Below are 110514 nucleotides of genomic sequence, written 5' to 3' on the forward strand. Positions count from 1 at the left end.
GACGAGGCCTGACCGCCCCATGCTATTCTCGGTTACCGGGGCGGTAACCTTCAATGTCTGGAACGATCATCTGTCGACACCGCTTTTAGGAGCATCTGCAACCGAGCCATCGACAGGAAGCACAATGAGCACGAACCTCATATCCGCCGTATTCGATAATCACGCCGACGCAGAGCGCGCGGTCTCGGAGCTTCGTGCTGCCGGGGTCGACGACCGCGCCATTTCCATCGTCGCTCAGCACGACGGCAAGACCGCGACGACCGACGGCAACGGCGACACGCAGGAGTTCGCCGGTAAGGTTGCCGCCGGCGCAGGCATCGGGACCCTGCTCGGCATCGCGGCGCTGGCCATTCCCGGGGTCGGTCCCCTGGTCGCAGCGGGTGCGATCGCATCGGCGGCGATTCCCGGTGCCGCGATCACTGGCGCGGCGCTTGGTGGGGCCATCGGGGGGCTCGAGAAGGTGATGACCGACCACGGCGTCAGCCGCGTCGATGCGAGCTACTACGAGGGGCGCATCAAGGAGGGCGGCGTTTTCGTGTCGGTCGATACCAGCGCTGCCGGGATTGCCCCGAACGATGCGGCCGACCTGTTGTATCGCGCCGGCGGTCACACCTCCACGCGCACCAAAGTGGCCGCAGCGTAAGAACTAGCCCAGGATCGGAGGGGCGTCCACGGACGGGGCTGGCTTGGCAAGCGTGTCCCGTCCGCTGCCGCGTCAGTCTCGGCTACCGCGGCGCACGCCCGCGCGGCGCCTATGGACCGCAGCGCGCTTTGCGACCTTCCCGACCGCCCCTGCTAATTCAGGTCACCGTTCGACCGAGGAAGTCCCGGATATAGCTGGCGATCACGTCATGGTGCGTTTCCAGCGCGAAATGGCCGGCCTCGAGCAGGTGTATCTCTGCCTTGGGCAGGTCCTGCCGATAGGCTTGCGCACCGGCGGGAATGAAAGCGGGATCGTGTCTGCCCCACACCGCGAGCAGCGGAGGCTGATGCTGGCGGAAATACGCGTGGAAGGCGGGGTACAGAGCGACGTTGCTGCGGTAATCCAGGATCAGGTCGAGCTGGATGTCCGCAGCGCTCGGACGTTCCATATAGGCGATGTCGAGTTCGTAGCCGTCCGGTGACAGCAGCGCGGGATCCGAGCCGGTCCCATATTGCCAGTCGCGGATCGTGTTTGGTGCCAAGGATGCGCGGCAGGCCTCGCGGTGGGCGTCGTTCGGCTCGCGCCAATACGCTTGCCAGGCACCCCACTGATCGCTGAAACCCTCTTCATAGGCGTTGCCGTTCTGGCTGATGATAGCGGTCACCCGCTCGGGATGGCGCATTGCCAGCCTGAGTCCGACGGGTGCCCCGTAATCGAAGATGTACAGGGCGTAGCGGTCGAGGCCGAGCGCATCGACGAACTCCCCGAGCACCCGGGCAAGCGTGTCGAAGGTGTAGGGGAATGCCCCTCGCGCCGGTGCTCTGGTCTGTCCGAATCCTGCCAGATCTGGCGCGATGACGCGATAGCGGTCCGCCAGCAACGGGATCAGATCGCGGAACATGTGGCTTGCGGAGGGAAATCCATGCAGCAGCAACAGCACCGGCGCGTCGGCGGGACCGGCTTCGCGGTAGAAGACGTCGACCTCGCCGACCTGTTTTCGACGATAGTGAATTTTGGACACGGGCGGTTCCTTTGATCGGGGTGGGGCAGCGGTGAGAAGGCTTGGGATGCTCGCCAGCGCTGGCCCTGTCGCGAGCCATGAGAGAAGGGTCCGGCGGGGGTAGAGAGTCGGTCGATGGCGCATGCGGCCTCCTTGCCGACCTCATGTATGTCTTGCAGGGAGCGGCGGTTAGCCTTGTATAATGACAGGCTTGATTGCAGGATCCGAAACGATGGATCGATTGGAAGCGATGGCGCTGTTCGTTGCCGCGGTGGATCGCGGGTCGCTCGCGGCGGCTGCCAAACGCTACGGGCGATCGCCGGCCAGCGTGACGCGCGCGGTCGCGTTGCTGGAGCGGGACGCCGGCGAGACGCTTCTGCTGCGCTCCACCCGCAAGCTGAGCTTGACCGCATCCGGCGAGCATCACGTAACGGTATGGCGGGACGTGCTCGAAAAGCTCGAACACCTTGCGCCGATCGGCGCGGGCGCGCCGGTCCAGGGAAATATCGTGCTCACGGCGCCCGAATTGTTTGGCCGCGTCGCCGTCCTGCCGCTCCTCGAAAGCTTTCTCGACGATCATCCGCTGGTGTCGGCACGCGTTCTTCTGATGAACCGCTTGGTCAACCTCATCGGGGAAGGGGTCGATCTCGCCGTGCGGCTGGCGCCGCTGGGGGATTCTTCTCTGCGCGCCATCCGGATCGGCGCGGTCCGTACGCTGCTGTGCGCATCCCCGGAGTACCTGGACAAGGCAGCACCTCTGACGACCCCGGCCGATCTCGAGCACCACGCGTGCATCGGCTTAGACGTAGCGGCCGAGGGCGAGCGCTGGACGTTCGCAAGCCCTACGACCCCCGCGCGCAAGCGGCGATCGGTCCGGGTCCAGCCCCGGCTCAGCATCAGCAACGCAGCCGCCGCCATCGATGCCGCTCTGCGCGGCCACGGCTTGATTCAGGCTCGCTCCTATCAAATCGTCGACGCGATCGCGGACGGTCGCCTGATACGCCTGCTGCCGGAATGGGAGGAGCCGCCCGTACCCGTGCATTTGGTGTTCCCCGCCGGGCGCGCGTCTCATGGAAGCGTGCGGGCGCTGATCGACCATCTTGGTCCCGCCTTGCGACGCAATCTGGCGGACGTCGAGGCGTCCATGCGCGTGGTACCGACTATATCGTAATTACCGACGTACGCTTTCGCTCCGGGCAAGCCACGGCTGCTCGCGATCGTCGCGGCCGAAGAGAGCAATGGGCACGAGGACGTCGCGGCCGGTAGAAACGATCCTGATCGCGGAGATCGCCGCCGCGAACGGAATACTGAACTCGATGGCATGAGCGTCGGTCAGCGGCGGTGCCGAGCCCTCGACCGAAGGGCCACCACCCGTCGGTTTGTCTCGCGTGATCAGCAGCGCGCGGTGGATCGTTACCGGCGGCAGCAACCGCGACGTACCGCGCCATACGATGCTCAGGTAGTCGCGGTGCAGCACGGCGTCGCCGAGCGGAACGACGACCGCGGGTTCGGCTGCCGCCACCACATGATCCCGACTTATCGGGGCAATTCGGAACAGAGCCTGGATACGTATCGGAACGCCGCAGCGGAATTGCGACCTGCGTACTTTCCGAGGGTCACGTCGGGGGCTGTCGACGGATAAACGTCCAGACCAGATACCCCGCAGGATCGCGCCGCGCTTTGCTGCGGCTGGCGGGGATCGCGACACTTTGGCGAGGACGCAACGATGGCAGGTGGCGAGCGCGGCACGACAGGCGGACGGCATGCCGTGATCCTGTGTCATCCCGATCCGTCGAGCTTCAACCATGCGATCGCGGGCGCCTATTGCGACGCGGTGCGCGGGGCGGGGCAGGCGGCCGTGTTGCGGGATCTGTACGCAATGGGGTTCGATCCAGTCCTCAAGGCGGCGGAGCGGCCGACCAACGTCGCCGCAGTATATGAAGCGGACGTACTGGTCGAAGTCGACGCGATCGCCGGCTGCGACGTCTTCGTTCTCGTCTACCCGATCTGGTTCGGGACGCCGCCGGCGATGCTGAAAGGCTATGTCGAACGCGTGTTCGGCGCAGGCGTGCAGCCTGAGGCGTTGCAGGGGCGAGTGCGGACCGACCTTCTCGGCGGCAAGCGGCTTGTCAGCTTCTCGACCTCCGCGGCGAGCAAGGTCTGGCTCGACGAACAGGGGCAGGGGCAGGGGCTCAACAGCGTGTTCGACCAGTAACTGGTGCATGCGTTCGGGATGCGGTCGCAGGAGCATCGCCGGTTTGCACACATCGTGCCGGGGCTGAGCGCGCGCTTTGCCGATCAGTATCTGCGCGAGGTTGCGGTCCAGGCGCAGCGGACGTGTGCGCAGATCGCGTTCGGGGACGAGGCCTTGCTGGCCGATCCCGCGCTCGTCGCCCGGATGGCCCGCTGATCCATCCGCATCTTCAAGGAAATTCCATGACCCGTATGATGCACGCCGCCGTCGTCGAGGCGTTCGGCAAACCCCTGACCTTGCGCGAATGGCCGGTACCGGTCGCAGGGCCCGGACAGATCGTCGTCAAGACCGAAGCATGCGGGGTGTGCCACACCGATCTGCACGCCACGCATGGCGACTGGCCGGTCAAGCCGACGCCGCCGTTCATTCCGGGCCATGAGGGCATCGGCATCGTCGTCGAAGTCGGCGCGGGGGTAACGATCGTGAAACTCGGCGACCGGGTTGGTGTGCCGTGGCTATACTCCGCGTGCGGGCATTGCGAATACTGCCTGTCCGCCTGGGAAACCGTGTGCGCCGAGGCGGAGTTCGGCGGCTACACGCGCAGTGGCGGGTTCGCCGAGTATATCCTCGCCGACCCGAACTACGTCGCGCATATTCCCGCCGGGCTGTCCGCGGTCGAGGCGGCGCCGATCATCTGTGCGGGAGTGACGACGTACAAGGGCATCAAGGAAACCGGCGCGAAGCCGGGCGAGTGGGTCGCGATCTCGGGCGTCGGCGGGCTGGGGCATCTCGCGGTGCAGTACGCCAAGGCGATGGGGTTGCGCGTTGCCGCGGTCGATGTCGACGAAGGCAAGCTCGCGCATGCCGAGGCGCTGGGCGCGGAACTGTTGATCGACGCGCGCAAGCCGGATGCGATCACGGCGCTGAAGGACAGGACCGGGGGTGGCGCGCACGGCGTGCTGATCACCGCGCCGTCGCTGACCGCGTTCAATCAGGGCGTGGCGATGACGCGGCGCAAGGGGACGTGCGTGCTCGTCGGACTGCCGCCGGGCGACTTTCCGATGCCGCTGTTCGACGTGGTGGCGCAGTGCATCACGGTGCGCGGATCGTTCGTCGGGACGCGCAAGGATATGGCGGAGGCGCTCGCCTTTGCCGCCGACGGCAAGGTGAAGGCCGACATCGAAGTGCAGCCCTTGTCGGCGATCAACGACATCTTCGACCGGCTCGAACGCGGGCAGGTTGCGTCGCGCGTCGTCCTCGATTTCGGGAGCTGAACATGGCCGATATTGCAACGATGATGCCTCCTAAGATGCATCCTCTGTCTCACGACATGCTGCGCCGGATGGACGCGTATTGGCGTGCCGCGAATTATTTGTCGGTCGGGCAGATCTACCTGCGCGACAACGCGTTGCTCGATCGACCGCTGACGATCGCCGACGTCAAGCCGCGGCTGCTCGGGCATTGGGGGACGACGCCGGGGCTGAATTTCCTGTACGTCCATCTCAACCGCCTGATCGTCGAGCATGACCTCGACATGATCAACATCATCGGTCCGGGGCATGGCGGGCCGGGGCTGGTCGCGAATACCTATCTGGAGGGCTCGTACACCGAACGCTATCCGGCGATCGAGCGGAGCCGCAGCGGCATGCACCGGCTGTTCCGGCAATTCTCGTGGCCGGGCGGTATCCCGAGCCATGTCGCACCCGAGACGCCGGGGTCTATCCACGAAGGCGGCGAGCTCGGCTATTCGCTCGCGCATGCCTATGGCGCAGCGTTCGACAATCCAGACCTGATCGTCGCATGCGTCATCGGCGACGGCGAGGCGGAGACGGGCGCGCTGGCGGCGAGCTGGCATTCGAACAAGTTCCTCAACCCCGCCCGCGACGGCGCGGTGCTGCCGATCCTGCACCTCAACGGCTTCAAGATCGCCAATCCGACGATCCTAGCGCGGATCGACGAGCATGAGCTCGACGCGTTGCTGCGCGGTTATGGGCATGAGCCCTATTATGTCGGCGGCAGCGACCCGGCGGCCGTCCACCAGCAACTCGCCGCCGCCCTCGACAAGGCGTTGGCACGGATCCAGGCGATCCAGGCGGCGGCGCGGATCGAGGGCGTGACGCCCCAGCGACCGCGTTGGCCGATGATCGTGTTCCAGACGCCGAAGGGCTGGACGGGGCCGAAGTTCGTCGACGGCAAGCCGGTCGAGGGCACTTGGCGCGCACATCAGGTGCCGATCGCCGACTTCGAGGATCCCGAGCATCTGCGCCAGCTCGAAGACTGGATGCGGAGCTATCGTCCCGAGGAGCTGTTCGATGCGAACGGCAAGTTCCTGGAGGAGTACGCCTCGCTTGCACCGACCGGGCATCGGCGGATGGGATCGAACCCGCACGCCAATGGCGGGGAATTGATGGTGCCGCTGTCGCTGCCCGATTTCCGCAGCTTTGCGGTGCCGGTGGCAACGCCGGGCGGAGTCAAGGCGGAAGCGACGCGGGTGCTCGGGCGCTATTTGCGCGACGTGATGAAGCTCAATCTGGCGACGGTGAATTTCCGGCTGTTCGGGCCCGACGAGACCGCGTCGAACCGGCTCGCCGACGTGTACGACGTGTCGGGGAAAGTCTGGATGGCGGAGATCGAGGCGGTCGACGAGCATCTCGGGCCCGACGGCCGGGTGATGGAGGTGCTCAGCGAGCATCTTTGCCAGGGCTGGCTCGAGGGGTATCTGCTGACCGGGCGGCACGGGCTGTTCTCGTGTTACGAAGCGTTCGTTCACATTGTCGATTCGATGGTCAACCAGCATGCCAAGTGGCTGAAGGTGACGCGCGGCATTCCGTGGCGGCGGCCGATCGCTTCTTTGAATTATCTGCTGACCTCGCATGTCTGGCGGCAGGATCATAACGGGCTGTCGCACCAGGATCCGGGGTTCATCGATCACGTTGCGAACAAGACCGCGGACGTCGCGCGGATCTACCTGCCGCCCGATGCGAACTGCCTGTTGTCGGTCGGCGACCATTGCCTGCGTAGTCGCGGCTATGTGAACGTGATCGTCGCGGGCAAACAGCCCGAGTGGCAATGGCTCGGGATCGACGCAGCGGTGCGGCATTGCACCGCGGGGGCGGGGATCTGGGACTGGGCGGGCGACGATGCGGACCCGGACGTGGTGATGGCGTGTGCGGGCGACGTGGCGACGCTGGAGACGCTCGCGGCAGTGACGCTGTTGCGCGCATACGTGCCCGACATCCGCATCCGGGTGGTCAACGTGGTCGACCTGATGGTGTTGCAGCCACGCTCCGAACATTCGCACGGGCTCGACGAGCGCGAGTTCGACGCGATGTTCACGCGCGACAAGCCGGTGATCTTCGCGTTTCACGGGTACCCGGCGATGATCCACAAGCTGACCTACCGGCGCGCGAACCACGCCAATATCCACGTCCGCGGGTACAAGGAGATGGGGACGACGACGACGCCGTTCGACATGGTCGTTCTGAACGATCTCGACCGGTACAGGCTGGCGCTCGACGCGATCGAGCGCGTGCCTCGGCTGCGCGACTGCGTGCCGCGCGAGATGGCGCGGTATTGGACGACGATGGAGCGGCACAAGCTGTACATCGCCGAGCAGGGCGACGATCTGCCGGAGGTGCGTGACTGGCAATGGTCACGGTAGAGGGGCGCGCGGTAGTTCTCGCGCTCAACAGCGGTTCGTCGTCGCTGAAATATGGGCTGTACGCGGTCGATCCGGAGCCGGTCCTGCTCGTTGGCGGTACGATCGAGACGCTCGACGATGATAGCGACGATCACGCGCGCTTCCTCGATACGATCGAGACCGCGTTGAAGGGGTGGCCGACGCCTACGGTGATCGGTCACCGGATCGTCCACGGTGGCCCGCACCGCCACGCGCATTGTCGGATCGACGATGCGGTGATGGCGGATATGGAGGCGGCGTGTGCGTTCGCGCCACTGCATGGGCCGGCGTCGCTGGCGCTGATCCGGGCGGCGGGCGCGCGCTATCCGGGCGTGCCGCAGGTCGCGTGCTTCGATACCGCGTTCCACGCCGGGATGCCCGACGTTGCCAAGACGCTGCCGATCCCGCGCGCGTATCAGGCGGCTGGCGTGCGACGCTACGGCTTCCACGGCCTGTCCTGCGAGTCGATCGTCCGCCAACTCGGCGGCGACATGCCGGCACGGCTCGTGATCGCGCATCTCGGCAACGGCGCGAGCGTGACCGCCGTGCGCGATGGACGATCGATTGATACCAGCATGGGGCTGACCCCGTCCGGCGGCGTGATGATGGCGACGCGGACGGGGGATATCGACCCGGGCGTGTTGCTGTACCTTCTGCGAGAAACCGAGCTGGACGCCAAGGCGCTGGCGACGCTGGTCGATCATGCTGCCGGGATGACGGGTATCTCGGGGCTGTCCGGCGACATGCGCGTCCTGCGCGCTGCGGCGACCGAAGACGCCGACCTCGCCATCCGTATGTTCGAGCGGTCGGTGTGCAAGCAGGTCGCAGCGATGATCGCCTCGCTCGGCGGCGCCGACATGCTTGTGCTGACGGGGGGCATCGGTGAGAACGACAGACTCACCGGCCGCGCCGTTCGCGACGGCCTAGCCTGGATGTCGGGGCTCGAAATCCGGATACTGCCCTCGCAGGAAGACGCGCAGATCGCGCTGCACGCTGGCGTACTCGCCTGACGACCTTGGCGAGGTACGTGCTTTCCGAGTCCCGACGCCGCCGTCCACGCCCGCTACCGTCTGGATACGGATCGGCTCATCGACACCCGCATCGTGCGGCAGCGGGGGCGAACCGGCGGGGACTTCGTGATGAACGCTATCCACACCGAGATACTTTATTTCCAGCGCCGCCTCGACGCCACGCGGGCGATGGCCGATGCCGCCGCCGGGCCGTGTGCGCGCCGGGCTCACGAACTGCTCGCGCAACTCTATGGCGAGAACCTAGAGGTGTTGTCAGTCCAGGCCGCCGGCCTGATCGCCGAACCCGTGCCGACATTGGCGGTGCGGAGTATCGGCGCCGCCCCGCGCCTTCGGCCGATCGCGCACCGTGCGCGCCTGACGCTTAAGCTCGCCTGCTAGCCCACATTCCTGCTGCTATGGTGCGCAGCGAAGCATGGATCAGCGAGCGGTAGCGCAGCGCAGGCGAACGCCGGGAAGCATGGCTTAAGGCTGGGGAGGTCGGCTTTGGACCACCACGGGGCATCGTTCGACAGGATCGCCGTGGAGCCCCCTGCGCCTGCGCGTGCGTCAGGCGATCGGCTCGATGATCGGCAGTTCGCCGGTCAGTTGTGGTCGTCGAAGCCGGCGACGATCGAATGGCTGAATTCATGGCGTAATCACGTTAATTGGGCATTGCCAGACTGTAGGATCGAGATGTGGCGGCACCAGAGTCGGGAACTAGTCTAGCGCGCCCTAGCGATCGGTGCGGGCGTGGGACGGGCGCTCGAATGGCGCTTGCGGATCGAACACGCTTTTGGCCTCCCGCGAAGGCGGTAGATCAGTCTGGGTCCCCGCCTTCGCGGGAAAACAGGCTATCCTTACGCCGCAGTCAGCCCGCCGCGTTCCAGCCGGACCAGCCGCGATCGATCGACGCAGCGATCGCGGTAAGCAGCGGGGCGTCCCCGGCGGTGCGGTCGAGGATGCGGTCGCCGTGGCGTTCGGCGGCGTGGACCAGCGCGGGGGGCGGGGCGGTGCCGTCGAGCAGGATCGCCTTGCCGCGCCAACCCGACGCGCGCATCGCCTGGAGCGTGGCCATGCCGGTGCCCTCCGGGCCTTCGACATCGACGACGATGCAGGGCACGTCGCGCGATCGGGGGTCGGCGAGCAGCGCCGCGCCGGTCGCATAGGAGCGGACGTCATAGTGCTCCGAGAGCAGCATGATCTGGCGCGCGCGACGGATCGCGGGGTCGCCGTCGACCAGCGAAACGCCGATGCCGTCATGCGATTGGGGAGCGTGGTCGGTCATCGGGCGGGTCCTTCTCGACCCTCGATGACACGCGGACCCCGCCGCGTCTGTACGTAGAAGACGAGGGTGTCAGGCGGGCTCAGCGGTTTCGCCTAGCCCGGCCGAGAACGCGATGCGCAGGACGTCGGACAGGCTGCGCGCAGCGAGCTTTTCCATCAAACTGGCGCGGTGGACTTCGACGGTGCGGGTGGCGATGGCGAGGTCGTAGGCGATCAGCTTGTTCGGGCGGCCGAGCACCATGCCGTCAAGCACGTCGCGTTCGCGCGGGGTAAGGGCGGCGAGGCGGACGAGCGCGTCGGCGGCGGCAAGGTGCTCACGGTCTGACCGTGCCGCGTGCGCCAGCGCCGTATCGATCGCGGCAAGCAACGCGCTGCGCTCGAACGGCTTTTCGAGAAACTCGATCGCGCCCGCCTTGATCGCGCGAACGGCCAGCGTCACGTCGCCGTGGCCGGTCAGCAGGATCACCGGCAGCGCGATGCCGGTCTGCGCGAGGCGCGCCTGTACCTCCAACCCGTCGAGGTCGGGCATGCGGACGTCGAGTAGCACGCAGCCGCGCGTCTCCCGCGTCACGGACTTCAGGAAATGCGTGCCCGCCGGATAGGTCTCGACCGCATACCCTGCCTTGCGCAACAGGAAACCGACCGACTGGCGGATCGCCTCGTCGTCGTCGACGATATGCACCGTGCGGAGTACGTCAGTCATCGGTGTCGCCTTCTTGTGGCGCGGCAAGCGGCACGGTGAAGTGGAACGCCGTGCCGCCGTTCGTAACGCCCTCCGCCCAGATCCGCCCGCCATGCGCCTCGACGATCGTCCGGCAGATCGACAGGCCGAGCCCCATGCCGTCCTCCTTGGTGGTCGCGAACGCCTCGAACAGACGAGCGCGGACGTCGGTGTCGATACCGGAGCCCGTGTCGGCGACGGTGACTTGCATCCAGCCATCTCGTTCGGGCGCGGTGGCGATCGACAGCGTCCGGACCGGCGACGCGGTCATCGCATGGATCGCGTTGCGGATGAGGTTGACGAGCACCTGCTGGATCTGGATGCGATCAACGCGGACCATGATCGGGCCCGGCGAGGCCGTGTTGACGACGGCAATCCCCGCCTCGTGTGCGCCGAGCAGACCAAGGCTGGTCGCCTCTTCGACGAGCAGGTCGAGCGCTTCGTCGCGGAACCCCGTGTCGCCGCCATCGACGAACGCGCGCAGTCGGCGGACGATCGTGCCCGCCCTCAGCGACTGCGCCGCTGCCAGGTCGAGCGCCTCGGCGATATCGGCCAGCAGCGGGTCAGCGCTGCCGTCTATCATCGCCCGCGTTGCCTCGAGATAATTGGCGATCGCGGTCAGCGGCTGGTTGATCTCGTGCGCCAGGGTGGACGCCATCGTGCCCATCGCGCTGACGCGGGAGACATGGACGAGTTCGGATTGAAGCTCCTGTACGCGGCGCTCGGTCGCATGGCGGTTGGTGAGGTCGCGGATGAAGCCGGTGAAGATGCGTTCGCCCGCGATCGACGCCTCGCCGACCGCGAGTTCGATCGGAAACGTCTCGCCGCCTTTACGCATCGCGCGTTCGAGCCGGACGTTGCCGATCACGTGGCGCTCGCCGGTGTGGCGGTATTTCCCCAGGTGCGCGTCGTGATCGCGCGATTCCACCTGCGGCATCAGCATCGCGACGTTCTGGCCGATCACGTCGCTCGCCGCATAGCCGAAGACGAGTTCGGCGGCGGCGCTGAACGAGGCGACGATGCCGTTCTCGTTCATCACGATCATCGCGTCGGGGACGGTGTTGAGGATCGAGCGGAGATGGTGTTCGCGGCGGACGATCGCGGCCTCGGCGGCCTTCTCATGCGTGATGTCGCGGATCACCTTGCCGAACCCGCGCAACGCACCGGCATCGTCGTGGAGCGCGGTGATCGTGACGTGCGCGAGGAATTCGGAGCCGTCCTTGCGGACCCGCCAGCTCTCTTCCTCGATCCGGCCATCGCAGTGTGCGCGGGCGAGGTCGGCTTCGGGCTTGCCCGCGGCGATATCGTCGGCGGGGTAGAAGATCGCGAAATCGCGGCCGATGATCTCTGCCTCGGCCCAGCCCTTGATCCGTTCCGCGCCGCGGTTCCAGATCGTCACGCGGCCGCGGGGATCGAGCATGTAGATTGCATAGGTCGCCGCGCCGTCGATCAGCAGCCCCAGTTCCTCCGCCAGCGCCGCATCGCCGCGCGCCACCGCCTGGGGGTCGGTACCGGGCGAAGACTGCGACGCGATCATGCGGGCGGTGCGGTGGCTCGGGGGGCGCAGAGGCAAATCATCGAGATGCGGGCCTTGTTCGACACACTGATCCGATCCGGCAGGGGGCAATGATACGACGCCCTCGTTCGGACCATGACGCATGTTAAGCCAAAGACCCGCTATATGCTAATAGTCCTTCGATGATCGCGATTGCCGACAAGGTCGTGACGCCGACGACTAGTCTTCGGTTCGCCTTGGCAACCGGGCCAAGATAATTGCGGATCACGGCGCCCGTCACGGTTCAGTGCGACAGCAATGTGCAACGCCGGTCGCGCAGCAGCAGGTCGCGGGTGACGCCGCCGAACGCCCATTCGCGGATCCGGCTGTGACCATAGGCGCCCGCGACGACGAGGTCGGCCTCGACGTCGTTCGCGATGCCCGCGAGCGTGTCGATGCTGGTGCCTTTCATCCGCGCGACGATCTTATCCGCATCGACGCCGTGGCGTGCGAGCCAGGCGGTGACGTCGTCGATCGGTTTCCGCGCGTCGATCGCGTCGATCGCCACCTCGACGATCACGACCCGGTCGGCGGCGTGGAGCATCGGCAACGCATCGCTGATCGCGCGGCGGCATTCGCGCGTATCCGTCCACGCGATCATGATCGTCGAGAAGATGGCGGTCGCGGCGCCGTCGGGAACGATCAGCACCGGGCGGCCGGCGCGCAGGATGAGATCGCCGGTGTCGGCATGCGTCGCGCGGTCGGCAAACCCTGGGCCAGCGCTGGTGATGACGAGATCGGCGGCGCGCGCGTTCTCCGCGACGACGTGCGCGATGTTGACGATCGTCGGGATCGACCGCCATTCGAGGACGTGCTTGGCGAGCCGTTCGTGCGCGTAAAACTCGGTCTTGGCGCGGGCGAGTTCGTCGGCGACGATATCGCGCTCGATCACCGCATAGTCGCCGCCGAGATAGCCGTCGCACGTGCCGATCGGCACCGGCTGGCAGGCGGCGATGCCGATCACCGCGGCGTCATGCTGATCGGCAAGCGTGGCCGCGACGTCGAGCAGGACGGCGTTAGGTCGGCCGCCGTCGAGATGCACCATCAGGGTCGAATAGGTCATGCGCGGTCTCCCTCTTTCGCCGAGCTGTCGGCGTTAGGGCGGGCGCATGAAAGGATCGGGAACTACGCATAAGCGCGGCATGTGCGTAGTTCCCGACGCTGGCCGCGACCGGTCGCGGCGATAGGGTGTGGTCATCGGCTCGGGCCTCTCCGCGCTGTCTCCAGGAGCGTGTCATGTCTCACGACGCCAGATTGCAGAAAGCCGTACTCGCCGAACTCAACTGGGACCCGAGCGTCCCCGCCGGTCACATCGCCGTCACCGCGAACAACGGCGTCGTCACGCTGAGCGGCCACGCCGGCAGCTACGCCGCAAAATACGCCGCCGAACGCGCCGCCGCGCGCGTCGATGGCGTGAAGGCGGTCGCCGAGGCGATCGAGGTGCAGCTGGAGGACCGCTTCAAGCGTGGGGACGAGGCGATCGCCAGCGCGATCGTCGAGCGCCTCTCCTGGGATACCACTGTTCCGCATGACAGCATCAAGGCGCAGGTCGAGGATGGCTGGGTCAGCCTGCGCGGCGAAGTGCGCTGGCATTTCCAGAAGGACGCAGCCGAGGCGGCGGTACGGCCGCTCGCAGGCGTGGTCGGCGTGATCAACCACGTCACGCTGAAGCCGCGCGTCGACGTGACCGACGTCAGCAACGACATCCGCACCGCGCTGCACCGCTCGTGGTTCTTCGACGGCGACACGATCAAAGTGTCGGTCGACGGCGGCACGGTGCGGCTCACCGGCTCGGTCGATTCGCCGCACGACCGGATGGTCGCCGAGCGCACCGCCTGGGCGGCGCCGGGCGCGGTGAAGGTCGAGAACATGCTCGAAATCGTCTGACATGGGCGCGGTGTCGTCGCACCGCGAACGTCACGTCACGTCACGTCACGTCACCGATCGGATCGGCTGGCTTCGCGCGGCGGTGCTCGGCGCCAATGACGGGCCAATGACGAGATCGCCTCGACTGGCAGCCTGATCATCGGCGTCGCCGCCGCCGGTGGTCAGGTCGCCGAGATCGTCATCGGCGTGACACTCGCGGCCCTGCTGTTCACGGCGCGGGTGAGCGATACCGTTGCGATTATTGGTCCTGGGGACGACGCGCCCACCGAACGCGAAGCACCGCCGACCTGGCCAGATTTCCAGACCTAGCCTCCGCGCGCTGGGCTCGTGTCCCTCGAGAACCGGGTCTTGGTGCACCGGGACGACCGGAGAAATGCCGAAGCGTTCCGATCGTCGCGCGAAGCGGAATTCAGGTCATCGTCACGGCGGCACGGCCGTGCTCGACGATCGCCGTGCCGGCCGTTTTGACAGCACCGTCGGGGCGCGCGACGGTATCGACCGTCCGGAACTGCGTTTTCCACTGGTCCGTACCCACGTCGCACAGCAGGTAACCGCGACGGTCGTTGGTCCAGGCGAGGAACGGGTTGCGGGCGCGTATCCGGTCTTCGCCGACCCGGCGATCCGCACCGTCGCCGCCCGAGCTGATCGACGTGCCGACGAACTCGACGGCGACGGCATCCCCCTGGCCACCCCCGGTACGCAGCACGCCAGCATAGTTCTGATGCTCGTCGCCGGTCAGGACGACGGCATTGCCGAGCCCCTCGACCATCTTCAACACGCGTTCGCGCGGCGCGTCGTAGCCGCCCCAGCTGTCCATGTTGCGGATCGGCGCGGGCTCATCGCCGGTGCGCCGGTCGAGCGGCATCATCATCACCTGCTGCGCCAGCGCGTTCCACCGCGCCTTCTTCTGCTTCAGCGCCGTCGCCAGCCACGCCTCCTGCGCGCGTCCCATGACCTGCGCCGCGGGATCCGCCCAGCCCTTGCAACGCGTCTTGAAGCCGTCATCGCAGGGTTGGTCGGTCCGGAACTGCCGGGTGTCGAGCAAATGCAGGTCGAGCAGATTGCCGATCGTCGCGCGGCGATAGATCTGCATCCCCGCAGGCCCCGGAAACGCCGAGCGACGCAGCGGCATATGCTCGTAATAGGCCTGGAATGCCGCCGCCCGGCGCAGTGCGAACACCTCGGGCGGGTCGTTCTCCTGGTCGATCTCGCCGACCCAGTTGTTTTCGACTTCGTGATCGTCGAACGTGACGAACCACGCCGCGGCCGCGTGGGCGGCCTGGAGGTCCGGGTCGGTCTTGTACTGGGCGTAGCGGCGGCGATAATCGGCGAGGTCGAACAGCTTCTGCCCGGCATGTTCGCGGACGAAGCGGCGGGGCTTGCCGTCATAGCCGACCGGCATCGGCGCGCTTCGCCCTTCGTAGATATAGTCGCCGTAATGGAAGACGAAGGCGGGATCGTCCGCCGCGAGGTGACGATAGGCGGTGTAGAGGCCGTCCTCGTAGTTCTGGCAGCCGGCGACCGCGAACCGTAGCCGGTCGAGTGGCGCACCGGCGACCGGCAGCGTGCGTGCGCATCCCGTGGTCGAGCGCTCGCTGCCGACCGTGAACCGGTACCAATACGGCCGATCGGGTAGCAGGCCCGCAACCTCGACATGGACGGAGTGGGCGAGTTCGGGCCGCGCCAGCGTCTTGCCGCCCGCGACGAGCGTCGCAAAGCGCGGGTCGGTTGCGACCTGCCAATCGACCTCGACCGGCTGCATCGGCATGCCGCCATGCTCGGCGAGCGGATCGGGCGCGAGCCGGGTCCAGATGACGAAGCCGTCCGCTGCCGGATCGCCCGCCGCGATGCCGAGGCGAAACGGGTAGGCGGCGAACAGTTGTTGGGCGCGCAGGATCGCCGGCGCGCCGACCAGCGCCGCGGCGGCGCCGATCATGGTGCGGCGATTGAGGAGCAGGCGCGAGGTGGTGTCGGTCATGATGGTCTCGTCAGTAGAGGGGCTGGGCGACGAGGGCCGCTTCGCCTGTGCAGAGCGCAGCGTCGGGTTTCGCCGTTCCGCCGTCGTGTCGAAGCGCCGCGATCTCCTGCCTGGCTGCGGCGAGATCCGCGGTGAAGGCCGGGTCGCCATGCATCGCTGTCAGCGTCGACGACGCCGACAGCCGCCCCGCCTCGACGGCGCTGGCATTGTGGACGCCGCACACGATCCGGCTTTCGCCATAAGCCCGGCCGCGTGCGAGCAGGGCGGTCGCGCGATCGGGCGCGATCTGCGCAAGCAACGTCGCCATCGTCCAGCCTGCGGTCGTGTGGCCCGACGGGTAATCATAGCTGTCAGCGACCTCGGCGGCGGGCTGGCAGATCGGTCCGCGGTCGATCAGGAACGGTCGCTGCCGCTTGTAGAATGTCTTGGCACCGTTGGTTTGACGGGATGTGTCGAACATGGCGCGCCGAAGCAGCGCGGCGGTCCGCGGGGCGTTCTCGGGCGTGAGCACGATCCCCATCGCACAACTGAAGTCGCGGAACAGGTCGGCGGGCGCGGACTTCACGTCGTTGGTGGCCAGCGCCCAGCGCGGACTGCCCTGCAACGCGCGTGTTGCCTTGAAGATCGCACGGTCGGCGATCCCGCGAGGGTCGGTGGACCTGGGGGCAGGCGGCAGGATGGCCAACACGTCGAACGCGCCGGGCTTGAGATATCCCGCCGGCCCGAGCGCCTGCTGCGCGCCGGCAACGGCACCAAGGCTCGCCAGCGTGACGGCGAGGAGAAGCGGCAAACGCGTCATGGAGTGAGTATCCTGATGGCTTGGATCATGAGACGCCGTGCGCCGGTTTGGCAGGGGCAATGGACCGGTAATGTGTCAGCCACGTTGCATCGCGCTCGCCCACAGCGCCGCGGTTTCCGCTGGTGGCGGACAGTCGAGCACGAGCAGAAGCCGCTCCTCGCCGGTGCCGGCGATCGGCGGCGAACGGTGGATGATCGCCTGCTCGCCAGCGAGAACGCGGCCCTTGAACAGACCGACCGCACCCGCGTCGAGCGATTGCGGTGTCTCGACGACCGGTACGTCCGGGCTTTCGACCGACCGCTCGATCCACTGCGTTCCCGATCCGCGATAGGTGCAGATCAGGCGGACGGAGACGTAATCGGCGTGCCAGCGTTTGCAGGCATCGCCCACCACCCGCTCCAGCCGGATCACGACGTGCGACAGCGCCATGATCGCCGCGAAGGACGTGGTGAGCGCGGCGATGTCCGCGGCGATATCCGCATGCCAGGCGGCGGCGGGTAGCTGCGCGAACGCACCGGTCAGTTCCTCCTGCGCGCGATCGACCGTCGTCGTCATTTGGATGGTGCCGAAACCGCCTAGCGGCCCGATCGGCACCGATGGTCGATCCCAGATCGCGAGATTGACGTCGGGTTCGAGGATCGCGGCAAGCGCATCGACGGTCCGTGCCCGACGAACGTGCGATCGGACCGGCGCGAGTATCGACGCGTCGGTCATCACGCCATCTCCCGCACGCCCCAGGCGGGGAACGGATCGGGCAGCTCCTCCCACAACCGGGGGGTGAAAGCGGCGGCGGGCACCAGGCAGGCATCGAGACGGCGCCGGATCTCGGCCTCGTCCATGTCGATGCCGATGCCGATGAAGACCAGTTCCTGCCGTCGGTCGCCCCAGATCGGCGACCATTTCGCGGCGACCATCCGGTCCCACGCTTCGCCGCTCGGCCGCTTCGGTTCCGGCACGCAGGCCCACCAGCGGCCCAGCGCCTCCGTCACCGACTGCGCGCCGGCCTGCGCGAGTTCGCCACACCAGTCGGGGCGCGTCGCAAGCCAGAAATGCCCCTTCGCCCGGACCACACCCGGCCAGCCGCCGCGCGCGAAGTCGTGGAACTTCACCGGGTCGAACGGCGCACGAGCCCGGTAGACGAAGCTTTCGACGCCGTATTCTTCGCTCTCGGGACGGTGATCGGCATGACCGTAGAGTTCCTTCGCCCACAGCGGATGCAACTCCGCCTTCTCGTCGTCGAACAGCCCGGTTTCGATAACGGCATCGATCGGCACGCGTCCGTGATCGGCCTCGACGATGCGGGCATCGGCGTTGAGCGACGCGACCAGTTTTCGCACGGTCGCGAGTTGCGCGGCGTCGACCAGATCGCCCTTGGTGATGACGATCACGTCCGCGAACTCGATCTGCTCGACCAGCAACCCGACCAGGCTGCGACGATCGTCGTCGCCGAGCACCTCGCCGCGATCGGCGAGAAAGTCGGTGCTGGCATAGTCGCGCAGCAGGTTGGCGGCGTCGACCACCGTCACCATCGTGTCGAGCCGCGCGACGTCGGACAGGCTTTCGCCTTGTTCGTTCTCGAACGAAAAGGTCGCGGCCACCGGCAACGGTTCGGAGATACCGGTACTTTCGATGACCAGGCAGTCGAACCGTCCCGCATCGGCAAGCGCTCGCACCTCGACGAGCAGGTCCTCGCGCAGCGTGCAGCAGATGCAGCCATTGGTCATCTCGACCAGCGTGTCTTCACCGCGTGACAGGGCGGTATCGCCGCTCCGCACCAGATCCGCATCGATGTTCACCTCGGACATGTCGTTGACGATCACCGCAACCCGCCGGCCTTCGCGGTTGGCGAGGATGTTATTGAGAAGCGTCGTCTTACCCGCACCCAGGAATCCGGACAGGACCGTCACGGGCAACAGCGGCTTCATATCCTGGACCATCGACTTACCTCATATGAAATGATATGATGTATCATTACGATATTGACGGCGGGCGTGGCAAGATGAGAACGATACGGACGTGCGGAATGGACTGGCTCGATCGGGCGGCGATGGCGGGATCGGCAGCGTGCATGGTGCATTGCCTTGCGCTACCGCTCCTCCTGGCGGCGGTGCCGATGGTGTCCACGATTGTGGTCATCCCCGAAAGCTTCCACCGTTGGGTGCTGCTGTTGGCTGTCCCGATAGCGGTCATCGCGCTGATCGGCGGACGGACCCGTCACGCCACATCATGGCCTCTGTGCCTTGGTGCCGCCGGACTGTGTCTGATGACGATAGGGGCGTTCGTCCTGCCGGAAGGCAACGCCGAGGTCGCCGTCACGGTGACTGGCGGCATCCTGGTGGCGACTGCGCACATTATGAACATGCGGCTGCGGCATACCTGCCTCACCTGACGACGGTCTGGCACTTCGCGTTGAAGATCTCCCGGACCTTGCTCGATCATGGACTGAAGGAGGCTCTGCCTTCGCCCGAGTATCGGAAGCGCACATGCGGCGGGATGTCCGCAAACCGGCCTTCGGCTAATCTTACGCGGGGTCGCCAGTGTAACTTCCGGTTTATCCTGCTAGCGGACGTCCATGCTCAAGATACGAACCAAGCGGCGCGCGACGGAGACGGGGCGGGCGCTCGAGCGCCTTGCGGCGGTAGAGGCGTCGGTGAAAGCGCTTGGCGACGAGGATCTGCTCGACCTCGCCGACATCTTTGCCGCAGGCGATCCGACGCCGTTGCGCGAAATGGCGGGGGACGAGATGCGCCGACGCGACATCCGCCTGTGAAACGATTCCCGTCGCGCTTCCGGCGCCTCGATGGTGCACTCGCCGACCTCGCCGTCGAGGAGCCGATGCTGCTTACCGAGCTCGACGGCTTCCTCACCGGGCTGCTGATTTGCCCGGAGGCGATCCCCCCGGGCGAATGGATGACCGTCGTGTGGGGAGCGGACGTCGACGGCGTCGCGCCGTTCGAGGACCCGCTGGACGTGCAATGGTTCGCCGACGCGGTGGCGGCGCGACGCGAAGAGATCGCGCGCGATCTTGTCCGCGGCAAGCTTCAGCCGATCTTCGACGTCGACGAGCGCGATGGCGAGGTCCTTTGGGAATATTGGATCGACGGCTTCGCCGAGGCGATCGCACTACGTCCGAACGCCCGGGAGGCGATGGCCGGCGACGCTGAAAGCGCAGCACCCTGGTCGCAATTGACGACGCTGATCGCGGTCGCGCGCGACGAGAGCGACCTCGACAGCGTGGAGATCAACGCGCTGCAGGACGGTGCCGCGTCGGCCCTGACAGACGCTGTCCAACTGCTGTACGTGGTGCGTACGCGCCTCGCCGGCACGACCTCGCTCGATGCGCTGGCGACGACGGCATCGAAAGTCGGGCGCAACGATCCGTGCCCTTGCGGGTCGGGGAAAAAGCACAAGCGCTGCTGTGGTTGATCAGGTCGTAGGCAAGGATATCGCGGCCTGATTGCTGCCAAGTCCGCCTCCAACTTGGTCGAGCCTTCTGCGAACGAAGCGTACCCGAGTCCCGTCTGCACGCTGACACGATGTACCGCCCGCTAAGCGACATGAATGGGTGTCCGCTTTGCGCTCTGGACTACGCGCCCCGAATGCCGGTGCGGGGCGACGCCTTGATATACATTAACGGTGTCAGCCAGGACAACGACTTATGCGAACGATTTGCATTAGCGTATCGTGTCGCGTAGGGGCGTCCTCATTCGGGGGACATCATGCGGTTTGGGCTTTTCACTCTACTGGCTTTGCCGATCGTCGGTACGACCTCGCCGGTTCGCGCGCAGGTGATACTCACGCCGGCGGGGGACGATACCGACGCTCGGTCTGCGGACGTCCCCGCGGATATCATCGTCAGTGCGACCCGCAGCATCCTGCCGCCCAACGCGCTGCCGCTGACGATCGACGTGATCGACCGCGCCGCGCTCGACCAGCAGGTCGCGATTGGCGGGTCCGTGGTCGATGCGGTATCGAACCTGACGCCGTCCTTCTCGCCGACGCGGCAGAAGCTGTCGGGCGCGGGCGAGACGTTGCGCGGGCGTTCGCCGCTCTATGCGATCAACGGCATCCCGCAGTCGACACCCCTGCGCGATGGGTCGCGCGACGGCTTCACGATCGATCCGTTCTTCATCGACCGCGTCGAATTGATCTACGGTTCGAACGCGTTGCAGGGGATCGGCGGCACCGGCGGGATCGTCAACCAGGTGACCGTGCAGCCGCCGCGCACCGAAGGCCTTTCGGGCCGCGCGCTGGTACAGGGGACGACCGACACCGGCTTCAGCGGCGATGGCAAAGGTGGCAAGGTCGCCGGGCTGCTCGCGTGGAAATCGGGGCGCTTCGACGTGATGGCGGGCGGTGCGTATGACAAGCGCGGTGCGTTCTACGACGGCCACGGCAACCGCGTCGGCACCGACCTGACCCAAGGCGAAACGCAGGACTCGCGCAGCTGGTCGGTGTTCGCACGCGCCGGCTATGCGCTGACCGACACCGCGCGGATCGACCTGATCGCCAACCGGTTCGAGCTGAAGGGCGGCGGCAACTACATCGCCAGCAACGGAAATTTCCGGATCAACCTACCAACCACCTCGGTACGCGGCACCCCGCCGGGCGACCCTGCCGAGAACCGGACCGAGAGCATCGCGCTGTCGCTGACCGATCCCGATCTGTGGGGCGGCAACCTCGTCACCCAGGTCTTCTTCAACCGGTCGCGCGACACATTCGGCGGTGAGGTCGCACCGATCGCGACGTTCCAGGACGTGCGGCTCGCACCGGTCGGCACGCTGTTCGACCAGTCGCAGAACCGCTCGCGCAAATATGGCGGCAAGTTCAGCTACGAGCGCGCTGTCCCCGGCTTCGAGGCGCTCACCGCGACGCTCGGCTTCGACGCGCTGTACGATCGCACCGAGCAACGCCTGATCGCGACCGACCGCGTCTGGGTACCACCCGCCGACTTCCGCAGTCTCGCGCCGTTCGGCCAGGTCAACCTCGCGCTGTTCGACAAGGTCGTACGGATCGCCGGCGGCGCGCGCTACGAGAATGTGAAGATCGTCATCGACGACTACACCACGCTCGCCTCGTACGGCAGCCACGCGGTCGCCGGCGGCAGCCCGAGCTTCAGCAAGGCGTTGTTCAACGGCGGCGTCATCGTCGAGCCGATCCCCGGCATCCGCGCCTATGGCAGCTATGCGCAGGGCTTTACGGTGCCCGATGTCGGCCGCATCTCGCGCGCGATCAACCGCGACGGGGTCGACCTCGACAGCTATGTCGACATCGCGCCGATCGTGTCGAACAACCGCGAACTCGGCGTCGAGGTGAAGCGCGGACCGATGAACGCGAGCGCGACCTATTTCTGGTCGACCAGCACGCGAGGACAGGTGCTGGTGTTCGTCGGCGGCGCGTATGAAGCGCAGCGCCAGCGCGTCGAGATCCAGGGCATCGAGGTCAATCTGGAGGCGCGGATGCCCCTGCCGGGGCTGACTCTGTCGACCGGGTTCGCGCATCTCGTCGGCCGCACCGACTCGAACGACGACGGCAAGGTCGATATCGATCTGGACGGTGCGAACATCTCGCCCGATCGCCTCAACCTCGCGGCGAGCTATGTCCGCGGCAAGATGTCCGCCCGCGTGCAGCAGCAATTCTACCTCGCGCGTAAATATGCCGGGCTGCCCGCCGCAAACGACTTCAGCGGCTACAATATCACCGACGCCTCGATACGGTACGCGTTGCCAATCGGCGCGCTGACGCTGAGCGCGCAAAACATCTTCGACCATTTCTATATCGATTATTACAGCGACACGGTGCGGCCAACCGACAATGCGCATTTCTTCGCGGGGCGCGGGCGCAATTTCACGCTCGGCTGGGACGTTCGGTTCTAGCATGGCGCTGCTCGATACGCTGCACCGCTGGGCTGGCGGGTTCCTAGGCCTGGTCCTCGCGCTGCTCGGCTTGACCGGCGCGATCCTCGTCCACCGCGATGCGTGGATCATGCTGCCGCATGCCGGCGACGCGCAGATCCAGAGCACGCGCATCCTCGCCGTGACCACCGAGCGGTTGATGGCGGACCCCGCGAACCGGCCGCAGAGCATCACCTTCGCCAACGCCAATCTCGGGCTCGACCGGCTCGATTTCGGCAAGGGGGCAGGGGCCTATACCGATCAGGCGGGCACGATCGTCAGCCTGTGGCATAGCCAATGGGCGCGGCCCGAATTGTGGCTGTTCGACCTGCATCATCATCTGTTTTCAGGCGACACCGGCGAGACGATCATCGGCATCGCGGGCGTGGCGGGGCTGTTCTTCGTGATCACGGGGACGATCCTGTGGTGGCGGACGCGCAAGACGTTCGCGTTCCGCCCGCTGCCAAAGCGTATCAGTCGTCCGGCGATCGTCCGGCATCACCGCGATCTGGGGATCGTCGCCGCACCGTTGCTGATCCTGTCGCTGCTGACCGGCGCGACATTGGTGTTCCGGCCGATCAGCGCGCTGTTCCTCGGTCCCAGCGCACCGACGACGATCGACGCGGCACTGAAGCCGCCGAAGGGCCCCAAGGTCGCGCTTGCGGACCATCTCGACTGGGAGGGCATGATCGTCGCGGCGCGCGCGCGCTTTCCCGACGCCGAACTGCGCAGCCTGTCGCTGCCGCGCAAGGAGAGCGGACTCATCACGATCCGGATGAAGCGGCCGCAGGAATGGCTGCCGAACGGGCGGACGACGCTGTGGTTCGCGGCCGATGACGGCCGTCTGATCGGCGCGCGCGATGCAGCGTCGCTGTCGAATGTCGTGGCCGCGTACAACATCCTGTATCCGCTGCACGCCGCCAAGGTCGGCGGGCTCGGCTACCGCCTTGTGATGACGTTGTCGGGGCTCGTTCTCGGCCTGCTCGGGACGTTGAGCGTCTGGAGCTTCTGGTTCAAACGGCCTGCGGGGAGGACGAAGGTGCGGGCCAAGGGCAGCGCCCGGCAAGCGGGTTAGGCCGGTTCTTCCAAGGGTTCTGAACCGGACTGTCTGGTCAGCAAGGCGCCAATGCCGTCGATGGTTCCGAACGGTCCGCAGAAGGCGTCCATCGTTGGGTGGATGAAGCGTTGGACCGATGCCGAACGGCGAGATCCAGCCTGAAAACCTGGCGACCTTCCACCCGATCGGCGAATGGATGACCGCGCATGGCACGGCCATCTACGGCACGCGCGGCGGGCCGGCCGCGCCGGGGGACTGGGGCGTCACCACGCAGCGTGGCAAGACGGTGTATGTCCATCTGATGCGCGCGCACGACGGGCTGGTCACGCTACCGATCGATGGGCCGATGCGGGGCAGGATCGCGTCCGCACGGCTGTTCGACGGCGGTGCAGCGGTAAAGGTCATGGCAGGCAAGGGCAGGATCGAACTGTCGGGTCTGCCGCCGCTGGGCAAGGCGTGGGATCAGATCGTCGCGCTGGAATTGCGCTGACGGGTGATGGGCACCTAACCGGTTTTGCTATCGCAGGCGCGTCGCGTCAGGCGTTGCGCGGCGGCTGCCAGCCCAGCGCGACCGAGATGCGCTGGCCGGTCTGCTTGAGTTCGGCACACGCGTCTTCGATCGAGACCAGTTGCGAGCCGTCGAGCAACTCGAGGAACGGCACCGTCAACGCCGCGAGCAGTTCGCCGTCGAAGCCGAAGATCGGGCAGCTGATATCGGTCACGCCGCGCGTTACCGGGCTTTCGCGCAGACCGTGGCCCTGCGCACGAACCTGCCGGAGCGTCTTGGCCAGCGCGGCGTGCCCGACCGGCTCCTTGCGCAGCGCGGAGGCGCGCGCGAGCAGCCGTTCTGCCGCGTCCTCGGGCGTGAAGGCGAGGATGACGCTGCCCGAGCAGCTGCGCACCAGATCGATCGAGGCACCGACGCGCAGCGCAAAACCGCGCACGCCGGGATTTTCCTCGCGGGCGATGACCAGTCCTTCGGCGCGCTGCACCACCACGAGATGACAGGACTGGCCGATCGCGGCGGCGAGCATTTGCATTTCGGGCTGCGCGGTGACGACCAGCTTGCGCGCGGGGGTGGCGCGATAGGCGACGTCGAGGAACTTGTAGGTCACGGTGTATCGGTCGGTGACCTTGGATTTCTGCAGATAGCCCGCTTCTTCCATGACCACGACGATGCGGAACAGCTCGCCGAGCGAGCGTTGCAGAGCGGTCGCCATCTCGCTCGCCAGCAGCCCCTGCGGGTTGTTGGCGAGCAGTTCGATGATCAGGAACGCCTTGTCGAGCGCGGGCGCATTGTAGTTGCCCTTGCGCTGCGCCGCGTCCCCCTCCTGCTTCGCCATCGTTTCCTCGCCCCCCGTTCTGGCGTTGATGTCTAGCCGCAACCGCCTCGCCAAGGAAGGCGTGCGGGCATGGCGTGGGCGCCGGCTCTCAGTCCATTCGGCGACTCAGATGGTGACGATCGCCTTCAGCACGTCTTCCTGCCGGGCGATCAGCGCCGGGATCGCGTGCGGAGCGTCGTCGAGGTCGACGCGGTCGGTCAGGAACCGGTCGGCCGGGACCGAGCCGTTGCGGATCGAGGCGATGACATGATCGAAATCCGCCGCGAGCGCGTTGCGGCTGGCGAGCAGGGTCGTCTCGCGCTTGTGGAATTCGGGGTCGGGGAAGACCAGATCGTCGAGACACAGGCCGACCAGGACATAGGTGCCGGCGTTGGCGACGTTGAACAGCCCCGCCTTCATCGCCTGGCTGCTGCCCGTCGCGTCGAACACATAGTCGAACATCTCGCCATCCGTTCGATCCGCCAGCGCGGCGGTCGCATCCGGGCCGGCGACGACGCCGTCATCGAAACCGAACCGCTCCGCCGCGGTCGCGAGACGCCTTGCGCTGCGATCCAGCAGCGTGACGGAGCCGGCGCCGGCGATCCGCGCGAACAGCGCGCAGCCGATGCCGATCGGCCCGGCCCCGGTGACCAGCACGCGCGTGCCCGGTTCGATCGCGGCACGGCGGACCGCGTGCGCGCCGATCGCGAGAAATTCGACCATCGCCGCCTGATCGACGCTCAGGCCGTCGGTCGTCACGATCGAACCGATCGGCACCGCGAGAAATTCGGTCATGCCGCCGTCGGCGTGCACGCCGAGCACGCTGATCCGCGCGCAGCAATTGGGCCGCCCCCGCCGGCACGCGACGCAGGTGCCGCACGCGATGTAGGGATTGACCGTCACGATCTGGCCGGGTGTCAGCCCACTGTCCGCAGGCGCCTCGATCACTTCGCCGGCGAGCTCGTGGCCGATCAGGCGGGGATAGGTGAAGAACGGCTGGCTGCCGTCGAAGATATGATAGTCGGTGCCGCAGATCCCGACCCGCCGCATCCGCAGCAGGACCTGGCCCTCGCCGCGCTGGGGCGTCGGCCGGTCTTCTATCCGCGCCGCGTTGGGCGCCGTGCAGACCAATGCCTTCATTGCTTCCTCCACTATGTCGTTCCGCGTCGCTGGGTCGTTCTGCGTCGCCGGTCGCGCGCCGAGGGCAGGGTGCCTGCTCCACAACGACCGGCTGATTGACGCAGAATGAGACCCGCCTATCATATGTGCAATCGAAATTCGAGTTTCCGGTGATAGCCGTCGCCGGAATTGAGGAGAGAAAAATGTCTCGTCGCGTGTGTTTCGCGCTCGATCTGGTCGATAATGCGGATCTGATCGCCGACTATGAACGCGCGCATGCGCCGGGCGCGGTCTGGCCCGAGGTGACGCGGGGTATCCGCGACAAGGGCTTCACCGACATGGAAATCTGGCGTGTCGCCGATCGCCTGGTGATGATCGCGCAGGTCGCCGACGACTGGCCACGCGACCTCGACGCCGAGGGAAGCGCGGTCGACGCGCGCTGGGAGGCGGCGATGGATCGCTTCCAACGCCCGCTGTCGTGCGCCGGTGACGGGGAAAAATGGGTCCCGATGCACCGCATATATTCGCTCGGCGACCAAGCCGGTTAGAGGCTGCCATCGACGGGACCCGCCCATCCTGTGGGCGTGGCCTCCGGGGAAGAGGTTGCCAAAGGCGAGGCGCTCGGTTAGCTCTCGCTCGTGAAAATATGATCTCGCATGTGTGCAGGCGGTGGTTCGCAGTCACACATCTATCGATGGCCTCCGCGGCGTCGCAACGACCGAGACTGGAGAGACAGGATGGCCTTGCCGCCGATGATCGATTCTCACCCGGCCGATCCTCACCATGCCGCGCGTTCGACGGGCGGCGCTGACGGCGGTCGCTATGTCGCCGCGCTCGTCATCACCGTCGCGCTGTTCTTCCTGTGGGGGATGGCGAACAACCTGAACGACATCCTGATCGCGCAGTTCCGCAAGGCGTTCGCGCTGTCGGACTTTGGCACCAGCTTCGTCCAGCAGGTCTTCTATTTCGGCTATTTCGTCGTCGCGATCCCGGCGTCGTCGGTGATGCGGCGCTTCGGTTACAAGACCGCGATCGTGACCGGGCTGACGCTGTACGGGTGCGGCGCGTTGCTGTTCTATCCCGCCGCTGTCGCCGGCATGTACCAGCTGTTCCTGCTCGCCTTGTTCGTGATCGCCTGCGGCCTCGCGTTCCTCGAGACATCGGCCAACCCGCTGATGACCGAACTGGGCGATCCGCGCACAGCGACGCGGCGGCTCAACTGGGCGCAGGCGGCCAACCCGCTCGGCGCGATCACCGGAATCCTCGTCGGACGCAATTTCATCCTGTCGGGGATCGAGCATAACGAACGCAGCCTGGCGGCGATGAGCGACGCGGCGCGCGACGCGTTCTACCGCGCCGAAGTGCAGGCGGTGGTGATGCCCTATGTCGCGATCGCCGGCGTCGTGCTGCTGTTCGCGGTCGCCGCCGCGCTGGTCCCGTTCCCCCGTGGCAGCGTCGAGCATGATCAGGGCCCGACGGGTCGCTTCACCGACGTGTTCCGCCGCCCGCAGCTGATCGCCGCGGTCGTCGCGCAGTTCTTCTACGTCGGCGCACAGGTCGGGCTGTGGAGCTATACGATCCGCTACGCCCAGGCGAACGCAGGGATGGGCGAACGCGCCGGCGCCGATGCGCTGTTCGTGTCGCTGGTGCTGTTCGCGGCGGGGCGCTTTGTCGGCACTGCGCTGATGGCGCGGCTTGCGCCGGTCGTGTTGCTGGCGATCTTCTCGGCGATCTCGCTGCTGCTGGCGGTGTTCGCGGGAACGGTCGGCGGCACGCTCGGCCTGTACGCGATGGTCGCCGCCAGCCTGTTCATGTCGATCCAGTTCCCGACGATCTTCGCGCTCGGCGTCGAGGGTCTCGGACCGCTGCGCAAAGCGGGGTCGTCGTTGATCATCATGGCGATCATCGGCGGCGCGGCGCTGACCGCGCTGATGGGCTGGGTGTCGGATCGCGCCGGGATCACGCATGCGATGCTGGTGCCGGCCGCCTGTTTCGCCGGCGTATTCGCCTTCGCACTGTACGCCCGCGGCGCGACCGCGCGGGCATCGATCTGAAAGGAAAGACGACATGGATAGACTGAAGGGCAAGCGCGCGATCGTGACCGGTGCCGGCCAGGGTATCGGGCGCGCCGCGGCCGAACTGTTCGCTGCGGAGGGCGCCGAGGTGCTCGCGCTCGATCGCAACGCGGCGGCATTGGCGGATCTCGCCGGATGCACCACGCATGTCATCGACCTGACCGATCGCGCCGCGATCAGGGCGTTCGCTGAAACTGCCGGCGGGGTCGACGTGCTGTTCAACTGCGCGGGCTATGTCGATGCGGGCGTGCTGCTGGAGACCGCGGATGTGGGCTACGACCTGTCGTTCGATCTCAACGTCCACGCGATCACGCACATGCTGACCGCGTTGCTGCCGGCGATGATCGCGCGTGGCGGTGGCTCGATCGTCAACATGTCCTCGGTCGCCGGCGCGGTGATCGGCGTCGGCAACCGCTACGCCTATTGCGCCTCGAAAGCCGCGGTCGCCGGGATCACCCGCTCGGTCGCGCTCGACTATGTCGCCAAGGGTATCCGCTGCAACGCGATCTGCCCGGGGACGGTCCAGTCGCCCTCGCTCGACGAGCGGCTCGCCGCGACGGGCGACGAAGCCGCGGCGCGCGCCGCATTCATCGCACGTCAGCCGATGGGGCGGCTCGGCAAGGCCGACGAGGTCGCGGCGCTCGCGCTGTATCTCGCATCGGACGAGAGCGCCTACACCACCGGGCAGTTGCACGTGATCGACGGCGGCTGGTGCATGGCCTGATGCGATGGTGACGATCGCCTCGACCCTCGATTTCCAGCGTGCGGCGAAGGCACGGCTGCCGCGCTTCCTGTTCGATTATGCGGACGGTGGCGCGTATGCCGAGCAGACGCTGCGGCGTAACACTGCCGATCTCGCCGACATCGCGCTGCGCCAGCGGGTGTTGCAGGACGTCGCGACGATCGATCTGTCGACCACCTTGTTCGGCCGGCAGATGCCGCTGCCCGTGGCGCTCGCACCGATCGGGATCGGCGGCATGTATCGCCGTCGCGGCGAGACTCAGGCGGCGCGCGCCGCCAACGCACGCGGCCTGCCGTTCACGCTGTCGACCGTCGGGCTGTGCGGGATCGGCGAGGTCCGCCGCGCCACCGACGGGCCGTTGTGGTTCCAGCTCTACGTCCTGCGCGACCGTGGTTTCATGCGCGAGCTGATCGCGAACGCCAAGGCGGCAGGCGCGGAGGCGCTCGTGTTCACGGTCGACATGCCGGTACCGGGTGCCCGCTACCGCGACGCGCATTCGGGCATGTCCGGGCCGCGCGCGCCATTGCGCCGAATGCTCCAGGCGATCGGACGGCCGGGCTGGGCGTGGGATGTCGGTCTGCGCGGGCGGCCGCACCGGCTCGGCAATCTGGAGCCGGTGCTCGGCAAGGCCAGCGGCATGAACGACTACATGGGCTGGCTCGGCGCCAATTTCGATCCGTCGATCCAGTGGCGCGATCTCGACTGGATTCGCGCCGCGTGGGACGGCCCGCTGATCATCAAGGGTATCCTCGACCCCGACGATGCGCGCGCCGCCGCCGATGTCGGTGCGGACGGGATCGTCGTCTCCAACCACGGCGGGCGTCAGCTCGACGGCGTGCTGTCGACCGCGCGCGCGCTGCCGGCGATTGCCGATGCGGTCGGCGACCGGCTGACCGTGCTGGCGGATTCGGGCGTGCGCTCGGGTCTCGACGTCGTGCGGATGCTCGCGCTGGGCGCACACGGCGTCCTGCTCGGGCGCGCGTGGCTCTATGCGCTGGCCGCGCTCGGCGAGGCGGGCGTGACCCAACTGCTCGACCTGATCGAAAAGGAAATGCGCGTCGCGATGACGCTTACCGGCGTCAACACGATCGCCAAGATCGATCGCTCCATTCTGGTTTCTGCAAAGGATAATCTATGAAACTTTGTCGCTATGGTACGCCCGGAAACGAACAGCCGGGCCTGATCGATGCCGATGGCCGCCTGCGCGCGCTGACCGGTCACGCCGACATTGCCGCGGAAACGCTGGCGCCCGAAGCGCTGGCGAAGCTCGCCGCGATCGACCCCGCGACGCTGCCGCTGGTCGAGGGCGAGCAGCGCTACGGCGTGCCCGTATCGGGCACGCGCAAATTCATCGCGATCGGGCTGAACTACGCCGATCACGCCGCCGAATCGAACCTGCCGATTCCCGCGGAGCCGGTCGTCTTCAACAAATGGGTCAGCTGTCTCCAGGGCGCGAACGACCCCGTCGTCATCCCGCGCGATTCGAAGAAGACCGACTGGGAAGTCGAACTCGGCATCGTCATCGGCACCCGCGCCGAATATGTCGAAACCGCCGACGCACTTGCGCATGTCGCGGGCTACCTCGTGGTCAACGATGTCTCCGAGCGGCACTGGCAGATCGAACGCGGCGCGACCTGGGACAAGGGCAAGGGCTTCCCGACCTTCGGCCCGGTCGGCCCGTGGCTCGTCACCGCCGACGAAGTGGGCGATCCGCAGAACCTGTCGATGTGGCTCGACGTCAACGGCAAGCGGATGCAGGACGGCAGCACGAAGACGATGATCTTCTCGGTCGCCGAGATCGTCGCCTATTGCTCGCAGTTCATGACGCTGGAGCCCGGCGACATCATCACCACCGGCACGCCGCCGGGCGTCGGCATGGGCCAGAAGCCCGAGCCCTGGTATCTGAAGGCGGGTGACGTCGTCACGCTCGGCATCGAGAAACTCGGCGAACAACGCCAGGACTTCGTCGCCTGGCAGCCGCGCCACTAGGATGGCCCGACCGCCGTTCGTCGATGCGCATCTGCACCTCTGGGACAGGGATGGCCTGCGCTATCCCTGGCTCGACGAGCCGGACACCGCGCCGATCGCCGCCACCTATACGGTCGCGCACCACTGTGCGGCGGCGGCGGCGTGGAACCTCGTCGGCGCGGTGCACATCGACGCCGGCGCGCACCGCGACGACGGCGAGCGCGAGACCGACTGGCTCAACGCGGTCGCGGACGCGCATGGCTTGCCGGACGCGATCATCGCGCGCGTCGAACTCGACGATCCCGATGTCGAGGCGCTGCTGGCCCGGCAGGCCGCACGACCACGCGTCCGCGGTATCCGCCACCTCGTCAACTGGCACCCCGACGCCGTGCGACAAGCCTATCCGCGCGACCTGACGATCGATCCGGCCTGGCGACGCGGCTTCGGCCTGCTCGCCGACCACGCGCTCAGCTACGATTTCCACGGCTTCCCCGCGCAGCTTGCCGGGCTCGTCGAGATCGCTGCGCTCCATCCGAGCGTTCCCGTCATCGTCAATCATCTCGGATTGCCGATACCCGGCGACGGGCTCGATCAATGGCGCACCGGGGTAACCGCGCTGGCGGCGATGCCGCAGGTGTCGATCAAGCTGTCGGGGGCCGGCTTCATCCACGCGCCGTTCGACCCCGCCGCCTTTGCCGACATCGTCGCCGAGGTGATCGATCTGTTCGGCACTCGCCGCGTGATGGTCGCCACCAATTTTCCCACCGACCGCCTGTTCGCGACGCTGGACGAGACGCTCGGCGCCTATGAGGCTTTGCTCGCCGATCGCAGCGACGACGAGCGGGCTGACCTGTGGGGCCGCAACGCCAACCGCATCTATCGACTGGACCTGGACCTGTGACGCCTATTCCCCACCGGCCGATCGGCCGCACCGCGCTGTCGGTGCCCGAACTCGGCTTCGGTGCCGCCTCGCTCGGCAATCTCTACGCGCCGGTCGCCGACTCCGATGCGCGCGCCGCGGTCGATGCCGCGCTCGCCGCGGGGCTGCGCTATGTCGACACCGCGCCGCATTACGGCCGCGGGCTCTCCGAACGGCGCGTCGGCGACGCGCTGCGGTTGCAGCCGGATACCGTCGTCTCGACCAAGGTCGGCCGGTTGATGGACCCCGATGCCTCGATCACCGATGATCGCGAACGCGACGGCTTCCGCTCGCCGATGCCGTTCCGGATGCGCTACGACTACACGCATGACGGCATCCTGCGCAGCCACGAGCACAGCCTGCAGCGGTTGGGCGTGGCGAAGATAGACCTGCTCTATGTCCACGACATCGGCCGGTACACGCATGGCGACGCCGCGGACGGTTACTGGCAGCAGCTGACTAGCGGCGGCGGCCTTAAGGCACTCGAGCGACTGCGCGACGACGGCACGATCACGGGCTTCGGCATCGGCGTCAACGAGATCCAGGTCTGCCTCGACGTCATGGCCGAGGCACGGCTCGACGCGATCCTGCTCGCCGGCCGCTATACATTGCTCGAACAGGATGCGCTCGACGCGCTGTTCCCGGCGTGCGCCGCGGCGGGCACGTCGATCGTGATCGGTGGTCCGTACAACAGCGGCATCCTCGCGACCGGCACGCGGCGCAGCGGCACGATCCATTACGACTACGGACCCGCGCCCGACCACGTGCTGGCACGCGTGCGCGGAATCGAGGCGATCGCCGACCGCCACGCTGTCGCTCTGCCTGCCGCAGCGCTCGCGTTCGTGCTCGCGCATCCGCTCGTGGCCAGCGTCATTCCGGGCATCGGCAGCGCGGCGCGCGTGGCGCAGACGGTCGACCTGTATCACGCGTCGATTCCGCCGGCGTTCTGGGAAGAGTTGCGCACCGAAGGGCTGCTGCGCGGCGATGCGCCGGTGCCGGAGTTGGCGCCATGAGCGCCGCCGCTATCCGCCTGTCGCCCATCGACAATGTCGCGGTAGCCTGCCGCAACCTGATCCCCGGCGAGACGATCATGGTCGAGGGCACCACGCTGGCGATCACCGAAAAGGTCGATCTCGGTCATAAGATCGCAGTCTCGTCCTTGAAAATGCGCGACAAGATCGTCAAATATGGCATGCCGATCGGGTCGGCGACGGCGGACGTGCCCGCGGGCGGCTGGGTGCACATGCACAACATGCAAAGCGACTATATCCCCGCGCACCTGCGTGACGCGGCAGGAGATCATTCATGAACGACGCGGTGCAGACCTTTGGGGTCCAGACCACTGGGGCCCAGGACTATGTGGCCCAGAACGACGGGACGATGACCGGCTGGCTGCGCGCCGATGGTCGCAAGGGCATCCGCGATGCCATCGTGGTCGTGTACCTGGTCGAATGCGCGCATCACGTCGCGCGCCGGATCGTCGACAAGATCGACGATCCGCGCGTCCAGCTAATCGGCTTTCCAGGCTGCTATCCCAACGACTACGCGCTGGCGATGATGAAGGCGCTGACCACGCACCCCAATGTCGGCGGAGTCGTACTGCTGTCGCTAGGCTGCGAGAGCTTCAACCGCGAACTGCTCGGTGCGAACGCGCGGGAGCAGGGCCGCCCAGTCGAGACCGTGGTGATCCAGCAGGTCGGCGGCACCGGCCCGGCGATCGCAGCCGGGATGGCGGCGGTCGAGCGCGTCCGTGCCGAAGCCGACGCCCGCGCGCGCCGTGTGCCGATGGCGATGTCGGAACTGGTGATCGGCACGATCTGCGGCGGGTCCGATGGGACTAGCGGGATCACCGGCAACCCGGCGGTCGGCCGCGCCTTCGATACGCTGATCGACGCGGGTGCGGCGTGCATCTTCGAGGAAACCGGCGAGATGATCGGCTGCGAAGGGCATATGGCGAGCCGCGCCGCGACACCCGACGTGGCGGATGCGCTGATCGCCTCGGTCCACAAGGCCGAGATTTATTACCGCGCGATGGGCTATGGCAGCTTTGCCCCCGGCAACGCCGAGGGTGGCCTGTCGAGCCAGGAGGAGAAATCCGCCGGCGCCTATGCCAAGTCGGGCAGCCGCGCTATCGATGGCGTGATCGACCCCGCCGAACTGGTGCCGGGGCCGGGCCTCTATCTGCTAGACGTCGTGCCGCCCGGCGATCCCAAGTTCGGCTTCCCCAACATCGTCGACAATGCCGAGATCGGCGAACTGATGGCGAGCGGCGCGCATATCAACCTGTTCGTCACCGGGCGCGGCTCGGTGGTCGGCTCGGCGATCTCGCCGGTGGTGAAGATCTGCGCCAATCCCGACACCTATCGGCGGATGGCCGACGACATGGACGTCGACGCCGGTCGCATCCTCGAGGGGCGTGGTACGCTGGACGAGGTCGGGGCCGAGATCGTCGACCTGATCATCGGCATCGCGAACGGCGTGCAGACCAAGTCCGAAGAGCTGGGCCATTCCGAATTCATCCTGACATACAAGGCGTCGGGACCGGCTCGCCCCGCGGTGTGTCACTGAGTCAGGCGTTGGCCGCGCGCGTCAGGCTGAGGAAGACGTCCTCGAGATCGGGTTCCTTGGTCGAGACGTCGACGATCCCGAAGCCGACGGACTGGACCGCGGCCAGGACTTCGCCTGCGTTCACGCGGTCCTTCTTGTAGGTGATCTCCAGCGTCCGCGTGCCTTTCAGCGCGATCTTCTGGAAGCATGCGTTCGCCGGGATGTCGGTGACGTCGCGGTCGACCGTGACCGCGACGATCTTCTCCTGCGCCTTGCCGACCAGTTCACGCGTCGGTTCGTTGGCGATCAGGCGACCGTTGTTGATGATCGCGATCCGGTCGCAGAGTTCTTCGGCTTCTTCGAGGTAATGTGTGGTGAGGACCACCGTCACGCCGGCATGGTTGAGGCTGCGGACATAGGTCCAGAGCTGCTGGCGCAGTTCGATATCGACGCCCGCGGTCGGCTCGTCGAGGACGAGGACGGGCGGCGAGTGGACCATCGCTTTCGCCACCATCAGCCGCCGCTTCATCCCGCCCGACAGCGTGCGTGCATAGGCGTGCGCCTTGTCCTCGAGATGGACCGCGCGGAGCAGTTCCATGGTGCGGCGCTTCGCCTTGGGGACGCCGTAGAGGCCGGCCTGGATCTCCAGCGTCTCGAACGGTGAGAAGAACGGATCGAACAGGATCTCCTGGTTGACGATCCCGATCGACGCCTTGGCGTTGCGCGGGTGCTCGTCGATGTCGAACCCCCAGATCGCGGCGCTACCGTCGGTCTTGTTGACCAGCCCGGCGAGGATGTTGATCAGCGTCGACTTTCCCGCACCGTTCGGGCCGAGCAGGCCGAAAATCTGGCCGCGGGGCACGTCGAACGTCACGTCGTCGAGCGCACGCTTGGGCGGCGCCGTGCCGACGGGCGCGTAGGTCTTGCAGAGGTTCTTGATGGCGATGGCGGCTTCGGTCATGCCAGCGGCATAGCGGGGCGGGCGGGACTGGTCATCCCCTCGGGCACTGCAAAGAAGATTTGTTCGCGCGGAGCCGCGGAGACGCGGAGGTGTAGCGCTTGCCGCGTAGCGACCGCTCAATCATCTGCCTACGGAACGGAGTATGATGTCTCCCGACCGACAGGCTGGATGCAACACCTCCGCGTCTCCGCGCCTCCGCGTGAACCATTCTTCCTTCTGGACCACAGGAAGAAGCAATTGCCCGGCCCGCCCGCGCTTGCTATCGCCCCTGCATGCATCCGCCGCTCGAAACCACCCGCGTCACCCACGCCCGCGTCGCCTGCGATGGCGCAACCGACATTCCCGGCGGCGCAGCGCTCGGTCACCCGCGCGTCTGGTTGCAGATCGACGAGACAGGCTATGTCGATTGCGGCTATTGCGACCGCCGCTTCATTCTAGTCGGCGGCGCTGCGGACGGCGCGGACCAGTCGACTTTGCGCGATCACGGGGATGGCGCAGGGCGCTAAGCCTCTTATATCTATCGGATGACGATAGCAGCAGACCCCCGTTCGTTCCTCTACCGCGATACCCTGGACCCCGAACAAGCGCAGGCGCTGACCGCCACGGCGCTCGGCAAAGCCGATGACGGGGAGCTCTATCTCCAGTACCGCAAGGCCGAGGCGTTCGGCTTCGACGACGGCCGGCTGAAGACCGCCTCCTATGACACGAGCTCAGGCTTCGGCCTGCGCGCGGTATCGGGCGAGATGACCGCGTTCGCGCATTCGAACGAGATGACTCCCGCTGCGATCCGTCGCGCCGCAGAGACGATGGCACTGATCGAACCCGGTGTGGCCGCGAAGGCCGGTCCGCCGCAGGGCACGAACCAGCGTCGATACACCGCCGCCGATCCGCTCGACCTCGTGCCGTTCGCCGATAAGGTGAACCTGTGTCAGACGATCGATGCCGCCGCGCGGGCGCGCGATCCTCGCGTCGCGCAGGTATCGGTTAGCCTGTCCGGGACGTGGTCGGTGGTCGAGATCGTCCGCGCGGACGGCTTCGTCGCGACCGATGTCCGGCCGTTGGTGCGGTTGAACGTTTCGATCGTCGCCGAGCAGAATGGTCGCCGCGAGACGGGCAGCTACGGGATCGGAGGCCGCTATCTCTACAACGACCTGTTCGAGCCCGCGACGTACAACCGCGCGATCGACGAGGCGTTGTCGCAGGCGCTCGTAAACCTCGACTCGATCGCCGCTCCTGCGGGCGAGATGACCGTGTTGCTCGGCAATGGCTGGCCCGGCATTTTGCTGCACGAGGCGATCGGTCACGGTCTCGAAGGCGATTTCAATCGCAAGGGCACGTCGGCCTTCTCGGGTCGCATCGGCGAGCGCGTCGCGGCCGAGGGTGTGACGGTGGTCGACGACGGCTCGCTTCAAGACCGCCGCGGCTCGCTGACGATCGACGACGAGGGCACGCCGACGCGCGAGACCGTGCTGATCGAGGACGGCATCCTCAAGGGCTATATGCAGGACCGCCTCAACGCACGGCTGATGGGCGTCGAGGCAACTGGCAACGGCCGTCGCGAAAGCTACGCACACGCACCGATGCCGCGGATGACGAACACGTTCATGAAGGCGGGCAACGACGACCCGGCCGAACTTCTGTCGCGCGTGAAGAAGGGCATATTCGCCAAGGCGTTCGGCGGCGGGCAGGTCGACATCGTGTCGGGCAAGTTCGTGTTCAGCTGCACCGAGGCGTATTTGATCGAGGACGGCAAGCTGGGCGCGCCGATCAAGGGCGCGACGCTGATCGGCGATGGTCCGAGTTCGCTTACCAAGGTGCGCGGGATCGGCAACGACTTCGCGCTCGACGAGGGTATCGGTATTTGCGGCAAGGGCGGGCAGTCGGTGCCGGCTGGTGTCGGCCAGCCGACGTTGCTGGTCGATGGGCTTACGGTCGGGGGGACGGCGGCTTAAAACCCGGAGATCAACATATCGAGCGCAGCCTTGATCTCGAACTGCGCTGCGTCGAGTGTCGTGACGGTATCTTCGATATCGCGGACATCGATCGCCCGCGCTAGCGGCGTGATCATGGTCAGTGCCGTGCCGTCGATAACGAAGGTCGGGGTCAGCCTCTTGAGTGCGACGGTGTCGGTCGGGCGAAGCGGCACCACGAAGCGGGTCGGCAAATCAGCCAGAAGATCAGACTGGCAATCGATCACCAGCACGTTGCCGCGAACGCGGTAGACGTCGAACTGTGCCATTCAGAGCGACCGCAAATGGGCGAGCGGATCGCCGTTCTTTTCGTACCAGTGGTTCCAGCCCTCTATCGCCTCGCGATTTTCTTCCTTCCAGCGGCGCTCCTGTTCGACTTTCGTTGCATGCCTGATAGCGTGTTCGCTGATCTGGGAGAGGTTGAGCCCTGCCTCCCGGGCCGCCGCTACGATGCCGGTATCGAGCGACATATTAACCGATTTGCGCTTGCCGGTTGCGACTGGATCATGTTTCATGGGCATAGAGTATGCGCGTCGATGATGCGCGTCAATTCGGAGCCGAACGATGGACTTCTTCCCCGCGCTCACCGACGATCATCGCGCGTTCGTGATGCGGCAACCGGTATTCTTCGTTGCGACAGCCGCGGAAGGCGCGCGGATCAATCTCAGTCCCAAGGGCATGGACAGCTTTCGTATGCTCGATCCGAAGACGGTCGCGTATCTCGACGTCGGTGGGTCGGGGAACGAGACGAACGCGCATCTGGGCGCCGATGGTCGCATCACGATCATGTTCTGCGCGTTCGACCAGCCGGCGCTGATCTTCCGCATCTATGGCACGGGTCGTGCGGTGTTGCCGCAGGATGCGGAGTGGACGGACCTGCATGCGCAGTTTACGCCGTTGCCGGGCACGCGGCAGATCTTCGTGATCGATGTCGACGAGGTGCAGACGAGTTGCGGCTGGGGCGTGCCGTTCATGACGCTGGAGCGCGAGCGGCAGACCTTGTCGAAGTATCACGCCAGGCAGTCCGACGCCGAACGGACTGGGGAATTGGCGAGGCCTGTTGCGAGCATCGATGGCTTGCCGGTTCGGCTCGGCACCGTTCTGCCGGATCGCGTCGGCGCATGAGCCTGGTCGAACTGGGGCGGTACGGCCGCAACGAGGCGCATATCATCGTCGGGCGGCTGGAAAGCGAAGGCATTCCCGCGATCGCATTCGATGGCGGGATGTCGATCATGGAGGGGAGCTGGTTGCTGATCCCGGTCCGCGTGATGGTCGACGAGGATGATCTCGACGAGGCTCGGGGGATCCTGGCGGGGTGAGCGGGTGCGTTAGGCGCTGATAGAAAGCCGCCTGCCTAAACCCCGGATCGTCATTGCCGCGCAGGCGGGAACCCATACTGGCAAAGCTTGCGAGTTAATCGATAGCTTTGGAGCATATGGGTCCCGGCCTCCGCGGGGATGACGACAAGTCGGGATCGTACGCCGTTGGTATAGAGGGCGGGGCCTTTGCCGACCTCCGGCAAGATCACCCCCCGGCGCTGACCCGCCAGATCGCGTTGCCGATGTCGTCCGCGACCAGCAGGCCGCCGGTCTTGTCGGTGATGACGCCGACCGGGCGACCCTGCGCATCGCCGTCCTTGTTCAAGAATCCTCCGAGCACATCGACCGGCTTCGCGTTCGCCGCCGGGAAGCCGGTGTCGCCGAACGGTACGTAGACGACCTTGTAGCCCGATACCGGCTTGCGGTTCCATGATCCGTGCTCGCCTACGAACGCGCCGTTGGCGAACTTCGCGCCGAGCTTCGCATCCGCGGAGAAGGTCAGGCCGAGCGCAGCGACGTGCGGCCCCAGCGCATAGTCGGGGCGCTTGGCATATTGCTGAAGCGCGGGGTTCTTCGGCTCGACGCGAGGATCGGGATAGCCGCCCCAATAATACCAGGGCCAGCCGAAGTTATCGCCGAACTCGACCTGCGTCAGGTAATCGGGCGCGAGGTCGGAGCCGAGCATGTCGCGCTCGTTGACGACGGTCCACAGTCCGCCCGACTTGGGATTGATCGCCATGCCGTTGGGGTTGCGCAGGCCGGCCGCGTAGATCCGCCAGTTCTTGTCCTTCGGCCAGACCTGCAGGATGTTGGCGCGGTATTTCTCGGCGTCCATGCCGTTCTCGGCGATGTTGGTCGAAGATCCAACACCGACGTACAGCGTCTTGCCATCGGCAGCGGTGATGACGTTGCGCGCCCAGTGGTTTCCGCCGGGGTTGAGCTTGATGACGAGCTCGGGCTTGGCGGTGATCTTGGTCTGACCGTCGACATAGGGCACGCGGACGAGTGCGTCAGTGTTGCCGATGTAGAGCTGGCCGTCGAGCAGCGTCATGCCGAACGGCGAGTTGAGGCCGGTCATGAACACCGACTTCGTTTCCGCCACGCCATCGCCGTTCGCATCGCGGAGCAGCGTGATGCGGTTGGCCGAGGGCACGCCGGCGCCGGCGCGGCCCATCAGAACCTTCATCACCCAGCCGGTGATCCCGCCGCCCTCGCGCGGGGGCGAGTTCGTCTCGGCGACCAGCACGTCGCCGCTGGGGAGGCGGTACATCCAGCGCGGGTGGTCGAGCCCGGTCGCGAACGGCTGAATCTTGAGGCCCGCGGCAGGCGTCGGCATCGCGCCGTTCTGCCAGCCGACGACCTTCGCCACTTTCACGGTCGGGATCGTCTGGATGCGGGGATCGGTGATCTTGGGCAGCTTGCCGGCGACCTGGTCGACCGACAATTCCGCCGTGTCGGGCCAGGCGAGATAGGTGACGCCCGCGGCGATCACCAGCAGGATCAGCCCAAGGACGATGAGGATGTGTTTGCGCATGAAGGGAAGTTAGAACGGCGGCAGGGCCGGGGCAATGGATCATGGGTAAAAGGCCCGTCGATCCATTGCAGAGGCTGTATCAGTCGTCGTCCTCGACTGGCACCACCGGCGGATGCAGGCGCAATCGGTTGATACGCCGCTCGTCGGCGTCGATAATCTCGAGCTTCCACCCGCTCGGATGATCGACGCATTCGCCGATCTGCGGGACATGCCCCGCCAGCAAGGCCGCCAGCCCGCCCAGCGTGTCGATATCGCCGTCGACCTCCGCCAGACGCGGATCGATCAGTTCTGCGGCATCCTCCAGCTCGGCGCGCGCGTCGGCATCCCAGGCCCCGCCTTCGATCGGCGTCATCAGCACCTGCGGCGCCTCGTCATGCTCGTCCTCTACCTCGCCGACGATCTCCTCGATCAGATCCTCGAACGTTACCAGACCTTCGGTGCCCGAATACTCGTCGAGCACGATCGTCAAATGGACGTGCTTCTGGCGCATGTCCGCGAGCAGATCGAGCGCACCGCGCGACATCGGCGCGTAGAGCGGTTCGCGGATCAGCCCGGCGATCGAGGTCGGATGCTTGGCGCCGGTCGCGAGGATGTTGAAGACGTCCTTGATGTGGACCATGCCGATGATCGTATCGAGGTTGTCGCGGTAGACCGGCAGGCGGCTATGGCCGGCTTCCGCGAACAGCTTGACGAGATCGGCGAACGGGGTCTCTTCCTCGACCGCGATGATATCCGCGCGGGGCACGCCGACGTCGCCCGCATCGCGCTCGCTGAAGTGGAGCAGGTTGCGGACCATCTGGCGCTCGAGCGGGGTCAGATCGCCCTTGGCATCGGGGGCGGGATCGCCCTCGTGCCGGTCGATCGCATCCTCGAGCTGGTCGCGAAGGGATTCGTCTTGAGCACCAAAGATCAGGCCCTTGAGCCCGCGCCAGATACTGTCGCTACTATCGCCGTTACCGGCATTGGGGCCATCGGCCATCGTGGTCGTCAGTCCTCTGTTATCAGGTAAGGGTCGTGGAGACCGAGCGCCGCGAGCGCATCGCGCTCGATCTGCTCCATGCCCTCGGCCTCGTCGTCGTCGATATGGTCATAGCCTAGCAGATGCAGCGTGCCGTGCACCATCAGATGCATCGCATGATCCTCGACCGAAATACCGCGCTCGGCCGCTTCCGCGACGCAGACGCCGTGCGCGAGGATGATGTCGCCAAGCAGCACCTCGCCGTCGTCCGAATTCTGGCTGACCGTGGCGAGCAAGTCCGGCTGGACCATCGGGAAGGACAGGACGTTGGTCGGCTTATCCTTCTGGCGGTACTGCTTGTTGAGCGTATGGACCTCGTCGTCCGACGCGAGCCGGATCGAGATCTCGACCGTTGCCGCGCTGGTCAGCAGTTCGCCGTGCGGAGTCCACTCGATCGCCGCCGTCGCCGCACGCAAGGCGAGTGCCTCCCAATCATACCCAGGGCCCTGGCCCGGCCAGGGGGCGTCAGAAGAAAGTGCGATTTCGAGCATGCGGGCCTTTCGGGGCGAAAGCGTCAGGACGAAAGCACTACCCGCGAACGGAAGTTCCACGCCAGCGCATTTCTATCGATCGCGCAGGCGGCTCCCGAGGAATTCGATCAGCGCCTCGACCCTGGCCGGCCGCAACGGGCTGGGCGGAGTCAGCAGATGAAGGCCGATCGGCGCGGGCGCCCAATCGTCGAGGATCGTCACCAGCGCGCCGCTCGCGAGATGCGCATTGACGATGAAGTCGGGCAGTCGCGCGATGCCGAGACCGGCGATCAGCGAGGGAATAATCGCTTCGCCGCTGTTCGCGGTAAGCTGCCCCTGCGTGCGTACCGAGACGTCCGCGCCGTCGGGGCCGTGAAAGCGCCAGGGCCCGACGACATTGGAATAGCCGAACAGTTTATGCTCGCCGAGTTGCGCCGGATGCGTCGGCGTTCCGTGCGCCGCTAGATAGCGCGGTGCGGCGACGAGATGCGCCTGGATCGTGCACAGGCGGCGCGCGCGCAGCGAACTGTCGGGCAACTCGGCGATCCGCAACGCGATGTCGAACCCCTCCGCGACGATATCGACGCGCGCGTCGGACAGATGCAGGTCGACCTCGATGCCGGGATGCGCGGCGAGAAACTCGGCGAGCAATGGCGCAACGTTGGTGATGCCGAAGCTCATCGGCGCGGCAAGTCGGACCCGGCCCGTATGCGCGCTGGCGGCGTCATGCGCGGACTCTTCGGCGGCCCGGGCTTCGGCAAGGATACGCGCGGCATGCTCGGCGAGCGGCTTGCCCGCCTCGGTCAGCGCGAGCCGGCGCGAGGTGCGGTGGAACAGCGACTGGCCAAGATGCGCTTCGAGCCGCGTGATCGCCTTCGACACGGTCGCCTTGCTCAAGCCCACCGCATCGGCGGCGGCGCTGAACGAACGATGCTCCACCACACTGGCGAAGATCGCCCAGGCTTCGAGATCGGGCAGGCGCATGAGGAGCTCCGCAAACATCAGAAATATACCACCCCGGCGAAGGCCGGGGCCCCATTGGGAGGCATCGATAACGAAGCGCAGTCCTTCGTTATGTCGACCTTGCCAATTGGGCCCCGGCCTTCGCCGGGGTGGTGGATCAGCTTGTCAGCACGCTAGCACCGAAACGATCGGTTTCCACCGTTTCTATTTACGCGGCGATCCGCGCGCCTATCTTGGGATCAACCAGTGGAGACATCTCATGACGACCACGACGCTCAGCAAAGTAGACCGCCGCGCCTTCGACAGCCTCGGCCATGCCAATCACGGCTGGCTCAACGCGCGCCACCATTTCTCGTTCGCCAGCTATTACGATCCCGCGCGGATGGGCTGGGGCGCGATCCGGGTGTGGAACGACGACCAGATCGCCGCCAATTCGGGCTTCCCGCCGCATCCGCATCAGGACATGGAGATCATCACCTACGTCCGCAGCGGCGCGATCACGCATCAGGATTCGCTCGGCAACAAGGGCCGTACCGAGGCAGGCGACGTCCAGGTGATGAGCGCCGGCACCGGCGTCCGCCACGCCGAGTATAATCTCGAACCAGAGACGACGACGATCTTCCAGATCTGGATCGAGCCGTCGCGCAAGGGCGGTGCGCCGAGCTGGGGCGCCAAGCCGTTCCCCAAGGGCGAGCGCTCGGGCCAGTTCGTGACGCTGGCGAGTGGGTTCGAGGGTGACGGCGACGCGCTGCCGATCCGCGCGAATGCCCGCGTGCTGGCCGCGACGCTCAAGGCCGGCGACAGCGTCGACTATGCGATCGGTGAGGGGCGCCACGTGTATCTGGTGCCCGCGACCGGTGCGATCACGATCGGCGACGACGCCTTTGCCGCACGCGACGGAGCGGCGCTCTCGGGCGGTCAGACGGTGACGATCACGGCACAGGACGACGCCGAGATCGTTCTCGTAGACTCGGAATAATACTCCCCTCCCGCCTGCGGGAGGGGTTGGGGGAGGGGCTTCCTGCCTCGACCCCGCCCGGAACTTCCCTCCCCTAACCCCTCCCGCAAGCGGGAGGGGAACTCGAAGGAAACACATATGACCAAGGTTCTCGTGCTCTATTACTCGTCCTACGGCCACATCGAGCAGATGGCCGACGCCGTCGCCGAGGGCGCGCGTGCCGGTGGTGCCGACGTCGATATCCGCCGCGTCGCCGAGACCGCGCCGCAGGCCGTCATCGAGGCCGCGCATTTCAAGACCGATACCGCGCACGCCGAGATCGAAGGTCCCGCCGCGCTCGAACACTATGACGCGATCATCGTCGGCGCGCCGACCCGCTTCGGCCGGATGCCCGCGCAGATGGCGCAGTTTTGGGACACGACCGGTGGCCAGTGGTTCTCGGGCGCGCTGGTCGGCAAGGTCGGTGGTGCATTCACCTCGACTGCGAGCCAGCATGGCGGTCAGGAGACGACCTTGTTCTCGATCATCACCAACCTGCTGCATCACGGCATGACGATCGTCGGGCTCGACTATGGCTTCCAGGCGCAGATGGGCGTCGACACGGTCAAGGGTGGCTCGCCGTACGGCGCGACGACGATCTCGGACGGCGACGGCAGCCGCATGCCGACCACCGCGGAACTTGACGGCGCCCGCTACCAAGGCAAGCGTATCGCGGAGACCGCGGCGAAGTTGAAGGGCTGACCAAAACTCCCTCCCCTTCAGGGGAGGGTCGGGGTGGGGCGTTTCCCCAACCGCGACGCTTGTGACGAAGCCCCACCCCTGCCCCTCCCCTGAAGGGGAGGGGTTTCGCGTTCGTTATGCCTCGTCGTTGCCCTCATACGCCTCGACGACGCGCCCGACGATCGGATGACGCACCACGTCGCCGACGGTAAAGCGGCACATTGAGATGCTCTCGAGCCCCTCCAGCCGCCGGACCGCATCGCCCAGCCCCGACGCCGCGACTCCGCCCGGAATATCCACCTGCTTCGGATCGCCGCAGATCACCATCCGGCTGTTCTGGCCGAAGCGCGTCAGGAACATCTTCATCTGCGCGGGCGTGGTATTCTGCGCCTCATCGAGAATCACGAACGCATCCGCCAGCGTCCGCCCACGCATGAACGCGATCGGCGCGACCTCGATTTCGCCGCTCGCGATCCGGCGCTCGACCTGCTCGGCGGGGAGGCAGTCGTACAGCGCATCGTAGAGCGGGCGCAGGTACGGATCGACCTTCTCCTTCATGTCGCCGGGCAGGAACCCGAGCCGCTCGCCCGCTTCGACCGCGGGGCGCGACAGGATCAGCCGCTGGACGCTGCCGGTGATGAGCTGCTGCACCGCCTGCGCTACCGCCACATAGGTCTTGCCCGTCCCTGCCGGCCCGAGCGCGAAGATCATGTCGTTGTTGGCGAGTTCGCGCATGTAATGCGCCTGCGCCGGCGTGCGCGGGACGATCGTCTTCTTGCGCGTCCGGATCATGATCGGTGGCGCACCACCGCCGCCCGCATCGGCGCGGATGATGCCCTCGAGCACGGGCTCGTCCGCCATCGCGATCGACGCGTCGACGAGACCGGTATCGACGTCCTCGCCGCGCTGGATGCGGGCGTACAGATCGTGGAGCACATCGCGCGCCTTGGCGACCTGTTCGGCGGTGCCCTCCAGGCCGATCTTGTTCCCTCGTGCGGTGATGTAGACGCCGAGGCGATTTTCGAGCGCTACCAGGTTCTGGTCGTACTGGCCGAAGAGCCGGACGAGCAATTGGGGCTTGTCGAACAGCAGCTCGACTCGGGCGCGGTCACCGGACTGGGCGGGAACGGGTTTACGGCTCATACGGTCCTTTCAGGGTGTCAAAGGTTACGCCTGGAAGCGTCGAACCGTAACCTTTGAAAGGAAGATGAGCATCGCGGGCGACGCGTTCAAGCCGCGCCGGAGCGCTGGCTGAGAGATGATTCGAGTCGCGTGGGCGAAGCTGCATCGGGGGCGAGTGTGACAGGCGATCCGGATGTAGGACAGCGAAATCGCGGGGGGCGGGGGTAGGCTCATCAACGTTGCTGAGAACCCTCGACGACAGGCGTCATCAGGCTCCGCGTTTGATCTACCAACCTCCGTCATGCCGGGCTCGTTCCGGCATCCACCGCGGCATGCCCTCCGAACGGTTGGTTTGCGGCACGGTGGACCTCGGAACAGGTCCGGGGTGACGGGGGCCCTAGGGATCTCTGACGCGTAAGATCACCAACCGTCCCGTCGTTACGCCGCCTCGCGCACGCGCTCCACGCCAGTCAGCGAATTGGGCCCCGCGGCGGCCAGCGTCACCTCCACCAAGTCGCCGATCGCGTGGTCGCCGATCAGGTGGACCGATTGCAGCCACGGCGACTTGCCGATCAACTGCCCCGGCAGTTTCCCCGTACGCTCCAGCAGGACCGAGCACGTACGCCCGACGGTGGCGGCATTGAAGGCGTGCTGGTCGCGGTTGAGCGCCGCCTGGAGACGCTGGAGGCGGTCGTCCATCACGTCCTCGGAGACCTGTTCGACGATCGACGCCGCCGGCGTGCCGGGGCGGGGGCTGTATTTGAAGCTGTAGGCCTGCGCGTAGCCGACCGCGTCGACCAGGCTCAGCGTGTCCTCGAACTCGGCGTCGGTCTCGCCGGGGAAACCGACGATGAAGTCACCGGACAGCGCGATGTCGGGGCGCACCGCACGGACGCGGTCGAGCAGGCGGAGATAAGAGTCCCGCGTATGCGACCGGTTCATCGCCTTCAGCACGCGGTCGCTGCCGGACTGCACGGGCAGATGGAGGAACGGCATCAGGCTCTCGATGTCGCGGTGCGCGTCGATCAGGCCTTGCGTCATGTCGTTGGGGTGGCTGGTGGTGTAGCGGATCCGCGCGAGGCCGGGGATGCGGTCGAGGTCGCGGATCAGGTCGTGCAGCCCGCGCTCATTCTCCAACCACGCGTTGACGTTCTGGCCGAGCAGCGTGATCTCGCGCGCGCCGGCGTCGACCAGCGCCTTAGCCTCGTCGACGATCGCCGCGAACGGCCGGCTGATCTCCGCGCCGCGCGTGTAGGGGACGACGCAATAGGTGCAGAACTTATCGCACCCTTCCTGCACCGTCAGGAACGCCGAAGGGGCGACCTTCCGGCGGGCGGGGAGGGCGCCGAACTTCGACAGTAGCGGCATGTCGGTGTCGAGCGAGGGTGTGCCGGCGGCGGCCTTCGCGACGAGGTCGGGCAGGTTGTGATACGCCTGCGGGCCGACGACGATGTCGACCTTGGCGCGAGTGAAGATCTCCTCGCCCTCGGCCTGCGCAACGCAGCCGGCGACCGCGATCATCGGCGTCTTGCCGGACTTGCGGCGCTGGTCCTTCCGCAGCCGGCCGATATCCGAATAGACCTTTTCGGTGGCGCGTTCGCGGATGTGGCAGGTGTTCAGGACGACGACGTCGGCATCGACGGCATCGGCTTGCGTCAGGCCTTGAGCGGCCATCAGTTCGGCCATGCGCTCGCCGTCATAGACGTTCATCTGGCAGCCGAACGACTTGACGTGGAAGGTTTTTGGGAAGGTTTCGGGAGGGGACATGCCGAGCCCCTACCAAATTTGCGCGCGAGTGGGGAGGGGGCGCTTTAACCCCTCTCCCCCTCGGGGAGAGGGAGGGGCCCGCCCGCTCTTGCGGGTGGGAGGGTGAGGGGCGTGAGGCTCGGACCGTTCGTCCCAAAGCCCCTCACCCTTCCGTCGCCAAGTGGCTCCTCCCTCCCTCTCCCCGTGGGGGAGAGGGACTAGTTCACTTCTTCGCGGGCGTCGCAGCCGGCACGACCGCCATCGTCCAGTCCTTCTCCGGCCGCAGGTATTTCGCCGCCGTCGCCTGCAATTCCACCGGCGTGGTGGCGACCAAGTCCGAAGCGATCCGCTGCGTCGCCGCGATCCGTCGCGGATCGAATGTCGCGCCGCCGAGCTGCTGCAACCAGAACTGGTTCCCCGTCGAGGCGCGCAAAATATACTGCCCCATCGGCTTCTTGATCCGGTCCAGCTCGTCCGCAGCGATCGGCGTCGACACCAGTTCGGCCGCGATCTGCCGCGCGATCTGGAAGAAGAACGCCACCTTGTCGGGCGCCACCTGCCCGATCGCGACCATCCGGCCGCCGGTGTTCATCCCGACCGGCCACTGGCTCGACACGTTGGGGCTGTAGCTCGCGCCCGCTGCCTGCCGGAGCCGCTCGAACAGCCGATCGCTGAACACCTGCGCCAGCACGTCGAGACGCCGCGCCTCGACGATGTTGTCGATCCCGCCACCGGTCGGCCAGGCGATCACCGCCGCCGCCTGGTTCTCGGGGCCGGTATGCGCGCGCATCACCGGCGTCATGTTGTGCGCGGGGAAGCCGACCGGCGCCCCCATCGTCGACACCGCCGTCCGCGGCGTCATCGCCCCGAACGTCTTCGCCACCGCCGCGATCGCCTCCTCGGTCTTCACGTCACCGAAGATCGAGACCTCGATCGGTCCGGTCTTCAGGATCGGCTCCCAGAACGCCCGGAAGTCCTTCGCATTCAGTGCCTCGACGGTCGCCTTCGACGGCGTCCCCCAGCGCGGATCACCCGCGCGGAGCAGACCTTCGAGGTCGCGCGACAACACGCCGTCGGGCGACGAATCATACCCGGCGAACCCCGCCAGCGCAGCGACACGCGCCCGCGCGACCGGTGCCGGATCCCAGGCCGGGAACGTCAGCTTCGCAGCCATCAGCCGCAACTGATCCGCGTAATCCGCCGGCGACGTGATCGCATTCAGCGTGAACGCATCGTCGTCGATCCCGAAGTCGAGACCGATCCGCCGCCCTGCGGTCAGCTGATCGAGATCGCCCTGGTCGAGCTTGCCGATACCCCCCGCGACCAGCGCGAGATCGCCCGCCCAGGCCGGCGTCGGCCGGTTCGACGGGATCGCGGTATAGCCGCCGCCGAACCGCACGCGCACATAGACGCGCCCGGTCTCGCCCGAGTTGGGGAACAGCAGCACGCGCGTGCCGTTGGCGAAGTTCACCTGCTCCATGTCGAACGCGGCGATCTTCTCGCGGCTGGCGACGACGCCCGGCCTGCCGAGCGACGGCAGCTTCGAGAAATCGACCGCAGCCTGCGCGCGGCGCTTGCCGGCCAGCCCCGACACGTCCGCCTTCAATGCGGTCGCCAGCTTCGTCGCGGCGCCGGCATCGGGCGTCTGCGTATTGACGAGCGCGCGCGTGATGCCTTCGAAGATCGCCTTGCTCGAGGCGAGCAGCGTGGCGGGCGTGAACATGCCCTTCGCCTTGGCGTCCTGCAAAATCTTATAAGACGTTTCTGGGCCCGCGACCGTCTCGCGAATATCGAGCGCACTGGCCATGTCGTCGGCCTGCTTCGACCCTGCCTCGACCTTGGCGGTCTCAACGCTGGTGCGCATGATCGTGTCGAAATCGGCGTATTCGCGGTCGACTTCGGCCTGGCTCGGCGCGTTGGTCTGCGCGTCGGCGATCACCGCGCGGACGTCCTTCAATGCGGCTTCCCAGTCGGTCCCGATCGGCACGATGTTGACGCTAGTCAGGTTCGCCGAGCGCGACACGTCGTCGATCGACACGCCCGCCTGCAGGAAGCTGCCGCCGGCGCGCGCGCGCGTTTCGAGGCGGCGGCTGATGAGGCGGGTGGCGAGCACGTCGACCAGCCGCTTCTGGTTCATGATCGCGGTGTCGTCCTTATACTCCCAAGGGCGGACCACGCCGAGCGTGACCACCGCCGGGATGGCCGACTCGGCGATCGACGCGGCGACCGGCGCCTTCGGATCGGGCTTGCCGAAGCTGGGCGCAGGGGTGAACGGGTCGGTGCGCTTCCAGTCGGCGAAGTTCTTGACGATCAGCCGCCCGAACAGCGCCGGGTCCATGTCGCCCGAAATGATGACGACGGTATTCTCGGGCCGATACCAGCGATCGTGGAACGCCTTCACGGTGGCGCCGGTCGCCGCCTCGAGCGTCTTGATATTGCCGATCGGCGAGCGATCCGCGAGCGGCTGTCCGGCGAAGAACGTCGCGCGGATCGCATCGCCGAACCGCACCTGCGGCCCCGGCTGCTCGCGCTGTTCCGCCAGCACGACCGGACGCTCGGCGGTGACCGACGCATCGGTGATCGTCGGCTTCTCCATCATGCCCGACATGATCTTCAGGCTCTCGTCGAGCCCGGTTTCGGTCGCCGAGGGCAGGTCGAGCTTGAAGGTGGTCGATGTCGGCGTGGTCTGCGCGTTGGTATCCGAGCCGAAGGTCGCGCCGAACCGCTGCCAGACGCGCTTGGCCTCGCCGTCGGGGACGTATTCGGAGCCGCGGAAGGTCAGATGCTCGATGAAATGCGCGAAGCCGCGTTCGCTGTCGGTCTCGTTGAGCGAGCCCGCATCGATCCGCACGCGCACCGAAACCTGGCCGGGCGGCACGCCGTTCTTGCGCACCGCAAAGCGCATGCCGTTGGGCAGCGTGCCGAACTTCCACTCGGGGTCACGGGTGAGGTCGCTGCCCTTGTAGAGCCACGCGGTCGTATCGATACCCGTCAGTTCGGGCAGCGTCGGCGCTTCCTTGCCACCCTCCGTAGCGGGCGTGGAGGCGGCCTGCTGCGTCGCCATCTGCCCGCTCGCCGGGATGGCGAGGCCGAGCACGAGGGGAAGCAGGATGGGAGCGCGGTACAGGCGCGGAAAGGATAGCATCGTGCATCTCTAGCGCCCCCGCGCACGCATCGCCAGCGCCGCGCCTTAGATCGCCAGCGCCGCGCCTTAGATCGCCAGCGCCGCGCCTCAGTCGGCCGCCGCGGCGCCATCATTTCGTCCAACACCGCCGCTAAGACATGTCGCAACACGGGGATCGGTGCCACGACGCGCCGGGATGCAGGGTAGCGATGACGGTCGGAGCCGAACTGGGGCAGTCTTCATTGTGGCGGGATTCGGGCGGGTCGGCCGTACGGCGTCGCGTTCGCGTTCCTGGCGTCGGTCCCACGACTAGCGCGTCGACCGTGGGCAAGGCCAATCGCCCGCTAATTGCCCGTATTGGCGAGCGCCTGCGTAGCGCGTTCGACCCGGTAATCGCGTCGTCATCGCTGGTCGCCAACGATCCGGTGCTCGACGTTCGCGACTTCGCGTGGACTGCGGGGTTGCGCGACGACTGGGCGGCGATCCGCGACGAAGCCGTTCGCGTTGCGCTGCCAGCCGGGGCATTGCCCGGCGGCGCGACGATCGAGCACAGCCTCGAGCGCTGCCCGCGTACGGCGGCCGTGGTCGCGCGCATCCCCGGCCTCCACAGCGCGTCCTTTTCGATCCTCGCGCCCGGCACTCACATTCCCGAGCGTCGCGGCGCGACCAAGCGCCTGATCACCTGCCACCTCGGCCTGATCGTCCCGCGCGACGGCGACGTCCGGATGCGGGTCCACGACCGGACCGTTCGCTGGGCCGAAGGCGAGACGCTGGTGTTCGACGACACGTATCGGCACGAGGTCTGGAACGATACGCACGGTACGCGGGTGGTGTTGCTGATCCAGTTCGAGCGGCCGCTGCGCAATCCCGGCAAATGGATTGCAGACCTGGTCCTGCGCGTCGCCCGCCGTTCCGCCTAAGCCTGCACACCGCGGTGATGTCCCCGGCCACGTGACGTCGGGCGGATCGAACCAAACCGGACCGGTCTTTGCAAACCGAGCGGCCGTTTGCTGATACGCCGTACTGGTGGGGAGAAATGGCCGTGGCCAAGGATCGCGCGACACCGAGATACATGCTGACGATCGATGGCGGTGGGATACGCGGGCTGATCCCCGCGCTGATTCTCGCCGAACTGGAGCGTCGGATCGAACGGCCGCTGTGCGAGTGCTTCGACCTGATCGCGGGCACCTCTACCGGCGGGATCATCGCCGCCGGTCTCACCGCGCCGAGCCAGGCGGACAAGACCAGCGCGGCGTGCACGGCCAGCGATCTGGTCGATTTCTATCGCACCGACGGCAAGCGGATATTCCCGCATATTCTCGGCCTGTCGCAGCGGCTGCCGGGCTTCCCCTACAGCGCTCGCCCGCTCGAGAAGATTCTCGCCGCGCGGATCGGCACCACCGCGACGACTCGCGACGCGCTGACCAACATCGTCATTCCGGCCTACGACATGATCGGGCGCAAGGCCGTCTTCATGGCGGGCGGCCCCGATTATCCCGTGGACCCGGCAAAACCCGAGCGCGTCTTCCCGCTGCATGTCGCGGCCCGCGCGACCTCGGCGGCGCCGACCTTCTTTCCCCCCGCCGCCATCCCAGCGACCACGGGAGTCGGCGCGGTCAGGGCAGAACCCGCGTTGCTGCTGATCGACGGCGGCGTCTTCGCCAACGACCCGACGATCGCGGCGATCATCGAGGCGCGCAAGCTTGGCTGGCATCTCGGCGATCTGGAAATCCTGTCGCTCAGCACCGGGGCCTCCGATCGGCCCTACAAATCCGCGGGCCACTGGTCGATCTTCGGCTGGGTCAATCCGCTGCGCCGCGTACCGATCTTCTCGATCCTGATGCAGGCCGGCTCCAGCACGATATCGTACCAGGCCCGAGAACTGGCGAGCAGCGGCAATTATGATCGCGCAGAATTCCCGCTCAGTCCCAATGGGGGCGGACTGGACGATGCCAGCCCCGAGCATCTCGCCGAGCTGACGGGACTGGCCAAGACATGGATAGGTGAGAACGAGGATGTCCTTGCGCGCTGGGCCGCCAAACTCAGCCCCAAGCGGTCCGATCCCTCGCTCCCCCTCGCGGCCTAGTCTGTAGGATAGCAACACCGCGGCATATCAGCCGCACAGTGATGCCTGACGCGGCCGGGGGAGGCCTGGCACGGGAGCCACGACGCGAGCCCTGGCGTAGGAACCCAGCGCGCAGGCCCCGGCGTGATAACAAAGCGGTGCTCGGCGCCCGAAAGAAACCGTTTCCCGTTCCGCGCTTGATCCCTCGCGCCCGCCGGGCCACATGACCCTCATGCTGATCGAAACGGAATCCACCCCGAACCCCTCGACGTTGAAGTTCCTGCCGGGACGTACCGTCATGGACGCCGGCACGCGCGACTTCGCCACCCCCGAGGAAGCCGAGACCAGTCCGCTGGCCGAGGCGATCTTCAACCTCGGCGACGTGACCGGCGTGTTCTTCGGCCGCGATTTCGTGTCCGTGACCGCCGGGCCGGGCGTCGCCTGGTCGGATCTGAAGCCCGACGTGCTCGCGATCCTGCTCGATCATTTTTCCGCGGCGATGCCGCTGTTCAAGCCCGCGCGCGCCGGTTTCTCGGTGCCATCCGACGAGCCGGCGCTGTCCGACGATCCCGCCGATGCCGACATCGTTGCGCAGATTCGCGAACTGATCGACACGCGCGTCCGCCCCGCGGTGGCGAACGACGGTGGCGACATCGTCTATCGCGGCTTCGACAAGGGCAAGGTGTTCCTCCAGCTCCAGGGTGCCTGCGCCGGCTGCCCGTCATCGAGCGCCACGCTCAAGAACGGCATCGAGCAGCTGCTGAAATACTACGTCCCCGAAGTCACCGAAGTGAGAGCCGTCTGATGCGCGAGAAACTCGACGACACCGTCCTCGACACCGTCTTCCGCGACGCTCGCAGCTATAACGGCTACACCGATCAGCCGGTCGCCGAGTCCGAGCTCCACGCGATCTGGGACCTGATGAAGTGGGGCCCGACCTCCGCCAACCAGCTCCCCGCGCGCCTGATCTGGGTCACCAGCGACGAAGCCAAGCAGAAGCTCGCGGACGCGTGTAGCGCGCAGAACCAGCCGAAGATCCTCAATGCCCCCGTGTCGGTGATCATCGGCATGGACACGAATTTCCACGAGCATTTGCCCGAGCTGTTCCCGCACGCCGATGCGAAGTCGTGGTTCGACGGCAACGCCGAACTGCGCGAGGCGTCCGCGTTCCGCAACTCGACGTTGCAGGGGGCGTATTTCATCATCGCCGCGCGGATGCTCGGGCTCGATACCGGGCCGATGTCGGGCTTCGACGCGGGCAAGGTCGATGCGGCGTTCTTCCACGACACGCCTGCGGTGCGGACCAACTTCATCTCGACGCTCGGCCACGGCGACCCCGCGACGATCTATGCCCGCTCGCCCCGCCCCGACTTCGCGAAATTCAACAGCATCGCTTGAAGCGGGACCTGCTCCCTCTCCCCTGCGGGGAGAGGGTCGGGGTGAGGGGCAGTTGGGAAGGGCAGCGCTCGCGGCGCCCCTCACCCTGCCCTCTCCCCTGAGGGGAGAGGGTAAGAAGTAATGCGCACTTTAGTCATCGAAACATCCACCATCGCCTGCTCGGTCGCCCTGATCGAGTCCGGCGCCATCATCGCCCGCGCGCACGAGGTCGTCGGGCGCAGCCATGCCGAGCGCCTCATCCCAATGATCGCCGAGCTCCCTAACGGAGGCCGAGCCGACCGCATCATCGTCGATTGCGGCCCCGGTAGCTTCACCGGCGTCCGCGTAGGAATCGCCGCCGCGCGTGGCCTAGCGCTCGGCTGGGGCGCGGAAATCGCCGGCTTTTCCTCGCTTCCGCTGATCGCCGCCGCCGGTTTCGCCGACCGCTTAACCGACGATATTGCGGTGATCATGGAAGGCGGGCATGGCGAGGTCTTCATGCAAGCGTTCTCCGCCGATCTGTCGCCGCGATCCGACATGGTATCGCTGAAGCCCAAGGCCGCGCTCGCCGCGCTGGCAGGACGGCGCGCAGTCGGCAACGGCATCCGCTGGCTCGGCGTACTTGACGACGGCTTGGACCTCACCGAAGCGCTACCAGATGCAGCCTCCGCGATCCTGCTGCCCGCAGCACTGACCGCGCTCGCGCCAAGCCCGATCTACGGCCGCGCGCCCGACGCCAAGCCGTCGGTCCCGAAATAATGGCCACGCGTCAGGCCGCCACGCGCACCGTCACGCTTCGCACCGGAGACGCGCGCGATTTGGCGATCGTCGACGCGCTGATGACCGAGGCGTTCGATCCGCGCTACGGCGAGGCGTGGACGCGCAGCCAGTGCCTCGGCGTGCTCGCGCTGACCGGCGTCCACCTCACCATCGCCTTCGTCGACGATTTCCCCGCCGGTTTCACGATGACCCGGTCAGTCGCCGACGAAGCCGAACTTCTGCTGATCGCGGTCGCGCCAGACTATCGCCGCCGCGGCGTCGGCACGGCGCTTATCCGTGCGGTGATCGCCGATTGCTCGGTCAGTAGCATCGCCAAGCTCCATCTCGAGGTCCGCGCGGGCAACGACGCGGTCAAACTGTACGACGCGCACGGCTTTACCAAGGTCGGCGAACGCCGCGCCTACTATCGCGGCAAGACCGGCGTCGCGTATGACGCACATACATATTCGAAAGATATCAACAGCTAAGGCTTATTGCGAGTCACTATCCCTTTTCGCAACAGCGCGGAGGCCCTACATGGCACTCAACGAGGGAATGACACATGCCGCGCAAGATCGATCTGGAAGCACTCTGCAACGAGAAGGGCCTGCGCATCACCGAGCAGCGTCGCGTCATCGCGCGCGTGCTGTCCGAGGCGGACGATCATCCCGACGTCGAGAAGGTCTATGAGCGCGCGTCGCAAATCGACCCCGGTATTTCGATCGCGACAGTCTACCGCACCGTTCGCCTGTTCGAAGAAGCCGGCATTCTCGACCGCCACGATTTCGGCGACGGTCGCGCGCGCTACGAGCCTGCACCCGAAGCGCATCACGATCACCTGATCGACGTCGAGAGCGGCAAGGTGCTCGAGTTCGTCGATCCCGAACTCGAGCAGTTGCAGAAGGCGATCGCGGAGAAGCTCGGCTTCCGGCTGGTCGATCACCGCATGGAACTCTACGGCGTCGCGCTCACCCGCAAGGACTGACGCGATCAGCCGAACCCGCTTTGGCGCGCGGCTGGCGGCGCTGCTGCTGGCGCTGGTCCTGGCGTTGCCGCTGCACGGGATGTGGCGGCTGTTTGGCCAAAAATCGCCTTGGCCCCCGCGGTTCCTGGGACTGGTCGCGCGCATTGTCGGCGGTCGGGCGCGGGTGGTCGGCACGCCGCTCCGCCACGACGTGGTCTTCGTCTCGAACCATCTGAGCTGGATCGACATCCTCCTCCTGTCCGGCGCGACCGGTAGCGCGTTCGTGGCGAAAGCCGAGTTGCGCAGCGCGCCGCTGGTCGGCTGGCTCTGCATGCTGAACCACACCATCTTCGTCAGCCGTGGCGACCGCATGGCGGTGACCGCCCAGATCGCGCAGATCCGCGACGCGCTCGCCTCGGACTGGCCGGTGACGCTGTTTCCGGAGGGGACGACGGGCGACGGCGTTACTCTGCTGCCGTTCAAGGCGGCGCTGCTAGCCGCGTTGGACCCGCCGCCGCCCGGCGTGAAAGTTCAGCCCGTCCGGATCGATTATGGCGCGGCGACGAGCGAACTCGCCTGGGTCGGCGACGAGCCGGGCCAGCATCACGCCGCGCGCGTCCTCAAACGCAAGGGCAGTTTCGTCGCGACGCTACACTTCGCCGAGCCGTTCGACCCCGCGCAATACGGCGACCGCAAAGCGATCGCCGCCGAAGCCCGCCGCCGCATGGAAGGGCTGTAAGCCGCGAGCACAGGATGTTTCCCCGCGAAGGCGGGGATCCAGACTGGACTCCCGCCTTCGCGGGAGAACAAGGAGGGGACGCTCCCACCCATCCTCAAACTCGAGCACCACCCCGGCGAAGTCCGGGGCCCAATTTGGGGGACAGTGCTAACGGAGGTTCGCGCGTCGTTACTGCGGCCTTGCCGATTGGGCCCCGGCCTCCGCCGGGGTGGAGCAGCTACCAGTCAGAACAGCCCGTAATCTCACCCCGAATACAAACCGTCCAGCCGCTCCCCATACGCCTGCCGCAAAACATGCCGCCGGATCTTCAGACTCGGCGTCAACTGCTCGTTCTCGATCGTGAACGGCCCGTCGGCCAGCACGAACCGCCGGATCCGTTCGGTCACCGTCAGTTCCTTGTTTACCCGCTCGACCGCCGCGCCCAGCGCTGTCCTGAACTCGCTGTTCTCTGCCAACCGCGCGAAGCTGCACGCGTCGCCATTGCCCGCGCACCATTCCTGCGTCCACTCGGGATCGGGCACGATCAGCGCCACCATGTACGGCCGCTTGTCGCCGGCGATCATCGCCTGCGCGATCTCGGGCTGGAGCGTGAGCATCCCCTCGACCTTTTGCGGGGCGACGTTCTCGCCCTTGTCGTTGATGATCAGGTCCTTCTTGCGGTCGGTGATGCGGATCCGGCCGCGCTCGTCGATCTCGCCCACGTCGCCGGTGTGGAGCCAGCCGTCCTTCAGCACCTTGGCGGTTTCGGCATCGTTGCGCCAATAGCCGTGCATGACGAGTTCGCCGCGCACCAGGATCTCGCCGTCCTCGGCGATGCGGACCTCGGTGTCCTTGAGGGCGGGGCCGACCGAGTCCATGCGGACACCGGCCTTGGGGCGGTTGCACGAGATGACCGGCGCGGCTTCGGTCTGGCCATAGCCTTGCAGGAAGGTGAGGCCGAGCGCCTCGAAGAACAGCCCGACCTCGGGATTGAGCGGTGCGCCGCCCGAGATCATCGCCTTCAACCGCCCGCCGAACTTCTTCGAGATCTTCGGCTTGAACAGCGTGGCGACGGCGGCCTGCATCGGCCGGTCGATCAGGCGCAGGCGGCCGGCATAGCGCTTGGCGCCGATGTCGAGCGCTTGGCGCAGGAGGTAGGCGGAGGCGCCGCCCTGCTTCTCGATCGTCTTCGAGATCCGCGTGCGCAGCACCTCGAACAGGCGGGGCACGACGAACATGATCGTCGGGCGCGTCTCCTCGATGTTGGCCGCGAGCTTCTCGATACCCTCCGCGTAATAGATCTGGCCGCCGAGCGAGATCGGGAAATGCTGCCCGCCGGTGTGTTCATAGGCGTGGCTGAGCGGCAGGAATGACAGGAAGACCTCGTCGTCCCACCCGAAATCCTCCGATATGACCGAGGCACACCCAGCGCAATTGTGGAGGATCGCGCCGTGATGCTGCATCACGCCGCGCGGTGCGCCGCCGGTGCCGCTCGTGTAGATGATGCAGGCAAGGTCCTCGCGCGCGAAATTGGCGCGGGCGGCGGCGGCATCGGGTGCGGTCGGGTGCGCGGCGATCAGCGCATGCCAGTTGTGGAAGTCGATTCCGGCAGGGACCTTCATGTCCTCGAGCCCGATCACCGTCTGCGCCTGGTTCGAGCGCACGACCGCGGGGAGCAGCGTCTTGGCCAGCTTGGCGGTCGACACGATGATCGCGCACGCCCCGGCATTCTCGATGATGTGGAGATGATCGCGCTCGGTATTGGTGACATAGGTCGGCACGGTGATGCACCCCGCCGCCATGATCGCGAGGTCGCTCAGGCACCATTCGGGGCGATTTTCGCTGACCAGCATGACCCGGTCGCCGCGCTTCAGGCCGATCGCGGTCAGCGCGGTGGCGAGCGCCGCGACCTGCCGCGCGGCGTCCGCCCAGCTGGTCGCGGTCCATGTGCCGCTCGTCTTGGTCCAGAGGAACGGCGCGTCGCCCTTTTCCGCGGCGCGCGTGAAGAACATCGTGACGAGGTTCGGGAAGCGTTCGAGCTGGCGGGCCATTGTCTCTCCTGAACTGCGCTGCGAGCTTTTTGCCCTAGCGGGGATGCTCGATCTTTGGGGTGGTATAGCCCGTTCGAACGCCCCCGTCATGCCGGGCTTGTTCCGGCATCCACCGTTCCGCGCACTCTCCGGCCTTGGATGATGCGGGATCGTGGACCCCGGAACAAGTCCGGGGTGACGGAGAGATTCACTCCGGTGCGCGCTGGAGGACGCCGACGCGCTGGATTGGGGTGACGGTGCCATCCTGGCTGATCGCGACGCCCTCGCTACGAGGGTCTGCGGCGCCGACCCATTTGCCGCCGACGCGCTCGATCGCGTTCGCCTTCAGCCCGAGCGCGGCGACCTCGACCGTCTCGCCGAGCGCCTGCAACGCCGGGACCATCGTCTCGCGCTCGGTGCCCTTTTCCGCCGCCGCGACATGCCCCGGCGCATACAGCAACCCCAGCGCGATCGAGTCCTGCGCGGACAGTTTCCAGTCGACCACGCCGATGATCGCCTTGGCCACCTGCGCGATGATCGTCGAGCCGCCCGCTGCGCCGACCGCGAGCCGGACGTTCCCGTCGGGGCCGTAGACGATCATCGGCGACATCGAGCTGCGCGGGCGCTTGCCGCCCTCGACTCGGTTGGCGACGAGCGCGCCGTCCTTAACGGGGACGATGTCGAAGTCGGTGAGCTGGTTGTTGAGGACGGTGCCGTCGACGGTGAGGCCTGAGCCGAAATAGCCCTCTACGGTGGTGGTCACCTCTACGACATTGCCTTGCGCGTCGACGGTGGCGATGTCGGTGGTGCCGGGGACTTCGCTGACCGGTGCGCGGGTGCGTGCGGGGGCGCCGGGGGGCGTGCCGGGAGCGACGTTTGCCATCGTCTTCGCCGGCGAGATCAGCGCCGAGCGCGATGCGAGATACTTGGTGTCGAGCATGCCCTGCACCGGCACGCGGACGAAATCGGGATCGCCGACGTACAGGTCGCGGTCGGCATAGGCGAGGCGCGAGGATTCGGCGAACAGGTGCCAGGCCTGCGCGCTGTCCTTGCCGAGCTTGGCCATGTCGAAGCGTTCGAGCTGCTTCAGGATCATCAGCACGGTGATGCCGCCGGACGAGGGCGGGCCCATCCCGCAGACGCGGTAGACGCGGTATTTGACGCAGACCGGCGGCCGCGACTTGGCGTCGTAGCTCGCGAGATCGCCGAGCGTCATTTTCGACGGATTGCGCGCGGCGGTGTTGACCGCGGTGACGATCTTCTGTGCCTCGGGGCCGACGTAGAAGCTGTCGGGGCCTTGGGTGGCGATGCGCTGAAGGAGGGCGGCTTGCTGCGGGTTCTTGACCGTGTCGCCGACCGCGACCGGCGTGCCGTCTGCCTTCGAGAACAGCGCGCGCGTCTCGGGCGTCACGTGGCTGCCATACGCCGCCATGCCGTTGACGAGGCGCGGCGTGACCTGGAACCCGTTGGTCGCGATCCGGATCGCCGGTGCGAACAATTGCGCCCAGGGCAGCTTGCCCGAGGCACGGTGCGCGAGCGCCATGCCGCGGAGCGCGCCGGGGATGCCGACGCTGCGCCCGCCGGGAACCGCGTCGGCGTGGCTGAGGGGGGTGCCGTCGGGGGCGTAGAACCAGCGCGCGTCGGCGGCGGCAGGCGCGGTCTCGCGCGCATCGATCGTGCTGAGTGCGCCGCCGGTCGCGTGGGAGATCCAGAAGCTGCCGCCGCCGATGCCCGAGCTTTGCGGCTCGACGACATTGAGCGCGAGCATGGTGGCGATCGCGGCGTCGGTGGCGCTGCCGCCGGCGCGGAGGATCTCGACGCCGGCGGCGGCGGCGCGGGGGTCGGCGGCGCTGACCATGCCCTGGTCTTTTGCCGGGGCGGGTTGGCGTGCCTCTACGGTGGCTGCGGGGACGAGGAGGGCGAGCGCTAGGAGAGAGGTCTTCATCGAGCGCGAGCCTAGCGCGGTTCGGATACGAGGCAAGTATTCACCTCGAACTTCCCGTCATCCTGGGCTCGACCCAGGATCCAGAGCCACACAGGGCGACATCCGTGGCTCTGGATCCCAGCGTTCGCTGGGATGACGGGAGGAGCCGGGATGACGGAAGCGGCTTAGCGCGCGTCGACACCCACCGCGTCGCCGACCGACGCAAATCCGTCGCCGGTGAGCAGCGCGTCGAGTTCGCGGAGAATGCGGGCGGGGAGGCCGGGGCCTTCGTACACCAGCGCGGTGTAGAGCTGGACGAGGCTAGCGCCGGCGCGGAGACGGGCATAGGCTTCGGCGCCGCTATCGATCCCGCCGACCGAGATCAGCGGGATCGCCGCGCCGGTCGCCTTGCGAAAATCGGCAAGGCGTTGGCGGGCGAGCCGGACCAACGGAGCACCCGACAAGCCGCCGGTTTCCCTGGCATTGCCCGAGCGCAGGCCGGGGCGGGAGATCGTCGTGTTGTTGACGATCAGCGCGTCGATGCGGTTGTCGATCGCCGCGCGGGCGATGTCGTCGATATCGGCGGGTTCGAGGTCGGGGGCGACCTTGAGGAAGATCGGCGTTTTGCCCTTGGCGGCGGTGCAGGCGGCGAGCAGGTCGCGGAGCGCGGCACCGTGCTGGAGATCGCGCAGCCCCGGCGTGTTGGGGGAGCTGATGTTGATCGTGACGTAATTGGCGTGCCGCGCGGCGCGGGTCACGCCGTGGACATAGTCGGCAGTGCGGTCGGTCGCGTCCTTGTTCGCGCCGACGTTGATCCCGAGCACGCCTTCGCCGCCCGCCCCGCGCTCGACGCGATCCAGCGCCGCGTCGAGGCCGCCATTGTTGAAGCCGAGCCGGTTGATGATCGCGCGGTCCTCGGGAAGGCGGAAGATGCGCGGCTTCGGGTTGCCGGGCTGCGGCACCGGCGTGAGCGTACCGATCTCGACGCTGCCGAAGCCAAGGCCGAAGAAGCCGTCGATCGCGCGGCCGTCCTTGTCGACGCCTGCTGCCAAGCCGACCGGGTTGGGAAAGGCTATCCCCGCCACGGTCGTCGCGAGCCGTGGTACGCTGGGGGCGAGCGGCGCGCCGGCCTTCCCCCATGCGCCGAGCGCGGCGATGGTAAGGGTATGTGCGCGCTCGGCGTCGAGGCGGAACAGGATCGGGTGGTAGAAGGCCATGCGCGTCGTCCTTGCTCCCCTCCCTGGAAGGGGGGGGGGTGGGGGTGGGTCGGTGTGGGGTGCGTGCTGCAATCGCCAACCGGCCGACCCACCCCCGGCCCCTCCCTTCCAGGGAGGGGGGAAGTCAAGCTTTCGGGTTGCGTACGGTGCGGAAAACCGCGTTCCAGTTGCGAGTCGTTCGCACCCCTCGCCGGGTTGACGATGCACTGCACAACGCCCATTTGACCAATCGGATCATATCGGTCCGATTGGACTTTCGAAGCCACCATGCGTCTTTCCAGCCTAGCCGACTACGCAGTCGTGATGATGAGCGCCGCGGCGCGTCATTGCGGCGGTATCGCGCGACTGAACGCGACACTGCTCGCGGAGGAGACCGGCGTGCCGCTGCCGACCGTGCAGAAGCTGGTGAGCCGGCTGTCCGCGGCGGGGCTGATCGAGAGTACGCGCGGCACCGGTGGTGGCTTTCGCCTGTCGCGCCCACCGGCGATGATTTCGCTCGCCGACATCATCGAGGCGGTCGAGGGACCGATCGCGCTGACCTCGTGTGTCGATGGCGCCTCGCAGGACTGCTGCGTCGAGCAGACGTGCAAGGTCAAGCCGCACTGGAACGCCGTCAACGGCGCGGTCCGCGGTGCGCTTGCCGGCGTGTCGCTCGCCAGCCTTTCGCAAGCCCCCCTTTCGCAGGTGCCCGCATGACCTTGCGCGCAGCGCCCTATCCCTTCCTTCGCGCCTTTGCGCCTTCGCGTGAGAAGATTCTGTTCACGCAAAGGCGCAAAGGCGCGAAGATTTACGAGAGCCGCGCCGCGGCGGAGATGGAATGATGGCTACCCGGAACGCAGAGGCATACGCCGCCGCGAACAAGACGTACGAGTGGGGCTTCTCCTCGGACATCGAACAGGAATTCGCGCCCAAGGGTCTGTCGGAAGACACGGTGCGCTTCATTTCCGCCAAGAAGGGCGAGCCGCAGTGGATGCTCGACTGGCGGCTGAAGGCATTCGCGTTGTGGCAGACGATGGAGGCGCCCGACTGGTCGAAGCTCAACGTGCCGCCGATCGATTACCAGGACGCGTATTATTACGCGGAGCCCAAGGCGAAGCCGAAGCTCGGGTCGCTCGACGAGGTCGATCCGGAGATCCTGCGCGTCTACGAGAAGCTCGGCATTCCGATCGGCGAGCAGAAGATGCTGGCGGGCGTGGTCGAGGATCCGTTGAACGAGGATGGCACACCCAAGCGTCGCGTCGCGGTGGATGCGGTGTTCGACAGCGTCTCGGTCGCGACCACGTTCCGCAAGGAGCTCGAAGCCGCGGGCGTGATCTTCCGCTCGATCTCCGAGGCGATCAAGGAATATCCCGAGCTCGTCCGGAAGTGGCTCGGCAAGGTCGTGCCGCAGCGCGATAACTATTTCGCAACGTTGAACTCGGCGGTCTTCTCCGACGGCACGTTCGTCTACATCCCGGAGGGCGTCCGCTGCCCGATGGAGCTGTCGACGTATTTCCGCATCAACGCCGAGAATACCGGGCAGTTCGAGCGCACGCTGATCGTTGCGGACAAGGGTTCGTACGTCTCGTATCTCGAAGGCTGCACCGCGCCGATGCGCGACGAGAACCAGCTGCATGCCGCCGTGGTCGAACTCGTCGTGCTCGACGATGCCGAGATCAAATATTCGACCGTGCAGAACTGGTATCCGGGCGACGAGAACGGCGTCGGCGGGATCTACAACTTCGTCACCAAGCGCGCGCTGTGCCAGGGCAAGAACTCGAAGGTCAGCTGGACTCAGGTCGAGACCGGCAGCGCGATCACGTGGAAATACCCGTCGTGCGTGCTGCTCGGCGATGGCTCGGTCGGCGAGTTCTATTCGGTCGCGGTAACGAACAATCGCCAGCAGGCCGATACCGGCACGAAGATGATCCACCTCGGCAAGAATACGCGATCCACGATCGTGTCGAAGGGGATTTCGGCGGGGCGTTCGGACAACACGTACCGCGGGCTGGTGCGGGTTGCGCCGACCGCGGAGGGCGTGCGGAACTTCACGCAGTGCGACAGCCTGCTGCTGGGCGACCAGTGCGGCGCGCATACCGTGCCGTATATCGAGGTCCGCAACCCGTCCGCGCAGATCGAGCACGAGGCGACCACGTCGAAGATCTCCGAGGACCAGCTGTTCTACGCAATGTCGCGCGGGCTGGACCAGGAGGCGGCGGTGGCGCTGATCGTCAATGGTTTCGCGCGAGAGGTGCTGCAGCAACTGCCGATGGAGTTCGCGGTGGAAGCGCAGAAGCTGCTGGGGATCTCGCTTGAGGGCTCTGTGGGGTGAGCATCGACTATTACGCTATTGTTCCTGCCGATCGCTGGCCGTCGTTTGGGTCGGTGCAAGCCACGCTCGACGAAAACACGGCAGGTGTTCGGTTGCGAATACCAGACGGTCTGACGGCTGAGGATGCATTCGCCACGGCCCGATCGGGCAATGGAGTGGACGTGGTGTGTGCGGGACTGTCGGTCTCGATCACGATGACGTTCCAGCAGCTTACTGCGGACGATGTCGACGCGGACAATGATCACGACGACGCGCACGAGGCCATCGTCGTACTTGTTGAACAGGGGATCCCGGTTCAGGCCGGCGATGTGTTGATATGGATGGGCGGTGGCACTTCGGCGTTCGATTGGCATCCGGGCTTCCTGATCTTCGCGGCGTTGGCGGACAGCTTTGGAGCCACCGTCGTCGATCCACAGACCGGACAGGCGTACAGGAAGCAGGACGTGGCCGCCTTGGTCGACATTGCTGCCGATATGCGAACCGAGCTGGATGGAAATCGCCATTTATATCGCGTTGCGGGCCCGTGGGGTTGAATGCCCATGCCTGCGATATTCAGAGAGATGAAACGACCGATGCTGAAAATTGAAAACCTCCACGCCGAGATCGACGGCAAGGAAATCCTCAAGGGCCTGTCGCTCGAAGTGAACGCGGGCGAGGTGCACGCGATCATGGGGCCGAACGGGGCGGGCAAGTCGACGCTGGGCTATGTGCTCGGCGGGCGGCCCGGCTATGAAGTCACGGCAGGCTCGGTGACGTTCGACGGTGTCGACCTGCTCGAACTCGAGGCGCATGAGCGCGCCGCGGCGGGCGTGTTCCTCGGCTTCCAGTATCCGGTCGAGATCCCCGGCGTGTCGAACGTCCAGTTCCTGCGCGAGGCGCTCAACGCCCAGCGCGCGACGCGGGACGAGAAGCCTTTGTCGGGGGCTGAGTTCCTGAAGCTCGCGCGCGGGCAGGCGGATCTGCTCGGCATGGATTACGACATGCTCAAGCGGCCGGTGAACGTCGGCTTTTCGGGTGGCGAGAAGAAGCGCAACGAGATGGTCCAGATGGGCATCGTCAACCCGAAGTTCGCGATCCTCGATGAGACCGATTCGGGGCTCGACATCGATGCGCTGCGCGTCGTCGGCGATGGCATCAACCGCATCATGCGCGCGCCCGACAAGGCGGTGCTGCTGATCACGCACTACCAGCGGTTGCTCGATTACGTGGAGCCGGATTTCGTCCACGTGCTGGCGGACGGCAAGATCGTCCGCTCGGGCGGCAAGGACCTCGCCAAGCAGCTCGAGAGCGAAGGCTATGTGGGGATCGCCGCATGAGTTCGCTCGTCGCCGAAGGCAGGAAAGATTGGGTTCACGCGAAGGCGCAAAGGCGCGAAGGGCGTGCGGACGGTACCACTGTCGGTCTTCTGATTTCTAATCCTCTTCGCGCCTTTGCGCCTTCGCGTGAACAAATCTCAACTTCTTGGAATGCCCAATGAGCGTCCTCGAACTTCCTTCGACGCGCGAGGAATCCTGGCGCTGGGGTGATCCGGCGGCGATTGCGGCGGCGGCTGAACTGCCGCGCGGCGCTGCGCTGGATGCTGGCGAGTGGTTTCTCGACTTGCCGGGTGCGCGGGCGGTGTTCGTCGATGGTGTGCTCGACGAGGGGCGCAGCGATCTGCGGCACGTCACGATCGTCCCGATCGACGGTGGATCGCATGCGCTTGGGCGTCGGACGACCGGCCTGGGCTGGTCCTTGCGCGTCGAGGCGAACGCCACGGCCGAACTGATCCAGATCGTGCACATCGCGACCGGCGGCGAGAACCAGCTTCCGGCGGAAATCCTGCTTGCCGATGGCGCGAGCGCGTCGGTGGTCGAGACGTGTGTCGGGGCTGGCTGGTCGAACCGGTCGACGCGGATGACGCTCGGCAAGGGCGCTAAGCTTACACGGGCGGTGCGGTTGCTTCAGGCCGAAGGCTTCGTGTCGTTGCGCGACGAGGTCGAGATCGGTGCCGAGGCGACTCTGATCGTAACGGTGCTTGGTGCGGGCGATGCCGGGACGCGGATCGATGGGTCGATCACGGTGACGGGTGACGATGCGTTCGCCGAATATGGCGGCGCGTTGCTGACGCGGAACGACCAGCGGCAGGAGTGCGCGGTGTCGGTGCGGCATGCGGCGCTGAACGGGCAGAGCAAGCAGATCTGGCGTGCGGTCGCGGCGGACAAGTCGACCGCCAGCCTCGCGGCGCGGGTCGAGGTGGCACGCGATGCGCAGAAGACCGACGGCGTGCAGTCGTTGCGCGGGTTGCTGTTGCAGCGGACCGCGACGGTGAATTTGAAGCCCGAGCTGGAGATCTTCGCGGACGACGTGAAGTGCGCGCACGGCGCGACGGTCGGCGAACTCGACCAGCGCGCGCTGTTCTACATGCAGAGCCGCGGCATCCCGCACGCCAAGGCGCAGGCGCTGCTCACGCGCGCGTTCGTCGGCGATGCGTTCGTGCAGGTCGCGGACGAGACGGTGCGCGAGGCTTTCGTGGCGGACGCGGACGCGTGGCTGGAGCGGGCATTGTGATCGGGCGCAACGCGCTCCCCTCCCTGGAAGGGAGGGGCTGGGGGTGGGTCGGCCCTTTGGCTGGCGTCACCGTGTCCCAGCAGCCGACCCACCCCCGACCCCTCCCTTCCAGGGAGGGGGGAAGATGAGTGTGATGACCCAAACGCGCCCGCTCGACCGCCTGTCGGACTTCCCGGCGATTCCAGAGGGCTGGGCGTATCTCGATACCGCCGCCACCGCGCAGAAGCCGCAGGTCGTGGTCGATGCGATTACGCGCGCTTATGGCGAGACCTACGCCACCGTGCACCGCGGCGTGTACCAGCGGTCCGCCGACATGACGGTCGCCTATGAGGCGGCACGGAATGCGGTCGCGCGGTTTATCGGTGCGGGATCGTCGGACGAGATCGTGTTCGTGCGCGGTGCTACCGAAGCGATCAATTTGGTCGCAACGTGCTGGGCAGGAACGCAGTTGAAGGCGGGCGACCGCATCCTGCTCTCCATGCTGGAGCATCATTCGAACATCGTGCCGTGGCAGATGATCGCGGAAGCGCATGGCGTCGCGATCGACGTGTTGCCGTTAACGCCCGACAACCGCATCGATCTCGACGCGATGGAGCGGATGATCACGCCGGCGCACAAGCTGGTTGCGCTCGGGCATGTCTCGAACGTGCTCGGCTCGGTGCTCGACGCCAAGCGCGCGACCGAGATCGCACATTCGGTGGGCGCGAAAATCCTGCTCGACGGGTGCCAGTCGGTGCCGCGGATCACGGTCGACGTGAAGACGATCGGCTGCGATTTCTACGTGTTCTCCGGGCACAAGCTGTACGGGCCGACGGGGATCGGCGTGCTTTGGGCTAAGCCGGAACTGCTCGACGCGATGCCGCCGTACCAGGGCGGCGGGTCGATGATCGACAAGGTGTCGTTCGCCAGGACCACCTACGCGCCGCCGCCGGGGCGGTTCGAGGCGGGGACGCCGCATATCGTCGGCGCGCTCGGGCTGCATGCCGCGATCGACTATGTCGAGAGCATCGGCCTCGACGCGATTCACGCGCATGAGACGGCGCTGGTGACGGCCACGCGCGAGGCGCTGTCGGGGATCAATTCGGTGCGCCTCTATGGCCCGGCGGACTCGGCGGGGATCGTGAGCTTCACGATAGAGGGGGTTCATCCGCACGACATCGGCACCATATTGGACGAGGAGCGCGTCGCGATCCGTGCCGGCCATCACTGTGCGCAGCCGTTGATGGAGGCGCTGGGCGTCGAAGCGACGGCACGCGCGAGCTTCGGCGTGTATAACGGGCCGGCGGACGTCGAGGCGCTGGTGCGTGGTATCGAGCGAGTAACGAGGATCTTCAAATGAGCGATCGGTTCGAGATCGAGGAAGTGGATGCGGTCGCATCGCCGCCCAAGGCGCGCGTCGTGATGGAGACGGACTCCGACGCAGAGCGGAAGCGGGATTATCTTGCCGGGTTTCTGGCGCAGAAGCCGCAGGTGGATTCGCCCGGCGAGCCTGGCGGCGCGGTGTATGATGCGATCATCGATGCACTGAAGGAAATCTACGATCCCGAGATCCCGGTGAACATCTATGACCTGGGGCTGATCTACGGCGTCGAGGTGACCGAGGACGGGCATGCGGTGGTGGCGATGACGCTGACCACGCCGAACTGTCCGGTCGCGGAGTCGATGCCGGCGGAGGTCGAGATGCGCGTCGGGTCGGTGCCGGGGGTCGGGTTTGCGGAAGTGAACCTTGTCTGGGATCCGCCCTGGGATCCGCAGAAGATGTCGGACGAGGCTAAGCTCGAGCTGGGCATGCTGTAATCATCCCCTCCCGCTTGCGGGAGGGGTCAGGGGAGGGGAGTGCGGAACGCTGCTGTTCAAGCCCTCCCCCGACCCCTCCCGCAGGCGGGAGGGGAGCAGAAGGAATTGGTGATGGCGACGACATTGCGAGCACGGCCGGCGGCGCTGAACCTCACCGAGACGGCGCATGCGCGGATCGCCGACCTTATGGCGCGGGCTCCGGAAGATGCGATCGGGGTGAAGTTGTCGACGCCGAAGCGTGGGTGTTCGGGGCTGGCCTATTCGGTGGATTACGTCACCGAGGCCAAGCCTTTCGACGAGCGGATCGATACGCCGGGTGGCACGCTGTTCGTAGATGGTGGGTCGATCCTGTATTTGATCGGGTCGACGATGGACTGGGTCGAGGACGATTTCACCGCCGGCTTCGTGTTCCAGAACCCGAACGCCAAGGGTGCTTGCGGGTGTGGGGAAAGCTTCACGGTCTGAGAGTTGCCGTAAGGTAGCGTGTTTCCCCGCGAAGGCGGGGACCCAGACTGGGCTCCCGCCTTCGCGGGAGAACATGATGCGAGCGGACTGCCGTTCGATTTCGGCGGCTCTTCTACCACCCCGGCGACGCCCGGGGCTGTGTCGGGAGACGCTGCGGACATAGTGCTGCGCGTCGTCACAATTACCTTGCCAACTGGACTTCGGCCTCCCGCCGGGGAGGAGATTTCGCTGGGGTAGGTGATTGGCCGCTGGCCTTGCCCCCTGGTCTCGTCCTGTGCCACTCCCCGCGCAACAAGAGGGGATATCCGTGGCCAGTCTGTTTCGCCGAAAAATCGTCACCGAGCAGCCGCCCGAGCATCAGCTCGCGCGGACCTTGTCGTGGCCGCATCTGGTGGCGATGGGTGTCGGTGGAATCGTCGGTACCGGCATCCTGACGCTGATCGGCGTGGGGGCAGGGCTCGCCGGGCCTGCCGTCATTCTGTCCTTCATCATCGCTGGCGGGATCTGTGCCTGCGCGGCGCTCGCCTATGCCGAGATGGCGACGATGATCCCCGCCTCGGGCAGCGCATACACCTATAGCTATGTCGTGCTCGGCGAACTGATCGCCTGGGTGATCGGCTGGTCGCTGATCCTCGAATATTCGCTCGTCGTGTCGACCGTCGCGGTTGGCTGGTCGGGCTATGCCGCGCCGTTGCTGCGCGGTGCGTTCGGGTTTCCCGAGGCGCTGACGCTCAGCCCCGAACTCGGCGGCATTCTCAACGTGCCCGCGATCTTCATCATCGCGGTCGTCGCGGGCGTGCTGTCGTTCGGCACGCGTGAGAGTGCGACGCTGAACGCAGTGCTGGTCGGCGTGAAGATGATCGCGCTCGCCGTGTTCGTGTTCATCGCGCTGCACTATTTCAACAGCGCCAACCTCCACCCGTTCATGCCCTACGGCTTCCCCAAGGCCGTGCAGCCCGACGGGGCCGAACGCGGCGTGATGGCGGCGGCGGCGATCATCTTCTTTGCGTTCTATGGCTTCGATGCGATCTCCACCGCAGCGGAGGAGACCAAGAACCCAGGCCGCGATCTCGCGATCGGGATCGTCGGGTCGATGGTCGCGTGCATCGCGATCTACATCCTCGTCGCGGTCGCCGCGGTCGGGGCGCTGTCGTACACCAAGTTCGCCGGCAGCGCCGAGCCTCTCGCGCTGATCCTCCGCGAGATCGGCCGACCGGGGTTCGCGACTTTCCTTGGCGCCTCCGCCGTAATCGCGTTGCCGACAGTGCTGCTCGCGTTCCTGTTCGGCCAGAGCCGGATCTTCTTCACGATGGCGCGCGACGGCCTGCTCCCGCTGAGCCTCGCCAAGGTCTCCAAGCGAGGTGCCCCGGTCCGCATCACCTGGATCACGGCGGCGATTGTTGCCGTCATCGCAGGCCTGTTGCCGCTCGCCGAGATCGCCGCGCTGGCCAACGCGGGCACGCTCGCGGCGTTCGTCGCGGTCTGCGCGTGCATGCTCGTGATGCGCCGCCGTGCGCCCGACGCGATCCGCACGTTCCGCACGCCGGCGGCAACGCTGGTCGGCACGATCGGCATCCTCGGATGCCTGTACCTCTTCTTCAGCCTCCCCTCCAAAACGCAGCTCTATTTCGGGCTGTGGAACCTGCTCGGCCTTGCGATCTACTTCGTCTACGCGCGACCGAGGGCGATCGCCAAATGAGCGGCTGGATGATCGGCATCATTGGTGGCTCAGGGCTGTACGCGGTCGACGGGATCGAAGACGGCCGCTGGCAGGCGGTCGAGACGCCGTGGGGCGAGCCATCGGACGCGATCTACACCGGCCGCGTCGGCCATGTCGGCGTCGCGTTCCTGCCAAGGCACGGCCGAGGCCACCGCATCTCCCCTTCCGAGCTCAACGCCCGCGCGAACATCGATGCGTTGAAGCGGCTCGGCGTCACCGATGTTCTGGCCGTGTCGTCGGTCGGCTCTCTGGTCGAGCAGCGCCCGCCCGGCAGCTTCACCGTCGTCGACCAGTTTATCGATCGCACCAAGGCGCGCCCGTCGAGCTTCTTCGGCACCGGCCTCGTCGCGCACGTCTCGATGGCCGACCCGGTCTGCCCGCGCCTGTCGCGCTATGCCGCACAAGCCGCGCGCGAGGCAGGCGCGCAGGTCGACGACCGCGGCACGTATCTCGCGATGGAAGGCCCGCAATTCTCGACGCGCGCGGAAAGTCGGCTGTACCGCCAATGGGGCTGCGACGTCATCGGCATGACCGCCATGCCCGAAGCGAAACTCGCGCGTGAGGCGGAGCTGCCCTACGCGCTGGTCGGCATGGTGACGGATTACGATTGCTGGCGGGAAGACGAGGCGGGCGTCGATGTCGCGCAGGTGATCGCGCAACTCGGCGCGAATGCGGCCAAGGCCCGCGCGATGGTGATGGCGCTCCTCCGCGCGTTACCGGCGGAGCGTCCGGCATCGCCGATCGACACCTGCCTGGACAGCGCGATCATCACCGCCACCGAGGCGCGTGATCCGGCGCTGGTCGCGAAGTTCGCCGCTGTCGCCGGCCGGGCCTTGCGCAGATAACGCGGTTCGAGGCTGAACCACGGGGCGACATGCTGGCCATGTCGCCCCGAGCGTCGGTTTGCGGGTTACTTCTCGACGATCGTCGCAACCGTCCTCGTGTCCCCGATCGCTGCCTTCGGCATGTCGAGCCCGTCGGCGCTCCACTGCGTCGCGGTCTTGCACGTCTTGCGCTGAAGATGGCTGCCCGTGACGGCCGGATCGGTCACGCAGTATTTCTGCGTCTTCGCGTCGTATTTCAGTTCGGTCGTCGGTTGCGATCCACCGGCAGCGAGAACCGGTGCGGCGGAGACGAGCGCGGTGGCGACGATCAGGCTCTTGAGGATGAACGATGACATGAGGGCGTCCTTCGGATTGTTGGCGTTGCAACCCGATCGGATTGCCTGATCACCAATGCACCGAGTGTGCCAGTTTGTTACTACAGCGACACGCTACCTTCAACGCACTCACAAAACGTCATAATTTGTCGAATTTCTTCCAGGGCCGCTAGCATCACGCACCGAACGCAACACCATGATCTGGCGCGCGATACGGAAGGTTGGTGCGTTTAGCGCTCCAGCAGTCGTGGCATCAGCTCGACGAAGTTGCAGGGCCGGTGGCGGCTGTCGAGCTGGTCGCGGAGAATGCCGTCCCAGCCGTCCTTCACCGCGCCGGTCGAGCCTGGCAAAGCGAAGATATAGGTGCCGTGCGACACGCAGGCGCACGCACGCGACTGGACGGTCGAAGTGCCGATCGTCTGGTAGCTGAGCATCCGGAAGACCTCGCCGAACCCCGGGATCATCTTCTCGGCGACCTGCTCGACCGCCTCCGGGGTCACGTCGCGCCCGGTGACGCCGGTGCCGCCGGTGGTGATGATGCAGTCGACCTCCGGATCACTGATCCAGGCATGCAGGCGCGACACGATCGTCTCGACGTCGTCCTTCTCGATCCGGCGGTCGGCGAGGACGTGGCCCGCCTCGGTCAGCCGCGCGACCAGGGTGTCGCCCGAGCGATCCTCGGCAAGGCCACGCGTGTCCGACACCGTCAGCACGGCGATCCGCACAGGCAGGAAAATCCGGCTTTCATCGATCGGCATGAAACTCAGTCCGCGCGCGTGACAGTGGTGGATTGCGGTCCGACGCTGGCATTGACGGCAACGGTGGCGTTCAAGGGCGCCGTGCTGGCCCGGTATTGCGTATAGGGTCTGGCGGCCATCCGCACCGCGGTCGCACCCGGCAGGCCGGGGAAGCGCGGCCACATGCCCTGCGCGAGCGCGTTGCGGCTGGTCGACGCCTTCTTGCCGCCCTGCGCCTCGTACATCCAGTAATTGCGCAGCACGGTGGTCACGTATCCGCGCGTCTCCCAGTACGGAATGCTCTCGATATACAGCAGCGGATCGCCGTTATCGTGGACGATTGCGTTCCAGTCGCCGACCGGGCGCGGACCCGCGTTATACGCCGCAATCACCTTGGGCAGCAGCCCGCCGGTGACGCCCGCCATGTCGCGCAGCCGCTCGAGATGACGCTGGCCGACGTCCATGTTGGTGCTCGGCTTGGTCAGCGCTTTCACGTCGATCGAGGTGCCACGTTCGCGCGCGAAGTCGGTCGCGGCGGCGGGCATGATCTGCATCAGGCCATACGCGCCGGCCGGGCTCTTCACGGTGTTGCGGAACCGCGATTCCTCGAGCGTGTGCGCATAGACCAGCGCCTTGTCGATGTGCCAGCCGCTGTCCGGCGTCCAGTTCGGCGTCGGATAGCGCGCCTCGGCGGTCGACGTGATCCCCTGCGGGCAATTGTGCGCGAGCCACACGGTCGTCGCGGGCAGGCTCAGCGCTTCCGCCACGCGCACCAGATTACCGAACTCGCGCGGGTCGCCGATCTTGGCCTGCTGGCGGATCACGGTATCGGCCAGATCGGTCTCGCCGACCTCAACCAGAGCGGCGGCGACGCGGACGTTCGGGCGGTTGCCGACGATTTTCCAGTCGCTCGCGACCAGCCCGCCGACGGACGTGCCCTTGTCCCTCATCGCCAGCTGCTGACGTGCGAGCTGGCCATAGAAGCTCTCGCCGAACTGCGCCGCCGCCTTCAGCCGACCCTCGATCTTGTCAGGGCGCGAGCAGACCATGTCGGCACGCGACGCCCAGTATAGTGCGGCGGCGCGTAGATCGACGTCGCCCGCGCGTGCTGCAACACCCTCGAACCCGGTCTCGGCATTCGCGCAGTCATTCTGCCGCCATGCCGAAAGCGCGCCGACCCAGCGGCCCTGGACCGCCCAGTCGCCGACGCCGTCCTGTGCCTTCGCCGCCATCACGCGCGCGTTCACGTCGTCGCCCTGGAGGAAATAGATCCACGCGATCTTCTGCTGCCATTCGGTCAGCGCCTCTGGGGTAAGCCCCGGCGTGCTTTCGAGCAGCGACTGTGCCTCGCGGCCCATGTCCGCCTTCACATAAGGCTGCATCTTCATCGCGAGATCGGCGGCGATCATGTCGCCCTGCAGGCTCTTGGCGCGGACGCGACGCGGTGCGCCGTCCTGCCAGATCAACCGCTGCGCTACGGGCAGGGGCGGCAAACCGACCGCGCCGCGCGTCGTCGCCAGGCGCGAGATCTGCGCGGCTTCGGGGAGTTCGGGCGCTTCGTTGAGCAGCGCGACCAGCGGCTCCATCTCGACGCGCGGCGACCCCTTCGCCGTATACATCTCGGCGCGCGCGATCGCATGCAGCGGGCCGGGCTTCATCGTATCGAGCCCGATCTGCGCGTCGGTCCACTTGCCATCGCGGATTGCGGCGAACACCGTTTTGTAGGCCTCGCGCTGGCTGGCATCGAGCTGGTCGGGGATCTGCTCCAGCGTCGGCGCGCCGACCAGCTTGGTCGTTCCGAGCCGCGCATCGCCGGCAGGCTCGCCCGCAGCGGTCGCCGCCAAGGCCGGGAGGGGGAGGGCGCTAAGGCCCAGGGCGATCGCCGCCCAGGAAACCGATCGGATCCGAATCATCTCACACCCTCTTGCGACGTCAGTCCGCGCATCAGCATCTGCAAATCCTTCCAGGCCTCGGCCTTGGCCGCGGGCTTCTCGATCAGAAACCGCGGGTGAAAGCTCGCGATCACGCCGGTCTCGCTGGAGGCTTCGCCAGACGCCGAACCGGACCCCGTTTGTCCGGTCTTATGGTTAAATCCGTGCAAACGCCCACGCGCCGCCTGTAATTCCGTCCCGAGGATCGCACGGCTCGCCGCATTGCCCAGCAGCAGCAACCGCTTGGGCGCGACCAACCCGATGTGATGCCTGGCGATTTCCGAGAGCCGCGCCTCGACCTCGCTCTGGATCCGCCCCGCCGTCGGCCGCTTCGCGCAGACCGCCGCGAGATGCACTTCGTCGCGCGTCAGACCGATCGCTGCGAGCATCTTGTCGAGCAACCGTCCCGACGCGCCACTCAGCAACGCCCCCGCATCGCCGTCGTCCCGGTCCGGGCAATCGACAAGCACCATGACCGTAGCGTCAGCCGGACCTAGGGCAGCGAGCGAAACCCCGCTCCAGTCCGCCTCGGGAACCTCCGCGCCGCTCCGCCAGGCCAGGAAATCGGCGAGCAAATGCGGCATCGCGGACGGTGCCACGACCGGCGCAGTAGGCGCAGCGGAGGGGACGACAAGCGGTTCGGGTGCCGCGAACCAGTCGCGTGGAACGTCGTCCACCAGCGTGTCGACGCCAGCCTCGTGCCACCAATCGAGCGCGCTCGCGGCGGCGTTTCGCCAATCGATGGTTTGATCCGCCCCCACAGGGTAACCTATGCTGCATGGTTGACGTGGCGGTCAACTCGCGCAATCGCCATATTGGACAAGATGGTGCCGGCCCGAGCCCGAACGAGGGGTGGGGCGCAAAGCTATGGCAATAGGGGACATCCCCCGGGAGACGATGATGACGACACGTGAATCGATGCCGTACGACGTGGTGATCGTCGGCGCTGGCCCGGCCGGTCTCTCGGCAGCGATCCGCCTGAAACAGCTGGCCGCGGAGAAGGACGCCGAGATCAGCGTCTGCGTGCTCGAAAAGGGCTCCGAAGTCGGCGCGCATATCCTGTCCGGCGCGGTCATCGATCCCAAGTCGCTCGACGAGCTGCTGCCGAACTGGCGCGAGGACGGCTGCCCGCTCGCCGAAGTGCCGGTGACCGAGAACCATCACTGGATCCTGACCAAGACGAAGAAGAGCGAGATGCCGCACTTCGTCACGCCCTCGTTCATGCACAACAAGGGCACGTACACCGGCTCGCTCGGCAACCTGTGCCGCTGGCTCGCGGGCAAGGCCGAAGAGCTCGGCGTCGAGATCTTCCCGGGGTTCGCCGCGGCAGAAATTCTGTTCAACGACGACGGCTCGGTCAAGGGCGTCGCGACCGGCGACATGGGCGTCGCGCGCGACGGCACGCACAAGGGTGACTACACCCCCGGCCTCGAACTCCACGCCAAATACACCTTCTTCTCGGAAGGCTGCCGCGGTCACCTCACCAAGGAACTGATCCGGACGTTCGCGCTCGACAAGGACAGCGACCCGCAGGTCTACGGCCTCGGCATCAAGGAGCTTTGGGACATCGATCCCGAACTCCACGTCCCCGGCCGCGTCATCCACACGCAGGGCTGGCCGCTGTCCGAAACCGACGGCTCGAACGGCGGCGGCTGGATCTATCACCAGGCGAACGGCCAGGTCTCGATCGGCTTCGTCACGTGGCTGAACTATACCAACCCGTATCTCTCGCCGTTCAGCGAGATGCAGCGCTGGAAGACGCATCCCGAGATCGCTGCGCTCCTTAAGGGCGCCAAGCGCGTCAGCTACGGCGCGCGCGCGATCAGCGACGGCGGGCTCCAGTCGATCCCCAAGCTCGTCATGCCCGGCGCGGCGCTGATCGGCGACAGCGCCGGCTTCCTCAACGTGCCGCGGATCAAGGGCACGCATACCGCGATGAAGTCCGGCATGATGGCCGCCGAAGCCGCGGTCGAGGCGATCGTCTCGCAGCGCGGCCATGACGAGCTCGCCGCCTATCCCGAGGCGTTCGAGAAGTCGTGGGTCAAGAAGGAGCTGTCGGTCGTCCGCAACGTCGTGCCGCTGGTCAAGAAGTTCGGCGACCTCGTCGGCTCGGGCCTCGCCGGCGTGACGATGTGGATGGAGCATCTCGGCATCAAGGTGCCTTTCACGATGCACCATCACCCCGACAATGAGAGCCTGTGGCGCAAGGATCTGGTCAAGCCGATCGTCTATCCGAAGCCCGACGGCGTCCTGACCTTCGATCGCCTCTCGTCGGTGTTCGTCTCGAACACCAACCACGAGGAGGACCAGCCGGTCCACCTGACGCTCAAGGATGCGAGCGTGCCGATCGAATACAACCTGCCGATGTACGACGAACCCGCGCAACGCTATTGCCCGGCCGGCGTTTATGAAGTCGTCGGCGAGGACACCGCGGATCCGAAGTTCGTCATCAACGCGCAGAACTGCGTCCACTGCAAGACCTGCGACATCAAGGACCCCACCCAGAACATCAACTGGGTCGTACCCGAGGGCGGCGGAGGCCCCAATTATCCCAACATGTAAGCCTGCATTGCTCGCGCTCGGTCTCGTCCTGGCGGCGCCCGCCACGGCCGGGACGGGTGATCTGTCCGCCTATCTGAAGGCGCGCGCGGCCGACGCGGCCGGCGAGACGAGCCTGGCCGCCGCCAGTTACGCGAAGGTGCTGGCGGCCGCACCCGACGATCCCGTCGTCGCGATCCGCGCCTATCGCGAGGCGCTGGAGGCCGGCGACATGCTACTCGCCACCCGCGCCGTCGCGGTGCTGAACAAGGCCGGCGTAGCCCCCGCCGACGCCGCGCTGATCCCGCTCGCCGATGCCGCCCGCCGCAACGATGCGAAGGCCGCGAGCGCAGCGATCGCCACGTTGTCGAGCGGTCCGCTCGTTGTTCTCGCGCCCTCGCTCCACGCCTGGGTCGCACAGGCCGAAGGTCGCGATCCCGAACCGTCGCTAGCGACCGCAGCGAAGGACCCCGTCGCCAACCGTTTCGCCACCGAGACACGCGCGCTGATCGCCGCGGCACCGCGTAAGCAACCGCTCGCGGTCGGCGTCTCGCGCCTGCTCGCCCGCCTCGCCAGCGACCTCAGCGCAGGCGAACCCTCGCCGCTGTCGATCGCGCTAACCCAGGCAGCCCTGCGCGCCGACCCGAGTTACGACGTAGCGCGCGTCCTCCTCGCCGACGCGCTCGCCCGCAACAAGCTGGTCGACCGCGCGCTCGTCGTGCTCGACGGCGTCGACGCCAAGAGCCCGTCCGCACCGGCCGCCGCCGCCGAACGCATCGACATCCTCGCCACCGCCGACCGCGACGGCGAAGCGCTCGCCGCCGCGAAGAACCGCGTCGACCAGAAGGGGTCGGAGCCCGCCGACTGGCAACGCTACGCCGACCTATTGCTGACCACCGGCAACCCCGCCGAAGCCGCGACTTGGTACCAGCGCATCATCGCCGCCGACGGTGCAAAGGGCGGCAGCTGGGGCAACTGGCTGCAATATGGCGGCGCGCTCGACCAGGCCGGCCGCTGGCCCGAAGCGCGCGACGCACTGGAAAAGGCCGTCGCCCGCGGCCCCGCCCAACCGCTCGCGCTCAACTATCTAGGCTTTGCGCAAGTCGAGCACGGCGACGACATCCCCGCCTCGATCAAGCTGCTCGAACGCGCCAGCCGGATCGACCCGACCAACGCGTCGATCACCGACTCGCTCGGCTGGGCCTATCACCTCTCCGGCGACACCACCCGAGCGCTCCCCCTGCTCGAAACCGCCGCGCAGGCCGAACCCACCAACGCAGAAATCGCCGACCACCTCGGCGACGCCTATTGGAGCACCGGCCGAAACTACGAAGCGCGCTATTCGTGGCGCGCCGCCTTGCTGACCGCCGAACCCGCAGACACGGCGCGCATAACCGCCAAGATCGCCAACGGTCTCCCGCCCAAAGCCCGCCGCTAAAAGTCCTCCCACCGAGTTAGGGAAGGGCCCCGCAGGCGTGGGGGAGGGCGAGGGCAAGGCGAGTCGACGGCGGAAGCGCCGTTTCGCGAGATCGCCACTAATTCCGAGCATCCGCGGAAGTGATCGACCGCAGTCAGCAACTCGCGAGGTATGCGGCATCCCCCTCCCGTCATCCTGACGAAAGTCAGGATCCAGAGCAAGGACGGCACCAATCATTACCCTGGATCCTGACTTTCGTCAGGATGACGCGCTTAAACCCGCAGACATCACGCGTATTACGCTAAGCTGCGCTGGAACCCTTCGCCGCCAAACCCCGAGACCGACAATGCCCGCCATCACCGAGCCCGCTCCCGCCAAGATCAACCTGGCCCTCCACGTCCGCCGCCGCCGCCCCGACGGCTATCACGACCTCGAAACCCTCTTCGCCTTCGCCACCGACGGCGACCTGATCACCGTAGAACCCGCCCAAACCAACAGCTTCACCATAACCGGCCCCTTCGCCGCAGCACTCCTGCCCGTCTCAAGCTCAAACCCGACCTCCAACACCACCCCGGCGCAGGCCGGGGCCCAATTGGGGGCGAACAATGACGAGGCACCCCGCTCGTCCAGCACCACTCCAGGCAACGCCCCTTGGCATGGCAACCTGGTAACCGCCGCAGCAGACGCGTTCACCACGGCCTTCGCCCCCGACGCCCACCACGCCATAACCCTGGAAAAGCACCTCCCCATCGCCTCTGGCATAGGCGGAGGCTCAGCCGACGCCGCCGCCACGCTCCGCGCGCTGGCCCGCCTCCACGGCATAGCCCCAACCGACCCCCGCCTCCACGAAATCGCCGCAAAGCTCGGCGCAGACGTCCCCGCCTGCCTAGCCAACCGCACCACGCTCGGCACCGGCAAAGGCGACACCCTCACCAATCTCGAAGGCCTGTCCGGCACCCCGCTCCTGCTCGTAAACCCAGGTGTCGCGGTCTCCACCGCCGCCGTCTTCAAGACCTGGGACGGCCACGACCGAGGCCCGATTCCCGAAGGCAATCTCCTCGACCGCGCCCTCGAAGGCCGCAACGACCTAGAGCCCCCCGCGCTGGCCCTCGCCCCCGAAATCGCGGAAGTCCGCACGCTCCTCGACGCAGCCCAAGGCGTCCTCCTGTCCAGAATGTCAGGCTCCGGCGCCACCTGCTTCGCCCTGTTCGAAACCCCCGAAGCCAGAGACACCGCCGCCACCGCCGCCCAAGCCAAAGGCTGGTGGACGCTCGCAACGAAGCTTGCCTGATCGATCGGTCCGCATCCCGGCATCTGACAGTCGCGATGCCACCGCGCCGCAACCGCCCGTCATCCTGACGAAAGTCAGGATCCAGAGCGGCAAACGAAACCGCCCGTCCCAGACACCCGTCAGACTCGCGATCCGTCGGCTGTCCAAACCCCGCGTCCAAACAACCCGAACCGATCTCGACCTAAACGCCCACACCGCCGATCCCGCCCCTCGTCGGTCATCCCGAACATGTCCGACATTATACCCCCAACAAAAGCACCTCCCCGGCGAAGGCCGGGGCCTAGTTGGGAAACGCTCCTGACGACAGACGCACGCCGTCACGCCAACCTCCCCACCTGGACCAGGCCTCAGCCGGGGAGGCGCATTTGTCCGAATCATGTCCGCACCGACCGTCTTCCAACGCCTGCACTCCACGATCTCACGAACTCGTGGGCCCGGAGCTTCGAGCATGCGGACACGGAGGATGCTAGAATGATGCCGTCCCCGCGGCCGACGGGCTCTGCAAGACCCCACCGCCGCAAATTTCCTCCAACAAACCTACCGTTCCCCACTTGTTCCAAAAGAACAAAGAGAATACATGGTGTTTGACGCGTTGAATGGCACGCGCGCTTGCTTTAGCGATGGGAGCATATTCGATGGCCGCTAATCTGAAAGTGATCGACACCGGCATGGCAACCGCAACCAACGACCGGCAGAAGGCGCTCGACGCCGCGCTCGCGCAGATCGACCGCGCCTTCGGCAAGGGCTCGGCGATGCGCCTGGGCTCCAAGGAAACCATGCAGGTCGAGGTCATCTCGACCGGCTCGCTCGGGCTCGACATCGCGCTCGGCGTCGGCGGCCTGCCGCGCGGCCGCGTGATCGAGATCTACGGTCCGGAAAGCTCGGGCAAGACCACGCTCGCGCTCCACGTGATCGCCGAAGCGCAGAAGGGCGGCGGCACCGCCGCGTTCGTCGATGCCGAGCACGCGCTCGATCCGGTCTATGCCAAGAAGCTTGGCGTCAACATCGACGAGCTGATCGTGTCGCAGCCCGACACCGGCGAGCAGGCGCTCGAGATCGTCGACACGCTGGTCCGCTCGAACGCGATCGACGTGCTGGTGGTCGACTCGGTCGCAGCACTCGTGCCGCGTGCCGAAATCGAAGGCGAGATGGGCGACAGCCATGTCGGCCTCCAGGCCCGCCTGATGTCGCAGTCGTTGCGCAAGCTGACCGGCTCGATCAGCCGCTCGCGCTGCATGGTGATCTTCATCAACCAGCTCCGCATGAAGATCGGGGTGATGTACGGCAACCCCGAGACGACGACCGGCGGCAACGCGCTGAAGTTCTACGCCTCGGTCCGCCTCGACATCCGCCGCATCGGCGCGATCAAGGCTGGCGAAGAGGTGACGGGCAACCAGACGCGCGTGAAAGTCGTCAAGAACAAGGTCGCCCCGCCGTTCAAGCAGGTCGAGTTCGACATCATGTACGGGCAGGGCGTCTCCAAGCTCGGCGAGATTCTCGATCTCGGCGTGAAGGCCGGGCTCGTCGAGAAGTCGGGCGCCTGGTTCAGCTACGACAGCGTTCGTCTCGGCCAAGGCCGCGAGAACTCGAAGACCTTCCTCAAGGACAACCCCGAAACCGCCGATCGCCTCGAAAAGCAGATCCGCGCGCGTACTGACAAGGTCGCCGAGGAAATGATGGCCGGCCCCGAAGAAGGCGGCGACGCCTAACCTCCTTTTCCCTCTCCCTTGCGGGGAGAGGGAGGGACCCATTGCCTTCGCAATGGGAGGGTGAGGGCATAGTGCTTGGCCCATGGCCCATGGCCCATGGCTCATGGCTCATGAGGCCGAAGATGTGCACGACTGATAGTTCGAACACATGGTGAACTGGCACCGCGCTAACCCACCCTCAGCACCACCCCGGCGAAGGCCGGGGCCCAGTTGGCATGACCCTGCAAATAAAGTCCTGCGCTAAACCAAACTCTTTAGCGGCAATGACCCCACATTCTTGAACGAGCCGACCCCCTCTTGTTCTCCCGCGAAGGCGGGAGCCCAGTCTGGATCCCCGCCTTCGCGGGGAAAAAAGGAAGCGAAGATCAGCGCGCCAGGCTCAGGAAAACCTCGAAATCCCACAACACCAAACCGTCACCAGCGTCTACACTTCCTATACTTCACTCCAAACCACGCCCCGAACCGCAACCAAAAAAGCACCCCAGCCCATGACCACCGCCCACGAATGGACCGGCAGAATAGGCGACGTCTGGGCCGAGGAATGGCGCCGAACCGACCGCAGCTTCACCAACCTGACACCGCATTTGAACGCCGCGATCCTGTCCGCCGCTACCCCCCAAACCCACAAGATCATCGATATAGGCTGCGGCGCCGGAGCAACCTCACTCGCCACTGCGCAAGCGCTCCCGACCGCGCAGATAACCGGCATAGATCTCTCACCCACCCTGATCGAGATCGCCAAACACCGCGCCAAAGCCGCATTCAACGCCCGCTTCGAGTGCGCGGACATCACCGCCGCCGCCCCGAACCACGCCCCAATCGACCTCTACGTCTCCCGCCACGGCGTCATGTTCTTTGCGGACCCCGTTGCCGCCTTTACGACATTAGCCGAAGCTGCTGCCCCCGACGCGACGCTCGTCTTCTCCTGTTTCGCGGACCGCGCCGCCAACCGCTGGGCCACCGAAATCATCACCGCGACCGGTGGCAATGCAGACGCTCCAGCAAGCACTGCTCCCGGCCCCTTCGCCTTCGCCGACCCGGACTACGTCGCGAGCATCCTCGAAAAATCCGGCTGGCACGTCGCGTCACCCGAGCGTGTCGACTTCGCCTACCGGGCAGGGGAGGGCACCGACCCCGTAGCCGACGCCGTCGACTATTTCCGCCGCATCGGCCCCGCCGCCTCCGCCATCCGCGACGCTGCCCCCGAGGAACGCGAGCGCCACATTGCGCGTCTCACCCAGGTCTGCGACCGGTACCGAAGCGGCGACACGGTGGAATTCCCCGCCGCTGCCTGGATCTGGACCGCGCGCAAATCGTCCGAATAAAACACAGGGGGTTCAGCATGATCATCGTCCACCACCTCGAAAACTCGCGATCGCAGCGGATCCTCTGGATGCTCGAGGAACTCGGCCTCCCCTACGCAATCAAGCGCTACGAGCGGAACAAGGCAACGATGCTCGCCCCGCCCGAACTCAAGAAGGTCCACCCGCTCGGCAAGTCGCCTGTGATCGAAGATGATGGCCAGGTGGTCGCCGAAACCGGCACGATCGTCGAATATCTCGTCGACAAGGCGGACGGCAAACTGGGCGCCCCCGCCAACCGCGCCGACGCGCTGCGCTACCGTTTCTGGCTCCACTATGCGGAAGGCTCGATGATGCCGCCGCTGCTTCTGAAGCTCGTCCTCGCGCGCATCCCGATCCTCGGCAAGGCGGCGACCAGGAAGATCCAGCCGATGATCGACGTCCATCTCGACTATGTCGAAGCCGAACTGTCGAAGCGCCCCTGGTTCGCCGGCAGCGAGATGACCGGCGCCGACATCATGATGAGCTTCCCCCTCGAAGCCGCCCGCAGCCGTGGCGGGCTCGACGAGTCCCGCCCCGCGACGATCGCATGGCTGGCCAAGGTCCACGCGCGACCCGCGTATCAGACCGGCCTCAATAAGGGCGGCCCCTACGCCTACGCTTGAGTAGCGCAAGTCTGGAACCAGATGGGAGTCAAGAAGACGACCTCTCCCCCAAACACCTCCCCGGCGAAGGCCGGGGCCCAATTGGAGAGGTCGGAGTAACGAAGCGCACCGTTCGTCAGCCAGGTTTCCCAATTGGACCCCGGCCTCCGCCGGGGAGGTACTTCTTCAGCGGTCCGCCAGCGTAAAACGGCACCCTTCAGAGGTCGCCGGTTTAAGATCGCCGTCCAACCTCAAAGCTGCCCCGGCCCGATCTTCTCGTAGCTGTCCACATCCACCTTCGGCCCGTGTCCGGTCGGCGCATGCGGGAAATCACGGTCAGCAGGCTCACGCTCATCAAGCCCGCCCTCCCACTTCGCCACCACGGTAGCCGCCACCGCATTCCCGATCACGTTGGTCGCCGAGCGCCCCATGTCGAGGAAATGATCAACCGCCAGGATCAGCAAAATCCCCGCCTCCGGGATCTTGAACATCGACAGCGTCCCCGCGATCACCACCAGCGACGCGCGAGGCACGCCCGCAATCCCCTTCGACGTCACCATCAGCACCAGCAGCATCGCGATCTGCTGCCCGATCGGCATGTGGATGCCGTAGGCCTGCGCGATGAACAGCGACGCGAACGTCATGTACATCATCGACCCGTCGAGGTTGAACGAATAGCCCAGCGGCAGCACGAAACTCGCGATCCGCGGCGGCACGCCGAACCGGTCGAGCGCCTCCAGCGTCCGCGGATACGCCGCCTCGGACGACGCCGCGGAGAACGCCAGGATCAGCGGATCGCGGATATACCGCACCAGCAACCGCGTCCGCGGCCCGATCAGCAGGAACGCGATCCCGATCAGCACCGCCCACAGCAGCGCCAGGCCGATGTAGAAGCTCAGCATGAAATAGCCGAGCTGCCCGAGGATGGTCGGCCCCCGCTCGGCAAGCGTCGCGGTCACCGCCGCGAACACCGCGAACGGCGCGAACCGCATCACGTAATTCGTGATCTGGAGCATCACTGCGACCAGCGCTTCGATCGCCTTGACGAGCGGCGCGGCCTTCTCGCCGACCGCGGTGATCGCCACCCCGACGAACACCGAGAACACGACGATCTGCAAAATCTCGTTGCCCGCCATCGCCGCGATCATCGAATCGGGGACGATATGCGTGATGAACTTGGCGAGATCGAACGCCGCGCGGTCGACGCCGCTCGACGCGGTGGCCGGCGGGATCGCGAGTTCGAGGCCGACCCCCGGCTGCAACACGTTGACGAGGATCAGCCCCAGGGTGAGCGACAACAGGCTCGCGCAGATGAACCAGCCGAGACTGCGCAATCCGACCCGCCCGAGCGCTCCGGTATCGCCCATATGCGCGATGCCCACGACCAGCGTCGAGAACACCAACGGTGCGATGATCATCTTGATCAGCCGCAGGAACAGCGACGTCACGATCGAGAAATAGCCCGCGATGTCCTTCAGCCGTTCGGCGGACTCGGCCGTGCCGTTGTCGATCGACGCGTTCAGGATCCAGCCGACGACCATCCCCGCGACGAGGCCGAACAAGATGTAATAGGTTAGCCGCTTGGCCATTAATCGCTCCCGAGAAGTGCGAACAGGGAAGGGGATTGCGGCGCCCGGGTCAAGGACCCTATCGTCCGGCGATGTCGACCGCACGCCACAAGCCCGCCTTCAGCCCCTCGCGCCGCGACCTGCTGAGCCTCGCCATCGCGGCGCCGTTGCTGTCGACCACCGCGATCCTCCGCGCCGCCGAGCCCGACCTGTCGGCGCTGTCCGACATCACCGGCGGCACCAGGCCGATCGACGCCACCGAACGCGCCGCGCGGCTGGTCCGCGCGCAATCGCTGATGAAGGCGGCGGGCATCGGCGCGGTGCTGATCGAGCCGGGATCGTCGATGATCTACTTCACCGGCGTCCGCTGGCACACGAGCGAGCGGCTGACGCTGGCGATCCTCCCGGTCGAAGGCGAGCCGTGCATCGTCACGCCGTTCTTCGAGGAGCCTTCGATCCGCGAGACGCTCGCCGTCCCCGCCGAGGTGCGCGTCTGGCAGGAGGACGAGAACCCCCTCGCCGTGGTCGCCGGGTTCCTGCGCGACCGCAAGCTCGCCGCGCGGCCGGTCGGCCTGGAGGCGGAGGTGCGCTACTTCGCCTATGCCGGACTCGCGCGCGTGTTGCCCGAGGCGAAGATCGTGTCCGCCGACCCGGTGGTCCGCGCCTGCAGGATGATCAAGACCCCCGCCGAGATCGCGCTGATGCAGGCCGCGACCGAGGTCACGCTGGCCGCGTATCGCTGGACTTACGCGCGCGTCGAGAAGGGCATGACCGGCCCCGAGATCGGCGCGCTGATGAACGCCGCCACCAAGAAACTCGGCGGCGCGCCCGAATTCGCGCTCGCGCTGATCGGCGAGGCGTCCGCCTATCCGCACGGCAGCCGAGAGATCCACCGCGTCGCCGACGGCCAGATCGTACTGATGGACTGCGGCTGCACCGTCCAGGGCTATCAGTCCGACATCTCGCGCACCTGGGTGCACGGCACCGCGACCGCGGACCAGCGCAAGACGTGGGACCAGGTCGCCCGAGGCCAACAGATCGCGTTCGCCGCCGCGAAGATCGGCGCGCCCGCGGGCAGCGTCGACGACGCGGTCCGACGGCATTACGAAACGCTCGGCTACGGGCCGGGGTACAACCTCCCCGGCCTGTCGCATCGCACCGGCCACGGCATCGGCATGGACGGCCACGAACCCGTCAACCTCGTCCGCGGCGAGACGACGATGCTGGCGGCGGGAATGTGCTTCTCCGACGAGCCGGGGATATACATTCCCGGACGGTACGGCGTGCGGATCGAGGATTGTTTCCACATGACCGATGCGGGCCCGAAATGGTTCAGCGAGCCGCCCAAGTCGCTGGATGCACCGTTGGGATAGGCTGGTTGCCGGGGATAGCTACGCTCACCGTGCGCGCCACCACCCCGGCGAAGGCCGGGGCCCAGTTGGAAAGGTGGTAATAATCGAGCGCAGTCCTTCGTTAGCCACGTTCCTCAACTGGGCCCCGGCCTTCGCCGGGGTGGTGTTACTCTTGTTGAATTGCAGCACTCCCTTGTTCTCCCGCGAAGGCGGGAGCCCAGTCTGGATCCCCGCCTTCGCGGGGAAACAAGCTTGCTTCGTTTCAATCGGATACGTCCGAGCCTCCTCACACACCCGACTTGAGCGAACCGCCCCGCTCGCCTAAGTCCCCGCGCATGACATCGACGAACGACATCCGCCGCGGCTTCCTCGACTATTTCGGATCGCAGGGGCACCAGATCGTGCCCAGCGCGCCGCTCGTGCCGCAGAACGACCCGACGCTGATGTTCGTCAACGCCGGCATGGTACCGTTCAAGAACGTCTTCACCGGCCTCGAATCGCGCGCCTACACGACTGCCACCTCGTCGCAGAAATGCGTCCGCGCCGGCGGCAAGCACAATGATCTCGACAATGTCGGCTACACCGCGCGCCACCACACCTTCTTCGAAATGCTCGGCAATTTCTCGTTCGGCGACTATTTCAAAGAACAGGCGATCGTCCATGCCTGGACGCTGCTCACGCGCGAATGGGGCCTGTCGCCCGACAAATTGACCGCCACCGTCTACCACACCGACGACGAAGCGTTCGATCTCTGGAAGAAGGTCGCCGGCCTCCCCGACCACCGCATCATCCGCATCCCGACCAAGGACAATTTCTGGTCGATGGGCGACAACGGGCCGTGCGGGCCGTGCTCGGAAATCTTCTACGACCACGGCGACCACATCTTCGGCGGCCCCCCCGGCAGCCCCGATGAGGACGGCGATCGCTTCGTCGAGATCTGGAACCTCGTGTTCATGCAGTACGAGCAGGAGAATGCCGAGATCGTCGGCAACCTGCCCAAGCCGTCGATCGACACCGGCATGGGGCTCGAGCGCATCGCCGCGGTCATGCAGGGCGTCACCGACAATTACGACACCGACACGTTCAAGGCACTGATCGCCGCGAGCGGAGCCCTGACGCACACCGCGACCGATGGCGCCAACACCGCCAGCCACCGCGTGATCGCCGATCACCTGCGCACCGCGGGCTTCCTGATCGCGGACGGCGTGCTGCCCGCCAGCGAAGGCCGCGGCTACGTCCTGCGCCGGATCATGCGCCGCGCGATGCGCCACGCCCACATCCTCGGCGCCAAGCAGCCGCTGATGCACCGTCTGGTCCCCGCGCTCGTCACCGAGATGGGCGCCGCCTATCCCGAACTGTCGCGCGCGCGTCCGCTGATCGAGGCGACGTTGCAGCAGGAGGAGACGCGCTTCCGCCAGACGCTCGACAAGGGGCTGAAGCTGCTCGACGAAGCGACCACCGGGATGACCGACGGCACGCTGGCGGGCGATGTCGCGTTCAAGCTCTACGACACCTACGGCTTCCCGTACGACTTGACCGAGGACGCACTGCGCGAACGCAACATCGCGGTCGACCGCGAAGGCTTCGACACCGCGATGGCCGAGCAGAAGCGCGCCGCCCGTGCCGCCTGGAAGGGTTCGGGCGCAAAAGCCTCGGACGACATCTGGTTCGACATCGTCGAGCAGACCGGCGGCACCGAATTCCTCGGCTACGCATCCGACACCGGTGAGGGCGAGGTCGTCGCACTGGTCAAGGACGGCGCGCGCGTCGACCACGCCACCACCGGCGACGCCGTCGCGATCGTCGTCAACCAGACGCCGTTCTACGGCGAGAGCGGCGGCCAGGTTGGCGACGCCGGCCACATCTCCAACGACTCCGGCCTGCGCGCGAACGTCACCGAGACGTCGAAGCAGCTCGGCCGCGTGTTCGTCCACCACGCGATCGTCGACGCCGGCGAGATCAAGGTCGGCGACCCGGTCAAGCTCCAGATCGACGTCGCCCGCCGCGCACAGATCCGCGCCAACCACTCCGCGACGCACCTCCTGCACGAGGCCTTGCGCGAACGCCTCGGCACGCACGTCGCGCAGAAGGGCAGCCTCGTCGCGCCCGACCGCCTGCGTTTCGACTTCTCGCAACCGGTCGCGATGACCCCCGCCGACATCGCGCAGGTCGAGGCCGACGTGAACGCGCAGGTCCGCGGCAACGGCGCGGTCACGACGCTGCTGATGACCCCCGACGACGCGATCGCGATGGGCGCGATGGCGCTGTTCGGCGAGAAATACGGCGACGAAGTCCGCGTCGTGTCGATGGGCTCGACCGAGGACGGCACCTATTCGATCGAGCTGTGCGGCGGCACGCACGTCACTGCGCTCGGCGACATCGGCCTTTTCAAGGTCGTCGGCGAAGGCGCGGTCTCCAGCGGCATCCGCCGTGTCGAAGCGCTGACCGGCGAAGCGGCGCGCGCGTATCTGACCGGCCGTGACGATCGTCTCCGCGAAGCCGCCGCAGTGCTCAAGTCGACCCCCGACGAGGTCCCGGCACGCGTCGCATCGCTGCTCGAAGACCGCCGCCGCCTCGAACGCGAACTCGCCGATGCGAAGAAGGCGCTCGCGATCGGCGGTGGTGGATCGGGCGAAGCGGCCGGCCCCGAACAGGTCGGCGGCGTCGCGTTCATCGGCCAGGTGCTCAACGACTTCGAGGCGAAGGGCCTGCGTGGGGCGGTCGACGAAGCCAAGCAGCGCCTGGGCTCCGGCATCGCGGTGATGGTCGCGATCAACGACGGCCGCGCTTCGGTCGCGGTCGGCGTGACGGCGGATCTGGTGGCCAGCCACAACGCGGTCGACCTGCTCAAGATCGCTGTGTCGACGCTAGGCGGGCAGGGCGGCGGCGGCCGTCCCGACATGGCGCAGGGTGGTGGACCCGATGGCGACAAGGCAGCGGAAGCAGTCGCGGCAGTGCGGGCAAAACTCGAGGCGGCGGGCGCCTGAAACTCGCCGACGTCGCACGCTAAACCCCAAGCAATGTTCCCCCGCGGACGCGGGGGCCCAGCTAAGTACCGCTAGCTGCCTTGACTCCTGGACCCCCGCCTTCGCGGGGAACAGTGGCTGTCCTAATGAAGTAACCCCTGACAACTACCACCACCCCGGCGAAGGCCGGGGCCCAATTGGCACGTCCGAAGTAACGGAAGACCGCGTTTAGTTACCGCCGTCCCCCAATTGGGCCCCGGCCTTCGCCGGGGTGGTGCTAATACTGGGTAAGCCGTTCGAGCGAAAAACGAGGCTCAGCCCACACGAACCTTCGCCAGCGTAGTCCCAGCGGTAATCGCCTCGATATCCGTCACCACATGCAACAACCTGACCCCAGACCGAGCCATCGCCCGGTCCAGCGCCCCCGCAAAATCCCCCGTCCGGGAAACGGTCTCCGCCCAACACCCATAAGCCCGCCCTAGCGCAGCAAAGTCCGGATTCCGCAACCCGGTCCCCGAAACCCGCCCCGGATACTCGCGCTCCTGATGCATGCGGATCGTCCCGTACCCGCCATTATCCACGACGATCACCAGCATGTCCCCGCCATGCGCAACCGCCGTCGCGAGTTCCTGCCCGTTCATCAAAAAACACCCGTCCCCCGCGAGCGCCACGACGGTCCGCTCCGGATGCCGCAACGATGCCGCGACCGCGGCCGGCACGCCGTACCCCATAGCCCCAGCAGTCGGCGCAAGCTGAGTCCCCGGCCCGGCATACGCCCAGTACCGATGCCACCAGCCCGAATAATTCCCCGCGCCGTTGCAGAGGATAGCATCCGCCGGCAGCCGCTCGCGCATCGCTGCGACACACGGCCCGAGGTCCATCACCAGCTCCCGTGGAGCCGGCGTAGACCACGCAACCCACTCCGCATGCGCCTCCGACCCAGCAGTCCGCGGCGGCAGGTCGACCACCAGCAAGGCCTCGGCAAACTCCGCCATCCCCGCACATACCGCGACATCCGCGCGGTACGCCCGGTGCAACTCGTCGGGATCGGGATGGACATGGATCAGCCGCTGCCCCGGATGATCGGGCGTGATCAGCGCATACCCATCGGTCGTTGCCTCCCCCAGCCGGGGCCCGACCACGAGCAACAGGTCCGCCGCCTTCACCCGCTCGACCAGCTTGGGATTGGGCCCATACCCCAGGTTGCCAGCCCAAACCGGGCAGTCGTTCGGAATAGCATCCTGCCGCCGAAACGCCGCTGCCACCGGAATGCCGTTGCGATCCGCCCACGTCGAGAACGCCCCCGACGCCGCTACATCCCAGCCCGCACCCCCAACGATCGCCACCGGCCGCTCCGCCGTCGTCAGCAGATCGGCGAGCAGGTCCATCGTATCGGCGTCACACCCTTGCGCCACCCGCTCGACCCGCGGTCGATCGACCGCGTCGACCACATCCAGCAGCATGTCCTCGGGCAACGCGAGCACCACCGGACCCGGCCGCCCCGACATTGCGGTCGCATAGGCGCGCGCGACATATTCCGGAATCCGCCGCGCATCGTCGATCCGCGCCGCCCATTTCGCGATCGGCGCAAACATCGCCTGGAAATCGATCTCCTGGAACGCCTCGCGGTCGCGCGTGCTGCGGTCGATATCGCCCACGAACAGGATCATCGGCTGCGAATCCTGCATCGCGACGTGCACGCCGATCGCCGCGTTGGTCGCGCCCGGTCCGCGCGTCACGAACGCCACCCCCGGCCGGTGCGTGAGCGTCCCGTCCGCGCACGCCATGAACCCGACGCCGCCCTCCTGCCGGCACACCACCAGATCGATCGCGGGCGTATCATGGAGCGCGTCAAGTACCGCCAGGAAGCTCTCCCCCGGCACCGTGAAGATGCGGTCGCACCCTTGTGCGATGAGTTGATCCACCAGAATGCGGCCGCCGGTACGCTGGGTCATGCAAATCTCCTCGCCGCATCCTAGCCGGGCGGCGCGCGCGAAGTCGAGGCGTTGCCGTCGCTGCCGCCGCGCTTTATGCGAGGCGAAAGACCATAGGAGGATGCATGGCGAACAAGCTCTACACCGACGCGGCGGCGGCGCTCGAAGGCGTGCTGTTCGACGGCATGACGATCTGCGCGGGCGGGTTCGGGCTGTGCGGCATCCCCGAGCGGCTGATCGACGCGATCGAGGCCTCGGGCGTGAAGGACCTGACGATCGCCAGCAACAACGCCGGGATCGACGGGCAGGGCCTCGGCAAACTGCTCCGCTCGCGCCAGGTGAAGAAGATGATCTCGTCCTATGTCGGTGAGAACAAGGAATTCGAGCGGCAATATCTCAGCGGCGAACTCGAGGTCGAGTTCTGCCCGCAGGGCACGCTCGCCGAACGCTGCCGGGCAGGGGGAGCGGGCATCCCCGGCTTCTACACCAAGACCGGCGTCGGCACGCAGGTCGCCGAGGGCAAGGAAACGAAGGTCTTCGACGGCCAGGAATACATCCTCGAACGCGGTATCCGCGCCGATCTCGCGATCATCAAGGGCTGGAAGGCGGACGAAAGCGGCAACCTCATCTTCCGCAAGACCGCGCGTAACTTCAACCAGCCGATGGCGACGGCGGGCAAGATCTGCGTCGCCGAGGTCGAGGAGATCGTCCCCGTCGGCAGCCTCGATCCCGACACGATCCACCTGCCGGGGATCTACGTGAAGCGGATGATCGTCGGCGCGCCGTACGACAAACAGATCGAATTCCGCACCGTCCGCGAGCGGGTTTCCGCGTGAAGCGAGGCCTGATGGTGGATCGGAAGCGCTCCCCGTTCTCCTGCGAACGCAGGAGTCCAGGGTCGCGGGCGCCGCGCTTGGTATCCTGGGCCCCTGCGTTCGCAGGGGCACTGGTTTTGCAGGGGTGCGTAAGTGTCTCCGCGCCGACGTCGATCGCAGCGACGCCGACTGTCTCCGCACCCGTCACCGTCGATGGCGTCCCAGCCGGGATGCAATATCTCTACGCCTCGGGCGAAGCCGCAGCGGTCAGCATGCAGGCCTGGAACGCGCTCGTCGGCTACGTCCGCACACAACGCACGCCAACCTCCGTCGTGCTTTCTCAAGGCGCATCGCTAACCGCGCCGACCTTCACCTCCTGTGGCACCAAACCCGAGGCTGCGGTCTTCGACGTCGATGAAACCGTCCTCCTCAACCTCGGCTTCGAATACGACGCGTCCTCCGGCCAAGCATGGTCCGATCCCCGCTGGCAGGACTGGGAGCGCACTGGCGTCAGGCAGGTCGCCCCCGTCCCTGGCGCGCTCGCCGCGCTCACCCAACTCCGCGCGATGGGCGTCACGGTGATCTTCAACACCAACCGCTCCGCCGCGAACGCCGCACAGACTGAAGCCACGATCGAAGCCGCCGGCCTCGGCCCCGCGCGCCACGGCGAGACGCTGTTCCTCGCCGGCGACGACGCGATGGGCTCGAAGAAGGACGGCCGCCGCGCGACGATCGCCGCGAAATACTGCGTCGTCGCGATGGGCGGCGACCAGCTCGGCGACTTCAGCGACCTGTTCAACGCCGGCCAGACCCCCGCCGCCCGTCGCGCAACAGTCCAATCGCCCACGATCGCGGCCAGATGGGGGGCAGGGTGGTTCGTCCTACCCAACCCCGTCTACGGCACTGCGCTCAAGGGCAACCGCGACGAGGTATTCCCGCCAGCAGTCCGCTGGGCCCCGACTGGAGGCGTACGCTAATGGCCGACCATCCCAACGCGATCGCGCTCGACAAGGGCGCGCAACTCACCAGCGAATCGGTCGAGGTCGCGCGCATCTGGATCACCAACGGCGCCGGCAGCAACGTGCTGATCGACGCGGGCATCCTCGAGGATCCGACCGTGTTCGGCTACCTCCTCGCCGACACGATCCGCCACGCCGCGCGCGCCTATGCGGGTACCTGGGGCCTCGACGAGGATGCCGCGTTGCAGGCGATCGTCGACGGCGTCGGCACCGAGCTCCGCGAACAATTCACGACCATCACCACCATCCAGGAAGGAATGCACTGATGCCCTGGGACCGTAACCAGATGGCCGCGCGTGCGGCGCAGGAACTGAAGGACGGCTATTACGTCAATCTCGGCATCGGCATCCCGACGCTGGTCGCGAACAACATTCCCGAGGGGATGACCGTCACGCTCCAGTCGGAAAACGGCATGCTCGGGATCGGCCCGTTCCCCTATGCGGGCGACGAGGACGCCGACCTGATCAACGCCGGCAAGCAGACGATCAGCGAACTCCCCTCGTCGGTGTATTTCAGCTCGTCGGACAGTTTCGCGATGATCCGCGGCGGGCATATCGACCTGACCGTGCTGGGCGCGATGGAGGTCAGCGAAGGCGGCGACATCGCCAACTGGATGATCCCGGGCAAGATGATCAAGGGCATGGGCGGGGCGATGGACCTCGTCGCGGGCGTCAAGCAGATCATCGTCGTGATGGACCACACCGCCAAGGACGGTACGCCGAAGTTCATCCCGTCCTGCACGCTTCCGCTGACCGGCAAGAACGTCGTCGACATGATCGTCACCGACCTCGCCGTGTTCCAGCGCCCCGATCACGACAGCCCGTTCAAGCTCGTCGAGATGGCGCCGGGCGTGACCGCGGACGAGATCGCCGCGAAGACCACCGCGCGCTACACCGCCTGATGGGCTACACCCTCGTCACCGCGAACCGCAATTACTCGAGCTGGTCGCTGCGCCCCTGGGTCCTGATGAAGGCGCTCGGCATCGACTTCGAGGACCGGATCGAGCCGTTCCTGGCGCCCGTCAATTACGAGGCGTTCCGCGCCTTCTCGCCGACCGGGCAAGTGCCGGTGCTGATCGACGGCGAGCGGACGGTGTGGGATTCGCTCGGCATCGTCCTCTACCTTGCCGAGCGTCATGACGGCGTCTGGCCCGCCGACGAAGAGGCCCGTGCCTGGGCGATCTGCGCGACCGCCGAAATGCATGGCGGGTTCTCCGCGCTGCGCAACGAGCGGACGATGAACGTTGGCGTCCGCGTCGACGCCGCCCCCGGCAGCGACGCGCTCGACCGCGACGTTGCACGGATCGCCGAACTGTGGAGCGAGGGACTCGCCCGGTTCGGTGGCCCCTGTCTCGCTGGTGCCGAGTTCACTGCCGTTGACGCCTTCTATACGCCGGTTGCGTTCCGCGTGCGGACCTACGGGATCGACGTCGGTCCGGCTGGGCTCGCCTGGGTCGAGCGGATCATCGCGCACCCGGCGATGCGCGAATGGGAAGCGACCGCGCTCGCCGAGACATGGCGCGAGGAAAGCCACGAGGCCGACCTCATCACATGCGGATCGATCACCGCGGACTTCCGCCGCTGATGCCCCATACCGCCAAACGCGCTGCCATCGTCATAGCGCTGATCGTCATCCTGATCGCAGGCACCGCGTTCACCGCGGGCCCCGGCACGCTCAGCGTACTCGACGGCGTGATGGGCGGCGGTCGCGGCACCGCCCGCATCCGCGAAGGCGTCCCGTTCGGCACGCACGGCCAGAAACTCGACGTCTGGCGCCCGTCCGGCGGCGCGAAGACCGGCCTGCCGGTGCTGATCTTCTGGTACGGCGGCGGCTGGGTCCACGGCTCGCGCGGCGCCTACGCGTTCGCGGCGCGCGCCTATGCGAAGGCGGGCTACGTCGTCGTCATGCCCGACTACCGCAAGGTGCCCGACGTCCGCTTCCCCGCCTTCCTCCAGGACGGCGCCGAAGCGGTGAAATGGACCCGCGACCACATCGCACAGTCTGGCGGCGACCCGAACCGGATCGCCGTCGCGGGGCATTCCGCCGGCGCCTACACCGTCGCGATGCTGACGCTCGACCAGCGCTGGTTGAAGGCGGAGGGCGTCGACCCGCGCATCATCAAGGCCGCGGTTGGCCTGTGCGGCCCGTACGACTTCTACCCCTTCACCGCCAAGCGCGCGATCGACGCGATGCAGGGCGCCGCCGACCCGGTGATGACCCAGCCGATCCACTTCGCGCGGGCCGACGCCCCGCCGATGCTGCTGATCACCGCCGGCGACGACACGCAGGTCAAGCCGCACAACGCGATCAACCTCACCGCGCGACTGAAGGCACTCGGCGCGCCAGTGACGCACATCGATTATCCCGGCCTGAGCCACGAAAACGTCGCGATGGCGCTTTCGAAACCGTTCCGCGGCAAGGCCCCTGTGCTCGCCGACAGCGTCGCATTCCTGAACAAGGCGATGCCTCCCCTCCCGTCATCCTGACGAAACTCAGGACCCGGGATACCAAGCACCGCCCTACGTAATCCTGGATCCTGAATTTCGTCAGGATGACGGTCTTCGGCCCGATACGCGGCACGCCGAAGCATTCTTACGACCGAAAATTACTTACAACCTTGGCGTCGCATTCCTTTTCGGTTACCGCGCGCTCCATCATGGCCATTCCACAAACGCTGTACGAAAAGATCTGGGCGGCGCACGTCGTCGAACGCCGCGACGACGGCACCTGCCTGATCTATATCGACCGCCACCTCGTCCACGAAGTCACCAGCCCGCAGGCCTTCGAAGGCCTCCGCGTGGCAGGCCGCAAAGTCCGCCGCGCCGACCTGACGCTCGCCGTCCCCGATCACAATCTCCCGACCACCGCGCGGAAAGATGCCGCCGGTCGTGTCCTGCCGATCGCCGACCCCGAAAGCGCGCAACAGCTCGACACGCTCCGCCGCAATACCAGCGAGTTCGGCATCGACTATATCGACGCGACGGCGATCGAGCAGGGCATCGTCCATGTCGTCGGCCCCGAGCAGGGTTTCACGCTGCCCGGCACGACGCTGGTCTGCGGCGACAGCCACACATCCGCACACGGTGCACTCGGCGCTTTGGCGTTCGGGATCGGCACCAGCGAGGTCGAACACGTCCTCGCCACGCAGACGCTGCTGCTGTCGCAGGCCAAGACGATGGAAGTCCGCGTCGACGGCGAACTCGGTTTCGGCGTCTCCCCGAAGGACGTCATCCTCGCGATCATCGGCAAGATCGGTGCGGCGGGCGGCACCGGCCACGTCATCGAATTCACCGGCAGCGTGATCCGCAACATGTCGATCGAAGGTCGCCTGACGATCGCCAACATGTCGATCGAGGCGGGCGCGCGCGCCGGCCTGATCGCGCCAGACGACACGACCTTCGCGTACCTCAAGGGCCGCCCGATGGCCCCGACCGGCGAGAACTGGGACAAGGCCGTGACATGGTGGCGCAGCCTCGCGACCGATCCCGGCGCGCGTTACGACAAGTCCGTCACGCTCGACGCCGCCGATATCGCGCCCGGCCTCACCTGGGGCACCAGCCCCGAGGACGTCGTGCCGATCACCGGATTCGTCCCCGAACCATCGAGCTTCGCCGATCCCGCCAAGCAGGCCGCCGCGCAGAAGTCGCTCGATTACATGGGCCTCACCGCCGGCACGGCGATGCGCGACGTCACGATCCAGCACGTCTTCATCGGCAGCTGCACCAACAGCCGCATCGAGGACCTCCGCGCCGCCGCGGCGATCGCCGACGGTCGCCATGTCGCGACCGGCGTCCGCGCGCTCGTCGTCCCCGGCTCGGGCTTGGTGAAGCGACAGGCCGAAGCCGAAGGGCTCGACCGGATCTTCATTACCGCCGGTTTCGAATGGCGCGAACCGGGCTGTTCGATGTGCCTTGCGATGAACCCGGACAAAGTCCCTGCGGGGGAGCGTTGCGCTTCCACGTCGAACCGTAATTTCGTCGGCAGACAGGGTCCCGGAGCGCGCACGCATCTGGTATCGCCCGCGATGGCGGCAGCGGCGGCGGTAACCGGTAAGCTGAGCGACGTCAGAGAGTTGATGGGGGAAAAAGCGTGAAGAAGGTTTTCGTATTGCTGGCGGCTGGCGCAATGCTCAGCGGCGTCGCGGCTTATGTCGCATCGGCGCGTGTGGTTCCGGAGCGCACGGAACAGCGATGACCCCCGTCACGACCGTCTCGGGCCGCGCCTATCCCTGGGGCGCGAAGAACATCGACACCGACGTCATCATCCCGGCGCACTGGCTGAAGACGATCACGCGCACCGGCCTCGGCCGCGGCGCGTTCGAGACGGTTCGCGCGCAACCCGGCAACATCTTCGACGATCCGCGCTATGTAGGGTCGCCGATCCTGATCGCGGGCGATAATTTCGGTTGCGGCTCCAGCCGCGAGCATGCCGCATGGGCGCTCGCCGACATGGGCATTACCGCGGTGATCGCGCCGAGCTTCTCCGACATCTTTTCGGGCAACGCGTTCAAGAACGGCATCGTCCCCGTCGTCCTCCCGCAGGAGGCGATCGATCGTCTGCTCGAGGTCGCCAAGGACCAGATCGTCACCGTCGATCTCGAGACGATGACCGTCACCACCCCGTTCCAGGACCGCTTCACCTTCGAACTCGACGCATTCCGCCGCCAGTGCCTCATGGAGGGGCTGGACGAAGTCGGCCTGACGCTGGCAAGGGATACCCAGATTTCGAAATTCGAGGAGGCGGTCGCATCGAATCGCCCTTGGACGACGGTGGAGAGCGGGTATGCGAGCATTGGTGTCGAAGGCAGTCGGCGGACCTGAAACTCTGGAAATGGTCGAGCTGCCCGATCTGGTGGCCGGCCCCGGACAGGTCGTCGTGGCGGTCAAGGCCTGCGCGATCAACTTCCCCGACGTCCTGATCATCGAGGACAAATACCAGTTCAAGCCGCAGCGCCCGTTCGCACCGGGCGGCGAAATCGCCGGCACGATCGACTCGATCGGCGAAGGCGTCACCGGCTGGGAAGTCGGCGACCGTGTCATCGCGATGCTCGGTCACGGCGGCCTGTGCGAGAAGGTGATCGCCGATCCCGCCAAGCTCTACCGCCTCCCAGAAGGCCGCAGCTTCGCCGAGGGCGCCTCGCTGATCCTCACCTATGGCACGACGATCCACGCACTGCTCGACCGCGGCCATATCAAGGCCGGGCAGACGCTGCTCGTGCTCGGCGCGGCCGGCGGGGTAGGGCTCGCCGCGATCGAACTCGGCAAGGCGTTCGGTGCCAAGGTCGTCGCCGCGGTCTCGTCCGAGGAAAAAGCTGCCGCGGCCAAGTCCGCCGGTGCCGACGACACGCTGATCTACGCCCGCGCCCCGTTCGACAAGGACCAGTCGAAGGCTCTCGCCGAGCAGTTCAAGGCCGCGGTCGGTCGCGATGGCGCACACGTGATCTACGATCCGGTCGGTGGCGACTATGCCGAACCCGCGCTCCGATCGATCGCCTGGGAGGGCAAGTATCTCGTCGTAGGTTTCCCCGCCGGCATCCCGAAACTCCCGCTCAACCTCACGCTGCTCAAAAGCTGCGACGTCTGCGGCGTGTTCTGGGGCGCGTTCGCGGCGCGCGATCCGCAGGCGAACCAGACACATATCGAAACGCTGTTCGACCTGTGGGAAGCGGGAAAGATCGCGCCCCGCGTCACGGAAGTCTTCGCGTTCGAGGAAGGTGGCAAGGCGATCGCGAAGATGGCGGCACGCGGTGCGATCGGCAAGCTGGTGGTCGAGGTCGGCTGACCCCGGCGGCCCTCGCCAAGGTTCGCGACACCGCGTTCGACGGCCATTATTGCGCATGCGCGGTCCGCGACCTATCTCCGGCCTGATACACGGCTGTACCGGGGACTTGCGCAATGACCAGTTTCGACGATCGCGAACGCGCCAGCGAGGCGCATTTCGCGCGTGAGGAGGAGATGGCGTTCCGCATCACCGCGCGGCGCAATCGTCTGCTCGGCGGCTGGGCGGCGCATGAGATGCAGCTGACGCCGGAAGAGACCGACGCCTATGCGACCGCGCTCGTCCATGCCGACATGGAAGGCGGCGGCGACGACGACGTCGTGCGCAAGCTCGTCGGCGACCTGACCGCAGCGGGGCTTGATCACGACGAGGCGACCGTCCGCCGCGCGCTCGCGCAGCAGATGATCGAAGCGCGTCGCCAGTTGCTGGAGGCGCAGTAAGATGCCGATGGCAGCCGACGATATCGCGACCATGATCCGCGACGCTATTCCCGATGCCCAGGTCGAGATCACCGATCTCGCCGGCGACGGCGATCACTATGCCGCCAAGGTCGTTGCCCCGAGCTTTGCCGGCATGAGCCGCGTGAAGCAGCATCAGGCGGTCTACGCCGCGCTCGGCGGTCGCATGGGCGGCGTCCTGCACGCGCTCCAGCTTACCACCGCAATTTCCTGAGGACCCGGAGATGACCCAAGACATGACCGACGACACGAACGCCCGCATCGACGCGGTAGTCAAAGCCAGCCCCGTGGTATTGTTCATGAAGGGCAGCCCGCTGTTCCCGCAGTGCGGCTTCTCCAGCCGCGCGATCGCGATCCTCAACCATCTCGAAGTCGAATTCGAGAGCGTCGACGTGTTGCAGGACCAGGGCATCCGCCAGGGCATCAAGGCCTATTCGGACTGGCCGACGATCCCCCAGCTCTACGTCGACGGCGAGTTCGTCGGCGGCTCGGACATCATGATGGAGATGTACGAAAGCGGCGAGCTGGCGCAGATGTTTGAGAAGCAGAAGGCGGGCTGAAGTTTTCGCAGGGGGAGCGAAGCATCGGGGGATCACCTCGGCTAGCATGCCTCACCCCATCCCGCGTCATCCTGACGAAAGTCAGGATCCATAGCCACGAGGTGCTGCGTCTCGTTACCCTGGACCCTGACTTACGTCAGGGTGACGGGAAAACCGATCGATGCACCGTAATCTTGAGAGTCACCGGGGAGGGTGGATCGATGCGAGACCGGACGGTAGCGATCGATCCACCCTGCTTGAACGCCGCAGCGTTCGGTGACGGGACAGACGATGCAGTGCGCGTGCCAGAACACGGTATCCCACCGATCTACGCCACATATGTTAGTTAATCCCACAAACCGTGGCGTGCGATGTGTAAAATCCGCCGACACTGCCTTCCGATGACGGGGTCTTGCCATCCCCGCTCGCAACGGCCATCTCGGTCCCATGGCTGAGCACCCGACCGGTATCCCGATCCAGCTCGAGCCGCTCGTCGTTCGCGTGCTCGCGCCCAATCCGTCGCCCTACACCTACACCGGTACGCAGACGCATATCGTCGGCACGACCGATCTTGCGGTGATCGATCCCGGCCCCGACGATCCCGCGCACATCGCCGCGCTGATCCGCGCGATCGACGGCCGCCCCGTCACCGCGATCGTCGTCACGCACCATCACCGCGATCACAGCCCCGCAACACGCCCGCTCCAGGCGATCACCGGCGCGCCGATCGTCGGCGCAGCGCCGTTCGATATCGAGTATTCCAGCGCACGCGGGGATGCATCGTTCGACGCCGCCTACGCGCCCGATCGGGTGATGGCCGACGGAGACACGATCACCGGCCAAGGCTGGACGCTGGCGGCGATCGCGACGCCCGGCCATACCTCGAATCATCTCGCCTTCGCTCTGCCCGAGACCAACGCGCTGTTCTCCGGCGATCACGTCATGGGCTGGTCGACCACCATCGTCTCGCCGCCCGACGGCGACATGGCGGCATACATGACGAGCCTCGAAAAGCTGATGAGCCGCGACGACCGGGTCTATTATCCCGGCCACGGCGAAGCGGTCGAGAAGCCGCAGCGGCTGGTGCGCGGCATGCTCGGCCATCGCAAGCAGCGCGAGGGACAGATCCTCCGCCTGTTACGCAGCGAACCGCAGCCGATCGGACGGATGGTGGCCCAGATGTACGTCGGGCTCGACGCGCGGCTCACGCCCGCGGCCGAGCGATCGGTGCTCGCGCATCTCTACGACCTGCAAAACCGTGGCTTGGTGATCGAGGAAGGCGAAACATGGCAGATCAAGATTTGAATGCGCCGAATACCGGTTCCGGCGTCGGTGGCTTCCTTGCCAAGGCGGCGGGGTTCGTCGTCATTCTCGTGCTCGCCGGCTTGCTCGCGCTGTGGGGCGTGCAGCGCTATGTCAGCGACCGGCTGACCCCCGATCCGACCACGATCGCGAGCGCCAGCTTGGAGGGCCTGCGCGAGCAGAACCGGCTGTCCGCGTTCGCCGCGCGCTATGTCGCGGTCGTCACCTCGAAACAGTCGCAGCTCGGCTTCACCACCGAGAAGACGCTGATCATGCCCGGCATGGTCCGGTACGAGGTCGACATGGGCAAGCTCACGCAGGCCGACGTCGCGTGGGACGGCGCCACCAAGACGCTGGCGGTACGCCTGCCCGCGGTCGAGGCGGATGGCCCGCAGGTCGATCTCAACGCAGTCCGCGAATATGGCTCGGGCGGCGTGCTGACCACCTTCACCGACGCCGAGAAGCGCCTCGACGACGCCAACCGCCGCGCCGGCCAGATCGAGCTGATCCGCCAGGCGCGCGAACCGGCGATGATCAAGCTCGCGCGCGACGCCACGCGCCGTGCGGTCGAGCGCAGTTTCGCGATGCCGTTGCGTGCCGCCGGGATCGACGCGACCGTCGCGGTGCGCTTCGCCGACGAGCCGGTCGCGAACGGGGAGCGCTGGGACACCTCGCGCTCGCTGCAGGACGTGCTAGGGAACCGCCAGTAAACGCGATCGGGCTATTCGGGATACGACGATGGAATTGAACCAGAACTTTGCGGGTATCGACATCCGCGCCGAGATCGAGCGCCTCCGCAAGGAGAAGAACGCGGTCATCCTCGCGCATTACTACCAGAAGCCCGAGCTTCAGGATCTGGCCGATTTCGTCGGCGACAGCCTCGATCTGTCGCGCAAGGCGGCAGCCACCGATGCCGACGTGATCGCGTTCTGCGGCGTGCGCTTCATGGCAGAGACCGCCAAGATCCTCTCGCCCGACAAGATCGTCGTGCTGCCCGACATGGACGCCGGGTGCAGCCTGGAGGACAGCTGCCCGCCCGAGCAGTTCGCGGCGTTCCGCGCGAAGCATCCCGATCATATCGCGCTGACCTACATCAACTGCTCGACCGAGGTGAAGGCGCTCTCCGACATCATCGTGACGTCGTCTTCGGCGGACACGATCCTCGCGCAGATCCCGCCCGAGCAGAAGATTATCTTCGGTCCCGATCGCAATCTCGGCGGTTATCTCGCGCGGAAGACCGGCCGTGACATGCTGCTATGGCCGGGCGTCTGCATCGTCCACGAGGCGTTCAGCGAGACCGAGCTGATGAAGCTCAAGGCACAGCATCCGTGCGCGCCCGTCGTCGCGCATCCCGAGTGCCCGCCGATCATCCTTGATCACGCCGATTATGTCGGCTCGACCCGTGGCATCCTCGACTACGCATTGGCGATGCCCGGAGACACGCTGATCGTCGCGACCGAGCCGCACATCATCCACCAGATGGAAAAGGCGTTGCCGAACAAGCGCTTCATCGGCGCACCGGGTGCGGACGGCAATTGCAACTGCAACATCTGCCCGTACATGGCGCTCAACACGCTGGAAAAGCTCTACGTCGCGCTGCGCGATCTGAGCCCGCGAATCGAGATCGAGGAAGGCCTGCGCCTCCAGGCGAAGAAGAGCCTCGATGCGATGCTGCGGATGGCGTCGAACACCGTCGGCAGGGGCGATCTCGGCCCGGCCGGCGGTGCGAACGCCTGATCCGTCAGGCCGAGGGCGCATCCTTGGGCACCTGGGCCAGCGCCTGATCGATATGGATCGCGGCGATGGTCAGTTCGAGCGTGTCGGCCAGTACGAGGGCCTCGCCAAGCAGCTGGGTCAAACGTGCTGTCTCGGCCATCGTCTTGGTATGCATCGATCGTTCCTCGGTATCGGTCAGGCAAACTCGCCTGGGGATGTTCGGTTCCAACGCGAAAATCTTTATGGTGCAGACAGATGCGGCGATTTCGCTGGCCCCGCATCATGCTCGTCGGCATCTGCACTGATACGACCGACGGGTCGCCACTGGGAGTCTTGAGATGAACGCAGCATTGCCCGACGTCGGATTGCCGGCACAGTTCGTCGTCGACGCGTTCGTCGCGTCGACATTGGCGGAGGATCTGAGCACGATCGGCGACATCACGTCGAACGCGGTCATCCCCGCCGACGCGCGATTCACCGGCGTCATGGACAGCCGCGACCCGATCGTCGTTGCCGGGCTGGATCTCGCCGAGGCGTTCTTCCGGACGCTCGATCCCGACGTCCGAATCGACCGGCTCGTGCAGGACGGGCAGCAGGTCGCGGCGGGGACGATCCTGATGCGACTCGAAGGGGTAGGGCGGGCGATGCTCACCGCCGAGCGGTCGGCGCTAAATACCGTCCAGCATCTGTCGGGGGTCGCGACCATGACGCGCGCGTATGTCGATGCGATCGCGGGGACGGGCGCGATCCTGCTCGATACGCGGAAGACCATTCCCGGCCTTCGGGTGCTGGAGAAATACGCGACCCGGATGGGCGGCGCGCAGAACCACCGGATGGGCCTCTGGGATGCCGCGATGATCAAGGACAATCACGTCGCAGTCGCCGGCGGCGTCGCCGAGGCGGTGCGCCGGGCGCGTGATGCGGGGATCGCGCACATCATCGTCGAGGTCGACCGGATCGACCAGATCGCACCCGCACTGACGGCCGGCGCGACCCATCTCCTGCTCGACAACATGCCGCCGGCGATGCTGCGCGAGGCGGTTGCGCTGGTCGGCGGTCGCGTGCCGACCGAGGCGTCGGGGGGCGTCAACCTCGACACGATCCGCGCGATCGCCGAGACCGGCGTGACCTATGTGTCGGTCGGCCGCTTGACGCAGTCGGCACCCGCGGCGGATATAGGCCTCGATTTCACGACGGCATGACCGGCTCGCCGGCGCGTCCCGGTCGCAGCATGATCGATAACGGGCAATCGATGACGGGGACAAGACGATGATCAGGCCGGTATCCATAACGCGCTACGAACGGCTGTATCTCGCCTCGTTCGTGATCGGGCTGATCGTGTCCGCGATGAGCTGGGGGCCGCGGACCGCGATGGTCGCGGCCACCCCGATGCTGGCGAAGATCGGCTGGATCCTGCCGACGTTCGAGGTCGCCGGGATCGTGATCACGCTGACGCTCTGGTATTTCACCGTGCGGGCGCCGAGCGGCGTCGCGCGGTGGGTGGTGATCGTGCTGGCCGTGCTCTCCGCGATCGGCGTCGCGATCTCGCTGGTGCAATTGGCGACCGGGCATGCAGTGCCCAGCGCGACGCTCGGGCTGTCGATCGTCGCGAGCGTGGTCTACATCGCCTCGGGGCTGCAACTCCTGAAACCCGACGCGAAACTCTGGTTCGACCAGGCTAGACGAGGACATGCCGCATGATCGTTAGACTGACCATCGTCGCGGCCGCGCTGGCGCTGCCCGGAGTCGTCCAGGCGCAGGCCTATCAATGCTCGACCCCCGCCACCGTCGAGCGCGTCCGCCCCGATCTGCCGTCCGACAGCCAGCCCAAGCGGGTCGTCCCGATCGGCGGCTACACGCTGGCGATCACCTGGGCCCCGCAATATTGCCGCGACAACGGCACGCGCACCGGGTCGCAGTTCCAGTGCGGCGCGGCCAACCGCTTTGGCTTCACGCTGCACGGCCTGTGGCCCGACGGCGTCGACAAGGACTGGCCGCAATATTGTCGCGCGGCGGAGTTCGTCCCGCCGCCGGTGATCCGCGCGCATCTCTGCACGACGCCCTCGGCGCAGCTACTCCAGCACGAATGGGCGAAGCACGGCACCTGCATGCCGGGCTATCGACCCGCGAAATATTTCAACCAGTCCACCGGGCTGTACGGCAAGCTGCGCTATCCGGACATGGATGGTTTGTCGCGCGCACCGCTGACCGCCGGACGCTTTGCGGCCGCGATGGCGTCCGCCAATCCCGGGCTCAACGCCGACATGATGCGCGTGACCGCGACGAAACAGGGCTGGCTCGACGAGGTCTGGATCTGCCTAGACCGCCGCTTCCGCTACCGCCGCTGCCCCGTCCACCAGGGCGGCCTGGCCGACGCTGCCCCGCTGAAAATCTGGCGCGGCAACCGATAAGCAATATCCCAATCCTCCCCCGTAAGGGGGAGGTGGCGCCGAAGGCGACGGAGGGGGAGGGCACGGAGCTTAGGTTTCGCTTTCCTCCCCCTCCGCCAGGCGTTGCCTGCCACCTCCCCCTGGCGGGGGAGGATGCTGAGATACCCGAAATTATCCCTCGAGAATGGTCGTCGACGGGTAATGCCGATCCAGATGCTTCTTGATGATCCGCAAGTTGCGCGTGTTCGAGCGGAAGAAGAAGTCGGGGATCGCGCCGACGAACGGGATCATCCCGAGCGCCCAGTCGAACCCGATATTGCCCGCCATCCGCGCCACCTGGACCTTCGACATGCCGATGTTGCGTGCCTCCCACGCCATCCAGCCGCCGACCGCCGCGGCGATCGTACTGCCCGCGAACGGCACGATATCGAGGATCACGTCGAGGCCGACCTTGCGGTTGGTGCCGGGGATCTGAAACAGCCCCTCCATCACGCGTTCCATCGCCTCGACGCGGCGGCGCACGGACAGCGCGTCGCGCCCCATCGGCAGCGAGTCAAGGATCGATCCGGGGGTGATGCGGGTGACGGTCGGTTTCATGCCACCTAGTTGGTATCGGCGCGCAACCGGTTCAACGGGTGCCACGCGCGCGGGTTGGGCTGCCACTGCGCCAACCTCGCGGTGACAAGCGACCAGCGTAGCGGGCGCGCGAGCGGGATGAACGCGACGTCCTCGTTCATCGCCGCGTCCGCCGCGGCGATGCGGACGCTTCGCTCCGCCAGCGTCGCCGCCTCGCGCGCCGCCTCGACCGCCGCCTGCGCCGCCTCGCCGCACACCACGCACGCACTCGCCAGATACCATCGCGCGCTGTCATAGGGCGCGACCGCGTCGACCAGCTTCAGCTCGGCATCGGCATCCAGCGCAACGCGCGACGGGGTGATGCCGATCGCCATCAACGACGCGGCGACATGCGCGTACAGCAGCGTCGCACCCGGACCATTGGGCAGCGCGATCCGCACGCCGATCGGCCCGCCGGTCCACGCCGCCACGCGTTGCCGCGCCGCCGCGCGTCGCTCGTCCTGCGACAGCAGCGACCACGCCGGAACCTGCGGCAGCGATGCCGAATCGAGGATGTCGGGAAGAATCCGGTCCGCCGCATCCCAGTTCGGCGCGATCGCCGCGGTCAGCACGGTCCGGTCGATCGCCTCCGAGATCGCCGCGCGGTTGGCGGCATCGGCGAGGAACCCGTCACGCCGCACGATCGCCAGCCCGAACAGCCCGACCGCGGGATCGACGCGGATATTGGCGGGCGCGATATCGGTGGTCGCGAGCAACGGCCAGTCGACGAAGCTGCCGCCGCTGACCAGGTCCGAATCGCGATGCGCGAACCGCGCGATCGCCCGCGCGGCGCGTTCGCCGATCAGCCGGACGTCCTCCTCCGCCTTCACGTCATGCTGGTCGTCGGGGTCCGCCTCGCCGGGATCGAAGGCGGGACGCAGCAACGGCGCGGTCCCGCCCCGTGCGATGTGGAACGGCCCGGTGCCGCTGACGGACTGCAACCGCAGCAGCGCGAGTTCGGGTTGCGCGAACAGCTTCAACAGGTCGGGGCGCGGGCGCGACAGCCGCACCTCGATGACCTGCGGCGTCATCACGACGATCTCGTCGATCGCGGTCATGAACGGCGCCAGCGGATTGCGCGATCCCGGCCGGAATTGCCGTTCCAGCATCGCCACGACCTGCGCCGCGGTGACCGGCGTACCGTCGCTCCATTTCACCTCGCGCAGGCGGAAGATGTAGCTCATCCCGCCGTCGATCACGATCCAGCGTTCGGCGATACCCGGCTCGATCTGCCCGGTCGCATCGAACCGCACCAGCCCCTGCGCGGTCGAATCCATCAGCAGCCGCGCCGGGGTATCGAGCGCGACCCGGCTGGCATCGACCGCCTCCGGATGCGCGCCGATCGCACTGACGACCACCGCCCCGGTATCGCGCCGCTGGTCGCACCCCGCCAGCGTGACGCAACCGGCGAGCACGAGCGCGCGAACCGCAGAACGGAGGGCGGGCGGAACGCGGCGAGTCAGCTTTTCACCCCTCAAACGACGCCCTCCGCTTCGGTCCGCTTTCGACTATGCCTCAGCTATGCAGGAAGTGCATCACGTCGCCGTCATGGACGACGTAGGCCTTGCCTTCCGCGCGCAGCTTGCCCGCCTCGCGTGCCTTCGATTCGCCGCCCAGCGCGATGAAGTCGTCGAACGCGATCGTCTCGGCGCGGATGAAGCCCTTTTCGAAATCGCCGTGGATCTCGCCTGCCGCCTGCGGTGCGGTTGCGCCCTCGTGGACGGTCCAGGCCCGCGCTTCCTTCGGGCCGACCGTGAAGAACGTCAGCAGATGGAGCAGCTTGTACCCGGCGGTGATGACGCGGGCGAGGCCGGTCTCCTCGAGCCCCAGCTCGCCGAGAAACTCGCCGCGATCCTCGGCGGGCATCGTCGCGATTTCCGCCTCGATCGCCGCCGACACCACGACCGCTTCCGCGCCCTCGGCCTTCGCCTTCTCGAACACCCGCGCCGACAACGCATTGCCGTTCGCCGCATCGCCCTCGTCGACGTTGCACACGTACAGCACGGGCTTTGCGGTCAGCAACTGCGCCTGCGCGAACACGCGCGCCTCGTCCTCGTCCTTCGGCACGGTCAGCCGCGCAGGCTTGCCTTCGCGGAGCAGTTCGAGCGCCTGGCCGAGCACGGCGGCACCGATCTTGGCTTCCTTGTCGCCCTGCATGCCCTTCTTGGCGAGGTTCGGCACGCGCTTCTCGAGGCTTTCGAGGTCGCTCAGCATCAGCTCGGTGTCGACCGTCTCGGCGTCGGCGATCGGATCGACCTTGTTGTCGACATGCGTCACGTCGCCATTCTCGAAGCAGCGCAGCACGTGGACGATCGCGTCGACCTCGCGGATGTTGCCGAGGAACTGGTTGCCGAGCCCTTCGCCCTTCGACGCGCCGCGCACCAGCCCGGCGATGTCGACGAAGCCGAGCTGCGTCTCGATGATCTTCTGCGATCCGGCGATCTTCGCGAGCGCGTCGAGCCGCTTGTCGGGCACGCCGACGTTACCGACGTTCGGCTCGATCGTGCAGAACGGATAGTTCGCCGCCTGCGCCGCGGCCGTCTCGGTCAGCGCGTTGAAGAGAGTGGACTTGCCGACGTTCGGCAGCCCCACGATGCCGCAGCGAAAACCCATGATATGCCCTTGGTATAAGAATGTGCGGGCGCTTTAGGGCAGGGCGGTCCGGAAGGCCAGCAAGGACGCAGGCGCGCATCGTTGGCGCCACACCCTTTCTCGACCACCCCGGCGAAGGCCGGGGCCCAATTGGGGGACGTTGCTGACGATGGTCGGCACCCCGTTATTGCCACCTTTCCAATTGGGCCCCGGCCTCCGCCGGGGTGGTGTGCACGCTCGATGCCGGGCCTGATCGACCCACTCGATTGCCGCAGTGCAGCAAAATAATCATACCGAACGGTAGTTATCATATGGTCGACGCTTATATCCCGATCCCAGCTTGAGATAGATCAGGAATTCCATGACCACGACCGCCCACGGCTACGCCGCGCAATCCCCCGAAACGCCGCTCGCCCCCTTCAGCTTCGAGCGCCGCGAACCCGGCAAGACCGACGTCGCGATAGACATCGCGTTCTGCGGCGTCTGCCATTCCGACCTCCACACCGCCAAGGGCGAATGGGAAGGCACGCTCTACCCCTGCGTCCCCGGCCACGAGATCGTCGGCCACGTCACCGCCGTCGGCAGCGACGTCACCAAGTTCAAGGTCGGCGACGTCGTCGGCGTCGGCTGCATGGTCGACAGCTGCGGCGAATGCCCGTCGTGCAAGGACGGCGAAGAGCAATATTGCGAGACCACCGGGTTCGTCGGCACGTATAACGGCCCCGATCCCGTGCTCGGCGGCCACACCTTCGGCGGCTATTCGGACAAGATCGTCGTCGACGAGGGCTTCGTGCTGAAGGTATCGCATCCCGAAGCCGACCTCGCCGCGGTCGCGCCGCTGCTCTGCGCCGGCATCACCACCTATTCGCCCCTCAAGCACTGGAAGGTCGGCCCCGGCCAGAAGGTCGGCATCGTCGGTCTCGGCGGTCTCGGCCACATGGGCGTCAAGATCGCCAATGCGATGGGCGCCGAAGTCTATGTGTTCTCGACCTCGCCGAACAAGCGCGACGACGCCAAGCGTCTCGGCGCGAAGGACCTGATCGTGTCGAAGGACGAGGCCGCGATGGCCGAACACGCCAACAGCTTCGACTTCATCCTGAACACCGTCGCGGCGAGCCACAACCTCGACACGTTCACGGCTTTGCTGAAGCGCGACGGCACGATGACGCTCGTCGGCGTCCCCGAGCACGCGCATCCGTCGCCCTCGGTCGGCAACCTCATCTTCAAGCGCCGCGCGATCGCCGGCTCGCTGATCGGCGGCATCGCCGAGACGCAGGAGATGCTCGATTTCTGCAACGAGCACGGGCTGGTGTCGGACATCGAGATGATCCGCATGGACGAGATCGAACCCTCGTATCAGCGCATGGTGAAGAGCGACGTAAAGTACCGCTTCGTCATCGACATGGCGTCGATGAAGACGGCCTGATCGGGCAGGGGGCGGCACTCAACGAGTGCCGCCCCAAACTCCCTCCCCTTCAGGGGAGGGTCGGGGTGGGGCAGTGCCACAAACGCCGACGTATACGGCGAAGCCCCACCCCAACCCTCCCCTGAAGGGGAGGGGGTAAGAAGAAGGTGCCGAACGCTCCCTCAAACACTACCACCCCGGCGAAGGCCGGGGCCCAAGTGGGAAGGCCAATCTGATGAAGGGCAGCACTTCGTTAGCGATGTTTCCCAATTGGGCCCCGGCCTGCGCCGGGGTGGTACTTTGCGTGACGAGTTGTTTCGGCCCCCATCACCACCGATAATTGAAACTGATACTGATCCGCTCACCCTTGGCAGCATTCGGCACGACCTCATGCCGCAACCAGCTCTCCCACAGGAAAACACTCCCCGGTTTAGGCTCGGCATACACGAACGTCCGCAGATCCTCCGCCGCATCCTCCAACCGAGTCGGCGCCGCCATCATCATCGGCAACCGAGGATCCTCCAGCTTCAACGCCCCAGCCCCTTCCGGAATCGCCACATACATCGTCCCGGAAACGACGCTATGCGGATGGATATGCCCCGAATGCGCGCCCCCAGGCTTCAGGACGTTCACCCAAAGACTGTCGAGCTTCAATTTCCGCCCGCCGAGATCGAACGCGCAATCCTTCGCGAACTGCGCGACATGCTTGTTCAGCAGCCGCACCAGGTCCCCGAACCGCGGATCGCGCAGCGGCAGGTCGTTCAGCGACGCATACGAGGTGTACCCGCGATACCCATGCGCCTTCGACCACGCGACCCCGGCGCGATCCGCCTTCGCCAGTTCGAGCGCGGCGTCCTCGAGTTCCTCGACCAGATCGTCGTCGCCGAGATCGGCCTCGTAGAACCGCGTGGCAAACAAGGAACGGGTGGTCATGGCTGCATCCTCAAAGCGACATCGTTCATGAAGCGGACGTCGTCGCCTTCCGCCAGCCACTTGGCCTCCGCCGCGACCGCGCCGAGCATATCGCTCAACGGCTCGATTTCCGCCTTCGCATAATTGCCGAGCACATACCCGGTCACGCGATCCTTGTGCCCCGGATGCCCGATCCCCAGCCGCACGCGGCGAAACTCCGGTCCCAGATGC

114 protein-coding genes (2 of these 114 running past the window's edge) are annotated in these 110514 nt (G+C 66.6%); 77 read left to right on the forward strand and 37 right to left on the reverse strand.

The features are described from left to right. Positions 1-12, forward strand: partial view of a TIGR02594 family protein gene (locus tag ASF09_RS00270; RefSeq protein WP_060523731.1) — the 3' portion only. 507 nt of this gene lie to the left of the window's left edge; the window shows 12 of its 519 coding nt (coding positions 508-519); its start codon lies off the left edge, out of view; its stop codon occupies positions 10-12. Between the two features lie 112 nt (positions 13-124). Continuing rightward, positions 125-643 carry a general stress protein gene (locus ASF09_RS00275; RefSeq protein WP_060523733.1) on the forward strand — a complete coding sequence of 173 codons (519 nt, stop codon included), beginning with the start codon at positions 125-127 and terminating at the stop codon, positions 641-643. Positions 644-800: 157 nt separating this feature from the next. Here the strand turns inward: ASF09_RS00275 and ASF09_RS00280 are convergent, their stop codons facing one another. Further along, positions 801-1787: an alpha/beta fold hydrolase gene (locus ASF09_RS00280; RefSeq protein ID WP_082443964.1), complete on the reverse strand. Its 987-nt coding sequence runs from the start codon at positions 1785-1787 to the stop codon at positions 801-803. Positions 1788-1875: 88 nt separating this feature from the next. Between ASF09_RS00280 and ASF09_RS00285 the strand changes: the two genes are divergently transcribed. Further along, positions 1876-2814 (forward strand): LysR family transcriptional regulator, encoded by a 939-nt coding sequence (locus ASF09_RS00285; RefSeq protein WP_060523737.1) that lies wholly within the window; start codon positions 1876-1878, stop codon positions 2812-2814. Here the strand turns inward: ASF09_RS00285 and ASF09_RS00290 are convergent, their stop codons facing one another. Beyond that, positions 2815-3165 (reverse strand): DUF3999 family protein, encoded by a 351-nt coding sequence (locus tag ASF09_RS00290; RefSeq protein WP_060523739.1) that lies wholly within the window; start codon positions 3163-3165, stop codon positions 2815-2817. Positions 3166-3369: 204 nt separating this feature from the next. Here ASF09_RS00290 and ASF09_RS00295 point away from each other — a divergent pair, with 204 nt between their 5' ends. From ASF09_RS00295 to ASF09_RS00315, 6 genes are all read left to right on the forward strand, one after another. Further along, positions 3370-3858, forward strand: coding sequence for an NAD(P)H-dependent oxidoreductase (locus tag ASF09_RS00295; RefSeq protein ID WP_235529473.1), 489 nt, complete (start codon positions 3370-3372; stop codon positions 3856-3858). Between the two features lie 3 nt (positions 3859-3861). Continuing rightward, complete coding sequence (locus ASF09_RS20820) at positions 3862-4053, forward strand: hypothetical protein (RefSeq protein ID WP_235529474.1); 192 nt, start codon at positions 3862-3864, stop codon at positions 4051-4053. Between the two features lie 26 nt (positions 4054-4079). Further along, positions 4080-5111: an alcohol dehydrogenase AdhP gene (gene adhP / locus ASF09_RS00300; protein WP_060523741.1), complete on the forward strand. Its 1032-nt coding sequence runs from the start codon at positions 4080-4082 to the stop codon at positions 5109-5111. A 2-nt stretch (positions 5112-5113) separates the two neighbouring features. Continuing rightward, on the forward strand, positions 5114-7498 hold the full coding sequence (locus ASF09_RS00305) for a phosphoketolase family protein (RefSeq protein WP_060523743.1): 2385 nt from the start codon (positions 5114-5116) through the stop codon (positions 7496-7498). Then, on the forward strand, positions 7486-8526 hold the full coding sequence (locus ASF09_RS00310; RefSeq protein WP_060523746.1) for an acetate/propionate family kinase: 1041 nt from the start codon (positions 7486-7488) through the stop codon (positions 8524-8526). The genes ASF09_RS00305 and ASF09_RS00310 overlap by 13 nt, the downstream gene beginning before the upstream one ends. Positions 8527-8655: 129 nt before the next feature. Beyond that, the gene (locus ASF09_RS00315; RefSeq protein ID WP_060523747.1) at positions 8656-8925 is read left to right on the forward strand and encodes a hypothetical protein; all 270 of its coding nucleotides are present in this window, start codon (positions 8656-8658) and stop codon (positions 8923-8925) included. Between the two features lie 469 nt (positions 8926-9394). Here the strand turns inward: ASF09_RS00315 and ASF09_RS00320 are convergent, their stop codons facing one another. From ASF09_RS00320 to ASF09_RS00335, 4 genes are all read right to left on the reverse strand, one after another. Further along, positions 9395-9811 carry a response regulator gene (locus tag ASF09_RS00320; protein WP_060523749.1) on the reverse strand — a complete coding sequence of 139 codons (417 nt, stop codon included), beginning with the start codon at positions 9809-9811 and terminating at the stop codon, positions 9395-9397. 69 nt (positions 9812-9880) lie between these two features. Then, positions 9881-10513 carry a response regulator transcription factor gene (locus ASF09_RS00325; protein ID WP_060524811.1) on the reverse strand — a complete coding sequence of 211 codons (633 nt, stop codon included), beginning with the start codon at positions 10511-10513 and terminating at the stop codon, positions 9881-9883. Then, the gene (locus ASF09_RS00330) at positions 10506-12068 is read right to left on the reverse strand and encodes a PAS domain-containing sensor histidine kinase (protein ID WP_200912493.1); all 1563 of its coding nucleotides are present in this window, start codon (positions 12066-12068) and stop codon (positions 10506-10508) included. Before ASF09_RS00330 ends, ASF09_RS00325 begins: the two co-directional genes overlap by 8 nt. 262 nt (positions 12069-12330) lie before the next feature. Next, positions 12331-13149, reverse strand: a complete 819-nt coding sequence (locus ASF09_RS00335) for a universal stress protein (RefSeq protein WP_060523751.1) — start codon at positions 13147-13149, stop codon at positions 12331-12333. 173 nt (positions 13150-13322) lie between these two features. Here ASF09_RS00335 and ASF09_RS00340 point away from each other — a divergent pair, with 173 nt between their 5' ends. Beyond that, positions 13323-13973, forward strand: coding sequence for a BON domain-containing protein (locus ASF09_RS00340; RefSeq protein WP_060523753.1), 651 nt, complete (start codon positions 13323-13325; stop codon positions 13971-13973). A gap of 409 nt (positions 13974-14382) precedes the next feature. On the opposite strand, the gene ASF09_RS00345 is transcribed toward ASF09_RS00340, so the two are convergent. From ASF09_RS00345 to ASF09_RS00360, 4 genes are all read right to left on the reverse strand, one after another. Further along, positions 14383-15951 (reverse strand): alkaline phosphatase D family protein, encoded by a 1569-nt coding sequence (locus ASF09_RS00345; RefSeq protein ID WP_060523756.1) that lies wholly within the window; start codon positions 15949-15951, stop codon positions 14383-14385. A gap of 10 nt (positions 15952-15961) precedes the next feature. Beyond that, complete coding sequence (locus ASF09_RS00350; RefSeq protein WP_060523758.1) at positions 15962-16750, reverse strand: acid phosphatase; 789 nt, start codon at positions 16748-16750, stop codon at positions 15962-15964. Between the two features lie 75 nt (positions 16751-16825). Further along, positions 16826-17464, reverse strand: coding sequence for a DUF1826 domain-containing protein (locus ASF09_RS00355; protein ID WP_060523760.1), 639 nt, complete (start codon positions 17462-17464; stop codon positions 16826-16828). Then, positions 17464-18675 carry a GTP-binding protein gene (locus ASF09_RS00360; protein ID WP_200912494.1) on the reverse strand — a complete coding sequence of 404 codons (1212 nt, stop codon included), beginning with the start codon at positions 18673-18675 and terminating at the stop codon, positions 17464-17466. Before ASF09_RS00360 ends, ASF09_RS00355 begins: the two co-directional genes overlap by 1 nt. Positions 18676-18773: 98 nt before the next feature. On the opposite strand from ASF09_RS00360, the gene ASF09_RS00365 reads away from it, so the two are divergent. The 6 genes from ASF09_RS00365 to ASF09_RS00390 all read left to right on the forward strand — a co-directional run bounded on the left by ASF09_RS00365 (position 18774) and on the right by ASF09_RS00390 (position 24191). Beyond that, positions 18774-19139 (forward strand): MerC domain-containing protein, encoded by a 366-nt coding sequence (locus tag ASF09_RS00365; protein WP_162237212.1) that lies wholly within the window; start codon positions 18774-18776, stop codon positions 19137-19139. Between the two features lie 183 nt (positions 19140-19322). Continuing rightward, positions 19323-19520: a hypothetical protein gene (locus ASF09_RS00370; RefSeq protein ID WP_060523763.1), complete on the forward strand. Its 198-nt coding sequence runs from the start codon at positions 19323-19325 to the stop codon at positions 19518-19520. Continuing rightward, positions 19517-20176 carry a UPF0149 family protein gene (locus ASF09_RS00375; protein WP_060523765.1) on the forward strand — a complete coding sequence of 220 codons (660 nt, stop codon included), beginning with the start codon at positions 19517-19519 and terminating at the stop codon, positions 20174-20176. Before ASF09_RS00370 ends, ASF09_RS00375 begins: the two co-directional genes overlap by 4 nt. 293 nt (positions 20177-20469) lie before the next feature. Beyond that, on the forward strand, positions 20470-22626 hold the full coding sequence (locus ASF09_RS00380; RefSeq protein WP_082443966.1) for a TonB-dependent receptor: 2157 nt from the start codon (positions 20470-20472) through the stop codon (positions 22624-22626). Position 22627: 1 nt separating this feature from the next. Beyond that, positions 22628-23719, forward strand: coding sequence for a PepSY-associated TM helix domain-containing protein (locus tag ASF09_RS00385; protein ID WP_060523767.1), 1092 nt, complete (start codon positions 22628-22630; stop codon positions 23717-23719). A gap of 118 nt (positions 23720-23837) precedes the next feature. Then, entirely contained in the window at positions 23838-24191 is a 354-nt protein-coding gene (locus ASF09_RS00390; RefSeq protein WP_060523769.1) for a hypothetical protein, read from the forward strand. Between the two features lie 46 nt (positions 24192-24237). Here the strand turns inward: ASF09_RS00390 and ASF09_RS00395 are convergent, their stop codons facing one another. Then, positions 24238-25044, reverse strand: a complete 807-nt coding sequence (locus ASF09_RS00395; protein ID WP_060523772.1) for an IclR family transcriptional regulator — start codon at positions 25042-25044, stop codon at positions 24238-24240. Between the two features lie 105 nt (positions 25045-25149). Next, positions 25150-26163: a zinc-binding alcohol dehydrogenase family protein gene (locus tag ASF09_RS00400; RefSeq protein ID WP_060523774.1), complete on the reverse strand. Its 1014-nt coding sequence runs from the start codon at positions 26161-26163 to the stop codon at positions 25150-25152. A gap of 182 nt (positions 26164-26345) precedes the next feature. On the opposite strand from ASF09_RS00400, the gene ASF09_RS00405 reads away from it, so the two are divergent. The 9 genes from ASF09_RS00405 (at position 26346) to ASF09_RS00445 (ending at position 34414) form a co-directional block, all read left to right on the forward strand. Further along, the gene (locus ASF09_RS00405) at positions 26346-26690 is read left to right on the forward strand and encodes an L-rhamnose mutarotase (protein ID WP_060523776.1); all 345 of its coding nucleotides are present in this window, start codon (positions 26346-26348) and stop codon (positions 26688-26690) included. Between the two features lie 204 nt (positions 26691-26894). Next, positions 26895-28196 (forward strand): L-fucose:H+ symporter permease, encoded by a 1302-nt coding sequence (gene fucP, locus ASF09_RS00410; RefSeq protein ID WP_082443967.1) that lies wholly within the window; start codon positions 26895-26897, stop codon positions 28194-28196. A gap of 13 nt (positions 28197-28209) precedes the next feature. After that, on the forward strand, positions 28210-28941 hold the full coding sequence (locus ASF09_RS00415) for an SDR family oxidoreductase (protein ID WP_060523778.1): 732 nt from the start codon (positions 28210-28212) through the stop codon (positions 28939-28941). Positions 28942-28945: 4 nt separating this feature from the next. Beyond that, a complete protein-coding gene (gene lldD / locus ASF09_RS00420; protein WP_443024927.1) occupies positions 28946-30097 on the forward strand; it encodes an FMN-dependent L-lactate dehydrogenase LldD in 1152 nt (383 codons plus the stop codon). Further along, positions 30094-30948, forward strand: a complete 855-nt coding sequence (locus tag ASF09_RS00425) for a fumarylacetoacetate hydrolase family protein (protein ID WP_060523780.1) — start codon at positions 30094-30096, stop codon at positions 30946-30948. Before lldD ends, ASF09_RS00425 begins: the two co-directional genes overlap by 4 nt. Position 30949: 1 nt before the next feature. Continuing rightward, positions 30950-31828 (forward strand): amidohydrolase family protein, encoded by an 879-nt coding sequence (locus ASF09_RS00430; RefSeq protein ID WP_060523782.1) that lies wholly within the window; start codon positions 30950-30952, stop codon positions 31826-31828. Continuing rightward, complete coding sequence (locus tag ASF09_RS00435; RefSeq protein ID WP_060523784.1) at positions 31825-32859, forward strand: aldo/keto reductase; 1035 nt, start codon at positions 31825-31827, stop codon at positions 32857-32859. Before ASF09_RS00430 ends, ASF09_RS00435 begins: the two co-directional genes overlap by 4 nt. Continuing rightward, the gene (locus ASF09_RS00440; protein WP_060523786.1) at positions 32856-33155 is read left to right on the forward strand and encodes a UxaA family hydrolase; all 300 of its coding nucleotides are present in this window, start codon (positions 32856-32858) and stop codon (positions 33153-33155) included. Before ASF09_RS00435 ends, ASF09_RS00440 begins: the two co-directional genes overlap by 4 nt. A 71-nt stretch (positions 33156-33226) precedes the next feature. Further along, positions 33227-34414 carry a UxaA family hydrolase gene (locus ASF09_RS00445; RefSeq protein ID WP_060524823.1) on the forward strand — a complete coding sequence of 396 codons (1188 nt, stop codon included), beginning with the start codon at positions 33227-33229 and terminating at the stop codon, positions 34412-34414. A 1-nt stretch (position 34415) separates the two neighbouring features. Here the strand turns inward: ASF09_RS00445 and ASF09_RS00450 are convergent, their stop codons facing one another. Beyond that, positions 34416-35354 (reverse strand): ABC transporter ATP-binding protein, encoded by a 939-nt coding sequence (locus ASF09_RS00450; protein ID WP_060523788.1) that lies wholly within the window; start codon positions 35352-35354, stop codon positions 34416-34418. Between the two features lie 272 nt (positions 35355-35626). Between ASF09_RS00450 and ASF09_RS00455 the strand changes: the two genes are divergently transcribed. Beyond that, positions 35627-35860 (forward strand): zinc-finger domain-containing protein, encoded by a 234-nt coding sequence (locus ASF09_RS00455; RefSeq protein WP_031393477.1) that lies wholly within the window; start codon positions 35627-35629, stop codon positions 35858-35860. 18 nt (positions 35861-35878) lie between these two features. Further along, on the forward strand, positions 35879-37306 hold the full coding sequence (gene tldD / locus ASF09_RS00460; protein ID WP_060523789.1) for a metalloprotease TldD: 1428 nt from the start codon (positions 35879-35881) through the stop codon (positions 37304-37306). Here tldD and ASF09_RS00465 read toward each other — a convergent pair. Together ASF09_RS00465 and ASF09_RS00470 are read right to left on the reverse strand one after the other, a co-directional pair. Then, complete coding sequence (locus tag ASF09_RS00465; protein WP_060523792.1) at positions 37303-37593, reverse strand: CcdB family protein; 291 nt, start codon at positions 37591-37593, stop codon at positions 37303-37305. The genes tldD and ASF09_RS00465 overlap by 4 nt on opposite strands. Beyond that, on the reverse strand, positions 37594-37839 hold the full coding sequence (locus ASF09_RS00470) for a type II toxin-antitoxin system CcdA family antitoxin (protein WP_060523794.1): 246 nt from the start codon (positions 37837-37839) through the stop codon (positions 37594-37596). Between the two features lie 49 nt (positions 37840-37888). Between ASF09_RS00470 and ASF09_RS00475 the strand changes: the two genes are divergently transcribed. Continuing rightward, positions 37889-38449, forward strand: coding sequence for a pyridoxamine 5'-phosphate oxidase family protein (locus ASF09_RS00475; protein ID WP_060523796.1), 561 nt, complete (start codon positions 37889-37891; stop codon positions 38447-38449). Continuing rightward, positions 38446-38643 carry a putative signal transducing protein gene (locus tag ASF09_RS00480; protein ID WP_056057596.1) on the forward strand — a complete coding sequence of 66 codons (198 nt, stop codon included), beginning with the start codon at positions 38446-38448 and terminating at the stop codon, positions 38641-38643. Before ASF09_RS00475 ends, ASF09_RS00480 begins: the two co-directional genes overlap by 4 nt. 205 nt (positions 38644-38848) lie before the next feature. Here the strand turns inward: ASF09_RS00480 and ASF09_RS00485 are convergent, their stop codons facing one another. The 4 genes from ASF09_RS00485 to ASF09_RS00500 form a co-directional block, all read right to left on the reverse strand. Continuing rightward, a complete protein-coding gene (locus tag ASF09_RS00485) occupies positions 38849-40177 on the reverse strand; it encodes a PQQ-dependent sugar dehydrogenase (protein WP_060523798.1) in 1329 nt (442 codons plus the stop codon). 79 nt (positions 40178-40256) lie between these two features. Continuing rightward, entirely contained in the window at positions 40257-41156 is a 900-nt protein-coding gene (locus tag ASF09_RS00490; RefSeq protein WP_060523800.1) for a hemolysin family protein, read from the reverse strand. Between the two features lie 8 nt (positions 41157-41164). Continuing rightward, positions 41165-41686: an rRNA maturation RNase YbeY gene (gene ybeY / locus ASF09_RS00495; protein ID WP_060524825.1), complete on the reverse strand. Its 522-nt coding sequence runs from the start codon at positions 41684-41686 to the stop codon at positions 41165-41167. 72 nt (positions 41687-41758) lie between these two features. Beyond that, positions 41759-42649, reverse strand: coding sequence for a LysR family transcriptional regulator (locus tag ASF09_RS00500; RefSeq protein ID WP_060524827.1), 891 nt, complete (start codon positions 42647-42649; stop codon positions 41759-41761). Positions 42650-42887: 238 nt separating this feature from the next. Here ASF09_RS00500 and ASF09_RS00505 point away from each other — a divergent pair, with 238 nt between their 5' ends. Together ASF09_RS00505 and wrbA are read left to right on the forward strand one after the other, a co-directional pair. Continuing rightward, a complete protein-coding gene (locus ASF09_RS00505) occupies positions 42888-43607 on the forward strand; it encodes a pirin family protein (RefSeq protein ID WP_060523802.1) in 720 nt (239 codons plus the stop codon). 117 nt (positions 43608-43724) lie between these two features. Beyond that, the gene (gene wrbA / locus ASF09_RS00510; RefSeq protein ID WP_060523803.1) at positions 43725-44327 is read left to right on the forward strand and encodes an NAD(P)H:quinone oxidoreductase; all 603 of its coding nucleotides are present in this window, start codon (positions 43725-43727) and stop codon (positions 44325-44327) included. 114 nt (positions 44328-44441) lie between these two features. Here the strand turns inward: wrbA and ASF09_RS00515 are convergent, their stop codons facing one another. The 3 genes from ASF09_RS00515 to ASF09_RS00525 all read right to left on the reverse strand — a co-directional run bounded on the left by ASF09_RS00515 (position 44442) and on the right by ASF09_RS00525 (position 50319). Continuing rightward, complete coding sequence (locus ASF09_RS00515) at positions 44442-45449, reverse strand: PhoH family protein (RefSeq protein ID WP_060523805.1); 1008 nt, start codon at positions 45447-45449, stop codon at positions 44442-44444. 417 nt (positions 45450-45866) lie between these two features. Then, the gene (miaB, locus tag ASF09_RS00520; RefSeq protein ID WP_082443969.1) at positions 45867-47195 is read right to left on the reverse strand and encodes a tRNA (N6-isopentenyl adenosine(37)-C2)-methylthiotransferase MiaB; all 1329 of its coding nucleotides are present in this window, start codon (positions 47193-47195) and stop codon (positions 45867-45869) included. A gap of 202 nt (positions 47196-47397) precedes the next feature. Then, on the reverse strand, positions 47398-50319 hold the full coding sequence (locus tag ASF09_RS00525; RefSeq protein ID WP_060523809.1) for a M16 family metallopeptidase: 2922 nt from the start codon (positions 50317-50319) through the stop codon (positions 47398-47400). Positions 50320-50621: 302 nt separating this feature from the next. Between ASF09_RS00525 and ASF09_RS00530 the strand changes: the two genes are divergently transcribed. The 8 genes from ASF09_RS00530 to ASF09_RS00565 all read left to right on the forward strand — a co-directional run bounded on the left by ASF09_RS00530 (position 50622) and on the right by ASF09_RS00565 (position 56202). Further along, positions 50622-51218 carry an aspartyl/asparaginyl beta-hydroxylase domain-containing protein gene (locus ASF09_RS00530; RefSeq protein WP_235529476.1) on the forward strand — a complete coding sequence of 199 codons (597 nt, stop codon included), beginning with the start codon at positions 50622-50624 and terminating at the stop codon, positions 51216-51218. Positions 51219-51370: 152 nt separating this feature from the next. Then, positions 51371-52384 carry a patatin-like phospholipase family protein gene (locus ASF09_RS00535; RefSeq protein ID WP_162237213.1) on the forward strand — a complete coding sequence of 338 codons (1014 nt, stop codon included), beginning with the start codon at positions 51371-51373 and terminating at the stop codon, positions 52382-52384. 211 nt (positions 52385-52595) lie between these two features. Next, positions 52596-53168, forward strand: coding sequence for a NifU family protein (locus ASF09_RS00540; protein ID WP_056050182.1), 573 nt, complete (start codon positions 52596-52598; stop codon positions 53166-53168). Then, complete coding sequence (locus ASF09_RS00545; protein WP_060523815.1) at positions 53168-53761, forward strand: malonic semialdehyde reductase; 594 nt, start codon at positions 53168-53170, stop codon at positions 53759-53761. The genes ASF09_RS00540 and ASF09_RS00545 overlap by 1 nt, the downstream gene beginning before the upstream one ends. A 120-nt stretch (positions 53762-53881) precedes the next feature. Further along, on the forward strand, positions 53882-54499 hold the full coding sequence (gene tsaB / locus ASF09_RS00550; RefSeq protein ID WP_060523817.1) for a tRNA (adenosine(37)-N6)-threonylcarbamoyltransferase complex dimerization subunit type 1 TsaB: 618 nt from the start codon (positions 53882-53884) through the stop codon (positions 54497-54499). Further along, positions 54499-54987: a GNAT family N-acetyltransferase gene (locus tag ASF09_RS00555; protein WP_060523818.1), complete on the forward strand. Its 489-nt coding sequence runs from the start codon at positions 54499-54501 to the stop codon at positions 54985-54987. The genes tsaB and ASF09_RS00555 overlap by 1 nt, the downstream gene beginning before the upstream one ends. Before the next feature lie 74 nt (positions 54988-55061). Next, entirely contained in the window at positions 55062-55484 is a 423-nt protein-coding gene (locus tag ASF09_RS00560; RefSeq protein WP_060523820.1) for a Fur family transcriptional regulator, read from the forward strand. A 79-nt stretch (positions 55485-55563) separates the two neighbouring features. Continuing rightward, a complete protein-coding gene (locus ASF09_RS00565; RefSeq protein ID WP_082443970.1) occupies positions 55564-56202 on the forward strand; it encodes a lysophospholipid acyltransferase family protein in 639 nt (212 codons plus the stop codon). 242 nt (positions 56203-56444) lie between these two features. Here ASF09_RS00565 and ASF09_RS00570 read toward each other — a convergent pair whose 3' ends face one another. The 3 genes from ASF09_RS00570 to ASF09_RS00580 form a co-directional block, all read right to left on the reverse strand. Further along, positions 56445-58232 (reverse strand): AMP-dependent synthetase/ligase, encoded by a 1788-nt coding sequence (locus tag ASF09_RS00570; RefSeq protein WP_060523822.1) that lies wholly within the window; start codon positions 58230-58232, stop codon positions 56445-56447. A gap of 187 nt (positions 58233-58419) precedes the next feature. Beyond that, a complete protein-coding gene (gene ggt, locus ASF09_RS00575; RefSeq protein WP_060523823.1) occupies positions 58420-60156 on the reverse strand; it encodes a gamma-glutamyltransferase in 1737 nt (578 codons plus the stop codon). A gap of 164 nt (positions 60157-60320) precedes the next feature. Beyond that, positions 60321-61352, reverse strand: coding sequence for a quinone-dependent dihydroorotate dehydrogenase (locus ASF09_RS00580; RefSeq protein WP_060523824.1), 1032 nt, complete (start codon positions 61350-61352; stop codon positions 60321-60323). Between the two features lie 267 nt (positions 61353-61619). Here ASF09_RS00580 and ASF09_RS00585 point away from each other — a divergent pair, with 267 nt between their 5' ends. From ASF09_RS00585 to ASF09_RS00630, 11 genes are all read left to right on the forward strand, one after another. Next, complete coding sequence (locus tag ASF09_RS00585) at positions 61620-62048, forward strand: SUF system Fe-S cluster assembly regulator (RefSeq protein ID WP_060523825.1); 429 nt, start codon at positions 61620-61622, stop codon at positions 62046-62048. Continuing rightward, positions 62045-62173, forward strand: a complete 129-nt coding sequence (locus tag ASF09_RS21045; RefSeq protein ID WP_268795589.1) for a hypothetical protein — start codon at positions 62045-62047, stop codon at positions 62171-62173. The genes ASF09_RS00585 and ASF09_RS21045 overlap by 4 nt, the downstream gene beginning before the upstream one ends. Then, a complete protein-coding gene (sufB, locus tag ASF09_RS00590) occupies positions 62173-63663 on the forward strand; it encodes a Fe-S cluster assembly protein SufB (RefSeq protein ID WP_060523826.1) in 1491 nt (496 codons plus the stop codon). The genes ASF09_RS21045 and sufB overlap by 1 nt, the downstream gene beginning before the upstream one ends. Further along, positions 63660-64196, forward strand: coding sequence for a hypothetical protein (locus ASF09_RS00595; protein WP_060523828.1), 537 nt, complete (start codon positions 63660-63662; stop codon positions 64194-64196). The genes sufB and ASF09_RS00595 overlap by 4 nt, the downstream gene beginning before the upstream one ends. A gap of 39 nt (positions 64197-64235) precedes the next feature. After that, positions 64236-64979, forward strand: a complete 744-nt coding sequence (sufC, locus tag ASF09_RS00600; RefSeq protein WP_060524828.1) for a Fe-S cluster assembly ATPase SufC — start codon at positions 64236-64238, stop codon at positions 64977-64979. A gap of 157 nt (positions 64980-65136) precedes the next feature. Next, positions 65137-66213: a SufB/SufD family protein gene (locus ASF09_RS00605; RefSeq protein WP_060523830.1), complete on the forward strand. Its 1077-nt coding sequence runs from the start codon at positions 65137-65139 to the stop codon at positions 66211-66213. Between the two features lie 124 nt (positions 66214-66337). After that, positions 66338-67552 (forward strand): cysteine desulfurase, encoded by a 1215-nt coding sequence (locus ASF09_RS00610; RefSeq protein ID WP_060523831.1) that lies wholly within the window; start codon positions 66338-66340, stop codon positions 67550-67552. Beyond that, positions 67549-68010, forward strand: coding sequence for an SUF system Fe-S cluster assembly protein (locus ASF09_RS00615; protein ID WP_056057670.1), 462 nt, complete (start codon positions 67549-67551; stop codon positions 68008-68010). The genes ASF09_RS00610 and ASF09_RS00615 overlap by 4 nt, the downstream gene beginning before the upstream one ends. 111 nt (positions 68011-68121) lie before the next feature. After that, positions 68122-68475: a HesB/IscA family protein gene (locus ASF09_RS00620; protein ID WP_060523833.1), complete on the forward strand. Its 354-nt coding sequence runs from the start codon at positions 68122-68124 to the stop codon at positions 68473-68475. Positions 68476-68782: 307 nt separating this feature from the next. Further along, positions 68783-70174 carry an amino acid permease gene (locus ASF09_RS00625; RefSeq protein ID WP_060523835.1) on the forward strand — a complete coding sequence of 464 codons (1392 nt, stop codon included), beginning with the start codon at positions 68783-68785 and terminating at the stop codon, positions 70172-70174. After that, positions 70171-71040: an S-methyl-5'-thioadenosine phosphorylase gene (locus ASF09_RS00630; protein WP_060523837.1), complete on the forward strand. Its 870-nt coding sequence runs from the start codon at positions 70171-70173 to the stop codon at positions 71038-71040. Before ASF09_RS00625 ends, ASF09_RS00630 begins: the two co-directional genes overlap by 4 nt. Positions 71041-71105: 65 nt before the next feature. Here ASF09_RS00630 and ASF09_RS00635 read toward each other — a convergent pair whose 3' ends face one another. From ASF09_RS00635 to ASF09_RS00650, 4 genes are all read right to left on the reverse strand, one after another. Further along, complete coding sequence (locus ASF09_RS00635) at positions 71106-71375, reverse strand: hypothetical protein (protein ID WP_060523839.1); 270 nt, start codon at positions 71373-71375, stop codon at positions 71106-71108. A 209-nt stretch (positions 71376-71584) separates the two neighbouring features. Then, the gene (gene moaB / locus ASF09_RS00640) at positions 71585-72112 is read right to left on the reverse strand and encodes a molybdenum cofactor biosynthesis protein B (protein WP_060523841.1); all 528 of its coding nucleotides are present in this window, start codon (positions 72110-72112) and stop codon (positions 71585-71587) included. Positions 72113-72117: 5 nt separating this feature from the next. Then, positions 72118-74004, reverse strand: coding sequence for a lytic transglycosylase domain-containing protein (locus ASF09_RS00645; protein WP_060523843.1), 1887 nt, complete (start codon positions 74002-74004; stop codon positions 72118-72120). Next, the gene (locus ASF09_RS00650; RefSeq protein ID WP_060523846.1) at positions 74001-74783 is read right to left on the reverse strand and encodes a uracil-DNA glycosylase; all 783 of its coding nucleotides are present in this window, start codon (positions 74781-74783) and stop codon (positions 74001-74003) included. Before ASF09_RS00650 ends, ASF09_RS00645 begins: the two co-directional genes overlap by 4 nt. 139 nt (positions 74784-74922) lie before the next feature. Here ASF09_RS00650 and ASF09_RS00655 point away from each other — a divergent pair, with 139 nt between their 5' ends. The 6 genes from ASF09_RS00655 to ASF09_RS00680 all read left to right on the forward strand — a co-directional run bounded on the left by ASF09_RS00655 (position 74923) and on the right by ASF09_RS00680 (position 82943). Next, positions 74923-76584, forward strand: a complete 1662-nt coding sequence (locus ASF09_RS00655) for an electron transfer flavoprotein-ubiquinone oxidoreductase (protein ID WP_060524830.1) — start codon at positions 74923-74925, stop codon at positions 76582-76584. Positions 76585-76591: 7 nt separating this feature from the next. Then, the gene (locus ASF09_RS00660) at positions 76592-77998 is read left to right on the forward strand and encodes a tetratricopeptide repeat protein (RefSeq protein ID WP_235529477.1); all 1407 of its coding nucleotides are present in this window, start codon (positions 76592-76594) and stop codon (positions 77996-77998) included. A gap of 325 nt (positions 77999-78323) precedes the next feature. Continuing rightward, positions 78324-79268 (forward strand): 4-(cytidine 5'-diphospho)-2-C-methyl-D-erythritol kinase, encoded by a 945-nt coding sequence (locus tag ASF09_RS00665; protein WP_056047172.1) that lies wholly within the window; start codon positions 78324-78326, stop codon positions 79266-79268. Positions 79269-79903: 635 nt separating this feature from the next. Continuing rightward, positions 79904-80977, forward strand: coding sequence for a recombinase RecA (gene recA / locus ASF09_RS00670; RefSeq protein WP_060523848.1), 1074 nt, complete (start codon positions 79904-79906; stop codon positions 80975-80977). 488 nt (positions 80978-81465) lie between these two features. Then, a complete protein-coding gene (locus ASF09_RS00675; protein WP_060523850.1) occupies positions 81466-82302 on the forward strand; it encodes a class I SAM-dependent methyltransferase in 837 nt (278 codons plus the stop codon). A gap of 17 nt (positions 82303-82319) precedes the next feature. Then, positions 82320-82943: a glutathione S-transferase family protein gene (locus ASF09_RS00680; RefSeq protein WP_060523851.1), complete on the forward strand. Its 624-nt coding sequence runs from the start codon at positions 82320-82322 to the stop codon at positions 82941-82943. Positions 82944-83173: 230 nt separating this feature from the next. On the opposite strand, the gene ASF09_RS00685 is transcribed toward ASF09_RS00680, so the two are convergent. Further along, entirely contained in the window at positions 83174-84511 is a 1338-nt protein-coding gene (locus ASF09_RS00685; RefSeq protein ID WP_060523852.1) for a dicarboxylate/amino acid:cation symporter, read from the reverse strand. A gap of 71 nt (positions 84512-84582) precedes the next feature. Here ASF09_RS00685 and ASF09_RS00690 point away from each other — a divergent pair, with 71 nt between their 5' ends. Both ASF09_RS00690 and alaS read left to right on the forward strand, forming a co-directional pair. Then, the gene (locus tag ASF09_RS00690; protein ID WP_060523854.1) at positions 84583-85863 is read left to right on the forward strand and encodes a M24 family metallopeptidase; all 1281 of its coding nucleotides are present in this window, start codon (positions 84583-84585) and stop codon (positions 85861-85863) included. A 314-nt stretch (positions 85864-86177) separates the two neighbouring features. Continuing rightward, positions 86178-88829 (forward strand): alanine--tRNA ligase, encoded by a 2652-nt coding sequence (gene alaS, locus ASF09_RS00695; RefSeq protein ID WP_060523856.1) that lies wholly within the window; start codon positions 86178-86180, stop codon positions 88827-88829. A gap of 293 nt (positions 88830-89122) precedes the next feature. Here alaS and ASF09_RS00700 read toward each other — a convergent pair whose 3' ends face one another. Continuing rightward, positions 89123-90763, reverse strand: coding sequence for a thiamine pyrophosphate-binding protein (locus tag ASF09_RS00700; RefSeq protein ID WP_060523858.1), 1641 nt, complete (start codon positions 90761-90763; stop codon positions 89123-89125). Between the two features lie 104 nt (positions 90764-90867). Here ASF09_RS00700 and ASF09_RS00705 point away from each other — a divergent pair, with 104 nt between their 5' ends. From ASF09_RS00705 to nadA, 15 genes are all read left to right on the forward strand, one after another. Next, positions 90868-91578 carry a CoA transferase subunit A gene (locus ASF09_RS00705; RefSeq protein WP_060523860.1) on the forward strand — a complete coding sequence of 237 codons (711 nt, stop codon included), beginning with the start codon at positions 90868-90870 and terminating at the stop codon, positions 91576-91578. A 77-nt stretch (positions 91579-91655) separates the two neighbouring features. Next, on the forward strand, positions 91656-92534 hold the full coding sequence (locus ASF09_RS00710) for a 5'-nucleotidase, lipoprotein e(P4) family (RefSeq protein WP_060523862.1): 879 nt from the start codon (positions 91656-91658) through the stop codon (positions 92532-92534). Then, entirely contained in the window at positions 92534-92842 is a 309-nt protein-coding gene (locus ASF09_RS00715; protein WP_056047204.1) for a DUF5076 domain-containing protein, read from the forward strand. The genes ASF09_RS00710 and ASF09_RS00715 overlap by 1 nt, the downstream gene beginning before the upstream one ends. Next, positions 92842-93477 (forward strand): 3-oxoacid CoA-transferase subunit B, encoded by a 636-nt coding sequence (locus tag ASF09_RS00720; RefSeq protein WP_060523863.1) that lies wholly within the window; start codon positions 92842-92844, stop codon positions 93475-93477. Before ASF09_RS00715 ends, ASF09_RS00720 begins: the two co-directional genes overlap by 1 nt. Beyond that, positions 93477-94160, forward strand: coding sequence for a glutathione S-transferase family protein (locus ASF09_RS00725; protein WP_060523865.1), 684 nt, complete (start codon positions 93477-93479; stop codon positions 94158-94160). Before ASF09_RS00720 ends, ASF09_RS00725 begins: the two co-directional genes overlap by 1 nt. Then, positions 94160-95062, forward strand: coding sequence for an alpha/beta hydrolase (locus ASF09_RS00730; RefSeq protein WP_060524834.1), 903 nt, complete (start codon positions 94160-94162; stop codon positions 95060-95062). The genes ASF09_RS00725 and ASF09_RS00730 overlap by 1 nt, the downstream gene beginning before the upstream one ends. 170 nt (positions 95063-95232) lie before the next feature. After that, complete coding sequence (gene leuC, locus ASF09_RS00735) at positions 95233-96669, forward strand: 3-isopropylmalate dehydratase large subunit (RefSeq protein ID WP_443024930.1); 1437 nt, start codon at positions 95233-95235, stop codon at positions 96667-96669. Positions 96670-96766: 97 nt separating this feature from the next. Further along, entirely contained in the window at positions 96767-97396 is a 630-nt protein-coding gene (gene leuD / locus ASF09_RS00740) for a 3-isopropylmalate dehydratase small subunit (RefSeq protein ID WP_060523867.1), read from the forward strand. Beyond that, positions 97359-98357 (forward strand): NADPH:quinone oxidoreductase family protein, encoded by a 999-nt coding sequence (locus ASF09_RS00745; protein ID WP_200912495.1) that lies wholly within the window; start codon positions 97359-97361, stop codon positions 98355-98357. Before leuD ends, ASF09_RS00745 begins: the two co-directional genes overlap by 38 nt. A 113-nt stretch (positions 98358-98470) precedes the next feature. After that, complete coding sequence (locus tag ASF09_RS00750) at positions 98471-98794, forward strand: DUF1476 domain-containing protein (protein ID WP_056047222.1); 324 nt, start codon at positions 98471-98473, stop codon at positions 98792-98794. 1 nt (position 98795) lies between these two features. Beyond that, positions 98796-99026 (forward strand): BolA family protein, encoded by a 231-nt coding sequence (locus ASF09_RS00755; protein WP_056420018.1) that lies wholly within the window; start codon positions 98796-98798, stop codon positions 99024-99026. 22 nt (positions 99027-99048) lie between these two features. Further along, entirely contained in the window at positions 99049-99372 is a 324-nt protein-coding gene (grxD, locus tag ASF09_RS00760; RefSeq protein WP_060523876.1) for a Grx4 family monothiol glutaredoxin, read from the forward strand. Positions 99373-99798: 426 nt separating this feature from the next. Continuing rightward, positions 99799-100656, forward strand: a complete 858-nt coding sequence (locus tag ASF09_RS00765) for an MBL fold metallo-hydrolase (RefSeq protein WP_060523878.1) — start codon at positions 99799-99801, stop codon at positions 100654-100656. After that, entirely contained in the window at positions 100638-101363 is a 726-nt protein-coding gene (locus ASF09_RS00770; RefSeq protein ID WP_056047231.1) for a DUF4230 domain-containing protein, read from the forward strand. Before ASF09_RS00765 ends, ASF09_RS00770 begins: the two co-directional genes overlap by 19 nt. Before the next feature lie 28 nt (positions 101364-101391). After that, positions 101392-102390 carry a quinolinate synthase NadA gene (gene nadA / locus ASF09_RS00775; RefSeq protein WP_060523880.1) on the forward strand — a complete coding sequence of 333 codons (999 nt, stop codon included), beginning with the start codon at positions 101392-101394 and terminating at the stop codon, positions 102388-102390. A 4-nt stretch (positions 102391-102394) separates the two neighbouring features. On the opposite strand, the gene ASF09_RS19945 is transcribed toward nadA, so the two are convergent. After that, entirely contained in the window at positions 102395-102544 is a 150-nt protein-coding gene (locus ASF09_RS19945; protein ID WP_156359119.1) for a hypothetical protein, read from the reverse strand. A 163-nt stretch (positions 102545-102707) separates the two neighbouring features. Here ASF09_RS19945 and nadC point away from each other — a divergent pair, with 163 nt between their 5' ends. The 3 genes from nadC (at position 102708) to ASF09_RS00790 (ending at position 104780) form a co-directional block, all read left to right on the forward strand. Then, positions 102708-103571: a carboxylating nicotinate-nucleotide diphosphorylase gene (nadC, locus tag ASF09_RS00780; protein ID WP_060523882.1), complete on the forward strand. Its 864-nt coding sequence runs from the start codon at positions 102708-102710 to the stop codon at positions 103569-103571. 67 nt (positions 103572-103638) lie between these two features. Further along, positions 103639-104070 (forward strand): hypothetical protein, encoded by a 432-nt coding sequence (locus ASF09_RS00785; protein WP_060523884.1) that lies wholly within the window; start codon positions 103639-103641, stop codon positions 104068-104070. Next, entirely contained in the window at positions 104067-104780 is a 714-nt protein-coding gene (locus ASF09_RS00790; RefSeq protein WP_060523886.1) for a ribonuclease T2 family protein, read from the forward strand. The genes ASF09_RS00785 and ASF09_RS00790 overlap by 4 nt, the downstream gene beginning before the upstream one ends. 150 nt (positions 104781-104930) lie before the next feature. On the opposite strand, the gene ASF09_RS00795 is transcribed toward ASF09_RS00790, so the two are convergent. From ASF09_RS00795 to ychF, 3 genes are read right to left on the reverse strand one after another with little or no spacing between them, the layout of a single operon-like run. Further along, complete coding sequence (locus ASF09_RS00795; RefSeq protein WP_060523888.1) at positions 104931-105356, reverse strand: DUF4112 domain-containing protein; 426 nt, start codon at positions 105354-105356, stop codon at positions 104931-104933. 5 nt (positions 105357-105361) lie between these two features. Then, the gene (locus ASF09_RS00800) at positions 105362-106852 is read right to left on the reverse strand and encodes an ABC transporter substrate-binding protein (protein WP_327196527.1); all 1491 of its coding nucleotides are present in this window, start codon (positions 106850-106852) and stop codon (positions 105362-105364) included. A 37-nt stretch (positions 106853-106889) separates the two neighbouring features. Then, on the reverse strand, positions 106890-107987 hold the full coding sequence (ychF, locus tag ASF09_RS00805) for a redox-regulated ATPase YchF (RefSeq protein WP_060523892.1): 1098 nt from the start codon (positions 107985-107987) through the stop codon (positions 106890-106892). A 340-nt stretch (positions 107988-108327) separates the two neighbouring features. On the opposite strand from ychF, the gene ASF09_RS00810 reads away from it, so the two are divergent. After that, a complete protein-coding gene (locus ASF09_RS00810) occupies positions 108328-109392 on the forward strand; it encodes an NAD(P)-dependent alcohol dehydrogenase (RefSeq protein ID WP_060523893.1) in 1065 nt (354 codons plus the stop codon). 306 nt (positions 109393-109698) lie between these two features. Here ASF09_RS00810 and ASF09_RS00815 read toward each other — a convergent pair whose 3' ends face one another. Together ASF09_RS00815 and pth are read right to left on the reverse strand one after the other, a co-directional pair. Next, the gene (locus tag ASF09_RS00815; RefSeq protein ID WP_056047257.1) at positions 109699-110304 is read right to left on the reverse strand and encodes a TIGR02466 family protein; all 606 of its coding nucleotides are present in this window, start codon (positions 110302-110304) and stop codon (positions 109699-109701) included. Then, on the reverse strand, positions 110301-110514 hold the 3' end of the coding sequence (gene pth, locus ASF09_RS00820) for an aminoacyl-tRNA hydrolase (protein WP_060523895.1). It continues 356 nt past the right edge of the window; the window shows 214 of its 570 coding nt (coding positions 357-570); its start codon lies off the right edge, out of view — the gene reads right to left on this strand; the stop codon is at positions 110301-110303. Before pth ends, ASF09_RS00815 begins: the two co-directional genes overlap by 4 nt.

The organism is Sphingomonas sp. Leaf242, assembly GCF_001422045.1.
Classification (GTDB): domain Bacteria; phylum Pseudomonadota; class Alphaproteobacteria; order Sphingomonadales; family Sphingomonadaceae; genus Sphingomonas.

What these genes read in the sequence shown, in the direction of transcription:
- ASF09_RS00790 (WP_060523886.1), top strand. Translation starts at nt 104,067, where the DNA reads ATGATCGTTAGACTGACCATCGTCGCGGCCGCGCTGGCGCTGCCCGGA.
- ASF09_RS00580 (WP_060523824.1), bottom strand. Translation starts at nt 61,352, where the DNA reads ATGGCCTTCTACCACCCGATCCTGTTCCGCCTCGACGCCGAGCGCGCA.
- ASF09_RS00705 (WP_060523860.1), top strand. Translation starts at nt 90,868, where the DNA reads ATGGCGAACAAGCTCTACACCGACGCGGCGGCGGCGCTCGAAGGCGTG.
- ASF09_RS00485 (WP_060523798.1), bottom strand. Translation starts at nt 40,177, where the DNA reads ATGCGCAAACACATCCTCATCGTCCTTGGGCTGATCCTGCTGGTGATC.
- ASF09_RS00400 (WP_060523774.1), bottom strand. Translation starts at nt 26,163, where the DNA reads ATGAAGGCATTGGTCTGCACGGCGCCCAACGCGGCGCGGATAGAAGAC.
- tsaB (WP_060523817.1), top strand. Translation starts at nt 53,882, where the DNA reads ATGCGCACTTTAGTCATCGAAACATCCACCATCGCCTGCTCGGTCGCC.
- nadA (WP_060523880.1), top strand. Translation starts at nt 101,392, where the DNA reads ATGGAATTGAACCAGAACTTTGCGGGTATCGACATCCGCGCCGAGATC.
- alaS (WP_060523856.1), top strand. Translation starts at nt 86,178, where the DNA reads ATGACATCGACGAACGACATCCGCCGCGGCTTCCTCGACTATTTCGGA.
- ASF09_RS00785 (WP_060523884.1), top strand. Translation starts at nt 103,639, where the DNA reads ATGATCAGGCCGGTATCCATAACGCGCTACGAACGGCTGTATCTCGCC.
- ASF09_RS00620 (WP_060523833.1), top strand. Translation starts at nt 68,122, where the DNA reads ATGGCGACGACATTGCGAGCACGGCCGGCGGCGCTGAACCTCACCGAG.
- ASF09_RS00310 (WP_060523746.1), top strand. Translation starts at nt 7,486, where the DNA reads ATGGTCACGGTAGAGGGGCGCGCGGTAGTTCTCGCGCTCAACAGCGGT.
- recA (WP_060523848.1), top strand. Translation starts at nt 79,904, where the DNA reads ATGGCCGCTAATCTGAAAGTGATCGACACCGGCATGGCAACCGCAACC.
- ASF09_RS00315 (WP_060523747.1), top strand. Translation starts at nt 8,656, where the DNA reads ATGAACGCTATCCACACCGAGATACTTTATTTCCAGCGCCGCCTCGAC.
- ASF09_RS00665 (WP_056047172.1), top strand. Translation starts at nt 78,324, where the DNA reads ATGCCCGCCATCACCGAGCCCGCTCCCGCCAAGATCAACCTGGCCCTC.
- ybeY (WP_060524825.1), bottom strand. Translation starts at nt 41,686, where the DNA reads ATGCTCGAAATCGCACTTTCTTCTGACGCCCCCTGGCCGGGCCAGGGC.
- ASF09_RS00720 (WP_060523863.1), top strand. Translation starts at nt 92,842, where the DNA reads ATGCCCTGGGACCGTAACCAGATGGCCGCGCGTGCGGCGCAGGAACTG.
- ASF09_RS00280 (WP_082443964.1), bottom strand. Translation starts at nt 1,787, where the DNA reads ATGCGCCATCGACCGACTCTCTACCCCCGCCGGACCCTTCTCTCATGG.
- ASF09_RS00755 (WP_056420018.1), top strand. Translation starts at nt 98,796, where the DNA reads ATGCCGATGGCAGCCGACGATATCGCGACCATGATCCGCGACGCTATT.
- sufB (WP_060523826.1), top strand. Translation starts at nt 62,173, where the DNA reads ATGGCTACCCGGAACGCAGAGGCATACGCCGCCGCGAACAAGACGTAC.
- ASF09_RS00470 (WP_060523794.1), bottom strand. Translation starts at nt 37,839, where the DNA reads ATGAAACATGATCCAGTCGCAACCGGCAAGCGCAAATCGGTTAATATG.
- adhP (WP_060523741.1), top strand. Translation starts at nt 4,080, where the DNA reads ATGACCCGTATGATGCACGCCGCCGTCGTCGAGGCGTTCGGCAAACCC.
- ASF09_RS00655 (WP_060524830.1), top strand. Translation starts at nt 74,923, where the DNA reads ATGACGACACGTGAATCGATGCCGTACGACGTGGTGATCGTCGGCGCT.
- ASF09_RS00715 (WP_056047204.1), top strand. Translation starts at nt 92,534, where the DNA reads ATGGCCGACCATCCCAACGCGATCGCGCTCGACAAGGGCGCGCAACTC.
- ASF09_RS00795 (WP_060523888.1), bottom strand. Translation starts at nt 105,356, where the DNA reads ATGAAACCGACCGTCACCCGCATCACCCCCGGATCGATCCTTGACTCG.
- ASF09_RS00810 (WP_060523893.1), top strand. Translation starts at nt 108,328, where the DNA reads ATGACCACGACCGCCCACGGCTACGCCGCGCAATCCCCCGAAACGCCG.
- ASF09_RS00725 (WP_060523865.1), top strand. Translation starts at nt 93,477, where the DNA reads ATGGGCTACACCCTCGTCACCGCGAACCGCAATTACTCGAGCTGGTCG.
- grxD (WP_060523876.1), top strand. Translation starts at nt 99,049, where the DNA reads ATGACCGACGACACGAACGCCCGCATCGACGCGGTAGTCAAAGCCAGC.
- ASF09_RS00475 (WP_060523796.1), top strand. Translation starts at nt 37,889, where the DNA reads ATGGACTTCTTCCCCGCGCTCACCGACGATCATCGCGCGTTCGTGATG.
- nadC (WP_060523882.1), top strand. Translation starts at nt 102,708, where the DNA reads ATGAACGCAGCATTGCCCGACGTCGGATTGCCGGCACAGTTCGTCGTC.
- ASF09_RS00440 (WP_060523786.1), top strand. Translation starts at nt 32,856, where the DNA reads ATGAGCGCCGCCGCTATCCGCCTGTCGCCCATCGACAATGTCGCGGTA.
- ASF09_RS00335 (WP_060523751.1), bottom strand. Translation starts at nt 13,149, where the DNA reads ATGACCTATTCGACCCTGATGGTGCATCTCGACGGCGGCCGACCTAAC.
- ASF09_RS00450 (WP_060523788.1), bottom strand. Translation starts at nt 35,354, where the DNA reads ATGACCGAAGCCGCCATCGCCATCAAGAACCTCTGCAAGACCTACGCG.
- ASF09_RS00750 (WP_056047222.1), top strand. Translation starts at nt 98,471, where the DNA reads ATGACCAGTTTCGACGATCGCGAACGCGCCAGCGAGGCGCATTTCGCG.
- ASF09_RS00635 (WP_060523839.1), bottom strand. Translation starts at nt 71,375, where the DNA reads ATGTCATCGTTCATCCTCAAGAGCCTGATCGTCGCCACCGCGCTCGTC.
- ASF09_RS00680 (WP_060523851.1), top strand. Translation starts at nt 82,320, where the DNA reads ATGATCATCGTCCACCACCTCGAAAACTCGCGATCGCAGCGGATCCTC.
- ASF09_RS00395 (WP_060523772.1), bottom strand. Translation starts at nt 25,044, where the DNA reads ATGGCGAAGCAGGAGGGGGACGCGGCGCAGCGCAAGGGCAACTACAAT.
- ASF09_RS00490 (WP_060523800.1), bottom strand. Translation starts at nt 41,156, where the DNA reads ATGGCCGATGGCCCCAATGCCGGTAACGGCGATAGTAGCGACAGTATC.
- ggt (WP_060523823.1), bottom strand. Translation starts at nt 60,156, where the DNA reads ATGAAGACCTCTCTCCTAGCGCTCGCCCTCCTCGTCCCCGCAGCCACC.
- ASF09_RS00500 (WP_060524827.1), bottom strand. Translation starts at nt 42,649, where the DNA reads ATGCGCCTGCCCGATCTCGAAGCCTGGGCGATCTTCGCCAGTGTGGTG.
- ASF09_RS00765 (WP_060523878.1), top strand. Translation starts at nt 99,799, where the DNA reads ATGGCTGAGCACCCGACCGGTATCCCGATCCAGCTCGAGCCGCTCGTC.
- ASF09_RS00325 (WP_060524811.1), bottom strand. Translation starts at nt 10,513, where the DNA reads ATGACTGACGTACTCCGCACGGTGCATATCGTCGACGACGACGAGGCG.
- ASF09_RS00745 (WP_200912495.1), top strand. Translation starts at nt 97,359, where the DNA reads ATGCGAGCATTGGTGTCGAAGGCAGTCGGCGGACCTGAAACTCTGGAA.
- ASF09_RS00480 (WP_056057596.1), top strand. Translation starts at nt 38,446, where the DNA reads ATGAGCCTGGTCGAACTGGGGCGGTACGGCCGCAACGAGGCGCATATC.
- ASF09_RS00340 (WP_060523753.1), top strand. Translation starts at nt 13,323, where the DNA reads ATGTCTCACGACGCCAGATTGCAGAAAGCCGTACTCGCCGAACTCAAC.
- ASF09_RS00275 (WP_060523733.1), top strand. Translation starts at nt 125, where the DNA reads ATGAGCACGAACCTCATATCCGCCGTATTCGATAATCACGCCGACGCA.
- ASF09_RS00770 (WP_056047231.1), top strand. Translation starts at nt 100,638, where the DNA reads ATGGCAGATCAAGATTTGAATGCGCCGAATACCGGTTCCGGCGTCGGT.
- tldD (WP_060523789.1), top strand. Translation starts at nt 35,879, where the DNA reads ATGACGATAGCAGCAGACCCCCGTTCGTTCCTCTACCGCGATACCCTG.
- ASF09_RS00645 (WP_060523843.1), bottom strand. Translation starts at nt 74,004, where the DNA reads ATGATTCGGATCCGATCGGTTTCCTGGGCGGCGATCGCCCTGGGCCTT.
- ASF09_RS00525 (WP_060523809.1), bottom strand. Translation starts at nt 50,319, where the DNA reads ATGCTATCCTTTCCGCGCCTGTACCGCGCTCCCATCCTGCTTCCCCTC.
- ASF09_RS00390 (WP_060523769.1), top strand. Translation starts at nt 23,838, where the DNA reads ATGCCGAACGGCGAGATCCAGCCTGAAAACCTGGCGACCTTCCACCCG.
- ASF09_RS00425 (WP_060523780.1), top strand. Translation starts at nt 30,094, where the DNA reads ATGAAACTTTGTCGCTATGGTACGCCCGGAAACGAACAGCCGGGCCTG.
- ASF09_RS00515 (WP_060523805.1), bottom strand. Translation starts at nt 45,449, where the DNA reads ATGAGCCGTAAACCCGTTCCCGCCCAGTCCGGTGACCGCGCCCGAGTC.
- ASF09_RS00555 (WP_060523818.1), top strand. Translation starts at nt 54,499, where the DNA reads ATGGCCACGCGTCAGGCCGCCACGCGCACCGTCACGCTTCGCACCGGA.
- ASF09_RS00730 (WP_060524834.1), top strand. Translation starts at nt 94,160, where the DNA reads ATGCCCCATACCGCCAAACGCGCTGCCATCGTCATAGCGCTGATCGTC.
- ASF09_RS00295 (WP_235529473.1), top strand. Translation starts at nt 3,370, where the DNA reads ATGGCAGGTGGCGAGCGCGGCACGACAGGCGGACGGCATGCCGTGATC.
- ASF09_RS00815 (WP_056047257.1), bottom strand. Translation starts at nt 110,304, where the DNA reads ATGACCACCCGTTCCTTGTTTGCCACGCGGTTCTACGAGGCCGATCTC.
- ASF09_RS00320 (WP_060523749.1), bottom strand. Translation starts at nt 9,811, where the DNA reads ATGACCGACCACGCTCCCCAATCGCATGACGGCATCGGCGTTTCGCTG.
- ASF09_RS00605 (WP_060523830.1), top strand. Translation starts at nt 65,137, where the DNA reads ATGAGCGTCCTCGAACTTCCTTCGACGCGCGAGGAATCCTGGCGCTGG.
- ASF09_RS00445 (WP_060524823.1), top strand. Translation starts at nt 33,227, where the DNA reads ATGACCGGCTGGCTGCGCGCCGATGGTCGCAAGGGCATCCGCGATGCC.
- ASF09_RS00365 (WP_162237212.1), top strand. Translation starts at nt 18,774, where the DNA reads ATGGACTGGCTCGATCGGGCGGCGATGGCGGGATCGGCAGCGTGCATG.
- ASF09_RS00615 (WP_056057670.1), top strand. Translation starts at nt 67,549, where the DNA reads ATGAGCGATCGGTTCGAGATCGAGGAAGTGGATGCGGTCGCATCGCCG.
- ASF09_RS00535 (WP_162237213.1), top strand. Translation starts at nt 51,371, where the DNA reads ATGCTGACGATCGATGGCGGTGGGATACGCGGGCTGATCCCCGCGCTG.
- leuC (WP_443024930.1), top strand. Translation starts at nt 95,233, where the DNA reads ATGGCCATTCCACAAACGCTGTACGAAAAGATCTGGGCGGCGCACGTC.
- ASF09_RS00505 (WP_060523802.1), top strand. Translation starts at nt 42,888, where the DNA reads ATGACGACCACGACGCTCAGCAAAGTAGACCGCCGCGCCTTCGACAGC.
- ASF09_RS00565 (WP_082443970.1), top strand. Translation starts at nt 55,564, where the DNA reads ATGTGGCGGCTGTTTGGCCAAAAATCGCCTTGGCCCCCGCGGTTCCTG.
- lldD (WP_443024927.1), top strand. Translation starts at nt 28,946, where the DNA reads ATGGTGACGATCGCCTCGACCCTCGATTTCCAGCGTGCGGCGAAGGCA.
- ASF09_RS00700 (WP_060523858.1), bottom strand. Translation starts at nt 90,763, where the DNA reads ATGACCCAGCGTACCGGCGGCCGCATTCTGGTGGATCAACTCATCGCA.
- ASF09_RS00610 (WP_060523831.1), top strand. Translation starts at nt 66,338, where the DNA reads ATGAGTGTGATGACCCAAACGCGCCCGCTCGACCGCCTGTCGGACTTC.
- ASF09_RS00370 (WP_060523763.1), top strand. Translation starts at nt 19,323, where the DNA reads ATGCTCAAGATACGAACCAAGCGGCGCGCGACGGAGACGGGGCGGGCG.
- ASF09_RS00545 (WP_060523815.1), top strand. Translation starts at nt 53,168, where the DNA reads ATGCGCGAGAAACTCGACGACACCGTCCTCGACACCGTCTTCCGCGAC.
- ASF09_RS00540 (WP_056050182.1), top strand. Translation starts at nt 52,596, where the DNA reads ATGCTGATCGAAACGGAATCCACCCCGAACCCCTCGACGTTGAAGTTC.
- ASF09_RS00455 (WP_031393477.1), top strand. Translation starts at nt 35,627, where the DNA reads ATGCATCCGCCGCTCGAAACCACCCGCGTCACCCACGCCCGCGTCGCC.
- leuD (WP_060523867.1), top strand. Translation starts at nt 96,767, where the DNA reads ATGACCCCCGTCACGACCGTCTCGGGCCGCGCCTATCCCTGGGGCGCG.
- ASF09_RS00465 (WP_060523792.1), bottom strand. Translation starts at nt 37,593, where the DNA reads ATGGCACAGTTCGACGTCTACCGCGTTCGCGGCAACGTGCTGGTGATC.
- ASF09_RS00305 (WP_060523743.1), top strand. Translation starts at nt 5,114, where the DNA reads ATGGCCGATATTGCAACGATGATGCCTCCTAAGATGCATCCTCTGTCT.
- ASF09_RS00405 (WP_060523776.1), top strand. Translation starts at nt 26,346, where the DNA reads ATGTCTCGTCGCGTGTGTTTCGCGCTCGATCTGGTCGATAATGCGGAT.
- ASF09_RS00350 (WP_060523758.1), bottom strand. Translation starts at nt 16,750, where the DNA reads ATGACGCGTTTGCCGCTTCTCCTCGCCGTCACGCTGGCGAGCCTTGGT.
- ASF09_RS00330 (WP_200912493.1), bottom strand. Translation starts at nt 12,068, where the DNA reads ATGATCGCGTCGCAGTCTTCGCCCGGTACCGACCCCCAGGCGGTGGCG.
- moaB (WP_060523841.1), bottom strand. Translation starts at nt 72,112, where the DNA reads ATGCCGATCGATGAAAGCCGGATTTTCCTGCCTGTGCGGATCGCCGTG.
- miaB (WP_082443969.1), bottom strand. Translation starts at nt 47,195, where the DNA reads ATGTCCCCTCCCGAAACCTTCCCAAAAACCTTCCACGTCAAGTCGTTC.
- ASF09_RS00360 (WP_200912494.1), bottom strand. Translation starts at nt 18,675, where the DNA reads ATGAAGCCGCTGTTGCCCGTGACGGTCCTGTCCGGATTCCTGGGTGCG.
- ASF09_RS00560 (WP_060523820.1), top strand. Translation starts at nt 55,062, where the DNA reads ATGCCGCGCAAGATCGATCTGGAAGCACTCTGCAACGAGAAGGGCCTG.
- ASF09_RS19945 (WP_156359119.1), bottom strand. Translation starts at nt 102,544, where the DNA reads ATGCATACCAAGACGATGGCCGAGACAGCACGTTTGACCCAGCTGCTT.
- ASF09_RS21045 (WP_268795589.1), top strand. Translation starts at nt 62,045, where the DNA reads ATGACCTTGCGCGCAGCGCCCTATCCCTTCCTTCGCGCCTTTGCGCCT.
- ASF09_RS00630 (WP_060523837.1), top strand. Translation starts at nt 70,171, where the DNA reads ATGAGCGGCTGGATGATCGGCATCATTGGTGGCTCAGGGCTGTACGCG.
- sufC (WP_060524828.1), top strand. Translation starts at nt 64,236, where the DNA reads ATGCTGAAAATTGAAAACCTCCACGCCGAGATCGACGGCAAGGAAATC.
- ASF09_RS00690 (WP_060523854.1), top strand. Translation starts at nt 84,583, where the DNA reads ATGTCGACCGCACGCCACAAGCCCGCCTTCAGCCCCTCGCGCCGCGAC.
- ASF09_RS00430 (WP_060523782.1), top strand. Translation starts at nt 30,950, where the DNA reads ATGGCCCGACCGCCGTTCGTCGATGCGCATCTGCACCTCTGGGACAGG.
- ASF09_RS00380 (WP_082443966.1), top strand. Translation starts at nt 20,470, where the DNA reads ATGCGGTTTGGGCTTTTCACTCTACTGGCTTTGCCGATCGTCGGTACG.
- ASF09_RS00675 (WP_060523850.1), top strand. Translation starts at nt 81,466, where the DNA reads ATGACCACCGCCCACGAATGGACCGGCAGAATAGGCGACGTCTGGGCC.
- ASF09_RS00355 (WP_060523760.1), bottom strand. Translation starts at nt 17,464, where the DNA reads ATGACCGACGCGTCGATACTCGCGCCGGTCCGATCGCACGTTCGTCGG.
- ychF (WP_060523892.1), bottom strand. Translation starts at nt 107,987, where the DNA reads ATGGGTTTTCGCTGCGGCATCGTGGGGCTGCCGAACGTCGGCAAGTCC.
- ASF09_RS00415 (WP_060523778.1), top strand. Translation starts at nt 28,210, where the DNA reads ATGGATAGACTGAAGGGCAAGCGCGCGATCGTGACCGGTGCCGGCCAG.
- fucP (WP_082443967.1), top strand. Translation starts at nt 26,895, where the DNA reads ATGATCGATTCTCACCCGGCCGATCCTCACCATGCCGCGCGTTCGACG.
- ASF09_RS00285 (WP_060523737.1), top strand. Translation starts at nt 1,876, where the DNA reads ATGGATCGATTGGAAGCGATGGCGCTGTTCGTTGCCGCGGTGGATCGC.
- ASF09_RS00570 (WP_060523822.1), bottom strand. Translation starts at nt 58,232, where the DNA reads ATGGCCCGCCAGCTCGAACGCTTCCCGAACCTCGTCACGATGTTCTTC.
- ASF09_RS00385 (WP_060523767.1), top strand. Translation starts at nt 22,628, where the DNA reads ATGGCGCTGCTCGATACGCTGCACCGCTGGGCTGGCGGGTTCCTAGGC.
- ASF09_RS00685 (WP_060523852.1), bottom strand. Translation starts at nt 84,511, where the DNA reads ATGGCCAAGCGGCTAACCTATTACATCTTGTTCGGCCTCGTCGCGGGG.
- wrbA (WP_060523803.1), top strand. Translation starts at nt 43,725, where the DNA reads ATGACCAAGGTTCTCGTGCTCTATTACTCGTCCTACGGCCACATCGAG.
- ASF09_RS00585 (WP_060523825.1), top strand. Translation starts at nt 61,620, where the DNA reads ATGCGTCTTTCCAGCCTAGCCGACTACGCAGTCGTGATGATGAGCGCC.
- ASF09_RS00345 (WP_060523756.1), bottom strand. Translation starts at nt 15,951, where the DNA reads ATGACCGACACCACCTCGCGCCTGCTCCTCAATCGCCGCACCATGATC.